Source organism: Variovorax cryoconiti, from assembly GCF_051216395.1.
GTDB lineage: Bacteria > Pseudomonadota > Gammaproteobacteria > Burkholderiales > Burkholderiaceae_C > Variovorax.
In genome coordinates this window covers 447,112-559,043 of sequence record NZ_JBPJZI010000001.1, presented here as the reverse complement: position 1 = coordinate 559,043, position 111,932 = coordinate 447,112, and the positions used below count along the sequence as shown (strand labels likewise).

Genomic DNA, 111,932 nt, shown 5'->3' with positions numbered 1-111,932 from the left:
ACCGATGGCTTTCTCTCATTGTGAAACCCTCCACGGCAGACAGTGGCGCATTCTCGCGCAACGAAGTCGCCGTGGCGTCAGCGCGCCACGCCGAGCAGGCGGTCGAGCACCTCGGGCTGGGTCCGCAGCACGTCGGCACGCTCGGTGTGCACCAGCCGCCCCTGGTCGAGCACCGCCGCATCGTCGGAGATCGCCAGCACCGCCTGCGGATGCTGCTCGACGATGATGGCGGCCAGCCCGTCGTCCTGCGTGATGCGGCGGATGGCGCGCAGCAGCTCTTCCACGATGATCGGCGCCAGGCCTTCGAGCGGCTCGTCCAGCAGCAGCAGGCGCGGGTTGAGCACCAGGGCGCGCGCGACGGCCAGCATCTGCTGCTCGCCCCCCGACAACTGCGTGCCCAGGTTGCCCTTGCGTTCGGCCAGGCGCGGGAACATCGCGTAGACGCGCTCGGGCGTCCAGTGGCCGGGGCGTGCCACCGCGGTGAGGTTCTCGTGCACCGTCAGCGACTTGAAGATGTTGCGTTCCTGCGGCACCCAGCCGATGCCCGCGGCGGCGCGGCGGTGCGAGGCCTGCCGGTTCAGTTCGACGCCGCCGAGCACGATGCGTCCGCCGTGCTGGCGCGTGGCGCCGGCCAGCGTGTTGATCAGCGTCGTCTTGCCGGTGCCATTGCGGCCGAGCAGCGCCAGCGTGCGGCCTTCGGCCAGCGTGAGCGAGATACCGGTGAGCACCACCGCTTCGCCGTAGCCCGCGCTCAGGTCGTCGATCTGCAGCAGTGCGTCAGCCATGGGTCGTGCCTTCTCCGAGGTACACCGCTTTCACGCGCGGATCGGCGGCGATTTCTTCCGGCGATCCTTCGGTCAGCACCGCGCCGTTGACCAGCACGGTCATGCGGTCGGCGAAACTGAACACCAGGTCCATGTCGTGCTCGATCAGCAGCACCGACACGTCCGCCGGCAGCGCGGCCACGGTCTGCAGCAGCTCCTCGCGCTCGCCCGCGGGCACGCCGGCCACCGGTTCGTCGAGCAGCAGCACGCGCGGCTCGCAGGCCAGCGCGATGGCGATCTCCAGCAGGCGCCGCTTGCCGTACGCCAGTTCGCGCGTGGGCTGCTGCGCCACCTCGGCCAGACGGAACTGTTCGAGCAGCTGTCCGGCCCGTTCGACCACGCCACGGTCGCTGCCCAGCGCACGCCACCACTGCCGCGTGAGCCCGCGCTGCTGGGACACGACGAGCGCCAGCGTCTCCAGCGGTGTCATCGCGTCGAAGAGCTGGTTGATCTGGAACGTGCGCACCAGCCCGCGCGCGACGCGGCGGTGCGGCGCCATGCCCGTGATGTCCTCGCCGTCGAGCACGATGCGCCCGGCAGTCGGCGTGAGCACGCCGGTCAGCAGGTTGATCAGCGTGGTCTTGCCGGCGCCGTTGGGGCCGATGAGCGCATGGCGCGCCCCGCGCCGCAGGTCGAGCGTCACGTCCTGCGTGGCCACGATGCCGCCGAAGCGCATGACCAGGCCCTGGGCCGAAAGAACGGTGTCGCTCATCGCCGCCCCCAGGTCCACGGCTTGAGCAGCCGGTCGCGGCCGACCAGCACCAGCAGCACCAGGATCAGGCCGATCCAGAACATCCAGTACTGCGGCGTGACGGACGACAGCGTATCCTGCAGCAGCTTGAAGACGACCGCGCCCGCGATCCCGCCGTAGAGCCAGCCCACGCCGCCGATCACCAGCATCAGCAGCACATCGGCCGAGCGGTCGAAGGCCAGCACATCGAGCGAGGCGAAGCCGGTGGTCTGCGCCAGCAATGCACCGGCCGCGCCCGCCACGGCCGCCGCCACGGTGTAAATGACGGCCATGCGCGAGACCACCGGAATGCCCACCGCCATGGCGCGCAGCCGGTTGTCGCGGATCGCCTTGAGCGTCGCGCCGAAAGGCGAGCGCACCAGGCGTCGCATCAACAGGAAGAGCAGCAGCACCACCGACAGCGAGTACCAGGCCGCGGTGCGCCCGTAGAGGTCGAAGTCGAAGAGGCCCAGCACCGGCCCCATGACTACCCCCTGCAGCCCGTCGGCGCCGCCGGTCAGCCCGTCGAGCTTGTTGGCCAGTTCGAGCAGCAGCAGCGCGGTGCCGAGCGTGACCATCAGCCGCGTGAGGTCGCTGCCACGCAGGATCGTCACGCTGGCCAGCGCACCGAGCGCGGCCGACAGCGCCACGGCGACCAGCAGGCCGACCATCGGGTCGGGCATGACGTGCTTGGCGAACAGGGCCGCGGCATAGGCACCGAAGCCGAAGAACGCCGCATGGCCGAGCGAGACGATGCCGGTGTAGCCCAGGATCAGGTCGAGCGACATCGCGAACAGCGCGACGATGGCGATCTCGTTGACCATCAGCGCATGCGACGGCATGGCGAAGGGCAGCGCAAAGGCCAGCGCCCACACGGCGAATTCCCACGGGCGCCAGCGCGCGGGCTCGAGCAGGCGCTTGCGCAGCGCGTCGGTCCGAAGGTCGTCCATCACTTGCCGCCCCGCCGCGTGAACAGGCCCTGCGGCCGCCACATGAGGATCAGGATCATCAGCAGGTAGACCGTGAAGGCGCCCATCTTCGGGATGAAGTACTTGCCCGCGACATCGGCCACGCCGAGCAGCAGGGCCGCCAGCAGCGGCCCGGTGATCGACGAGGTGCCGCCGACCGCGACCACGATGAGGAAATAGATCATGTACTTGAGCGGGAAGCTCGGGTCGAGCCCCAAGATCTCCGCGCCCAGCGCACCGCCCAGCCCGGCCAGCCCGGAGCCGACCGCGAAGGTCAGGAGGAACACGCGGTTCACGTCGATGCCCAGCCCGGCCGCCACCCGCGCGTCGTCGACCGCCGCACGCAGCCGGCTTCCGAAGCGCGTCTTCGACAGGATGAGCTGCAGCACGATGGCCAGCACCGCGCACACCGCGATGATGAAGAGCCGGTAGTGCCCCATGCCCAGCATCAGCGCGCCGTCGCCCACCTCGGTGCGCCCGCGCAGCCACTCGGGCAGCTGGATGTTCTGCTGCGACGAGCCGACGAAGTAGTCGATGGCCGCCACCGCCATGAAGGTCAGGCCGATGGAGAACAGCACCTGGTCGAGGTGCGACTTGCCGTACATCGGCCGGTACAGCGTGCGCTCCAGCAGCGCGCCGGCCGCCCCCACCACCACGAAGGCCAGCGGCAGGCACAGCAGGAACGGGATGCCCAGCTTCTGCATGGCGAACACCGTGAGGTAGCCGCCCGCCATCGCGAAGGCGCCGTGCGCCAGGTTGATGAAGTTCATCAGCCCGAGCGTCACCGCCAGCCCGACGGCCAGCACGAAGAGCAGCATGCCGTAGGCGATGCCGTCGAAGAGAATCGTTAACAAGGCTCGCCCCCAGGTTGCCCGCACTTCGTGTCGGGCGCCCACCCCCTACCGGGGGCAACACCAGCGGCCCGGCAAAGCCGGTTCCGCGGTGTTTCACGAAAAGACCTCGGCGTACTTGGCATCACTGCTTGTTCTTGCCGGGGTCCTTCACCGCCTTGATGACGTCGAACTCGACGTTGTAGAGCTGGCCGTCCTTCTTCTCGACCTTGCGCAGGTAGACGTCCTGCACGATGTCGCGGGTCTGCGCGTCGATCAGCACCTGGCCGCGCGGGCTCTCGAAGATCTGGCCCTTCATCTTCTCGAGCAGCGCGGTGCCGTCGCCCTTGCCACCGGTCGCCTTGAGCGCTTCGTAGATCACGCGCATGCCGTCGTAGCCACCCATGGCCATGAAGTTCGGGCGCATGTTCTTGTTGGCCTTCTGGAAGGCCTCGACGAACTTCTTGTTCGCCGCCGACGGGTGCGCGGCCGAGTAATGGTGCGAGGTGACCACGCCGAGCGCGCCGTCGCCCATGTCGTTGAGCTGGTCGTCGTCGGTCACGTCGCCGGTGGCGATGAGCTTGATGCCGGCCTTGTCCATGCCGCGCTCCAGGAACTGCTTCATGACGGCGGCACCCGCACCCGAAGGCACGAAGACGAAGAGCGCGTCGGGCTTGGCGTCGCGCACCTTCTGCAGGAAAGGCGCGAAGTCGGGGTTGCGCAGCGGCACGCGCAGCTTGTCGATCACCTTGCCGCCGTTGAGCTGGAAGCGCTCGCTGAAGAACTTCTCGGCGTCGTTGCCGGGGCCGTAGTCGGACACCAGCGTCACCACCGACTTCACGCCATTCTTCGGCGCCCAGTCGCCCATGGCCACCGACACCTGCGGCAGCGTAAAGCTGGTGCGCACGATGTACGGCGAGGCCTCGGTGATGCTCGACGTGGCGGCCGCCATCACGACCAGCGGCGTCTTCGACTGCGTGGCGATCGGAGCGGCGGCCAGCGCCGCCGGCGTCACGCCGAAGCCGGCCAGCACGTTGACCTTCTCGTTGACCACCAGCTCCTGCGCCAGGCGCTTGGTCACGTCGGGTGTGGCGACGTCGTCCTTGACGATCACCTCGATCTTGCGGCCGGCCACCGTATCGCCGTTCTGCGCGATGTAGAGCTTGACCGCGGCCTCGATCTGCCGCCCGGTCGACGCCTGCTGGCCGGTCATTGGCAGGATCAGCCCGATCTTGAAGGGCGTCGTCTGGGCCTGGGCGGCGAGCGGCGCGGCCAGTGCGATGGCGGCCAGGCCAGCGGCCTGGACGAGGTGGCGTCGTTGCATGTTTTGTCTCCGGTTGGATGGAATGCCGTTTCCCATCATTGTGGCCAGATGAAACGCCGCCGCGTGCTCCGGCAATCACCTAGGCGCGCGTTGCGAACGGGGCATTCTGCGCGATCTTCACACCGCGTGCGCGGTGATCGCACAGGCGCGCAGTGGCTCTCGAACACAGTGCATGGCACGACATCTGGGCGACGCCAAACCCGCACGCGCTGGTAAAACACGGGTTTGGAGGAGACCCCATGCAACTGTTTACCGGGCCCCTGAGCATGTTCGGCGCCAAGGCCGAGATCGCGGTGCGCGAGAAGGGCTTGACCTTCGAGCTCGTGATGGTGCCCTTCGACCGGGACGACCGCTACCAGCCGCGGCATCCCGAGGTGCTGCGCATCAACCCCAAGCAGCAGGTGCCGGTGCTGATCGACGACGCGGTCGAGCTCTTCGACTCGACCCAGATCTTCGAGTACCTCGAAGACCTGAAGCCGCAACCCGCTCTCTGGCCGACCGGGGCGGCGGCGCGTGCGCAGGCGCGTCAGCTCGAGCACCTGTCCGACGAGGTGTTCTTCCCGAACGTCGTCCGGCTCTTCGGCCTGCAGGACGCCATGCAGAGCGCCCCCGCCGTCGCGGCCTGTGCGGCCTGCGCCCGGCACTACGAGGCGATGGACGCCTTGCTGACCGACCGCGAGCACCTCGCCGGCGACTACTCTTACGCCGACATCGCCCTGTACATGGCCCACGTGTTCGCCGACCGCAAGGGCGCCGGCATGACCGACGCCACGCCACGCCTGGTGGCCTGGCGCGAACGCGTCGGACAGCGCCCGGCGGTGCGGGCCGTGGTCGGGCCGATGATGAAGTTCCTGGCCTCGCAGGGCCGGCCGGTGCCGCGCTTCCTCCAGTCGCACCTCGCCCCGTGAACCGCATCGACGACTGGCTCGACTGGCTGCCCTCGCCGTCGCAGCACTTCCTGGTGGTCGCGGTCGGCCTGCTGGTCTACGTGCTCACCACGCGCACGCGGCGGGAGCAACGCGCGCCCACGACCGCGATCGCCTGGGTCATGGGCATGCTGCTGCTGCCCTACTTCACGCTGCCGGTCTACCTCCTGTTCGGCCAGCGCAAGCTGCGCCCGGTGGGCCCGCCGCGGCCGCCGCGCAGCCTGCCGGTCGGCCATTGGGCGGCCGAGCTGATCGAGAGCTTCGGCCTGCCGCCGCCAGGGCGTTGCATGCCGCGCTTCCATGCCGACGGCGCAGTGGCGCGGGATGCGCTCTGGCAGGTGATCGACGCCGCCCGCGTGCGCCTGGACATCTGCACCTTCATCGTCGGCGACGACGCGCTCGGCCATGAAGTCGTGGTGCGCCTGGCGCGGCGCGCGCGCGAGGGCGTGCGGGTGCGGGTGCTGCTCGACGGTTTCGGCGCGCTCACGCTGCCGCCGCATCACTTCGACGCGCTGCGCGCCGCCGGCGGCGAGGTCGCGGTGTTCCGCCCCTTCTTCGGCCTGCGCCGCAGCGGGCCGCGCAACCTGCGCAACCACCGCAAGCTCGTGATCGCCGACGACACGCGGCTGTGGTCCGGTGGGCGCAACCTGGCCGGCGAGTACTTCACCGGCAACGATGCCTACCCGGTGCCGTGGCGCGACCTCTCCTTCGACCTGGCCGGCAGCGTGGCCGAAGCGGCGGCGCGGCAGTTCGAACACGACTGGTGCTCGGTGCGCGACGACACGCCGCGCGAGATCGCGCCGACCCACGACACCCCCGATGACGGCGCGCTCGCGCAGTTCCTGCCGAGCGGCCCCGACCAGACCGAAGACACGGCGCACGCGCTGCTCATCGACGCGTGCTTTCGCGCCGAGCACCGCATCCTCGCGGTCACGCCCTACTTCGTGCCCGACGACGGCCTGCGCAATGCACTGCGGCTGGCCGCGCGGCGCGGCGTGCAGGTGACCATCGCGATCCCCTCGCGCTCGAACCACCGGCTGACCGACTTCGTGCGCGCACGGGCCATGCGCGACCTGGCCGGTGCCGGTGTGACCTTCCGCATGCTGCCCTTCATGGCACACGCCAAGGCCGTGGTGGTCGACGAGGAACTGGCGATGTGCGGCTCGATCAACCTCGACCTGCGCAGCCTGCTGCTGAACCACGAGGCCGCGGTGGTGTTCTACGGCCGCACCGCCATCGACTGGCTGGCGCAGTGGATCGAGACCACCGCATCGGCCGGCGAACCCTACCGCGCACGGCGGCCCGGCCTGCTGCGGGACCTGGCCGAAGGGCTGCTGCTGACCGTCGCCTTCCAGCTGTAGCGCTCAGCGCTTCGGGCTTCAGGCGCCGCGGGCCTTTGCGGCCTTGGCAGCCTTCGCAACGTTCGCGGTCCTTGCCGCCTTGGCTGCCTTGGCAGCTTTCGCTTCACGCTCGGCCTGCTCCGCCTTCACGGCCTTGGCGGCCCGCTCGGCCGCCTCCTGCTTCTGCAAACGCGCCAGTCGGCCAGGCGTGTTGGTGTAACTCGCGTTGCCCAGCCCGGTGCCGATGGTGAGCACGGCCCAGTGGTTCACGTCCTGCATGAAAGGCAGTTCGCTCAAGCCCTGCACCACGGCATCGTTGTGCAGCCGCACCGTGGTCGGCGCACCGCCGATGGTCGGCAGCTTCTTGCTCAGCTCGCTGGGCAGGTGGAAGGTGTCGCTTTCCCAGTCGCCCGGCAGGTTCTGCGTGCCACGCGCGATGGAGCCGTCGTCGCGGATGCGTCCGGGGCAGGCGATGCCGACGAAGGGCGCGAGACGGATCTGCTTGCGCTCGCATTCGTCGATCAGCACCTGCAGCATCTCCGACAGCCGTTCGAGCAAGCCGCGGCGGCTGGGCTTGTCGTCGGCATGGCGCCACTTCATGCGCTTGACCACCTTGGCCAGCGACAGGTCCTCGGCCTTCTTGCGCCGCGTCTTCACGATGCCGCAGCGCAGGTTCGTGCCGCCGATGTCGACCGCGAGGATCGCGTCGTGCGCCGCGAGCATGTCCGGCGGCACCAGGTGCACCCAGCCGATCAGGCCGCCGTCGTCGACCTCGTGCGACAGCCGAGCGATCGGCACCTTGACCTTCATGTGCTGCAGCACCATCGCGGCCTGCAGGATGGCGCGTTCGCCCACGGCGCTCTCGGGAAAGCCGCCGCCGATCACGATGCGCTGGACCTTGTCCCACGAGGGCTCGCGCAGGAAGCGGCGCACCACATGGGCCAGTTCTTCGGCGAACTCTTCGATCGCGCCTTCCAGCAGATCGGCGCCCTCGGAGGCGCGCTTGCGGCCGAGCACGCGGTCGAGCGCCTTCTTGCTAAGGTCGCGCGATGCGACATCGCCGAAAGGGTCGTCCTCGCCCTTCTGGCGCCGGCGCTTGCGCCATTGCTCCAGCAGCGCGCGAAAGGCGGTCTGGCTGGCCGCATCGCCGGCGAACCCGGTCTTGTCGCGCAACTGCAGGCTGTAGCCGTCGACGATCACGGCGGGGAGTTCACGGGCGCCGTGGGCATCGGCAAGATGGGGCGGCACGGTCTTGGGGGCCATGGGCTCTTTCGAAAAAAAGTGGGAAAGGGTCGAGGTCGCCTGTCGGCGTCGCCGTACACCGACTGTCGCTGCGGACGCGGGGCCGGCCCATCGGCGCTGCGCACGACCGGCTGTAGGAATGCGGCCTGACCGATACACTGACCGCATGCTGCTGCCGTACCCGCTCCAGCGCGCCTGGCGGTCGGCGCTGCTCCCCTTGCTCTTCCTGGCGATGCTCTTGGGCACAGGCGCTGCATGCGCGCAGGGCGAGCCGCTTCGCATCGGCTCGAAGCGCTTCACCGAGTCGTACATCCTGGCCGAGGTGCTGGCGAAGACAGCCGCACCGCACACGCGCGTCGCGCCCGTGGTTCGCCAGGGCCTGGGCAACACGGCCATCGTGTACGAGGCGCTGCGCTCCGGCGCGATCGACGTGTATGCCGAATACACCGGCACCATCGCGCTGGAGATCCTGCAGGGCAACGCCACCATGACGCGCGCCGAGATGAACGCCAGGCTCGCACCATTGGGCCTGGGCGTCGCGGTGCCGCTCGGCTTCAACGACGGCTATGCGCTCGCGATGCGCGGTGCCGACGCCGACCGGCTGAAGCTCGCCACGCTCAGCGACCTGGCCCGACACCCCGAACTGACGCTGGGCCTGTCGAACGAATTCATCGGCCGCGCCGACGGCTGGCAGGGCCTGGCCGCGCGTTACGGCTTCACGCAGAAGCCCACCGGGCTCGACCACGGGCTGGCCTACGACGCCATCGCGGCCAAGCAGGTCGACGGGATCGACATCTACACGACCGATGCCAAGATCGACCACCTCGGCCTGCGCGTATTGCAGGACGACCGCGGCTACTTCCCGCGCTACGACGCGGTACTGCTCTACCGCCTGGACCTGCCGACACGGCTGCCGGCCGCCTGGGCCGCCCTGCAGACGCTCGAAGGCCGCATCGACGAACGCGCGATGATCGCGATGAACGCGCGCGCCGAGTTGCAGGGCACGGCCTTCGACACCATCGCCGGCGACTTCCTCGCGGGCGGCAAAGCCTCGGAGGGGCAACGCGGATTCCTGGCCAAGCTGTTCGGCAGCGACCTGGGGCGGCTCACGCGCCAGCATCTGCTGCTGGTGGCGGTGTCGGTCGGTCTGGCCATCCTGGCCGGCGTTCCGATGGCGGTGTGGGTGTCCGCGCATGCACGCACCCGCGCCGTGGTGCTCGGCATCGCCGGCCTGATGCAGACCGTTCCCTCGCTGGCGCTGCTGGCGGTCTTGATCTCGCTGATCGGCAGCATCGGCACGCTGCCCGCACTGATCGCGCTCACGCTCTATGCACTGCTGCCCATCATGCGCAACACCGTCACCGGCCTGGCCGAGGTGCCGCAAGGCCTCCGACAGGCCGGCACGGCGCTCGGCATGACATCGGCGCAACGCATGCGGCTGGTGCAACTGCCGCTCGCCATGCCGACCCTGCTGGCGGGCGTGCGGACGGCGACGACGATCGCGATCGGCACCGCGACCATCGCCGCCTTCATCGGCGCCGGAGGCTTCGGCGAGCGCATCGTCACCGGGCTGGCGCTGAACGACCGGCAACTGCTGCTGGCCGGCGCGCTGCCTGCAGCGGCGCTCGCGCTGCTGAGCGAACTCATGTTCGAGGCCATCGACCGGCTGCTGTTGCGCCGGGCAGGCTGAATCAGCCTTCTCCGAAGACGACCACCGCATCGCCCGGCCGCCAGGCCGAAAACTTCGGCATGGCACTCGCCCAGAGCGGAGATTCGGTGAGCGCCGACAGCCACGCGTGCGTCGCGGGCCATGGGGCTGTGGCGAACCAGGCCGCGTCCACCTGCGCGAACTGCCGCACGAAGGGCGCGATGGCCATGTCGGCCAGGGCGGGCGCATCGCCGAACAGGTGACGCGACCCGCGCAGCCGTGTCTCCAGCGCATCGAGGAAAACGGCGGCTTCGGCCCGGTGCTGCAACGCATCGGCGCCTTCATGGCGGTTCGGGTACTTGTAGCGGTCGAGGTGCTGCTTGAAGTCGCCGTCGTACTGCGCGACCAGTGCGAGCATCTCGTCGAGCGTGCCGGCCGACGGCACGAGCCAGCGCTGCGGATCGCGCTGCGACAACGCCCACCGCATGATCGCCAGGCTCTCGTCGATCACGGTGCCATCGAGGTCGACCAGCACCGGCACCGTGGCCTTGGGCGAGGCTTCGCGCAAGGCGGCCGGCTTGTCGCGCAGCACCACCTCGCGCAACTCGCAGCGCGTGCCGCTGGCCAGCAGTGCGAAGCGGGCGCGCATGGCGAAGGGGCAGCGACGGAATGAATAGAGGATGGGCAGCATGGGACGCTGCGATGGTAGACCGACGCCCATGAAAAATGCCCGCGGCGCAAGCGCGGCGGGCATGGCGTTCAGCGCGGAACGATCAGGCGAGGGTGTAGGCCGTCTTCACGACGGTGAAGAACTCCTGCGCGTACTTGCCCTGCTCGCGCGGGCCGTAGCTGGAGCCCTTGCGCCCACCGAATGGCACATGGTAGTCCACGCCGGCGGTCGGCAGGTTGACCATCACCATGCCGGCCTGGCTGTGGCGCTTGAAGTGCGTCGCGTACTTCAGGCTGGTCGTTGCGATGCCCGCCGACAGGCCGAACTCGGTGTCGTTGGCCGTGGCCAGCGCTTCTTCGTAGTCCTTCACGCGGATCACGCTGGCCACCGGGCCGAACACTTCTTCGCGGTTGATGCGCGCCGTCTTCTCGGTGTCTACCAGCAGCGCCGGCGACATGTAGAAGCCTTCGGTGTCCAGCTTCAGGCGCTGGCCGCCCGCCGCGAGCGTGCCGCCTTCGTCCTGGCCGATCTTCACGTATTCCAGGTCCTGGTCGAGCTGGCTCTGGCTCGACACCGGGCCGATGTCGGTGCCTTGCGCGAGCGCATCGCCGACCTTGATCTTTTCCATACGGGCCTTCATCGCCTCGATGAATTTCGGGTAGATGGCCTGGGTGACGATCAGGCGGCTCGACGCGGTGCAACGCTGGCCGGTGGAATAAAAGGCGCTCTGCACGCTGAGCTCGACGGCCTGGGCCAGGTCGGCGTCGTCCAGGATGACCTGCGGGTTCTTGCCGCCCATCTCGAGCTGCACCTTCTTGTGGCTCTTGACGCACTGCACGGCGATGTTGCGGCCGACACCGACCGAGCCGGTGAAGCTGATCGCGTGGATGCCGGGGTGCTCGACCAGCGCATTGCCGATCACGCTGCCACGGCCCATCACCAGGTTGAACACGCCCGCGGGAATGCCAGAGCGGCTGATGATCTCGGCCAGCGCCCAGGCGGAGCCCGGCACCAGGTCGGCGGGCTTGAGCACCACGCAGTTGCCGAAAGCCAGCGCCGGCGCGATCTTCCAGGCGGGAATCGCGATGGGGAAGTTCCAGGGCGTGATCAGGCCGACGACGCCGACCGGCTCGCGCGTGATCTCGACGCCGATGTTGGGGCGCACCGACGGAATGATCTCGCCCGCCAGGCGCAGGCATTCGCCCGCGAAGAACTTGAAGATCTGGCCCGCACGGGTGGCTTCGCCGATGCCTTCAGCGCGGGTCTTGCCTTCCTCGCGCGCGAGCAGCGTGCCGAGTTCTTCCTTGCGCGCCAGGATCTCGGTGCCGATCTTGTCGAGCGCGTCGGAACGCATCTGGATGCCGCTGGTCGACCAGGCCGGAAAGGCGGCGGTGGCGGCGGCCACGGCGGCGTCGACCTGGGCGGCGTCGCCTTGCGTGTACTCGGCGATGGTGTCGCCCAGGTTCGACGGGTTCAGGTTCGGGCTGTAGCTGTTGCCCTTCTTCCATTCGCCGCCGATCAGGTTGTCGTGTTGTTGCATGTCGGATCCTTGTGGTGAAAAGTGAGAAAGCCGAAGCGACCGCGCTTCGGCTTGGGAAGAAACAGAGTGGGTGCCGAGGTTAACGCGTCAGCGCACCATGCAAGGCCGCTTGTTGTCGAACTGCCAACCGGGAATGAGGTACTGCATGGCCTGCGCGTCGTTGCGCGCACCCAGGCCGTGCTTCAGGTACAGCTGGTGCGCCTTTTCGACCTCGTCCATGTCCAGTTCCACGCCCAGGCCGCCTTGCGTCGGCACCTGCACGTAGCCGCCCTCGATCTGCAGCGGCGCCTTCGTCAGGCGTTGCCCGTCCTGCCAGATCCAGTGCGTGTCGATCGCCGTGACCTTGCCGGGCGCAGCCGCGGCCACGTGCGTGAACATGGCCAGCGACACATCGAAGTGGTTGTTCGAATGCGAGCCCCAGGTCAGGCCCCACGCCTGGCACAGCTGCGCCACCCGCACCGAGCCGGCCATGGTCCAGAAGTGCGGGTCGGCCAGCGGGATGTCGACCGACTGCAGCGACAGGCTGTGCACCATCTCGCGCCAGTCGGTGGCGACCATGTTGGTGGCGGTCGGCAGCCCGGTGGCGCGGCGGAACTCGGCCATCACCTCGCGGCCGGAAAACACGCCTTCGGCGCCGCACGGGTCTTCTGCATAGGCCATCACGCCGTGCAGGTCGCGCGTGATGCGGATCGCGTCCTTGAGCAGCCAGCCGCCGTTCGGGTCGAGCGTGACGCGCGCCTCAGGGAAGCGCTCGTGCAGCGCACGGATCGCCTCGACCTCTTCCTCGCCCCGCAACACGCCGCCCTTGAGCTTGAAGTCGGTGAAGCCGTAGCGCGCATGGCTGGCCTCGGCCAGGCGCACGATGGCTTCGGGCGTCATGGCTTCTTCGTGGCGCAGGCGGAACCAGTCGTTGTCCGCTTCCGGTTCGCTGCGGTACGGCAGGTCGGTCTTGCTGCGATCGCCGACGTAGAACAGGTAGCCGAGCATCTGCACCGCATCGCGCTGCTGGCCTTCGCCGAGCAGCGCCGCGACCGGCACGTTCAGATGCTGGCCGAGCAGGTCGAGCAGCGCGGCCTCGGCCGCCGTGACCGCATGGATGGCGATGCGCAGGTCGAAGGTCTGCGTGCCGCGGCCGCCGCTGTCGCGGTCGGCGAACTGGGCGCGCATGGCGTTGAGCACCGCGTTGTGCCGGCCGATCGGCTGGCCGACGATGAGGCCGCGCGCATCTTCCAGCGTCTGGCGGATCTTCTCGCCGCCGGGCACCTCGCCCACGCCGGTGTGGCCGGCGCTGTCTTTGAGAATCAGCAGATTGCGGGTGAAGAACGGCCCGTGCGCGCCGCTCAGGTTCATCAGCATGCCGTCGTGGCCCGCGACCGGGACCACGCGCAGTTCGGTGACGACGGGTGTTGTCATTGCGGCGGACGGACGGCCTGGCGCGCCAGCAGTTTCCAGTCCCCACCCTGCTTCTGCCAGACGCCGAGGATCTTGATGCTGACCTTGCCCGGCTTGCCCGAATCGTTGGTGTCGGCCGTGAGCGTGTGGCGCACGATCGCGACGTTGTCGACCAGCTTGATGGTCTGGTCAGTGATGGCGATGGTGACGAAGTCCGACTTGCGGTCCATCAGGTCGGCGATGAAGCTGGTCTTGGTGTCGACCTTGCCGCCCGAATGGCCGTAGCTCAGTTCATCGGCCACCAGCGCGTTGAGCGCGGCCGGGGTCGGGTCGATCATGGCGACACGCAGTCGTTCGGCTGCAGCCGCCACGGCCGGTTCATCGGCCGCGTTGCTGCCGCGGGACATGCCGGCGCAGCCGGCGAGGACCGCGGTGGCGGCAGCGAGAAGGATCAGTTTCTTGAACATGTTGTTGTCTCTCTTTCTTGGTTGAAATTGCATTCGCCGGAAACACCGCGGAACCGGCTTCGCCGGGCCGCTGGTGTTGCCCCCTTGAGGGGGAGGCGGCTACACGAAGTGAGCCGCTTCGGGGGTGGGCTATTTACTGCGGGCCCAGCTTGTCGATGAGCGCCTTCAGCATTTCCATTTCGTTGGGCTTCAGGTCCGTCAGCGGTGCGCGCACCGGGCCGCCGTCGTGGCCTACGAGCCGGGCGCCAGCCTTGATGATGCTCACGCCATAGCCTTCGACGCGGTTGCGGATTTCCAGGTAGGGCATGAAGAAATCCTTGAGCAGACGATGTTGCGTCGGCAGGTCGTCGGCGGCCACCGCCTTGTAGAAGTCCATCGCCGTCTTTGGGATGAAGTTGAACACCGCCGACGAATACACCGGCGTGCCCAGCGCCTTGTAGGCGGCGGCATAGACCTCGGCCGTGGGCAAGCCGCCCAGGTAGGCGAAGCGGTCGCCCATCTTCATGAAGATGGAGGACATCGTTTCGATGTTGCCCACACCGTCCTTGAAACCGACGAGATTGGGGCAGCGCTCGGCCAGGACGGCCAGCGAGTTGGGCGTGAGCCGGGTGCGGTCGCGGTTGTAGACGATGACGCCGAACTTCACGCTCTTGCAGACGGCCTCGACGTGGGCGATCAGGCCTTCCTGGCCGGCTTCGGTCAGGTAGTGCGGCAACAGCAGGATGCCGTGGGCGCCCAGCCGCTCGGCTTCCTGCGCATGGGCGATGGCGGTGCGCGTCGGGCCACCGGCGCCGGCGATGATCGGCACCTTGCCGCGACAGGTGTCCACCGCGGTCTTGACGACCCGGCCGTACTCCTCGCCGGCCAGTGAAAAGTACTCGCCCGTGCCGCCGGCCGCGAACAGCGCGCTCGCGCCGTAGGGCGCCAGCCACTCCAGGCGCTCGATGTAGGTCTTCGGCCGGAACTCGCCCTGTTCGTCGAAGTCGGTGATCGGAAACGAAAGCAGGCCGGAGCCCATGATGGTTTTGAGTTCTTGCGGGTTCATCGCATGTCCTGTGAATGGGGGAGAGAAAAGAAGGAGCCGGTCAGTCCAGCTTGATGTTGGCGTCGGCCACGACCTTGGCCCAGCGCGCGCGTTCCTTGTTGAAGAACTGCTCTTCCTCGGCCGGTGCCATGGTCACGACCTCGGCGCCCTGCCCGGCAAGGCGCGAGCGGATGTCGGCGGCACGAATGACGGTGATGAGTTCCTTGTTCAGGCGCTGCACCACGGCGTCGGGCGTGCCCTTGGCCACGCGCACGCCCTGCCAGGTGCCGGACTCGAAGCCCGGAACACCCTGCTCTGCGATGGTCGGCACGTCGCCGATCAGCGGCATGCGGGTGCCCTTGGAAACGGCCAGCACCTTCAGCTTGCCGCCCTGCACCTGCGGCAGCGTGGCGAGCATGCCGTTCATCAGCACCTGGGTCTGGCCGGCGACCGTGTCCTGGATGGCCTGGACGCCACCCTTGTACGGCACATAGGTCCACTTGGCGCCGCTGGCACGCTCCAGCGCCACGCCGGCCAGGTGCGGCGCACTGCCGGTGGCCGTCACGGCGAAGTTCAGGTCGCCGGTCTTGGACAGGGCGATGAGTTCCTTGAGGTTGTTCGCCTTCACCGACGGATGCACCACCAACAGGTGGGGCGAATAGGCCAGCATGGTCACGCCGCGCAGGTCCTTCGACGGGTCGAAGGGCAGCTTGGTGTAGACCGACGGGCTGATGGCCAGCGCACCGACGTCGCACAGCAGCAGCGTGTAGCCATCGGGGTTCGACTTGGCGACGAAGTCGGCGCCGAGGTTGCCGTTGGCGCCGGGCCGGTTCTCCACGATCACCGGTTGCTTGAGCGCTTCGGACAGCGGCTGGCTGATGGCGCGGGCAATGATGTCCGACGAACCGCCCGGTGGGTACGGCACGATGAGCTTGATGGGCTTGGTCGGCTGCCAGGCAGCCTGCGCCATCGCGGCAAGGGGTGCGGCCAGCGCGAACGTGGCGAGGCAGGCGGAGCCGACGAGGCGGCGGCGAGCAATAGACATGGGCATCTCCGTTGTTTTGACAAGCGATACCACCCGCTTCACAGCGAAGTGATCAGTCATCGTACAACTCAGGGAATGACTTGTCCAGTACTTGGCTGCGAGAAATTCAGCCCCGCGATGCCTCGTCGGCCGCCTGGTCTGCGCGGCGCGCCGCCTCTTGCGCCAGCCGCAGGCGTTCGCGGCTGTTGGTCAGGTGGATGCGCATCGCCGCACGGGCCGACTCGGCATCGCGCCGGGCGATCGCTGCATAGATCTCCTCGTGCTCGCGATTGACGCGGCTGAGGTAGGCGCCACTTCGGTCGGCGGTGCGGATGGCGTTGATGCGGGTGCGCGGAATGATCGTGGTGCCCAGGTGGCTCATGATGTCCGCGAAGTACGGGTTGCCGGTCGACTGGGCGATCGCCAGATGGAAGCGGAAGTCGGGCGCGACCGTGTCGCCGGCCACGGCGACGTTGCTCTCGAAGTCGTCCAGTGCCTGGCGCATGGCCTGCAGCTGCTCGTCGGTGCGACGGGTGGCGGCCAGCCCGGCGGATTCGGTCTCCAGGCTGATGCGCAGCTCGAGCACGGCCAGCACGTCGACCGAGGTGGCGATGTCGCCAGCGTCCAGGCGGAACACCCCGCTGGCGCGCTGTTGCAGCACGAAGGTGCCGATGCCGTGGTGCGTCTCGACCAGGCCGGCCGCCTGCAGCTTCGACAGCGCCTCGCGCACCACGGTGCGGCTGACACCGAAGGCCTGCATGATTTCCGACTCGGTCGGGAGCTTGTCACCGGGACGCAGCACGCCGTCGCGGATGCGCGCCCCGAAATCGTCGACCAGGCTGTGGGCCAGCCCCCGCCCACGCGGCCGCGGCCGGGCCATGTACGGCGCTGGCGCCGGGACATCGGGCATGGTGGGAACTTCTGTTGACAGGCGAGCCATGCGCTGATGATAATCTTCCGAGAAGTTGTACGACAACAGATAACTTAACAGAGACAGACCCCGATGAGTGCTTCCGCTCCTGCTGCTGCCCCCCTTCAGCCAGTCTCACCCACCGCGCCCGCTTCGGCCGGCACGCGCCTGCACCGCCTCCTGCTGACCGGTGCCGCTGGCGGTTTGGGCAAGGTGCTGCGCGAACGGCTGCAACCCTATGCCGACGTCATCCGCCTGTCGGACATCGGCGCCATGGCCCCCGCGGCGGGTGCCGCCGAAGAAATCGTCCCCTGCGACCTGGCCGACAAGCAGGCCGTCGATGCGCTGGTCGCAGGCTGCGACGCCATCGTGCACCTGGGCGGCGTGTCGGTCGAGCGGCCCTTCGAGGAAATCCTCGAGGCCAACATCAAGGGCATCTTCCATCTTTACGAGGCGGCCCGCCGCCATGGCGTCCAGCGCGTGGTGTTCGCCAGCTCGAACCACGTGATCGGCTTCTACAAGCAGGACGAGCACATCGACGCCAGCGCCGCACGGCGGCCCGACGGCTACTACGGCCTGTCGAAGTCCTTCGGCGAAGACGTGGCGCAGTTCTATTTCGACCGCTACGGCATCCAGACGGTCAGCATCCGCATCGGCTCGTCCTTCCCCGAGCCGCTCAACCGCCGCATGATGAGCACGTGGCTCAGCTACCGCGACCTCACAACGCTGATCGAGAAGTCGCTGTTCACGCCGGGCGTGAAGCACACGGTGGTCTACGGCATGTCGGCCAACCGCGACGTCTGGTGGGACAACAGCGCCGCTGCGCACCTGGGCTTCGTGCCGCAGGACAGCTCGGAGGTGTTCCGCGACAAGGTCGAGGCACAGCCTTCGGTGGCGCCGACCGACCCCAACGCGATCTACCAGGGCGGGGCCTTCACCGCTCAGGGCCCTTTCGGCGACTGACCCCGCGGCGCGCACACCATGCAAGCCGAACTCGTCCTCGACGCCCGCAACGCGACCGGCGAAAGCCCGGTCTGGCATGCCGCCGAACAGGCGCTGTACTGGGTCGACATCCCGGCGCGGCAGCTGCACCGCCTGGTCCCGTCCACCGGCGCCCACAGCACCTGGACCGGTGACGAGATGCTCGCGTGCATCGCGCCGCGCGCCGACCATCCGGGGCAGTGGATCGCCGGCATGGAAAGCGGCCTCTTCGCCATCGCGACGCAGGACGACGGCACGCTGGCAGCCACCCCCATCGCACGCGCGGCCCACGCCGCCCACGGCATGCGCTTCAACGATGGCCGCTGCGATCGCCAGGGCCGCTTCTGGGCCGGCACGATGCTCATGGACATGGCGGCCGCCCGCAGCGTCGGTCGGGTCTACCGCTACCAGAGCGACGTGAACGAAGACGCCGCGCTGCGCGTGCAGTTCGGCGAGATGATCGTGCCCAACGGCATGGCCTTCAGCCCCGACGGCCGCACGATGTACCTGTCGGACTCGCACCCGACCGTGCAGGCCATCTGGGCCTTCGACTACGACACGGCCACCGGCACGCCGCACAACCGCCGCCTTTTCGTCGACATGACACCGCTGCCCGGCCGCCCCGATGGCGCGGCGATCGACGCCGACGGCTGCTACTGGATCTGCGGCAACGACGCCGGCCAGGTGCACCGCTTCACGCCCGACGGCCGGCTGGACCGCTCGCTGGAAGTGCCGGTGAAGAAGCCGGCGATGTGCGCCTTCGGCGGCGCGCAGCTCGACACGCTCTACGTCACATCCATTCGCCCCGGCGGCGACCTGTCGGACCAGCCGCTGGCCGGCGGCGTGTTCGCATTGCGCCCCGGCGTGCAGGGGCTGCCCGAGCCAGCCTGCCAGTTCTGATTTCAAAAGTATTTCGACAACCACCACCCGTAGAGGAAGACAAATGAGACTGCAACGCACACTGATCGCCCTGGCCACCTGCGCCACCGCCGCGCTGGCAAGCTTCGGCGCGCAAGCGACCGAGTTCCGCTCGGCCGACATCCACCCCGACGACTACCCGACCGTGACCGCGGTCAAGTTCATGGGCGAGCGCCTGAAGGAACTGTCCGGTGGCAAGCACACCATCAAGGTGTTCAACAACAGCTCGCTGGGCAACGAGAAGGACACCATCGAGCAGACCAAGATCGGCGCCCTGTCGATGGTCCGCGTGAACATCGCGCCGATGAACAACATCTGCGCCGAGACGCAAGTGCCGACCATGCCCTTCCTGTTCCGCTCGGTCGACCACCTGCACAAGGTGCTCGACGGCCCGATTGGCGAAGAGATCCTCAAGAGCTGCGAGAAGCAGGGCTTTGTCGGCCTGGCCTACTACGACAGCGGCGCGCGCTCGATGTTCACCGCCAAGAAGCCGGTGCGCAGCTTCGCCGACATGAAGGGCCTGAAGGTCCGTGTGCAGCAGTCCGACCTGTGGGTCTCGATGCTCGAAGCCATGGGCGCCAACGCCACGCCGATGCCCATGGGCGAGGTCTACACCGGCCTGAAGACCGGTCTGATCGACGCCGCCGAAAACAACTACCCCACCTACGAGAGCGCCCGCGCCTTCGAAGTCGCCAAGTACTACAGCAAGACCGAGCACTCGATGGCACCGGAAATGCTGCTGTTCTCCAAGCGCGTGTGGGACAAGCTCACGCCGCAGGAACAGGGCTGGGTCCGCCAGGCCGCGAAGGAATCGGTGCCCTACATGCGCAAGCAGTGGGAAGCGCGCGAGATCAAGTCGCTCGCCACGGTGAAGGCCGGCGGTGCCGAGATCATCGAGGTCGACAAGGCCCCGTTCCAGGCGGCGATGAAGCCGGTGTATGACAAGTTCATCACCGACGCCAAGTTGAAGGATCTGGTCAAGCGCGTCCAGGACACGAAGTAAAGAAATAAAGCTCGCCCCCAGGCTTCGCGCACTTCGTGTCGCTTCGCCAACCCCCTACCGGGGGCAACACCAGCGGGCCGGCAGAGCCGGACCCGCGGTGTTTCACGAACAGAGCGGCTCTCTCTTTTTCGCATCGAAAGTTATGTACACCAAACTCTGCCGCACGCTCGCGCGTGCCTGCATGTGGCTGGGCATCTTCGGACTCGTCGCAGTGATCTGCGCCGTGAGCTGGCAGGTGTTCGGCCGCTACGTCATGAACAACACGCCCACCTGGGCCGAGAGCCTGGCGCTGCTGCTGGTGCTCTACGTCACGATGTTCGGCGTCGCCGTCGGCGTGCGCGACGCGGGCCACATCGGGCTCGAATCCTTCCTGGTGCTCGCGCCCGACTGGCTGCGCCTGAAGATGGAATACCTCATCCATTTCCTGATCCTGGTCTTCGGCGCCACCATGGCGTGGAACTGCGCATCGCTCGCCGAATCGGTGTGGGACTACCGCCTGCCCACGCTGTGGATCTCCGAAGGCTGGAAGTACGTGCCGGCCTCGATCGCCGGCGTGCTGATCGTCATGTTCTCGATCGAACACATCATCGCTTTGGCCCAAGGCCGCGAAGTCGAACCCGCCTGGGGATAGACATGCACACCCCCAGTCTTCGCGCACTTCGTGTCGCTTCGCCAACCCCCTCGCCGGGGGCAATACCAGCGGCCCGGCAAAGCCGGTTCCGCGGTATTCCACGCACAAACAGCTCGCTGAAATGACCATCCCTCTTCTCATCCTGTGCGTGTCGTTCACGCTGTTCCTGCTGCTGGGCGTGCCCGTCGCTTTCTCGATCGGTCTCTCGGCTTTGGCGACCCTCGCCTACGAAGGCCTGCCGCTCGCGGTGGGTTTCCAGCAGATGACGTCCGGCATGGGCATCTTCTCGTTCCTGGCGATTCCGTTCTTCATCTTCGCGGGTGAGCTGATGCTTTACGGCGGCATCGCCGACCGCATCGTCAACTTTGCGCGCAACCTGGTCGGCCACGTGCGCGGCGGCCTCGGCATGTCGAACGTGGTGGCCTGCACGCTGTTCGGCGGCGTCTCGGGCTCGCCGGTGGCCGACGTCTCGGCCATGGGCGCCGTGATGATCCCGATGATGAAGAAGGAGGGCTACCACGCGGACTACGCCGTCAACGTGACGACGCACGCGGCCCTCGTCGGCGCGCTGATGCCGACCAGCCACAACCTGATCATCTATTCGCTGGCCGCGGGCGGCAAGGTGTCGATCGCCGCGCTGATCCTGGCGGCGCTGCTGCCGGCCGCCATCCTGACCATCAGCAACCTCGCGGCCGCCTACGGCGTCGCAGTCAAGCGCGGCTACCCGGCCGGCACCTTCCCGGGCTGGGCGATCGTGGCGCGCTCCTTCGCAGCGGCACTGCCGGGCCTGTTCATCGTCGTCCTGATCCTCGGCGGGATTCTCTCGGGCATCTTCACCGCGACCGAATCGGCGGCCGTGGCCGTGCTCTATGCGCTGGCATTGACGATCTTCCTGTACCGCACGCTCAAGTGGGAACACTTCGTCAAGGCGGCCTCGAAGGCCGTGCGCACCACGGGCGTCATCCTGCTGCTGATCGGCATCTCGAGCACCTTCGGCTACCTCATCAGCCTGTACGGCGTGGCCGAGCTCACGGGGCAGATGCTGTCGCAGATCACCAGCACGCCGTGGATGATCTTCCTGATGATCAACGTCATCCTGTTCGTGCTGGGCACCTTCCTGGACATGGCCGCGACCATCCTGCTGTGCACGCCGATCTTCCTGCCGATCGCGCAGCAGTACGGCATGACCTCGGTGCAGTTCGGCATCGTGATGCTGATCAACTGCGCGCTCGGCCTGAACACCCCGCCGGTGGGCACCACGCAGTTCGTCGGTTGCGCGATCGGCGGCGTGTCGGTGGGCACGGTGATGAAGACCATCTGGCCCTTCTACGGCGCACTGATCTTCGCGCTGGGCCTGGTGACCTTCGTGCCGGCCTTCTCGACCTGGCTGCCCAGCCTGTTCATGGTGGTGAAGTAATAAAGCAACGAAGGAGTGCGGACATGGCGTCTTTCCCTAGGAGTTCTGTGCATCGACATGCTTCGCGGCGCGGCATCGCCGCCAGCATTGGTGCGGCGCTGCTGCTCCTGAGCGGCGCAGCATCGGCGGCCACCTGGGTCTATGTGTCCAACGCGGACAGCCAGGACATCTCGGTGTTCGCACTCGACCGCGCGGCCGCCACGCTGACGCCGGTGGAGACAGTGCCCCTCGGCGGGATGGCCATGCCCATGGTCTTCTCGCCCGACAAGCGCGTGCTCTACGTCGCCCTGCGCTCGCAACCCTTCCGTGTCGTGAGCCTGGCCATCGACCCGGCGAGCGGCAAGCTGCGCAAGCTGGGCGAGGCGCCGCTGGCCGACAGCATGGCCAACATCGACACCGATGCCACGGGGCGCTGGCTGTTCGCCGCCTCGTACGGCGGGCACAAGATCACGGTCAACAGCATCGGCAAGGACGGTGCCGTGGGCGCGGTGCAGCAGCTCATTCCGACGGCGCCGAACGCCCATGCGATCCATGCCGACGCCGCCAACCGCTACGTCTTCGCCACCAGCCTGGGCGGCGACAACCTCTCGAGCTGGCGCTTCGACGCCGAGACCGGACGTCTCAGCGCCAACGAGCCGGCACTGACCACCATCACCCCCGAGAAGTCCGGCCCGCGCCACTTCGTCTGGGACAAGGCCCAGCGCCACATGTACGTGCTCGACGAGCTCGATGCCGGCGTGCACGTGATGGCCTACGACGCGACGCGCGGCACGCTGCGCGCGGTACAGCGCACCACCGCGCTGCCCGCCGGCTTCACCGGAAAGCCCTGGGCGGCCGACCTGCACCTGTCGCCCGACGGTCGCACGCTGTATGCGTCGGAACGCACGTCGAGCACGCTGTCGAGCTTCCGCGTCGACCCGGCCACCGGCCAGATCGACGCACTGGGCCAGGTCCCGACCGAGAAGACGCCGCGCGGCTTCGCCATCGATGACTCGGGCCGCTTCCTGATTGCCGCGGGGCAGGACTCGCACAGCGTGTCGCTGCACCCGATCGATCCCGCGACCGGGCTGCCCGGCACCCCCACGCGCGTGCCGGCAGGCAAGAACCCGAACTGGGTCGAGATCGTCGACCTGCCCTGACCTGCCGCACGCCGACTTCTGACCCGCCAAGACCAACCATGAACGCGCCCCACGCCCTCGCGCCTCTCACCATCCGCATGCATGCGGCCGACAACGTCGCCATCGTCGCCAACGACGGGGGGCTGCCGGCGGGCACCGTGCTCGCGTCCGGCCTGACGCTGGTCGACAAGGTGCCGCAGGCGCACAAGGTGGCGCTCGAGGACATCGCCGAGGGCGGCGTCGTGCGGCGCTACAACGTGCCGATCGGCTATGCGCTCAAGCCCATCGCGGCCGGCAGCTGGGTGCACGAGCGGCTGCTGCAGATGCCCGCGGCGCGCGAGCTGGTCGGCCTGCCGATCGCCACCGTCAAGCCGCCGGAGATGCCGCCGCTCGAGGGCTACACCTTCGAGGGCTTTCGCAACCTCGACGGCTCGGTGGGCACACGCAACATCCTGGCGATCACGCAGACGGTGCAGTGCGTGGCCGGCGTGGTCGACTTCGCGGTGCAGCGCATCAAGGCCGAGCTGCTGCCCAAGTACCCGAACGTCGACGACGTGGTGGGCCTGTCGCACAGCTACGGCTGCGGCGTGGCCATCGACGCGCCGGACGCCGTCATCCCGATCCGCACGCTGCGCAACATCAGCCTCAACCCGAACTTCGGCGGCGAGGTGATGGTGATCAGCCTGGGCTGCGAAAAGCTGCAGCCCGAGCGCCTGCTGCCGCCGGGTTCGATCCCCCTGGTCGACGAGCGCAACGTGGCCGATGTCGGCGTCAGCGCCGAGAGCCCGCTCGACGTGGTCTGCTTGCAGGACGATGCGCACGTCGGCTTCATGTCGATGATCGATTCGATCATGCGGCAGGCCGAGGAGCATCTCGAACGCCTCAACGCGCGCCGACGCGAAACCGTGCCCGCCAGCGAGCTCGTGGTCGGCGTGCAGTGCGGCGGCAGCGACGCCTTCTCGGGCGTGACCGCCAACCCGGCCGTCGGCTTCTGCACCGACCTCTTGGTGCGCGCCGGCGCCACCGTGATGTTCTCGGAAGTGACCGAGGTGCGCGACGGCATCGACCAGCTCACCTCGCGCGCCACCACGCCGGCCGTGGCCGACGCCATGATCCGCGAGATGGCCTGGTACGACGCCTACCTCGACAAGGGCCGCGTCGACCGCAGCGCCAACACCACGCCCGGCAACAAGAAGGGCGGCCTTTCGAACATCGTCGAGAAGGCGATGGGCTCGATCGTCAAGAGCGGCAGCGCGCCCATCTCCGGCGTGGTCGCGCCGGGCGAAAAGGCGAAGCAGAAGGGGCTGCTCTATGCCGCCACGCCGGCCAGCGACTTCATCTGCGGCACGCTGCAGCTGGCCGCGGGCATGACGCTGCACGTGTTCACCACCGGCCGCGGCACGCCCTACGGCCTGGCCGAGGTGCCGGTCATCAAGGTGGCGACGCGCAGCGACCTGGCGCGGCGCTGGCACGACCTGATGGACATCAACGCCGGGCGCATCGCCGACGGCGAGGCGAGCATCGAGGACGTGGGCTGGGAGATGTTCCGGCTCATGCTCGAGGTGGCCAGCGGCCGCAAGAAGACCTGGGCCGAGCACTGGAAGCTGCACAACGCCCTGGTGCTGTTCAACCCCGCCCCCGTGACCTGAACCAAGGAAGACAACGATGGAAGACCTTCAAGGAAAAACCGCACTCGTCACCGGCGCCAGCACCGGCATCGGTGCCGCCGTCGCCATCGCCTTCGGCGCGCGCGGCATGCGCGTGGCGGTGCACTACAACCAGTCGGCCGGGCCGGCGCAGGCAGTGGTCGACACCATCGTGAAAGCCGGCGGCGACGCCTTCGCCCTCCAGGGCGACGTGCGCGACACCACGGCCATCACCCGCATCGTGCGCGAGACGCGCGCGCGCCTGGGCGGCATCGATGTGCTGGTCAACAACGCGGGCAGCCTGGTCAAGCGCGCGCCGATCGCCGAGTTCGACGATGCGCTGTTCGACGAGGTGATGCACATCAATGCCCGCTCGACGCTGGCGTTTTGCCGCGAAGTGGTGCCGCTCATGCGCGAGCGCGGCAACGGCGGCTGCATCATCAACGTGTCATCGGTCGCCGCACGAACCGGCGGCGGTCCCGGCGCCTACCTGTATGCCGGCTCGAAGGGCTTCGTCAGCACCGCGACCCACGGCCTTGCGAAGGAACTCGCGCCCGATGGCATTCGCGTCAACGCGGTGGCGCCCGGCGTGATCCTGACACCGTTCCAGGACCGTTTCTCGACACCGGCCCTGCTCGAATCCTTCAGGGCCTCGATTCCGATGGGCCGCATCGGCCACCCGGACGACTGCACCGGTGCCTTTCTCTATCTGGCTTCCCAACAGCTGTCGGGCTACGTCACCGGGCAGGTGATCGAAGTGAACGGGGGCCAGTACATGCCCTGACCCGACGTTGGGATCGATCGCCCTTCACATTGTTCAAGACCTATAAAAGAGACAAAGATTCATGACAAAAGCATTCCTGCGCAGCGTGGCCGCCCTGTCGGTCGCCACCACCCTGGCGATGGGCCTCGCACCCGCCGCTTCGGCCCAGACCAGCTTCCCGAACCGCACGATCGAACTGCTGGTGCCCTACCAGCCGGGCGGCGGCACCGATGGCCTGGCACGCGCCTTTGCCGAGGCCAGCCGCAAGCACATCGACCAGAGCATCGTGATCATCAACCGGCCGGGGGCCGGTGGCGCCATCGGCTGGACCGAGGTCATCAATGCGAAGCCCGACGGCTACAAGCTGGCGGTGCTCACGGTCGAATTGCTGACGCTGCCGCACCTGGGCCTGGCGAAGTTCAACTACGACGATTTCCAACCCATCGCCCAGCTCAACGCGGACCCGGCCGCGATCACGGTGAAGGCCGACGCGCCCTGGAACACGGTCGAGGAATTCCTCGCCGCGGCGAAGAAGTCGCCCGAGAGCGTGCGGGTGGGAAATTCCGGCAACGGCTCGATCTGGCACCTGGCTGCCGCCGCGCTGGAAGACAAGACCGGTACCAAGTTCAGCCATATCCCGTTCCAGGGCGCGGCGCCGGCGGTGCTCGCACTGCTCGGCGGCCACATCGAAGCGGTGGCCGTCAGCCCCGCCGAAGTGACGACGCATGTGCAGGGCGGCAAGCTCAAGGTGCTGATGGTGATGGCCGACAAACGCGTCAAGGGCTTCGAGCAGGTGCCCACCGCCAAGGAGCGCGGCATCGACCTGTCGATCGGCACCTGGCGCGGACTGGGGGCACCGAAGAACACGCCGCCCGAGGTGATGGCACGCCTGCGCGATATCACGGCCAAGACGGCCGCCGAGCCGCTCATGCACGAGGTGATGGACAAGCAGAACCTCGGCTACGTCTACACCGACGGTACCGTTTTCAAGGAGACGCTGGCCAAGGACAACGCCTACTTCAAGGCGCTGATCACCAAGCTCAACCTGAAGCCTTGAGCCGGCTTCGCATCCCGACCACGCACCCAAGGAGCCGACCATGCAACGCCGCACCCTGATCCAGACCGCCATCGCTGGCCTCGCCGCCAGCGCCCTGCCGACCTTCGCGCAGGGCACGTGGCCCACCGGCAAGGCCATCACCTACCTGGTGCCCTTCCCGGCCGGCGGCACGACCGACGTGCTGGGCCGCCTCATCAGCCAGAAGCTGGGCGCGGTGCTCGGCACCAGCGTCGTCATCGACAACCGCGGCGGTGCCGGTGGCAGCGTCGGCTCGGAGGTCGCGTCGCGCGCCGCGGCGGACGGCTACACGATGCTGGGCGGCACCGTCAGCTCGCACGCCATCAACATCAGTCTCTACCCGAAGATCGGCTACGACCCGATCAAGTCCTTCGCGCCGGTGACGCTGATCGGCACCAACCCGGTCGTGCTGGTGGTGAACGCCGCGAGTCCCTACAAGACGCTCAAGGACGTGCTCGAGGCGAGCAAGGCCAAGCCAGGAGGCCTCTCGTCGGCCTCGGCCGGCACCGGCACCTCGCAGCATCTGTCGATGGAACTGCTCGCCTACAAGTCGGGCGTGAAGTTCACGCACGTGCCGTACAAGGGCAGCGGCCCGGCCATTCAGGACGTGATCGGCGGCCAGGTCGACATGATGTTCGACACCACGGTGGTGGCCGCGCCCCACATCCAGAGCGGCAAGCTGCGCGCCATCGCCGTGACCTCGGCCAAGCGCCTGACCTCGATGCCCGACGTGCCGACGGTCGCCGAATCCGGCGTCAAGGGCCTGGGCGATTTCGAGGTGGTGTCGTGGCAGGCCATCTTCGTGCCGACCGGCACGCCGGCGCCGATCGTCGAGCGGCTGCACAAGGAGATCCGCACGATCCTCGCGCAACCCGACATGCAGGACAAGATGAAGGGCTTCGGCATGGAGCCGGCCGACCTCACGACCGCGCAGATCGCCGCCTTCCAGAAGGCCGAGGTCGACAAGTGGGCCCAGGTGATCAAGGCCGCCAACATCAAGGTCGAGTAAGACCTCCGCGCCGGGCCGGCTAGCGCGGCGAACGCCGCCAGCCGAACCAGGCGCACACCGCGACGGGGATGCCGAGCGTGACCCACGCCAGCATGTCCCCGGCGCCGCCGTCGCTGAACAGCGCGGAGATCAGGCCCACGGTGGTGAGCACGCCCATCACCAGGGGCCAGCCCCACAGGCGCCAGAAGGCATGGCGCGGCTTCATGGGCGGGCCTCCTTCATCACGGCGACCGGCTGCGCGCCGCCGGGTCCATTCGCCTCGCCCACCTCGGTTTTCGCCTTCGGCACCGGCACGCTGTTGCCACGCTTGAGCCACAGGTACAAGCCGCTGCCCAGCACGATGATGGTGGCGATGTCGAGCAGCGCCCACAGGATCTGCATCGGCATGCCGCCGTAGTCGCCGAAGTGCAGCGGTTGCGACACCAGCAAGGCCGTCAGGTACCAGGGCAGCTTGGGCGCGGCCGTGACCTCGGTGGTCTTGGCATCGACCAACACCGGTTGCAGCAGCTTCGAGGTGAACGGCTCGTTGCCCTTCAAGAACACCGTGGTGTGGTGCGGGCTGGAGAAGGCCGTGCCGGGGAAGGCGATGAACGACAGCTTGCTGTTCGGCGACTGCGCGTAGGCCGCGTCGAGCGACTTCTGCACCGAGCCGCGCTCGGCCACCGGCGTGACCGGCTGGCCCTGGTACGGCGCCAGCAGCGCGCTGAGCTGGTCGTACTGCCAGTACTTGATCACCAGGTCGGCCCAGGTGTTGATCATCCCGGTGCCGCCGACCACGAAGGCCCACACCAGCGTGACCACGCCAAGCAGGTTGTGCAGGTCGAGCCACTTCAGGCGGGGCCGCTTATCGCGGCGCACCGTGCCGAAGTCGAGCTTGCGCATGAAGGGCGAATACAGCACCACGCCCGAGACGATGGCCACCAGCAGCAGCAGGCCCATGAAGCCGAGAAAGAGCTTGCCCGGCAGGCCGGCGAACAGGTCGACGTGCAGCTTGAACATCACGTACATGAAGCCCTCGTCGAACTTGGGCTGCGCCAACACCTCGGCCGTGCGGGCATCGACCGCGACCGACTTGAAGTCGTCGGTGGGCGCGGGCGTCGGCGTGAGCGTGACGAACCACAGGCCGTCGTCGTCCTCGGGCTGCGAGACGAACTGCACCACGCGATCGGGGTGCTTGGCCTTCGCGACCTCGAGCACGCGGTCGAGGCTGGCACGCGGTGTGTTCGCCGGCATCTTGGGCGCCTCGACCTCGGTGCCGAGCAGGTGGCCGATCTCGTGATGGAAGATCAGCGGCAGCCCCGTGATGCACAGCAGCAGCATGAACACGGTGCAGACCAGGCTGCTCCATTTGTGGACCCAGGCCCAGGTCTTGATCTTTCGGCTGTTCATCGTGGTGTTCGTCTTTTGATTTCTTCAGGGGGCGGTCAGAAGCGATAGGTCGCGCTCGCGACCACTTCACGGCCCTTGCCGTACCAGCAGTCGCCACGAGACAGGCAGGTGCTGAAGTACACCTTGTCGGTCGCGTTGTTGATGTTGAGGGCATAGCGCCATTGGGCGGTGTCGTAGGCCAGCACGAAGTCGAGCAGTGCGACGCTCGGGATGCGAGGGCCGTAACCGCCGTAGGACGTATCTCGGAAATTGCCCATGTAGCGCACGCCCGCGCCGGCCGAGAAGCCCGGCAGGCCGGCGATGGCGAAGCGGTACTTGGTCCACAGGCTGGCCTGGTGCTTCGGCATGCCCTCGATCTGCGCGTCCAGGTCGATGTAGTTGTAGTGCGCGATGACGTCCAGGTCGCGGCTGATCGAGCCCTTGGCCTCCAGTTCGACGCCCTTGTTCCGCGTCTCGCCCAGTTGGTTGAAGGTGTTGGGCACCGGCTCGACGATCTGGTTCTTCTCGCGCAGGTCGTAGACCGCCGCACTGAAGGCCATGGCGCGCGCTTTGGGCTCGTACTTGATGCCGGCCTCCCACTGCTCGCCGCGCAGCGGCTTGAAGCTCTGGCCCATGCGGGCCGACTGCGGCGTGAAGGACTCGGTGTAGCTCACGTACGGTGACCAACCGGAAGGCATCGCATACATCACGGCGAAGCGCTTGGTGTTGGCGCTGGTCTTCTCGTCCTCGCTGCCTTCCACGCCTGACACGGCACGGTCGTGGCGCAGGCCGGCCAGGAAGATCCAGTGGTTCCACTTGATCTGGTCCTGCACGTACAGGCCGCCGTTGCGCTGCGTGGTGCGCGGCAGCGCGAAGCGCTCGGGGTCGACGAGGTTGCCGTACACCGGCGCGTAAGCGTCGATCACGCTGTAGTCGAAGCCGCTCGACACGTTCTCGCGCTGGCGCGAGAAATCGGCACCGACCAGCAGGGTGTGCTTGACGTCGCCGGTCGCGAAGTGCCCTTCGAGGTGGTTGTCGATGGTGGCGATGCGGTTGCGTGTGAGCGAGCTGTCGGTGATGCGGCCGAGCAGGCGCTTGTTCACCGGGTCCTGACCCCAACCGCCCGTGATGGCGAAGAAGTCGCCGTAGGCATAGCGGTTGTCGTTCTCGTTGTGCGCCACGCGGAAGTTCTGGCGCACGGTCCAGGCGTCGTTGAACTTGTGTTCGAACAGCCAGCCGAAACTCTTGCGCTCGCTGTCGTAGTAGTCGCTGGGCTCACCGATGAAACGGCTCGCGGGAATGCGGCCGTTCGGGTTCGACAGGATCGTGCCTTCCCAGGGCAGGAACTGCGAGCTCGTCCCGCTCTTGTCCTTCTGGTACATGGCCTGCAAAGTGAGCGAGGTGGCGGCGCTCGGGCGCCAGGTGAGCGACGGTGCGAGCAGGCTGCGGTCGTCGGGCACGTAGTCAACCTGCGTGTCGGACTTGCGCTGCAGTGCAACGAGCCGGTAGGACCACTCGCCGTCGGCCGTCAGCGCGCCGGTCAGGTCGGCCTGGATCTGCTTGCGGCCCCAGTTGCCGAACTGCACGCCGACCTCGCGCTGCGTCTCCGTCAAGGGTCGCTTGCTCACCATGTTGAGCACGCCGGCGGCCGTGCCCGAACCGAAGAGCATGCCGGCCGGACCGCGCAGGACTTCCAGGCGCTCGAGGGCGTAAGGCTCGGTGCGGGTCGTGCTGGTGTAGTAGCCGTAAGCCTGGCGCAGCCCGTCGAGGTAGACGCTCGGCTCGCTGCCGCGAATGCGCACGGAGTCGGTCCGCGCGTCGAGCCCGTAGGCATCGGAGCGCACGCCCGCGGCATAGCCCAGCGCATCCTGCAGGCTGGTGGCGCCCTGGTCGACGAGCTGGTCGCGCGTGACGACGGTGACGGCCTGCGGCGTTTCCGACAGCGGCGTGTCGGTCTTGGTTGCCGTGACGGCGTTCTTGGCGCGATAGCCGACGACGGGCGAGGTCGCCGATTCGTTCTCCGCGCTCGCGTCGACACGCACTTCAGGAAGGGTCTGGGCCGCGGCCTGCAGCGACAGGAGGCCGAATGCGACAGAAACGGCCGAACGGCGACCGAACGGCGAAGTGGTGGGCATCGTCATTGAGATCATTGAAAATGAGAAAGATTCTCATTCTATTCAAGCTGGTCCCCCCGCTGTCAACGCCGCGCCCACGGCGCGTGGGGACACTCGGCGCTCAGTCGAGCGCGCGATCGAGCAGCAGATCGACCTGCTGGCCCAGCGCGCTGCGCGGCGCCACCAGGCGCTGCAGCAGGCTGAAGTGGTCCGCATCGGGCTCGTAGTGCAGCACCGAGGGATTGCCCATCGCCAGCCACACCTCGTGCATGCGGCGGCTCTGCTCGCGCATGGCGGGCGTCTCGTCGGCACCGGCGGCCAGCAGCAGCGGCGGACCGTCGGGTGCGGCGCGGTACAGCGGCGAGGCCGCGGCCGCGCTCTGTGCGTCGAGCCGCAGGTTCTCGTTGAGCGAGGTCTGTGCCAGCGGCGCCAGGTCATAGAGACCGCTCAGCGCGATCACGCCGGCCACCGTGGCCATCGGCAGCCCGCGCGCGGTCCAATCGGTGAGCGCCATTTCCATCGCCAGATGCCCGCCGGCCGAATGCCCCATCGCGACCAGGGGAAGCGCGGCATCGACCCGGCCGAGCACGGCCGGCACGGCAGCGCGCACGGTCTCGGTCAGCGCGGCCAGCGACACCGTCGGGCACAGCGGATAGTTCACCATCGCGACGTGCAGCCCGCGGCGTACCAGGGTCGGCGCAATGAAGCGGAAGCCCGCCTTGTCGCGCCACTGCCAGTAGCCGGCGTGCAGGTAGATCAGCACGCCGCGCGCAGCCGGGCCGGCGTCGAAGAAGTCGAAGGTGCAGCGTTCGGCCGTGCCGTAACGCAGATCGAGCTCGCAGGCGCTGCCGCGCACCGCCTCGGCGCTGCGCCGCTCGAATTCCTCGAAGAGCGCGGGAAACCCAGGCCGCGCCTGCCCCGTCAGGTACTGAAACTCGGCGTCATTCATCGCCCGGCTCGGTGCCTGCGTGGGCCAGCACGCGGTCGATGCGACGGCCGTCGAGCGCGACCACCTCGAAGACCCAGCCGGCGCATTCGATGCGCTCGCCCACGACGGGCAGTTGGCCCGACACCGACATCAGCAGGCCGGCGACGGTGTTGTAACGCCCCCGCTCCTCCTCGGGCAGCTCGCGGATCGCCAGGCGCGCGCGCAACTCCGACACGGGCATGAGCCCGTCGAGCTCCCAGGCGCCGTCCTCGCGCTGGCGCGCCCAGGCGTCGGTCGTGGTGGTGGGCTGCAACTCGCCGGTGATGGCTTCGAGCATGTCGCGCGGCGTCATCAGGCCCTGCACCACGCCGTACTCGTCGACCACGAAGACCAGACGCCCGCCCCGCACGCGAAACTGCTCCAGCAGTTCCATGCCGGTCAGCGTCTCGGGCACGAACAGCGCGGGCTGGACCACGCCGTCGATCGTGCCTTCGTGCTGCGGGCCGAGCCGCAGCAGATGCGCCACACTGATCACGCCCAACACATCGTCGAGCGAGTTGCGGCACACCGGGTACCACGAGTGCACCAGGTTGAGGGCGCCGGCGTCCGCCACCTTCTGCAGGCTCGACGCCACGGTGTCGGTGGCGTCGAGCCACTCAATGTCGGCCCGCGGCACCATCAGCGAGCTGAGCCGTCGGTCGTCCAGGTGGAACACGTTGCGTACCATCTGGTGCTCGTGCATCTCGATCACGCCGGCATCGACGCCCTCCTCCAGGCTCGCGGAAATTTCCTCTTCGGTCACCGTGCGCGCCGCGTTGGAGTCGATGCGCAGCAGCTTGAGCATCATCGCGGTCGCGCCCGATAGCATCAGCACGAAAGGCTTGGCGCCGGTCGCCAGCGCGCGCATCGGCCGCGACACGAAACGCGCCACCGGCTCGGGGTAGAGCTGGCCGATGCGCTTGGGCACCAGCTCGCCAAAGATGATCGTGAAGAAGGTGATGCAGGTCACCACCACCGCGGTCGACGCGATGCTCGCCGTACCGGCGCCCATGCCCGCGCCTTCCATCCACACCGACAGCGGCGCCGCGAAGGCAGCCTCCCCCACGATGCCGCTGAGCATGCCAATGGAGGTGATGCCGATCTGCACGCTCGAGAGGAACTGCGTCGGGTCCTCCATCAGCTTGAGCGCGGCGGCGGCGCCGGCATCCCCGGTTTCGGCCAACGCCGCGAGCCGCGCGCGACGGCTGGTGGAAAGGGCCATTTCGGACATTGCGAACAACGCGTTGAGCGTGGTCAGCAAGGCCAGCAAGAAGACATCCATGAACGGGGGAGAGAATGGGGACATGGCACTTTACTTGATCGGTGACGTGCAGGGCTGCGACGACGCCCTGCAGCGCCTGCTCGACCACATCGACTTCTCGCCGAGCCGCGACACGCTCGTGCTGCTGGGCGACCTGGTCAACCGCGGGCCCGATTCGGCCGGCGTGCTGCGGCGCGTGCAGCGGCTGGGCGGCGCGGCGCGCAGCCTGCTGGGCAACCACGACCTGCACCTGCTGGGCGTGGCGCACGGCGCGCGCAAGTCCGGGCGCAAGGACACGCTCGACGGCGTCCTCGACGCGCCCGACCGCGACGCACTGATCGACTGGCTGCGCCAGCAGTCGATGGCGCTGCACCAGACCATCGGCGGGCGCGACCTGCTGATGGTGCACGCCGGCGTGCTGCCGCAGTGGAGCATCGGCCAGACGCTGGTGTTGGCTGCGGAGGTGGAGTCGGTGCTGCGCGGGCCGACGCTGGGCGAGTTCGTGCGCACCATGTACGGCAACGAGCCGGCGCAGTGGAGCGATGCGCTCACCGGCCACGCGCGGCTGCGCGCCATCGTCAACGGCCTGACGCGGTTGCGCTTCTGCACCGCCGACGGCGTGATGGACTTCGAGACCAAGGACAGCGCCGATGCGCCGCCCGCCGGCTTCATGCCGTGGTTCGACGTGCCGGACCGCCGCGCGGCCGCCGCGACCATCGCCTTCGGCCACTGGTCGACGCTGGGCTGGATCGCGCGGCCGGGCCTGATCTCGACCGACACCGGCTGCGTCTGGGGCGGCTGCCTTAGCGCGGCGCGCATCGGCGACACGCTCGATGCCATCGAGCATGTCGAAGTGCGCTGCGACCAAGCGCAGAAGCCGGGCTGAGGCCCGTTGGCGGACCGTCAGCCTGCGACGAGGGCGAAGCCGGTGTCGAACGTCCCCTTCACGTCGAGCGGCTGCTTGATCAGCCCGACCTGCCGGTAGAAGTCTGCCGTGCCCTGCTGGTCGGCGATGACCGGCGCATCGATCGGCACCCACTTCTGCTGGCGTCGCGCGAACTGCAGCTTCGCCGCTTCCGGCGGGATGCCGATGATGCGAGCCAGCGCGGCCGAGTAGGTGTCGACGTTGCGATTCGACCAGTCCTGCGCACGCACCACGCGCTGCAAGAAGTCCTGCAGCACAGGGCGCTTCGACGCGATCGCCGCATCGGTGGCCGCCAGGTAGCTGAGCCCCGGCAGCAGGTCGCGCCCGCTCACCAACACGCGCGCATGGCCGCTCACCTCGGCGAGCGCGGTGTACGGCTCCCACGTGGCCCAGGCATCGACCGAGCCCTGCGTGAGCGCGAGCTTGGCATCGGCCGGCGCGAGGAAGCGGATGTTCACGTCCTCGGGCTTCAACCCGGCGCGGGTGATGGCCTTGAGCGTCACGTAGTGGCCGATCGAGCCTCGGTTGGTCGCAACGCTCTTGCCCTTCAGCTCGGCCGCCGTCTTCAGCGTGGAATCGGGCCGCACCAGCACCGCCGTGCCGCAGGCGTCGGAGCGGTTCGCGCCGATCGCCTTCACGCGCGTGCCGGCAGCCAGCGCGAAGATCAGCGGTGCATCGCCGATCGGGCCGGAGTCGACCGCGCCGGCATTGAGCGCTTCGGCCAGCGGTGCGGCGGCCGGAAACTCCGACCACTGGATGTCGTAGCCGACGCCCTCGAGCGCACCGGCCGCCTCGAGCAGCGCGCGCAGGCCACCCTTCTGGTCGCCCGCCTTCAGGACAGGGCGCGACTGCGCGCGGCCGACGGCGGGGAGCGCCAAGGCGGCACCGGCACCGAGTGTGCGGGCGACGAACTGGCGACGCGAAGGATGGGTCATGGTTTTCTCCTTGGGAACATGGGGTTCAGTGAACGAAGCCGCCCTTGACGTAGCGCACCGGTTGCGCGTCCATGCGGGCGATGAGCGCGCCGAGGCCGTCGGCGACGACGGCGGTCTGCACTGCACGCGGCGCGGTGTCGGTGCGGCACAGCAGGTCGTCGTCCGACCAGTCGGCTTGGCCCGGACGGCTGCGCGCACGCAGCCAGCCGTCGCGGTCGGCGATCAGCGTGGTGCCGGCCAGCGAGGGCGTGCCGGTGACCAGCGCGAAGGCGGACCACGCATCGGCCGCCTCGGACGCGTCGACCACGCAACCGCCGGCATCGCGCGCGGCCGCCTGCGCAGTCGGTGCGAGCCGCACGGTCACGAGCCGCGGGTCTTCGAGCGGCGCCGGCTGGTCGGCGGGTGCGTCGTCCTGCGCCACGATGCGAACGCGTTGCCCGCGCCAGCTGGCGAGCCGGCGTTGCGGCTGGCCGTCGCAGCGCACCGCGACGTCTGGCAGCGCGGCCGGCAAGGCCCAGACGCCGGTGGCACGCAGTGTCTCGCCGGCTGCCTGCGCCTTCATGAAATCGATCAATGCCCAGGCCTCGTCGTCGCGCAGGCGTTCGCCGAAAGCCGGCATGGTCGGCGCGCCGTCACCGCCGCGCATGCCGTGCATCACGTGCCACAGCAGATCGCCGTCGGCCCGACGCCACAGCAGCGGTCCCGCGAGGTTCGGCGGCGACATCGAGCGGGCATCGGCCAGCGCGGCCTGCCCGCGTCCGTCGGCGCCATGGCAACCCACGCAGTGCTGCGCATAAAGCGTGCGGCCCTGCGCGATCGACTGCACCGTGAAGCCGGTCGGCGACCGGTGAAAACTCGCGGGTGTCGCCGCGACCCAGATCACGTGGGCGTCCGGCCAGGGCGCGACCAGCAGCAACAACGGCAAGGCCGCCACCACCCACACGCGGCCGCGTCGCCAGACCAGCGACAGCAGCAACAGGACGACGGCCAACCCGATCACAACCAGGCTGCCCGCCAGCCGCCGCGCCTGACCCCCGTCGATCAGCAGGTTCTCGCCGGACAGCTTGAGCGCCCATGGCCACGTGGCCTGCCCGTGACTCGCTCCAACCAGTCCGAGCGCTGAGAGCGCCTGCAACAGCACGACCTGCGCGCCCTGCAACAACCCGATCAGTGCGTTGAGCCAGCCGTCGTCGGCACCGGTCACCAGGTTGCATCCAGGCCCAGATGGCGCAATGCCTCGTGCCGGAGTTCTGCCAGACGCGGATGCCCACGATGCCGCGGATACGGCAGGTCGACCACCAGCTCGGCCGCGATGCGCGCCGGCCGGTCGCTCAGCACGATCACGCGGTTGGCGAGGAACAGCGCCTCTTCCACGTCGTGCGTCACCAGCAGCGCCGAGAAGCCCGCGCGTTGCCACAGGTTGACCAGCTCGCTCTGCATCGCGATGCGCGTCAACGAGTCGAGCTTGCCGAGCGGCTCGTCGAGCACCAGCAGCCGCGGGTCGTTGACCAGCGCTCGCGCCAGCGCCACGCGCTGCGCCATGCCGCCCGAGAGCTGGTGCGGAAAGCTCTTGGCGAAGTCGGTGAGGCCGACCAGCGCCAGCGCGTCGTCGACGCGCGAATGCTGCGTCTTCAGCAGGCCGCGCGCCTGCAGGCCCAGCGCGACGTTGTCCCAGACGTTGCGCCAGGGGTACAGCGTCGGGTCCTGGAACACGACGATGCGCGAGGGGTCGGGCCGCGTGATCGGTTCGCCGTCCTGCGCGATGCGGCCGGTGGTGGCCGGCTCGAGCCCGGCGACCAGCCGCAGCAGCGTCGACTTGCCGCAGCCGCTGGGGCCGAGCAAGGCGACGAACTCACCGGGCTGCACCTGCAGGTCGATGCCGTCGAGCACCTGCAGCACGCCGCCCTGCTGCTTGAACCAGTGGCTGACGCCTTCGATGTCGATGCGCGCGCCGCCGGGCGAAGCGGTCGTCTCGGCAGCGGCGGGAGCAGAAGCGACGCTCACCATTTCACGGTCCCCTTCTGCCACGACAGCGCGCGGTCGCGCACCGTGAACAGCAGCGTGATGAGCCCCGAGCACAGCACCGCCATCACCAGCAGCGCCGCATACATGTTCGCGTAGGCGGCCCAGCCCTGTGCCCACTGCAGGTACCAACCGAGACCGGCCTTCACGCCCATCATCTCGGCCGTCACCAGCACCGAGAACGATGCGCCCAGACCCATGAAGAGCCCCACGAAGACCTGGGGCAACGCGGCGGGAATCGCGACGCGCACCACCAGGAACCATTCCGACGCGCCGAGCGTGCGCGCCACGTCGTAGTAGCTCTTGTTGACCGACGCCACGCCCGACCAGGTGAGCACCGCCACCGGGAAGAAAGTCGCCAGGCCGACCAGGAACACCGCCGCCGCATAGCTCGACGGCGCGAAGAAGAAGGCCAGCGGCAGCAGCGCCGACGCGGGCACCGGCCCGAGAAAGCGCAGCACCGGGTGCACCCAGTAGCCCGCGATGCGCGACCAGCCGATCCACACCCCCGTGCCGAAGCCCACCAGCGCGCCCAGCACGAAGCCATGCGCCAGCAGCCGCAGCGAATGCGCGGTCGACAGGCCCAGCCGCGCCCAGTCTTCATACGCCACGTCAATCAGGCTCTGCGGCGGCGCGAAGAAAGGCGGCGGCAGCGCGCCGAGCTTGGCCGTCAACGCTTCCCACAGCGCGAGCAGCAGCGGCGCGGCGATCAGCCATTGCCCGGCGGGCCGCAGCGTGCGGCCGATGCGGCCCGCGTTGGCACCGAGGACGGCGACGACGAGCAGCAACACGCCGACGACCAGCGCGGCCACGCCGAGTTCGGTCGTGAAGGCCCAGTCGCTGAAGCCGACCTCCTTGTTCGGCCAGTAGAGCGTGAGCGCGCCCAGCGCCAGCCATGCGACGGCGGCCACCAGCCCGGTGCGCCAGAGGCCGGTGACGGCGATGTCCTGCAGCGAGGCCGGCAGCGCTGCAGTGCGCGGCGCGGTCGCTGCAGCAGCGCGGGCGCCCGGAACACCGGGCCGCTCGAGCCGGTGGCCCAAGACCTGGTCGGCGGTCGTCATGCGAGCACGTCCACCGACACGTGATTGGCGAGCTTCACCGGATCGGTCGAGGGCTTCAGCACGCCCACCGACTTGAAGTCGCGCGCATAGAACTCAACCTCGTCGCGCAGGTTCTTGCCCGTCGGGTGATGCCCGTGCGTCAGCGTGCCCAGCAGCGCCTGCAGGTCCTCCACCGGCACCTTGGGCGAGTACTTGGCGAAGAGCTTGGCCGACTCGTTGGGGTTCTCGGCGACGAAGTCGGAGGCCTGCACGATCGAGCGGACGAGCGCTGCGACGGTCGGCTTGTCCTTGCGCACCAGCTCGCCGCGCGCGCCGACGATGCAGCACACCTTGTCCTTGTATTCGCCCGACAGGTTGGTTGCGAGCTCGACGAAGCGGCCCTTGTTGCGCTTCTCGATCAGGTAGAGCGTCGGGTCGCCATCGGCGATCGCCTGGATCTCGCCCTTGTTCACCGCGATGTCGAGCAGGTCGGCCGGGTACTGCCGCCAGGTCACGTCCTTGTCGGCGTCGATGCCGTTCTTCTTCAAGAGGATCGAGAAGAAGTTCTTGCCCGGGCTCGCGATGTCGGACACGCCGATGGTCGTGCCCTTGAGCTTCTGCAGGTCGGTGATGCCGGCTTCCTTCACGCCCACCAGCCGGACGCAGCCACCGTGCGAGCTGCCGACGATCTTCACGTCGAAGCCGGCTTCCAACGGCTTGAGCCAGCGATGGATCATGCCGACCGCCGCGTCGGCCTTGGCGGTCGCGAGCGACTCCAGCAGCTGGTCGGTCGAGCCGGTGTAGTTGATCAGATCGACCTGCAGGCCGTTCTTCTCGAAGTAGCCGCGCTCCTGCGCGACCACCACGGGCGACAGGCAGAAGGCCGACGCGTTCCAGGCGAAGGTCAGCTTGCGTTGCTGCGACCAGGCGCGCGACGCGATGAGGCCGCCGGAGGCCACGATGGCGGCGGCGCTGCCGGCACGCAGCACGCTGCGGCGGGAAAGAGAAGTGTTCATGGATGTTGGCCGATCAGGTCAGTCAAGGAGTTCGGGTTCGGCTTCGACGAGGCCTTCGTACAGGCTCTCGAAAGAATGCAGCGCACCCTCGGGGCCGCCGATCTGGCCGTGCGTGTGTTGCGCGGTCGCTTCGTCGATGGGCTGCGGCGTGCCGGCGGCTTCGGCCAGCAGTTGCGTGTGGCAGGCGTTGTCGAGCGCGATGTACCACCAGGCGGCGGCCTCGACCGTCGGGCCGGCGGTCAGGATGCCGTGGTTCTTCAGGATCGCGCCCTTGCCGTCGCCCAGCGCCTTGGCGATGCGCTCGCCTTCGCTGCCGTCGACCACCATGCCGGTGAAGTCGTCGAACAGCGCCACGTCGCCGTGGAACACGCAAGCGTCCTGCGTCAGCGTGTCGAGCTTGCGGCCCAACGTCGACCAGGCCTTGCCGTAGGTCGAGTGCGTGTGGGCCGCCGCGATGATCTTCGGGTTGTGCTCGTGGATGGCCGCATGGATCGCGAAGGCCGCCTTGTTGAGCGGCCGGTCGCCGATCACGGTCTCGCCGCGCGCATTGACCAGCAGCAGGTCCGACACCTTGATGCGCGAGAAGTGCACGCCCAGCGGGTTGACCCAGAAGTGGTCGGTGAGCTCGGGGTCGCGCGCGGTGATGTGCCCGGCCAGGCCCTGCGCGAAACCGAAGCGTGCGAACAGGCGGAAGGCACCCGCCAGGCGCTCCTGGCGATGGCGGCGCTCGGCCTCGACGCTGGTGCGGCGTGGTGTGGGGTCGAACCAGAACTTCTGTTTCGGGTTCGGGTTGAGCGCGAGTGGCGACTTGCGGTCGATCGACAAAACGGCGCTCATGCCGTCTTCCTTTGCGCAGCGATGCGCTCGGCCACCAGCGCATGGGTGCGCGGGATCAGCTCGCGGCCGTAGTCGGTCGCGTCTTCCAGCGGATCGAAGCCGCGGATGAGGAAGGTGGTCACGCCCAGGTCGTAGTAGTCGAGCAGCGCATCGGCCACCTGCTCGGGCGTGCCGACCAGCGCGGTGCTGTTGGAGCGACCGCCGATCTCCTGCGCGACGGCGGTCCACAGCAGCTTGTCGAGCCGCGTTCCCTTTTCCGCCGCGGCCAGCAGGCGCTTGGCGCCCTCGCTTTGTTGCGGCCCGCCGCGGCCGAAGCCCTGCACGACGCGCAGGCGCGTCGTCTCGGCCAGGATCGCGTCGGCGCGGGCCCAGGCCTTCGCCTCGGTCTCGGCCAGGATCGGCCGGAACGACACCGAGAAGCGCACGCTGCGGCCGTGCTTGGCGGCCTCGGCCCGCACGCGGCCGGTGAGCTCGCGCACCTGGTCGAGCGACTCGCCCCACAGCGCATACACGTCCGCATGCTTGCCCGCCACGGGAATCGCGGCCGCCGACGCGCCGCCGAAGTACACCGGCACGTGCGGCTTGCCATTGAGCGTCTGCACCGGCTTCACTTCCGAGAACGCCTTCTCGGCGTGGTAGTGCGCGCCCTGGTGGTCGAAGGGCTTGTCGGCCGTCCAGACCTTGCGCAGCACTTCGAGGTACTCGTCGGTGCGCGCATAGCGCTGGTCGTGGTCGAGCCAGTCGCCGTCGCGCCGCTGCTCCTCGTCGGAGCCTCCCGAGATGTAGTGCACCGCCAGCCGGCCACCGCTGAACTGGTCGAGCGACGCGAACTGCCGCGCCGCCAGCGTGGGCGACACGAAGCCCGGCCGGTGCGCCAGCATGAAGTGGATGCGCTCCGTGACCGAGGCGGCGTAGGCGACGGTCAGCGTCGCATCGGGGCCGGTCGAATGGTGCGGCACCAGGACGCGGTCGAAGCCGGCCTCTTCGTGCGCCTGCGCGAAGGCCCGCACGTAGTCGCGGTCGATCGCCGGGCCTTTGGCCGCGTGGATCTCCGAGACCTTCTGGGTCTGGATCATGCCGATGAATTCGATGGGGCTGTCGTGGCTCATGGGGGTCCTCGTTCGATGGTTCTTGGGAATGATCAAAAGGATCAGGCAGCCGACAAGCCGCGCGCGCCGGCGGCCAGCGCGCGGTCGAAGCTGCGGTCCCAGAAAGGCGCGACGTTGGCGGGCCCGTCGAGCACGCCCAGGCGCTGGAAGGTGTCGGCCACCTCCTGGTGGCTGCGCACGATGGCCTCGGTCACCGGGCCGAGCGCGTAGTCGTCGCTGCGGCCGTTGAAGAGCTCGACCAGGTCGCCCACCGGCACGCGGGTCTCGGCCGACTGCGCCTTGGCATACGCCAGGTAGTTGCGGTTGGCCCAGGCGTAGGCGCGCTGCACGCGCAGCAGGTAGTCGGTGATGGCCGCGTGCCGGCGCGGGTCGTCGATGGCGCGTGGATTGGCATAGACCGGGAAGTTGCCCGACAGGTAGCCCTTGCCGGTCTTGATGGTGCGGGCGCCGTACTGGGTGCGCGCGATCTGGCCGTTGTAGCCGTAGATGGCCCAGGCATCGAGGTCGCCGCGCGCGAAGGCCGAGAGGCCGTCGGCCGGCGTCAGGTTGATGGCCTGGATGTCGTCGAAGCCCAGGCCCGCTTCCGCCAGCTGCTTGCTCAGGAAGTAGTGCGCCGTAGTCGCACGCACGTAGCCGACGCGTTTGCCCTTGAGATCGGCGATCTTGTGGATGGGCGCGTCCTTGCGCGCCAGCGTGACCTGGTTGTTCAGGTCCTCGTGCGAGGCGGCGATGAAGCGCACATTGGCCTTCTGCCGCGCGGCGAAGGTCGCGGGGATCTCGCTGCCCGAGCCGATGTCGAGCGCATCGCCGTTGATCGCCTCGATGTGCAGCACGCCATTGTTGAGTTCGCGCCAGTCGATCTTGTAGGGCGTGTTCGCCTCACCCGCCGCCTGCAGCAGCGGGCGCCACACGCCCTTGTAGACGGCGACGCGCAAGGTCAGGCCCGAGAGGTCGGTGGCAGCCGATGCCGGCGATACGGCGTGCGCGGCGAACGGCAGGCTGGCGCCGATCGCCGTGGCAGCGGCACTCTGCAGCCAGGTGCGGCGCGACCAGGTGTTGGAAGGATGGGAAGGCATGGCGGTCCTCGGGTCGATGGATGACAGGGACGAGACCGTAAGCCGCGCGCGGCCGAAACCCAACGCAGAAAAACGCACATCGATAGGCGAGAAACTTTGTTGGCCGGCAACCTGCGCGGGTCTACCGTCGCGGCCATGAGTTCCATCGCTCCGCCCAGGCCTGCGCCCTCGCCCCTTGCCACGGCTCTCGCTCCGTCGACCCCCGTCAGGCGACCCCTCGACGACGCCCTGCTGGCCCCGCTGAGCGCGCAGTTCGCCGCCACCGCGGCCGACTACGACCGCGCGGGCCGCTTCCCGCACGACAACTTCGCAACGCTGCAACGCCACGGCTTGGTCGCGCTGACGGTCCCGGCTACCCTCGGCGGGCGCGGCGCCACCCTGGCCGAGGCGCGCCGCGTGATCGGCGCCGTCGCACGCGGCGAGCCGGCGACGGCGCTGATCCTCACGATGACCTACCTGCAGCACCAGGCGATCGGCCGCGCCGACAGCCGCTGGCCCCCCCACCTGCGCGAACGCGTGGCGCGCGACACGGCGGCGCACGGCGCGCTCATCAACGCCCTGCGCGTCGAGCCCGCGCTGGGCTCGCCGGCACGCGGCGGCCTGCCGGGCACCGTCGGAACGCGCACGGCGGAGGGCTGGACGATCAACGGCCACAAGCTCTACACGACCGGTATCGAGGGCCTGCGCTGGCTGTCGGTGTGGGGCCGCACGGACGACCCGGCGCCGCAGGTCGGCGTCTTCCTGGTGCCGCGCGACGCGCCCGGCATCCGCGTGATCGAGAGCTGGGACCACCTGGGCCTGCGCGCCTCGGGCAGCCACGAGGTGGTGTTCGAGGACGTCAAGATTCCGCTCGACCACGCGGTCGACCTGCGTGCACCGGAGGCCTGGATTCCCGGCAACGGCAGCGCGGCGGACGCCGACGCCTATGCCCAGCAGCAGGCCTGGATGGTCGTGCTGCTCGGGTCGCTCTACGACGCCGTCGCGCGCGCGGCCGAGGCCTGGCTGATCGGCTTCCTGCAGGCGCGCGCGCCGGGCAGCCTCGGCGCCCCGCTGGCCAGCCTGCCGCGGGTGCAGGAACAGGTCGGCGACATCCAGGCGCTGCTGCGCACCAACCGCGTGCTGCTGGACCACGCCGCCGCCGAGGTCGACGCCGGTCGCACGCCATCTGTCACGGACAGCGGCCTCCTGAAGTACAGCGTGACGGCGAACGCGATCCGTGCCGTCGAGATCGCCCTGCAACTGAGCGGCAACCACGGCCTGTCGCGCCAGAACCCGCTGGAGCGACATCACCGCGACGTGCTGTGCAGCCGCATCCACACGCCGCAGAACGACGCGATCCTCGTGGCGGCAGGCAAGGCAGCGCTGAACCGATGAGAATCCGCGGATGACGACCACGATCGAGACTTCCCCCATCGCGCCGCTGCGTGACTTCGTCATGGCTTTCGGCCGGCTGCTCGACACGCACCCCGACGAGCCGCGCATCCTCACGGAAGGCAGTGCCCTGCTGCGCACGCTGGTCGTCCGCGACGACTGGCTGCCCGAGGCCTTCGCACAGCCGCACCCGACCTACTACCAGCAGCACCTGCTGCACGCCGACTCGACCGAGCGCTTCTCGGTCGTGAGCTTCGTCTGGGGGCCGGGCCAGGCCACGCCGGTGCACGACCACACCGTGTGGGGCCTGATCGGCATGCTGCGCGGCGCGGAGGAAAGCCAGGCGTACGTCGAACGCGACGGCCGCGCCGTGCCGGAGGGCGCGCCGGTGCGGCTTGCGCCCGGCGATGTCGAGGCGGTGTCGCCCACGGTCGGCGACGTGCACCGCGTGCGCAACGTCTACGACGACCGCGTGTCGGTCAGCATCCACGTCTACGGCGCCAACATCGGCGCGGTGCGACGCCACACCTACCCGGCCGAAGGCGGGCGCAAGCCCTTCGTCTCCGGCTATTCGAACACCCTGCTCCCCAACCTGTGGGACCGCTCCGCCGAACTGCGCCACGCATGACCCTCTCGACGCTCTCCTTCGCCGACGTCCGTCGGCACCTGCTCGCGCGCGACGAGATCGCGCTCATCGACCTGCGCGAGGAACACCCCTTCGCGCAGGCCCATCCGCTGTGGGCCGCAAACCTGCCGCTCGACCTGATCGAACGCGATGCGGCGCGGCGCATTCCGCGGCGCGACACGCTCATCGTGCTGTACGGCGAGCAGGACGGCGTCGACCGCGTGCCGGCCGCCACCGAGCGCTTCTCGGCACTGGGCTACACGAACCTGCATGCGCTCGACGGCGGGCTCGAAGGCTGGCGCGCCGCAGGCGGCGAGCTGTTCCGCGATGTCAACGTGCCGAGCAAGTCCTTCGGCGAATTGGTCGAGCACGAGCGGCACACGCCCTCGCTGTCGGCGCAGGAGGTGAAAGCGCTGATCGACGCGAAGGCCGACGTGGTGGTGCTCGACGCGCGCCGCTTCGACGAGTACCGCACCATGAGCATCCCGAGCGCGACCAGCGTGCCGGGTGCCGAGCTGGTGCTGCGTGCGCGCGAGCTCGCGCCCGATCCGAAGACGCAGGTGATCGTGAATTGCGCCGGCCGCACGCGCAGCATCATCGGCACGCAGTCGCTGGTGAACGCCGGCCTGCCGAACCCGGTGGCGGCGCTTCGCAACGGCACCATCGGCTGGAAGCTGGCCGGCCAGGTGCTCGACACCGGTGCGTCGCGCCAGGCGCCGGCGGTGAGCGCCGCCCGCCGCGCCGAAGCGCAGGCCGCGGCCCGTGCCGTGGCCGAGCGCGCCGGCGTGCGCTGGGTCGCGCTCGATGCGCTGGGAACGCTGACGTCGCCCGCGCGCACCGTCTACCGCTTCGACGTGCGCACGCCCGAGGCGTACGCCGCCGGTCATCTGCCCGGCTTCGCCAGCGCGCCCGGCGGCCAACTGGTGCAGGAGACCGATCACGCCGTGCCGGTGCGCGGCGCGCGCATCGTGCTGGCCGACGACGACGGTGTGCGGGCTTCGATGACGGCCTCGTGGCTCGCACAGATGGGTTGGGAGGTGGTCGTGGTCGATCCGGTGGCACCCGCCAGCGCGTGGAGCGAGACCGGTGCGCCATCGGTTGCTCACACGGTGGGCGCGCAGCGTTATCGCCGCCCCTACGAAGGCACCGACGCGTCGCCCGAAGCCATGCAGGCCTACCTGGATTGGGAGTTCGGCCTGGTCGAGCAACTGGGGCGCGACGGGACGCACCACTTCAAGGTCCTCTGAAAACGCAACGGGCCCCGAGGGGCCCGTTGTTCATTCAGCACAAGCGCGGATCAGCTCGGCTCGCTGCTCTTGAAGAGCGCGGCGACCTTGCGCTTGGGCTTGATGTTGCTCGAGATGCCGCGTGCGGGTCCGCCCTTGGCGGTGCTTTCCCACGTGGGCGCGGCTTCGCGCTCGGGTGTTTCGTAGGGCTGCTCGAAGAACGGATCGCGCGGGGCGGCAGGCGCACGGTGCGGACGGCCACCGCCGCGCGGCGAGCGCGTATCGACCGCACGCTGCTCGCGCGACGGCTCGGCGCGCTCACGCGGCGCTTCCAGCGTGTCGAGCACCTCGCGCGTATCGCCGGCCTCGACCTCGCCCTCTTCGCGCCAATGGCGGCGACCGTCGTTGATGCGGCCGCGCGGGCGGTCTTCCTCGAACTCCATCGGCTCGAGCTCGATCTTGGTCTTGATCAACTTCTCGATGTCCGCGACCAGACGGGCGTCGTTGCCGCCGCTCGCGAAGCTCACCGCCAGGCCCGAGGCGCCGGCACGGCCGGTGCGGCCGATGCGGTGCACATAGTCTTCGGCATTGAACGGGATGTCGAAGTTGAACACCGCCGGCACGTCCTTGATGTCCAGGCCACGGGCCGCGACGTCGGTACACACCAGGAGGTCGACTTCGCCCTTCTTGAAGGCGTCGAGCGCCTTCAGGCGTTCGTCCTGGCTCTTGTCGCCGTGCAGTGCGGTGGTGCGCAGCCCTTCGCGCTCAAGCGAACGGGCCAGCCGGGCGCAGCCCAGCTTGCTGTTGACGAAGACGAAGGCCTGCGTGATGCCGCGCTGCTGGATGATCTGCTTGAGCGCACGGCGCTTGTCGTCGTCGCTCACGCTGAAGAAGCGCTGCTCGACGGTCGATGCGGTTTCGTTCGGCCGTGCCACTTCGATGGTGACCGGGTCCTGCAGGTAGCTGCCCGCCAGGCGCTTGATTTCCGGCGAGAAGGTGGCCGAGAAGAGCAGCGTGGTGCGCTGCTTGGGCAGGTGGCTCAGGATGCGCTGCAGGTCGGGCAGGAAGCCGATGTCCAGCATCCGGTCGGCCTCGTCGAGCACCACGTACTCGACCTGGTTGAGCACCGCGTTCTTGGCCTCGATGTGGTCGAGCAGTCGGCCGGGCGTGGCGACCAGCACCTCGACGCCCTTCTTCAGTTCCAGCGTCTGCGGCTTCATGTCCATGCCGCCGAACACCACAGCGCAACGCAGGTTGGTGTACTTGGCGTACAGCTTGACCTGCTGGGCGACCTGGTCGGCCAGTTCGCGCGTGGGCAGCAGCACCAGCGCACGCACCGGGTGGCGCGCGGGCGAGGTGGAGCTGTTCTCGTGCTTGAGCATTCGCTGCAACAGCGGCAGCGAGAAGGCGGCCGTCTTGCCGGTGCCGGTCTGCGCGGCGCCCATGACGTCCTGCCCGGACAACACGACCGGAATGGCCTGCTCCTGGATCGGTGTCATGGTCTCGTAGCCCATTTCGGCCACGGCGCGCGCCAGCGGTTCTGCCAGCGAAAGATTGGAAAAGGAGCTTGTCATGAAGCCCGCTATTGTCGCACCGCGGCAAAAAACGACAATGACAGTGCGGTGACTCGCCGATCCGCTATCGAATGAGGAGCAGCCCAAGGCCACCCCGCGTCGCGTTACAACTGCTTGGCGGCGAAGGTGTCGCAGGTCTGCATGCTGCCGCTCTTGTAGCCAGTGCCGAACCAGCGCTGGCGCTGGGCGCTGGTGCCGTGGGTGAAACTGTCGGGCACCACGGCACGGCCGGCCGAGCGCTGGAGCGCGTCGTCGCCGATCTTCTGCGCGGCGTTCATGGCCGCCTCGATGTCGCCCGGGTCCAGCCACTGCTTGGACTGCTGCGAGTGGTGCGCCCACACGCCGGCGAAGCAGTCGGCCTGCAGTTCGACGCGCACGCTGACCGCATTGTTCTGGGTGGGGCTGAGCCGGCCGCGCATGCCGTCGACCTTGGCGGTGATGCCGAGTTCGTCCTGCACGTGGTGGCCGACCTCGTGCGCGATCACGTAGGCCTGGGCAAATTCACCCGGCGCGCCGAGGTCGCGCTTGAGCGTCTCGAAGAAACCCAGGTCGATGTAGACCTTCTTGTCGCCGGGGCAGTAGAACGGGCCCATGGCCGACTGACCGGTGCCACAGGCCGTCGGCGTGGCCCCGCGGAACAGCACCAGACGCGGTGGCTGGTAGGTCCCACCGTTCTGCTGGAACGCCTGGGTCCAGACGACTTCGGTGTTCTTGAGCACGGTGGAGACGAAGGCCGCTTCGCGGTCGTCGGGCGGCGGTTTCTGTGCCGGCCCCTGCTGCACCTGGGGTGCGGACTCGCCACCGGTGAGCAAGCCCAGCACGGTGAGCGGGTTGATGCCGAAGATCCATCCCGCGACGAGCGCGACCGCCACGGTGCCGATGCCGACGCTGCGCCCACCGATGGGAAACCCGCCGCCACCACCACCGCTGCGGCGATCTTCGACGTTGTCCGACTGTTCGTTGCCTTCCCACCGCATGACGCTCTCCTTGACAGCCGCCTGCATGGCGGGCGTGGCGCGATCCTACGCGCTCAACGCGCGGCGGAGAGCCCGACCGTGATCAAACCGTTGCTGGACGCTTCGAGCGGACGGGCGCCAGACGACGCGATCGCCGTCGATCCCGCCGTTCGGCCTTGGCTGCGTTCCGCCGCTTCACGCACCTCGGCCCGCTGCACCTGCGAGCGGGTGACCAGCACCATCGCGACCATCTGCACCAGCATGATCGACAGCAACGCCGCGGCCAGCAGCCAGCGGTAAGGCGTCATGGGGCGCTCGGCGCGCCCTTGTTCCTGGGAATTCATTGTCGGCTCCTCGACTCCGTACAGCGTGTACGTCCAGTTACCGATGGTGCCGCTGACTGTCGCTGCGGATTGCGCCGGGAAGCGCAAGGCGTTGTAGGACCGCAGCCGGCCTGCGAATCGGACGCCACCCGGCCTCCGACCGATGCGCTGATCAGGCCTTCGGCAGCGTCACGCCGCTCTGGCCCTGGTACTTGCCGCCGCGGTCCTTGTAGCTGACCTCGCACACCTCGTCGCTTTCGAAGAACAGCACCTGCGCGCAGCCCTCGCCCGCGTAGATCTTGGCGGGCAGCGGCGTGGTGTTGCTGAACTCGAGCGTCACGTAGCCTTCCCATTCGGGCTCGAAGGGCGTGACGTTGACGATGATGCCGCAGCGGGCGTAGGTGCTCTTGCCCAGGCAGATGGTCAGCACGTTGCGCGGGATGCGGAAGTACTCGACCGTGCGCGCCAGCGCGAAGCTGTTGGGCGGGATGATGCAGTAGTCGCCCTGCATGTCGACGAAGCTCTTCTCGTCGAAGTTCTTCGGGTCGACCACCGTGCTGTGGATGTTGGTGAAGACCTTGAATTCGGGCGCGCAGCGGATGTCGTAGCCGTAGCTCGACGTGCCGTAGCTGATGATCTTGTGGCCCTCGCGCTCGCGGACCTGGCCGGGCTCGAAGGGCTCGATCATGCCGGTCTGCTCGGCCATGCGCCGGATCCACTTGTCGCTCTTGATGGTCATGTCAGGGTCCTTCCTCGGGGCCGCCATTCTAGGCAGCCCGCGCGGGCCACCGGGTCAGGCGGGCAGTGCCTGCGAGATCACCGTGCGCTCGATCAACCGGTCGTCGCCCAGCACGATCATCGCGAACAGCAGCTCTTCCAGGTTGGCCGCCAGCCCGGTCTTGCGCGCCAGCAGCGGCGTCGCCTTGGGGTCGATCACGACGAAGTCGGCCTCGCAGCCCGGCTGCAGGTTGCCGATCACGCCCGCCAGCCCCAGCGCCTCGGCTGCGCCGCCGGTGTGGCGCCACCAGAGTTCGGACGGCGCGATGCTGATGCCCGGCTTGGTCTGGCCTTCGCGGCCGACGTAGTAGGCGGCCATCATGGTCGCGAAGGGGCTGAAGCTGGTGCCGCCGCCCACGTCGCTCGCCAGACCATAGCGGTAGCCGATGCGGTCGGCGCCCTCGAAGTCGAAGAAGCCGCTGCCCAGGAACAGGTTGCTGGTCGGGCTCACGGCCGTGGCCGTCTGCGTGGCGCGCATCAGGCGGCGGTCGTCGTCGTCGAAATGGATGCAGTGGGCGTACACGGCGCGCTCGCGCATCAGGCCGAAGCCGTGGTAGACCTCCAGGTACGAACGCGCATGCGGGAACAGCTCGCGCGCCCATGTCACTTCGTCCTTGTTCTCGGCGACGTGCGAGTGGATCCAGGTGTCGGGGTACTTCGCCGCCAACTCGCCGGCACCGCGCAACTGCGCGTCGGTGCTGGTGGGCGCGAAGCGCGGGGTGATGGCGTAACCCAGGCGGTCGACGCCGTGCCATTGCCGGATCAGCGATTCGGTATCGACGAGGCTCTGCACCGTTTCGTCGCGCACACCGTCGGGCGAATGGCGGTCCTGCAGCACCTTGCCGGTGATCATGCGCAGACCGCGGCGCTGGGCGGATGCGAAGAAGGCCTGCACCGACGCGACGTGCGAAGTCGCGAAGGTCAGCGATGTGGTCACGCCATTGCGCATCAGCTCGTCGAAGAACACCTCGGCGACGGCTTCAGAATGTGCGGCCTCGGCAAATCGGCTTTCTGCGGGAAAGGTGTAGTTCTCCAGCCAGGGCAGCAGCCCGTCGGCCGGCGCGCCGATGATGTCGGTCTGCGGGAAGTGGATGTGCATGTCCACGAAGCCCGGTGCCAGGATGCGCCCCGGCCAGTGCGTGACCGTGGCATCGGGATGCCTCGGTGCCACCTCTGGGTAGCTGCCCGCATCGACCACCCGCTGGCGGCCGGTGGCATCGGGCGCGACGACCAGCAGGCCGTCGTCGTCGAACAGGGGACGACCGGCGTCGTCGAATCGCAGGAGGGAGGCGCGGTAGGCATTTTTCATCGTGGCTGCGGAGGGTAATCCAGCCCCGCGTCGCCGCAATTTCCATGCGCATATCAGTGCCATACACCGAATGCGATTCGTTCTGGAGCTTGTACGGCCCCTCCCCGTCCATCGCCGAGTGCGGGCTTCACCACGTGCTGGTGGCGCAAGCAGCGCGCCCGCTCAGTGCCACACGCGGAACACGCGCCCCGTCAGCGGTCCTTCGACGCTACGCACGTACGCCAGCGCGACGCGCGCGGCCGGTACGGTTTCAACGCCAGGAAAAAGCGCCCCATAGGCCGCCGACGATTCGGTCAACAGCGTCGGACTCACCGCATTGATGCGCAGCCCGCGCGGCAGCTCGATCGTCGCGCCCCGCACGAAACCCTCGACCGCCGCATTCACGGCGGCCGCATTGCCTCCCCCGCGAACCGGGTCGTCGGCCGCGACGCCCGTGGTCAAGGTGATCGAACCCCCGTCATGCAACACATGCTGGCCAAGCAACGCGAGCCGCACCTGGCCCAGCAGCTTGTCCTGCAGGCCGACATTGAAGTTCGCCGGCGTCATCTCGACCAGCGGCCCGAAGAACAGGCCACCCGCCGTCGAGACGATCGCATCGACACGCCCGACCGCCGCATACAGCGCCTCGACGCTGGCGTCGCTCGTGATGTCGACCTGCAGATCGCCGCGCGTACGGCCCACACGCACCACCTCGTGCCCGCGTGCGGCCAGTGCCTGTGCCACCGCGCTGCCCACAGCGCCCGTCGCGCCCACAACAAGAACCTTCATGGAGAACCTCGCCAAAGTGAATCAGGAAGCGGCCATTGTTTTGCGAACCATGGATTTGATAAATTGCCATCTGGTTCGGTCATTCGAAACTCAGGGTTCGCAATATGGACAAGCTACGCGCCATGGAGGTCTTTGCCGCCACGGTCGACGCGGGCAGCTTCGCCGCTGCAGCGGAGGCGCTCGACCTGTCGGCGGTGATGGTCGGCAAGCACATTCGCGCGCTCGAAGCACAGCTGGGGGCGCGCCTGCTGGAGCGCACCACGCGCCGCCACGCGCTCACCGAGATCGGTGCGGCCTACCTGGAGCGCTGCCGCGACGTGCTGGCCAGCGTGCACCTGGCCGACGGCGTCGCCGAATCGCTGCGCGCCATGCCGCAGGGCGTGCTGCGGGTCACCGCGCCGGTGGCCTATGGCGCGCACCGGCTCACGCCGGTAATCGGCGACTACATCGCCACCTACCCGCAGGTGAAGGTGGACCTGGTGCTCAACGACCGCGTGGTCGACCTGGCCGAAGAGGGTTTCGACTGCGGCATCCGCTCCGGGGCGGCGGTCGATGAAGGGCTCATCGCGCGTCCGCTCGCGCTCGCGCGCATGTTCGCGGTCGCCAGCCCGGCCTGGGTCGCACAACACGGGCAGCCCCGCCATCCGTCGGAACTCGAGGCTTTCCCGCTGCTGGGTTTTGCCACCTGGGGGCCGAACCATTCATGGCGCTTCACGCGCGACGGCCAGACCGTGCATGTGCCGGTGCGCGGGCCGCTCACCACCAACAACGGGCAAGCGTTGCTGGCTGCCGCCATGGCAGGCGTGGGGGTGATCGTGCAGGCCGATGCATTGCTCGGCCCCGCCCTGGCCTCGGGCCAGGTGGTTCAGCTGCTGCCCGATTGGGCGCTGCCGACGCGCCGGGTGCACATCGTTCGATGGCCCGAAGCGCGGCCCAGCGCCAAGCTGCGGACCTTCGTCGACTTCGTGGTCGAACGGCTCGGCTAGCGCGCCACGCGCCCCTGCACGCCCTCGGCCAGCCAGTTCATCTTGAGGATCTGCTCGTCGGTCAGCGCACTGCCCTTGGCGATCACCACATGGCCTTCGTTGTCGTGCACGTCCGCCGCCGCGGCGGCGAAGGGCCGCAGCTTGCCGGCGGCGATGTCCTGCTGCCGCGCCAGCACCTCGTTCTGCACCGGCTTGGGCACCTTGGGGCCGAAGTCACCGACGCGGATCATTCCTTCCTTCACGCCGCCCCAGACGTTGCCGGGCTTCCAGCTGCCATCGAGCACCGCGCGGGCGCGCTGCGTGTAGTAGCCGCCCCACTGGTGCGTGACGGCGACGATCTGCGCGTCGGGCGCAACCTTGCGCATGTCGGAGTGGTAGGCCACGGCCATCTTGCCGCGCTCCTGCGCGGCGGCCATCACGGCGGTCGAGCCAGTGTGGAAGGCGATCACGTCGACGTCCTGGTTGAACAGGGTCATGGCCGCGTCGCGCTCCTTCGGCGGGTCGAACCAGGCGTCGAGCCACACGACTTTGACCTGCGCCTTCGGGTCGACCGAACGCATGCCCAGCGTGAAGGCGTTGATGCCCTGCAGCACCTCGGGGATCGGGAAGCCCGCGACATAGCCGGCCACGTGCGTCTTCGTCATGCGGCCCGCGGCGACGCCGGCCAGGTAGCGGCCCTCGTAGTAGCGCGCATTGGCGGCCGAGACGTTGGGCGTGGTCTTGTAGCCGGTGACCGATTCGAACTTCACGTCGGGGAAGTCTCTCGCCACTTTCAACGTCGGCTCCATGTAGCCGAAGCTGGGCGTGAAGATCAATTTGTTGCCCTGCTGGGCGAGGTCGCGAATCACGCGCTCGGCATCGGCGCCCTCGGGCACGTTCTCGACGAAGGTGGTCTTCACCTTGGCGCCCAGCGCGGCCTCGACGGCTTGGCGGCCCTCGTCGTGCTGGTGCACCCAGCCGGCGTCGGCCAGCGGCGCGACGTAGACGAAGCCGATCTTCAACGGCGGTGCAACCGGTGCGGTCTGTGAAAAAGCGGGAGACGAAAAGCAACAGGCAGCCGCGAGCGCGGCCACGAGGTTTTTGTACATGGTGTTCCTCGACATGGCCCCGGTGAAATAAAAACGCGCTGCAGCCGGGACGCCTGCAACGCGGGGCACATTTTAAGGCCTCGGCATGCTCTCGCCTTCTTCGGCCCGCGCGCCCTTGGCACGCCGCAGGTTGCTCTTCAAGCGCTCCGGCACGCGCTCGTCGAAGCCCAGCGCGACGCGGCGCACCTCGGGCGTGTCGGTCGGCGCATGGCCCACGCCCAGCGCGCTGGCGCGCGGCGCATCGATGGCCACCACCGTGCCTTCGACCCGGCCGATGCCGGTGATCTCGCAGGCCACCACGTCGCCCGCATCGACCGAGCGCGAGTGGCACGGCGTGCCCATCAGGATCACGTCGCCGGGCATGAGCGTGATGTGGCGTGCGATGTCGGCGATCACATAGTGCGGCCCCCAGATCGTCTCCTCGCCGATGGCAGCCTCCTGCACGACCAGGCCGTTGACCGTGGTGCGCAAGGTCTGCGCGAACAGGTCGACGCCGCGCACGATGCCGGGGCCGATGGGCAGCAGCGTGTCGGCGCCCTTCACGCGCAACATCGAGCCCTGGTCGGTGTCGCGAAAGTCCTGCAGGCCCATGTCGAGTGCAGGGCAGAAGCCCTCGATGAAGTCCCAGGCCTCGTCGGGCGTCACGTTGCGGCACGTTTTTCCGATGACCACCGCGTACTCGCCCTCGTAATTGAGGTATTTCACGTCGGCCGGCTTCAGGATCTGTCCGCCGTGGCCGTTGAGTGCCGTCGGCGGCTTGGTGAAGTAGGTCGGTGTCTCGCTCGGCTTGGGTTGGTTGCGCGTCTCGTGGCTGCGCGAGCTGTACGAGATGTGCACCGCGATGATCTTGCTGGGCGACACCGGCGGCAGGTAGGCCAGCCCCTCCGCGTCGAGCAGCCGTCCGTCATCGAGCCGCAGCTGACCGGCGTCGGCGCCCTCCTCCACCACCGTGCCCCAGAAGGCGCTGCCGCCCACCAGCACGCGGCGGCGCTCGACGCGCGGGCCGCGCATCACGGCCGGCAGTTCGTTGAAGGGAAATTCGAAGTTCATGGTCATTCTCAGGACAGCGGCGTGAAGCCGGTGGATTTGATGGTGGGTCCCCAGAAGTCGTGATCCGCCTTCAGGCGTCGACCCAGTTCCTCCGGGCTGCTGCCGACGGGGTGGATCGCGTAGGCGGCGAATTTCTCGACCAGATCGGCCTGCAGCAGCGCCTCCCGCACGGCGGTGCTCAGGCGATCGACGACCGGCGCCGGGGTTCTGGCCGGGGCGAACATGCCGATCCATTCACTGACCTGAATGGTGCCGATGCCCTGCTCCGCAAAGGTCGGGACCTGCGGCGAGAAGCGCGAGCGCTGGCGGCCCGATGTGGCGAGCAAGCGCAGCTTGCCGTCGTGCAGGTAGGCGGCGAACTGGCCTTCGGTGGCGATCATGGCGGGCACCTGTCCGCCGAGCGTGTCTTTCACACCGGGCGGGCCGCCGGCATAGGCGATCGCTTCGAGCTTCAGGCCGCTGGCGCGCGCCAGCAGGAGCGTCAGGAAATGCGGCAGCGAGCCTTCGCCGGGATTGCCCACGCTCGCCCTGTCGGGGTTCGCCTTGAACCAGCTCAGCAGGTCCGGCAGCGTCTTGACCGATTCAGGCACGGCCGGCCCCACCGCGATGCCGTGCACGAACTCGCAGATGGTGCTGACCGGCATCAGGTCGCGGAACGGGTCGTAGTTCAGCTTGCCGTACACGTGCGGGTACATCGACACCACCGAGGACGGCGTGACCAGCACGGCCGAGCCGTCTGCCGGCGCGGCCTTCACCGTGTCCATGATGAGGCGACCCGCCGCACCCGGTTTCGATTCGACGACCACGGCCTTGGCCGTGTCGGGCACCAGCTTCTGGCCCAGGCCACGGGTCACCAGGTCACCCGCGCCCCCTGGCGGATAGCCGAACATGATCTTCAAGAGGGGAACGGCCTCGTGCGCAGGCGCGGCGCCTGCAGGCCAGGCCAATGTCGCGAGCGCTGCGCATGCAAGGGTGCGCATCGCCTGCCGGCGGTCGGGATCTGTCATCGTTGTCTCCTTGTGGTTACGAGGAATCGCGAGCGGATCAATGCAGCGGTCGATCGGCCTCCAGGTCCATGGCCGCGACCGCGTCGCGTGCGTCCTGCGGCTGTCGCCCCGTGAGCCGTTCGAAATCGGGGCTCAGTGCGCTCATGAAGCCCTCGCGCATCGCCCGCACGTAGGCCAGGCGCCGCAAAATCATGTCCGGGGCCAGCGAGATCGCCTGCAGTTCGGCCTGGTAGGCGCTGTCGTCGATGGCCTCGTAACGCAGCGGCGACCCCAGCTTGGCGCCGACGATGCGCGCCAGATCGTGGAAGGACAGAAGTCGGGGGCCTCCGAGGCGGTAGGCACCGGTGTCGTGACCCTCGCCGACCAGGGCTTGCGCGGCGGCAAAGGCCAGGTCGTCGCGCGCGATGAAAGGCAGGCGGGCATCGCCAGCGGCCATGCGGAACACGGGGCCCTGTTTGGCCGCATGGGCCATGCGAAGCACGGCGTTGTCCAGATAGGGCCCATTGCGGAGAAACGTCCACTGGCAGCCCGTCCGTGCGATGGCTTCCTCGGTGCTGCGGTGAACCTTGGCCACCCGCGACGGCGAGGCCGGCGCGACATCGTAGAAGCTGGTGTACACGATGCGGCGCACGCCGGCCTGGGCCGCCGCCTGCACGGCGCGCGCTTGCACCGCTTCGCGCCAGTCGTCTTCGCCTTCGATCGACACCAGCAGCAGCGTGTCCAGCCCCTCGAAGGCACGCGCGAGGTCTTCGGTCGGCCCGCCGAAGTCGGCGCTGCGGAATTCATCGGCCCATGCCGCCAGGGCGCTCGGCGGTGCGGGGGATCGTGTGAGGGCCCGAATCTGCATGCCGTCCGGCCGGATCCGATTCAGATGGGCCAGCACCCGTTGCCCGAGCTGGCCCGCCGCGCCGGTGACGCCGACCGTCTGGCGCTGGGGTGCGCCCGTCATGAGGCCACCGCCCGGCTCGCCAGGCGCTGCGTGTCGAACCAGACGTGGATGTTCCCGGTGCCGCGTGCGTTCTCGTACGCGGACAGCGGCTCGCCCGCCAGGCGACAAGCCGCGCCGCCCATCGCGCCGAGCATCTGCAGGTAGTGCGCGCCAAACGCTTCCCAGGGCCTGCGCCGGTAGTCGCCCTCCCAGCGTTCGAGGATCAGATCGTGCCGACCTTGCTTCATCAGGTCGATGGCCTGCTTGTCGCTCTCGATGTTCTCAGGCCGCGACACGTTGCTCTCGTGAAAGATGCGCGGATGGTTCGGCTTCCAGTCGATGCCATTGAACTTGTGGCTCAGCGCACCCGACGCAATGAGCAGCACGCGCAGATCGCTGCGCGCGATGGCCTCGCCGATCGCTTCGCCCGATGCCAGGAAGTGCGGCCACTCGCAGTTCTGGCACGAGCTGACGGTGACGACGGGCATCGCCGGCTCTTCGAAACCCAGGTGCTTCACGAGGTTGATGGTCGGGTACTGCCGGCCGAGGTCGGGATGCGAGATCGCGCGGTTGTAGCCGCCACGTTCGCGCGACACCGTCTCGATGGCCTTCGCCAGCGCCGGATACCCGTGGTAGTCGTAAGGCACGCCATGCAGGTACCACGGCATCTCGTCGGAGGTGTACATGCCGCTGTAGTGCCGGCCGGCATCGACCAGGTGGTAGCCGGTGGTGAACCAGTGCGTGTCGAAGATGACGACGACATCCGGCTTCGCCTCGGCGATCTTCGCGCGCAGTCGGGCATAGCCGGCGATCAGGTCCGAGTCCTCGCCTGCGCCCTGGAGGCGGCGGAACTCCTCGCACTGCATCAGGCCGGGGTGGTGCGACACCAGGGCGGCGCCGACGATCTGTCCCATGTTTCTTCTCCTTGATGGATGAACTCAGCGGTGGCTGAAGCTGGCCTTGAAGGGCTTCTTCGGCACCACGACGTCCTTGACGTCGCAGAAGAATTCGAAGCTCCAGTCGCCGCCCTCGCGCCCGATGCCGCTGCGCTTGATGCCGCCGAAGGGCGCGGCCAGGTCGCGGATGCCGAAGCTGTTGACCCAGATGAAGCCGGTGCGCACGCGCTGCGCGACGGCGGTGGCGTGCGACGTCTCGCCGTAGCAGACGCCGCCCAAGCCGTAGTCGGTGCCGTTGGCCAGCGCGATGGCCTCGTCGTCATCGGCGAAGGTCTGCAGCGTGAGCACCGGGCCGAAGATTTCGTTCTGCACGATCTCGTCGCTCTGCTTCAGGCCGGTGAGCATCGTGGGCTGGTAGTACTGCGCGCCGAAGCCGTGCTTCGCGCCGCCCCACAGCAGCGTCGCGCCGCCGGCCACGGCGCGGTCGACGAAGCCGGCCACGCGCTCGACCTGGCGCGGATGGATGATCGGGCCGACCTCGGTCGCGGCGTCGCGCGGGTCGCCGACGGTCAGCTTCTCGACGTAACCACGCATCGCGGCGACGAAGGCCTCGGCCACCTTTGCATGCACCAGGAAGCGCGTGCCCGCCAGGCAGACCTGGCCGGCGTTGCGGTACATCAGCGCGCCGGTCGCGGCCGCGGCATCCAGGTCGGCGTCTTCCAGCACGATGAACGGGCTCTTGCCACCGAGCTCGAGGCTGCAGGGCACGAGGTTCGCGCCCGCCGCCTGCGCGATGGCCTTGGCCGTCGGCACCGAGCCGGTGAAGGACACGCGGGCGATGCGTGCATCGGCCACCAGTGCCGCACCGGTGCGCGCGCCGGTGCCCTGCACCACGTTGAACACGCCGGGCGGCAGGCCGGCCGCATGCGCCGCGTCGGCCAGCAGCGAGCAGGTCAGCGGCGCCCATTCCGGCGGCTTCAGGATGCAGGTGTTGCCGGCCGCCAGCGCGGGACCGAGCTTCCAGGTCGACAGCATCAGCGGCGCGTTCCACGGCGTGATGATCACGACCACGCCGGCCGGGTCGTGCCGCACGATGTGGTGCGCCTGCTCGGTGTCGATGGGCCGGTCCTGCAGCGTCAGCGCGTGTTGCGCGAACCACGCGATGTTGAGCATGGCGCGCGGCACCACGCCGTGACGCATGCGCGAGAGCAGCACGCCGGCGTCGTTGCTCTCCAGCGCGCAGAAGGCGTCGGCGCGCTTGCCGATCTCTTCGGCGAAACGGTCGAGCAACGGCTGGCGCTCGGCCGCGCTCATCGCGCTCCAGGCCGGGAAGGCCTTCTGCGCGGCGACGATGGCGGCTTCGACATGCTCGGCCGTGCCTTCGGCGATGCGGCCCAGCACGCGCTGGTCGATCGGGCTCTGCAGCTCGAAGTGCTGGTCCGACGGCACGCGGCGGCCGTCGATGTAATGGTCGGGGGACACGGCGATGCCGGCCACGTCGAGGGTTGTCATGGGTGCACCTTCCAAACGATCAGACGAAGCGGACGGAGATCGAGCCCAGCGGGCCGTAGTCCGCATGGAAGACATCGCCGGCCGCGCACGGCACCGGCCGCGTGAACGAACCGCCGAGCACGATCTCGCCAGCCGCCAGTCCCTGGTCGAAAGCCGCGAGCTTGTTGGCGAGCCAGGCCACGCCGTTGCCCGGATGGTTGAGCACCGCGGCGCCCAGGCCCGATTCCTCGATCACCCCGTTCTTGAACAGCAGCGCACCGGCCCAGCGCCAGTCGACCGCGTCGGGCTTCATCGGCCGGCCGCCCATCACGATGGCCGCGTTGGCCGCGTTGTCGGCGATGGTGTCGAGCACCTTGCGCGGCGCCTTGGTCTCGCGGTCGAACTGCGCGATGCGCGCGTCGATCAGTTCCAGCGCGGGCACCACGTAGTCGGTCGCGTTCAGCACGTCGAACAGCGTCACGTTCGGCCCCTTGAGCGGCCTGGCGAGGATGAAGGCGAACTCGGTCTCGAAGCGCGGCACGATGAAGCGCGCGGCCTCCACCTCGGCGCCGTCGCGCAGCAGCATGTCGTCGAGCAGCGTGCCGTAGTCGGGCTCGGTGATCTGCGACGCGAGCTGCATGGCGCGCGAGGTCAGGCCGATCTTGTGGCCGATGACGCGGCGGCCCTCGGCCAGGCACAGCTTCATCCACTCGGCCTGGATGGCGTAGCTGTCGGCGATGGTCATCGCGGGATGGCGCAACGAGAAATGGCCGAGCTGCACGCGGGTGCGCTGCGCTTCGTGCAGTTCGCGCGCCAGCGCGGCGTGGGTCGACGCGTCAAGCATGGTGTGTCTCCTGTTGTCGTGGGCCCGCTCACCGGGCCGGGCGCCAGTGTCGAACGCCGCCGGTGCAGCAACAAGCAATGCTTTTGGAGCCATTGCCAAGCAGCGATTGATAATCGCGTCATGTCCCTGTCCCGCGTCAGCCTGCGCCAGCTCGAAGCCCTCGCCCGCGTGGCGGAACTGCACAGCTTCAGCGCCGCCGCCGAGCGCCTGGGCCTCACGGCGCAGGCGGTGAGCCAGTTGGTGGCCGAACTCGAATCGATCCTCGGCTTCCGCGTGTTCGACCGCACCACGCGGCGCGTCGCGCTGTCCGCGGCCGGTCGCGACTTCCTGCCTTCGGCCGAGACGGTGCTGCGCCATCTCGACGCCGCCGAGCGCGCGGCCGACGACGTGCGCCACCGCGCGGCCGGCGTGGTGCGCATCGGTGCGCCGCTCGCGCTGGCCAGCACCGCCCTGCCCGCCGCCATCCGCGACTACGCGGCCGAGCGGCCCAAGGTCGTGATCCGCATCCGCGACCTGCCGGTGGACCAGCTGGTCGACAGCGTGGCCGCCGGCGACGTCGACCTGGCCGTCGGGCCCGACCGCCCCGTCGGCGCTGGCGTTCAGAGCCGCCCGCTCTTCGACAGCCCCTGGGTGCTGTGGTGCCCGCCCGAGCACGCTCTGGCCAAGCGCAAGGTCGTGCGCTGGAAGGACCTGCGCGACCAGCCGCTGGTGGCCGCCGGCCACGACCATGAACGCAGCGTGGCGCAGATGCGGCTCACGGTGCCGGAGGGTTCGCGCGTCGGCCCGGTCGATGTGGTCGACAACCTCACGACCGCGATGGGGATCGCGGCGCAAGGCCTCGCTGCCACGTTGGCACCGGCCTATGTGCAGGTGCTGGCACGCCACTTCGGGCTGGTGATGCGGCGCGTGGTCGAGCCCGAGGCGATCCGCTCCGTCTGCCTGTACCAGGCGCAGGGCCGGCACCTGTCGCCGGCCGCGGAGGGCTTCGGCGAGCACCTGGCGACCTGGCTGCCGCGCTGGCATGCCAAGGTGGCTGCGAGCAAGGCGCCGCGCTGAAGCATTCGGTTGCGTGCCCGCCGCGAGATGCTGGCAACCTCTGTGGCAACTGAAAGGAAGTAACACATGCACCAAGCAACCGCACGCACCCATGCACGAGGGCTGCTGCTCGTCGCCTGCGCACTGGCCGGCAACGCCGCCGCTCAGGACAGCGACAACTGCGAAGCCATCCGCGCGCAGATCGAATCGAAGATCGCTGCGTCGGGCGTCATCGGCTTCAGCGTCACGGTCGTGGACGCCAACGCGAACACCAGCGGCCAGGTGGTCGGCAGCTGCGCGCTGGGCACGCGCAAGATCGTCTACACGCGACCGAGCTCGGCTGGCGCTGACAACGCCGCAGCACCAGCGCGACCCCGCGGGTCCGCCATGCTCACCGAGTGCAAGGACGGTAGCGCGCCGGTCGGCGGCACCTGCAAGCCTTGAGATTTGCGAGGCGCTGCTAGGCTCGCGGAACATCGCCTCCGGGAACCGCCTTGCTCATCTGCCAACTCTCCGACCTGCACATCCGCCCCGCGGGCCAGCGCTACAAGGGCGTGGCCGACTCGAACCGCATGCTCGGCGACGCCATCCGGCATGTGCATGCGCTCGACGTGCGCCCCGACCTGGTGGTGCTGACCGGCGACCTCGTCGACCATGGGCACCCCGACGAATACGCCCACGCCCACGCGTTGCTGGCGGACCTGACGGTCCCCTACCTCGTCATGCCCGGCAACCACGACGACCGCGCCCCCCTGCGCGCGGCCTTCGCCGACCACGCCTACCTGCCGGCGACCGGCCCGCTGCACTACTGCATCGACACGCACCCCGTGCGACTCATCGCGCTCGATTCGACCGTGCCCGGCCAGCACCACGGCGCGCTCGATGCGGCGGGCCTGGCCTGGCTGAAGGCGACGCTCGCGCAGGACATGGCCAAGCCTACCGTCGTGATGCTGCACCACCCGCCCTTCGTCTCCGGCATTCCGTACATGGACGCGTACCGCTTGCTCGACGCGGCGCCGCTGGCCGAGGTCATCGGCGCCTTCCGCCACATCGAGGCCGTGCTGTGCGGCCATGTGCACCGGCCGATGTTCCGACGCTGGGCCGGCACCGTGGTCTGCGCCTGCCCAAGCACCACCACCGAGATCGCGCTGCGCCTCGCGCCCGAGGCGAAGCCGGCATCCTTCATGGGACCGCCCGCCTGCATGCTGCACCGCTGGGACCCGACCGAGGGCCTGGTGAGCCACCTCAGCTACATCGGCGACTTCGAAGGCCCTTACGACTTCTACTGAGCGTGCCGGGCGCTCTCAGCCGTCGGCCTCGCCCTTCTTCACCAGGAACTCCACCATCTTGGCCGCCGCCGGCTGCAGGTTGTCGGCCTCGCGGTAGCAGATCGCGAAGCGCCGCCGTGCCCAGGTCTCATTGAGCGGGATCACCTTGACCGACCCCGCCGGCACGTAGGCCAGGCTGACCTGCCGCGGGATCACGCTGATGCCGAGGTTGGCCGACACCACGCGCAGCGCCGCATCGAAGTTGGAGACGACGACCCGGTAGCTCAACGTGCGGCCCACGCGCGCGGCGGCACGGTGCAGCATCGTGTGCACCGCGGTGGCGGGCGGCAGGCCGACATGCTCGTAGTCGAGCGTCTGCTCGAAGCGCAGCGTGCGCTTGCGCGCGAGCGGATGGTCGGCGTGCACGGCCACGGCCAGCTCGTCGCGGCGGTAGGGCCGGTGCTGCAGGCCCTCGAAGCCAATGCTGTCCCAGCACACGCCGAGCGACGCGCTGCCCTCGCGCACCATGCGCACCAGGTCGCGCGAGAAGCGTTCTTCGATGTCGACCTTGATGTCGCGGTGCGCCGGCTCGCGCATGAAGGCGGCCACGTCGTCGAGCAGCGATTCGGCAATGGCCGACGCGCTCGCCACCAGTCGCACCTGCCCGCGAATGCCGCCGGCGAAGGCTGCGACGTCGGATTCGATGCGCGCCAGGGTGAAGAGCAGCGTGCGTGCGTGCTCCAGCAATGCGACGCCGGCCGGTGTGGGCACCACCCCCCGCCGCCCGCGCACCAGCAGTGGCGCGCCGAGCTGCTGCTCGAGCTGCGCGATGCGCTTGCTGATGGCCGAGGGCTCGATGTGCTCCTGCGCCGCAGCCTGCTTGATGTTGCCGTGGTCGCAGACGGCCACCAGCAGCCGCAGCGTCTTCAGGTCGAGGTCGTGCATGGAACAGGCTCCGATTCAGGGATTCCGATCTGGAACTTTTCATGTTCCGATTTACCACTGGATCATGCCATCGGGAATTCCTATAGTTCATCGCAAACCAGGAGACAAGACGATGAATGGATTGCCAGCACGCGCGGTCGTGCGAGAGGTGGGTTTGCGCGACGGCCTGCAGAGCATCGCCACGGTGCTGTCCACCGAACGCAAGTTCGAGTGGCTGCGCGACGCGGTCGCGGCCGGGCAGCGCGAGATCGAAGTCGGCTCCTTCGTGCCGGCGCGCCTCTTGCCCCAGATGGCCGACACCGCCGAGGTGCTGGCCTATGCCAAGACGCTGCCGGGCCTCGTCGCCTCGGTGCTGGTGCCCAACCTGAAGGGCGCCGAACGCGCGCTCGAAGGCGACGCCGACCTGATGATCCTGCCGCTGTCGGCCAGCCACGCCCACAGCCTGGCCAACCTTCGCAAGACGCCCGACGAGGTGGTGGCTGAACTGGCCCGCATCCGCGCGGCGCGCGACGCCTCGGGCCGCAAGACGCTGATCGAAGGCGGCGTGGGCACGGCCTTCGGCTGCACGCTGCAGGGCGCGGTCGAGCCCGCCGAAGTGCTGCGGTTGATGCAGGCGCTGCTCGACGCCGGCGCCGACCGCGTGAGCCTGGCCGACACGGTGGGCTACGCCGACCCGCTCTCCGTCAGCCGCCTGTTCGAGCAGGCGTTGAAGATCGCCGGCGATCGCTTCTGCTGCGGCCACTTCCACGACACGCGCGGCCTGGCGCTGGCCAACGTGCTGGCCGCCGCGCAACTGGGCGTCGCGCGCTTCGACGCCTCGCTCGCCGGCATCGGCGGCTGCCCGCACGCGCCCGGCGCCAGCGGCAACGCGTCGACCGAAGACCTCGGCTTCATGCTGGGCGCGATGGGCATCGACACCGGCCTCGACATGGACGCGCTGCTCGCGCTGCGCGCCAAGGTGGCCGGCTGGCTCGCCGCCGAACAGACGAACGGCGCCCTGTGGCGTGCCGGCCTGCCCAAGACCTTCCCACGCGCCACGGCGCACTGACACCGAACCGAAAGCCTCTCCGCATGAACACCGCATCGACCGCCACCGGCCTGCCGCTCGAAGGCGTGCGCGTCATCGAATTCACCCACATGGTCATGGGCCCGACCTGCGGGATGATCCTGGCCGACCTCGGCGCCGAGGTCATCAAGATCGAGCCGCCCGGCGGGGACAAGACGCGCACGCTGCCGGGTCTGGGCATCGGCTTCTTCCGCAGCTTCAATCGCAACAAGAAGAGCGTGGTGCTCGACATCAACACCCCCGACGGCCACGCCACGGCGGTCGAGCTGATCGGCCAGTGCGACGTGATGCTGGAGAACTTCCGCCCCGGCCTCATGACCAAGCTGGGGCTGGACTACGAGACGCTGTCGACAACCCATCCGGGCCTCATCTACGTGTCGCACAAGGGATTCCTGCCGGGCCCTTACGAACACCGCACGGCGCTCGACGAGGTGGTGCAGATGATGGGTGGCCTGTCGTACATGACCGGGCCGGCCGGCCGGCCGCTGCGTGCGGGCACCAGCGTGAACGACATCATGGGCGGCATGTTCGGTGCCATCGGCGTGCTGGCCGCGCTGCGCGAACGCGAGCGCACCGGCCGCGGCCAGGAGATCCAGAGCGCGCTGTTCGAGAACTGCGTGTTCCTCTCGGCGCAGCATGTGCAGCAGTTCCTGATGACGGGCGAGCCGGCGCCGCCGATGCCGTCACGCGTGTCGGCCTGGAGCGTGTACGACGTGTTCACCCTGGCCGAAGGCGAACAGCTGTTCATCGGCGCCGTCAGCGACAAGCAGTTCCAGACGCTGTGCCGCGTGATCGACCGGCCCGACCTCGCCACCGACCCGGCCCTGGCCACCAACGCGCAGCGCGTGGCGGTGCGGCCCGAGCTGCTGCGCCACCTGGGCGAGACGATGGCGCATCGCGGCATCGCCGAACTCTCGACCCAACTCGAAGCGGCCGGCCTGCCCTACGCGCCGATCACACGCCCCGACCAGCTGGTCGACGACCCGCACCTGCTGGCCAGCGGCGGCCTGGCACCGATGCAGGCCGAGGACGGCACCGACACGCAGGTGGTGCTGCTGCCCCTGCTGATGGGCGGCCGCCGGCCGGGTGTGCGGCAAGCGCTGGCGAAGATCGGTGAACACACCGACGAAGTGCTGGCCGGCCTGCCCGGGCGCTGACAGCGATCCTTTTCCCTACCCCCAAAAATGACGGAGACAAAACACATGACCTCATCCCTTGCACGCCGCACCCTGCTGACCCTGGCGGCCGCGGCACTCTGCGGCGCCACCGGCCTGGCCGGTGCACAGAGCACGTCGACGCCGCTGCGCGTCATCCTCCCCGTGGGCGCCGGTTCCGGCGTCGACACCATCATGCGGTCGGCGCAGGTCGCGCTGTCGAGGGCGCTGGGTGGCCAGCCGGTGGTGATCGAGAACCTGCCGGGCGCCGGCGGCATCAACGGCACGCAGGCGGTCGTCAAAGCGGCACCCGACGGCAACACCGTCGGCGTCGTGTCGAACAACCACGCGGTGAACCCGAGCGTCTTCAAGAAGATGCCCTACGACGGCATCACCGACCTCACGCCGATCAGCGTGATCGGCGGCTCGCCCTTCGTGCTGGTGGTCAACCCGGAGAAGGTGCCAGCCAAGAATGCGAAGGAACTGCAGGCCTTCCTGAAGGCCAAGCCCGGCGGCTACAACTACGGCTCGTCGGGCAACGGCACCATCATCCACCTCGCGGGGGAGATGTACATGGAAGCGGCCGGCGTGGAGGTGCGCCACATCCCGTACAAGGGCATGGGCCCGATGCTGGCCGACATCATCGGCGGCCAGGTCGAGATCGGCGTGGGCGCGGTGCCTGCCGTGCAGGGCCACCTGAAGGCCGGCACACTGCGCGCCATCGGCGTCATGGGCAAGCAGCGCGTGGCCTCGCTGCCCGACGTGCCGACCATCGCCGAGCAGGGCTTCCCGTCGGTCGATGTCGAAGGCTGGTTCGCCCTGGTCGGCCCGGCCAAGCTGCCGGCCGCGCAGGTCAAGCGACTGCACGACGCGATCGTCGTCGCCTTCAACGACCCCGAGGTCAAGGCGGCGATGGCCAAGCAGGACAACTTCATCCACCCGAGCACGCCCGAGGCCGCGCTGAAGTTCTTCAAGTCCGAGCAGGCGCGCTATGGCGAGCTGGTGAAGAAGGCGAACGTGCAGGTCGAGTGACCTGGGCCGAACTCAGGCGGCGAAACGCGCGAAGGTGTCGTTGAGGCGGTCGAGGTAGCGCGCCTTGGCGGCGTCATCGATGAAGCTGCCCTCGAAGCTGTTGGCCGCCAGCTGCCACGCGTGCCGCGCCGTCAGGCCTGTGGCCGCGAAGGTCTGCAGGAAGTTCTCGTTCATGTAGCCGCCGAAGTAGGCCGGGTCGTCGGAGTTGACGGTGGCGACCAAGCCGGCGTCGAGCAAGGTCTTCAGGTTGTGTTCCTTCAAATCGGGGAACACGCAGAGCTTGAGGTTCGACAGCGGGCAGACGGTGAGCGGGATGCGGTCTTTCGCGAGGCGCGCCATCAGCGCCGGGTCCTTGGCGCTTTGCACGCCGTGGTCGACGCGTTCCACCTTCAGCACGTCCAGCGCGCTCCACACGTAGGCGGGTGGGCCCTCTTCGCCGGCATGCGCCACGAGATGCAGGCCAAGTTCGCGGCAGCGCGCGAACACCTTCGCGAACTTCTCGGGCGGATGGCCGAGCTCGCTCGAATCGAGGCCGACGCCGATGAATTGGTCCCGATACGGCAACGCCTGTTCGAGCGTCTCGAAGGCCTCTTCCTCGCTGAGGTGGCGCAGGAAGCACAGGATGAGCGCCGCGCTCACGCCCAGCGTCGCTTCGGCATCGACGCAGGCGCGGTGCAGGCCGTCGATCACCACCTTGACGTCGACGCCGCGCGCGGTGTGCGTCTGCGGGTCGAAGAACATCTCGGTGCGCACCACGTTGTCGGCCGCAGCACGCTCCAGGTAGGCCCAGGCCATGTCGTAGAAGTCCTGCTCCTTGCGCAGCACGCTGGCGCCGGCGTAGTAGATGTCGAGAAAGCTCTGCAGGTTGGTGAAGGCGTAGGCCTGGCGCAGCTCCTCCACGCTGGCATAGGGGATGGCCACGCCGTTGCGCTGCGCCAGCGCGAAAATGAGCTCGGGTTCGAGCGAGCCTTCGATGTGCATGTGCAGTTCGGCCTTGGGCATGGCGCACAGCAGCGCGGGCAGCCGTTCGGCGGGAATATTGAAATCGTGGGCGGTCATGACGGGACTGTAAATCCATCGCCCCGAGCGCGCGAGTGTCAGCGCGGGGTTACATGACATTCATCTGCCGTCCATCTTCGGCAGCGAGAATCACGACACCCATGAACACCTGGAACCTGAAGCTGTTCGACCTCATCGCCGGCGGCCACCAACCCGACGGCCTGGTGCTGCGTGTTGCATCGCTGCTGGCGGAAGGCTCGACCTGGCTGTGCGCCGCGCTCATCCTGGCAGCCGTATGGATGCAGCCGGCCGTGCGCGCACGCATCGCGCTGGTGTTCATCGTCGCAGCGCTTGCATCGCTGGTATCGCGCGAACTGGCCACCGCCATCGATGCGCCACGTCCATTCATGCTGGGGCTCAGCCCCGAGCACATTTCGCACGGCGCACGCGCCGGCCTGCCCAGCACCCACGCATCGGTGATGTTCACCGTCGCCTTCATGCTCATCGCCGACCTGCGGCTGCGCGCGATCGGTCTCGCGGTGCTCGCCATGGCGGTTGCGACAGCCTGGGCCCGCGTCTACGTCGGGGTGCATTTCCCGGTCGACGTGGCCGCGGGCGCGCTGCTTGGAGCCTGCTTCGCCGGCGCCGCGCACGCAGCCATCGCCGGCGTGGACCGCTTGCGTGCACGCGCCGAACCGCAGCTCACCCGGCTCACCCAGGTGCTGGCGGGCCCCGGCCTCGGCCTCTGGCTGCTGGGCGGCTTCGCCGTTGTCGCGGTGGGCGTCGGCTTAAACATGCCCTTGACGATCGGGCCCGGCCTTCTCCTGGAAGGCGGCGCGGTCGAGAACGGCACGCTCGCGCTCTATGTCATCGCCGCGCTGCTGGTGCTGAAGATGCGGCCGCCGGCCTGGTCGTGGCGCGACGCGGGCGCATTGAGCATCGTGCTGCTCGCCCTGGCGGCGCGCGAGGCCCATCTGCACGTGGCGCTTTTCGACTTCGGCATCCTGAAGACGCGCGCCTACAGCGGCGGGATGCTGCCGCAGGTCCTGGTGGTCCTCGCCGCGCTGGGCACCATCGGCGTGGCGGCCATCTGGCTGGCCCGGCGGCTGTGGGGCGTTTGGCGAAGCGCGCTGCTGCGGCGGCGCTGGCGCCCCGCGGCGCGAACGGTGGTGGCCTTCGGCGTCGCCCTGCTGACAGCCGGATCGCTCGACCATCTGCAAGCCATGCTCGCCGAGGGCAACGTCTTGCCCTCCGTGCCGGCGACCCTGCGCTACCTGATGCTGAGCATGGAAGAGGTGCTCGAACTTGCCCTGCCGGTGCTGGCGGTGCTCGGCCTGCTGCAGTTGCAGGTGGGCCGGTACCCGACCTGGTTCCGCCGCCATGCCGACGGCCTCGATCGGCGCGCGACCCGACTCGCCTAACATCGGCGCTGCGCCGTCCGCCCGGGCGGCTCCCCTTCCGCCGCTCCCCACACGTTCGCCCACGCCGGGCGGACGCTTCTTCGACGTTTTCCCCCATGGCACTGACCCGCCTTCGCGCCGAATGGGCGCCGAGCATTCCTCGCGAGCTGATGGCCGGCGCCGTCGCCACCTTCGCGCTCATCCCCGAAGTCATCGCCTTCTCGTTCGTGGCGGGTGTGGACCCGTCGGTCGGGCTGTTCGCGTCCTTCGTGATCAGCCTCGTGATCGCCTTCACCGGCGGCCGGCCGGCCATGATCTCGGCGGCGGCCGGCTCGGTCGCGCTGGTGGCCGCGCCGCTGGTACATGCGCATGGCCTGCCCTACCTGCTGGCAGCCGGCGTGCTGGCGGGGCTGGTGCAGGTGCTGTTCGGCCTGCTGCGGCTGGGTGTGCTGATGCGCTTCGTCTCGTCGTCGGTGCGCACCGGCTTCGTCAACGCATTGGCCATCCTGATCTTCGCGGCGCAGATGCCGCACCTGGTCGGCGCGAACGGCGCCACCTGGAGCATGCTGGCGCTGGGTCTCGCGATCATCTACGGGCTGCCGCGCATCACGTCGGCGGTGCCCTCGCCGCTCGTCTGCATCGTGGTGCTGACGGTGATCGCGTCGTGGTTCGGTCTGCCGCTGAAGACCGTGGCCGATCTCGGCACGCTGCCCGACGCCCTGCCGGTGTTCGCGTGGCTGGACGTGCCCTTCACCCTCGACACCCTGCGCCTCATCGCCCTGCCGGCGCTGGCGATCGCGATGGTCGGCCTGCTCGAATCGATGATGACCGCCAGCGTGGTCGACGAACTCACCGACACGCCCAGCGCGAAGAACCGCGAATGCAGCGGCCTGGGGCTGGCCAACATCGCGGCCAGCCTGTTCGGCGGCATCGCCGGCTGCGGAATGATCGGCCAGACGGTGAGCAACGTGCGCTACGGCGGCCGCGGCCGGTTGTCGACGTTGTTCGCCGGCGTCTTCCTGCTGATCCTGATGGTGCTGCTCAAGCCCTGGGTGTCGCAGGTGCCCGTGGCCGCGCTGGTCGCGATCATGGTGATGGTGTCGGCCTCGACTTTCGACTGGGGGTCGCTGCGCAGCGTGGTGCGCCATCCCCGCCTGTCGAGCGCCGTGATGCTGGCCACGGTCGCGGTCACTGTCGCGACCGACAACCTGGCCGCCGGCGTGGCCATCGGCGTGATGCTCAGCGGCGTGTTCTTCACCTTCAAGGTGTCGCGCCTGCTCGCCGTGCATGCGGAAGACGACCTGGCCACCGGCATGCGGATCTACCGCGTGGCCGGCCAGGTATTTTTCGCATCGGCCGATGTGTTCGTCGACGCCTTCGACACCCTCGACACCGAGAACCGCCCCGTGCGCATCGACCTGACGCGGGCGCACCTCTGGGACGTGACCGCCGTCGCGGCGCTCGACAAGGTGGTGCAGCGGCTGCAGAAGCACGGAAGCACGGTCGAGGTGATCGGGCTCAACGACGCGAGCGCGGTGCTGGTCGATCGGCTGGGCCTGCAGAAATAGCGGGGCGTCCGGCGCGCGCCGACAGCGCGAGCCACAGCAGCTCGGCCCCTGCTCAAGCCGGCGATTCGCCGGGCGCCACCGAAGCCCCCTGGATGCCATGCCGCGCGAGTGCGTCCGCGACGAAACCCGTGGCCTTCATGTCTTCCACGAAGGCGCAAAGCGCGACGGCCGCCTCGCTGCCCCGTGACTTCGGCAGCCCCATCGCCTGCTGGATCACCATGAAGCGACCCGGCAGCAACCGCAGGCCCGCGTGCTTCTGCGCATCGGCTTCGAGTTGCTGCCTGACGCCGGCGGCCACGTCGAGCGCCTGTTCGAGAAAGGTCTGCACCACGGTGGGCGAACTCGGCGCCCGCACGATCTGCGCGTGCTTCAGTTCACGCGTGAGGTACAGGTCGTAGGCGCTGCCCTTGCCGACCGCGATGCGATGGCCCGCGCGGTCGACCTCTTCGTTGGCCTTCAGGGGCGAGTCGTCACGCACCAGGTAGCTGCCTTCGATAAGCACATAGGCCTGCGTGAAGGCGATCTGCGCGCCTCGGACCGGGTCGATCGCGAAGAAGCCGATGTCCGCCTTTTCTTCGGCGACCGCCTCGACCGATTGGCCTGCCGTGTCGAACACGACCAGCTCGAGGCCGACACCCAGCCGCTCGGCGAAGGCGCGGGCCAGATCGACCGAGACGCCGCCCGGCGCGCCCGACGTCTTGTCCGTGTTCGCCAGGATCGGGTTGCCCAGGTTGATGGAGGCGCGCAGCACACCGTGCGGTGCCAAGGCATGGAGAACAGCAGGGTCGAGGGTCATGGCGGTTCCTGGTCAGGTGGTGAGAATGCAGCGATCGTCTCGGCTTGCGCAGCTTAGTGGACCGAAGCCAAAACCAAAAAACCGCCCGAAGGCGGTTTCTGGGAGCGCGGTGCGCCTTACTTCTTGTCGCCGCCCGGCACCTTGCCTTCGACGCCCTTGACGTAGAAGTTCACGCCCGAGAGGAACTTGTCGTCGGCCACGGCGCCGGCAGCGATCAGCTCCTTGCCGTCCTGACCGACGATCGGGCCCTTCCAGATGGAATACGAGCCGTCCTTCAGGCCGGCCTTGACGGTCTCGACCTTGGTCTTGATGTCGGCCGGCACGTCGTCGGCGATCGACACGATGTCGATGGCGCCTTCCTTCACGCCCCACCAGCTCGAGCCGGTCGCCCATTTGCCCTCGAGCGCGTCCTTGGTGGCCTTGATGTAGTACGGGCCCCAGTTGATGACGGCCGAGGCCAGGTGGGCCTTCGGGCCGTAGGCCGTCATGTCCGAATCCCAGCCGAAGGCGCGCTTGCCCTTCTCTTGTGCCGTCTTGAGCACGGCCGGCGAGTCGGTGTTCTGGAACAGCACGTCGGCGCCGCCGTTGATCAGCGCGGTGGCCGCTTCGGTTTCCTTCGGCGGGCTGAACCATTCGTTCACCCACACCACCTTGGTCGTGATCTTCGGATTGACCGACTGCGCACCCAGCGTGAAGCTGTTGATGTTGCGCAGCACTTCGGGGATCGGCACCGAGCCGACGACACCCAGCGTGTTCGACTTGGTCATCGAGCCCGCGATGATGCCGGCCATGTACGCGCCTTCGTAGGTGCGGCTGTCGTAGGTGCGCAGGTTCTCGGCCGTTTTGTAGCCGGTGGCGTGCTCGAACTTGATCTCCTTGTTGTCCACGGCGACCTTGAGCATCGGCTCCATGTAGCCGAAGGTGGTGCCGAAGACCAGCTTGTTGCCTTGCTGAACCAGGTCGCGGAACACGCGCTCGGCGTCGGCCGATTCGGGCACGCTTTCGACGAAGGTGGTCTTGACCTTGTCGCCGAATTCCTTCTCGAGTGCCTTGCGGCCATTGTCGTGCGCGAAGGACCAGCCACCGTCGCCCACCGGGCCGACGTAGGCGAATGCGATGTTCAGCGGTGCGGCCGGCGCGGGCGCCGCAGCGGCAGCCGGTGCGGGGGCAGGCGCTGCAGCAGGTGCCGCCGCCTCTTCCTTCTTGCCGCAGCCGATGAGGGCGGCGGAGGCGACGGCCGTGAGGGCAGCCAGCTTGAGCAGGGAGCGCTTGTTCAAATCATTCATTGTCGAGATCCTCGATAGGTTGGCGGAAAAATCAAGAGCGATGGCGGTGGTCGATACCGGCGCAGCCGAAGCGCGAACACCGCGGAACCGGCTTTGCCGGGCCGCTGGTGTTGCCCCTTGAGGGGGGCTCGGCTACACGAAGTGAGCCGATTCGGGGTGGACTTATTATGAGCCGGGGTAAAAGGGTTTTCCAATGGACGCCGGCATGTTGATGCGGATGAACGCGGGGTTGCGCGAGATCAAGGCCAGCACCACGATCGGCGCGATGTACTGCAGCATGCTCAGGAACTGGCTGGGCACGTCGACGCCGGTGCTCTGCAGATGGAAGCCCAGCATCGACACGCCGCCGAACAGGTAGGCGCCCAGCAGCACGCGCACCGGCCGCCAGGTGGCGAAGGTGGTCAATGCCAGCGCGATCCAGCCGCGGCCGGCCACCATGCCTTCGACCCACAGTGGCGTGTAGACCGTCGACAGGTAGGCGCCCGACAGGCCGCACAGCGCACCGCCCGCCACCACCGCCATGAAGCGGATGCGACGCACCGGGTAGCCCAGCGCATGCGCGGATTCGGGCGACTCGCCCACCGAGCGCAGCACCAGGCCGGCCCTCGTGCGGTACAGGAACCAGATGAGGCCGATGGTCAGCGCGACCGCGAAATACACCATCGGGTGATGCCGGAAGAAGGCCGGGCCGACAAGCGGAATGTCGGCCAGCACCGGGATCGCGTACGACACGCTCTCGGGCAGCTTGGCCTGCACGAAGTTGATGCCGACGAAGGCCGAGAAGCCCACGCCGAAGAGGCTGAGCGCCAGCCCGGTCGCGTACTGGTTGGTGTTCAGCCAGATCACCAGCACGCCAAAGATGGCCGCCAGCACGGCACCGGCCGCCATGCCGGCCAGGAAGCCGAGCCAGGGGTTGCGGGTGACCACCACCGTCGCGAAGCCGGCGATGGCGGCGCACAGCATCATGCCCTCGGCACCGAGGTTGACGATGCCGGCCTTCTCGTTGATGAGCAGGCCGAGCGCGGCGATGGCGAGCACCGTGCCGGCGCTGAGCGCCGAACCGATGAGCAATGCGTACGAGTCCATCAGACGGTCCCCTCGGAGGTGCGCGTTGCCGGCGCAGTCAACGGCGTGCTGGCCTGCAGCGACGACGTGCTCGCCACGGCGGACACGGCCTTGGCGGCGGTCTTGCGGCGGATGCGGTAGGCGATCAGCGTGTCGCAGGCCAGCAGCGAGAACAGCAGCAGCCCCTGGAACACGCCGGTCAGCGACTTGGGCAGGCCCAGGCGCGACTGCGCGAGTTCGCCGCCGATGTAGAACATGCTCATCAGGATGGCCGAGAAGATCATGCCCACCGGATGCAGGCGACCGACGAAGGCCACGATGATGGCCGCGAAGCCGTAGCCGGCCGGCACATAGGGCGTGAGCTGGCCGATGGGGCCGGCCACTTCGAGCGCGCCCGCCAGGCCGGCCGCGCCGCCCGAGGTGAGCAGCGCGATCCACACCGCGCGCCGCGACGAGAAGCCCGCATAACGCGCGGCCGCCGGCGCGAGGCCGCCGACCTGCTGTGCGAAACCAGCCCGCGTGCGGAACAGGAAGATCCACAGCACGCCCGCCCCCACCAGCGCGATGACCAGGCCGATGCTCACCCGCGAACCCTTCATGAGCCGCGGGATCTGCGTGACCGCGTCGAAGTTCTTGGTCTGCGGAAAGTTGTAGCCCATCGGGTCCTTCCACGGCCCGAACACCAGGTAGCCCAGCAGCAGCGTCGCGACGTACACCAGCATCAGGCTCACGAGAATCTCGTTGGCGTTGAAGGTGTCCCGCAGGAAGGCGACGATCCCCGCCCACACCATGCCGCCGAGGATGCCGGCCATCAGGATGGGCAGCACGATCCACGGCCCGGTGCCCTTGTCGGCCAGCAGCGCGACACCGCCGGCCGCGATGGCGCCCATCACGAACTGCCCTTCGGCGCCGATGTTCCACACATTGGAGCGGAAGCACACCGCCAGGCCGAGCGCGATGATGAGCAGCGGCGTGGCCTTGACCATCAGTTCGCCGAGCGCGTAGCCGCTCTTGATCGGCTCCCAGAAGAAGACCAGCAAGCCCTTGACCGGGTCCTTGCCGAGCAGCGCGAACAGCGCGACGCCGATCAGCACCGTGATGACCAGCGCGAGGATCGGCGAGCCGTAGCTCCAGAAGCGCGACAGCTGCGGGCGGGGTTCAAGCTTAAGCATGGGCCATCTCCTTGGCCGCAGTGCTCGGTGCATCCCACAGCCCGCTCATCCATTCGCCGATCTGCGGCACGGTCGCGGCGGCGCGGTCGACCGAGGGCGACAGGCGCCCCTTGGCGATCACGTACAGCCGGTCGCTGATCTCGAACAGCTCGTCGAGCTCCTCGCTCACCACCAGCACCGCGCATCCGGCATCGCGCAGCGCGAGGATCTCGTTGCGGATGAGCGCCGCCGCACCCACGTCCACGCCCCAGGTCGGCTGCGAGACGATGAAGAGCTTGGGGTTGGCATCGATCTCGCGGCCGACGATGAACTTCTGCAGGTTGCCGCCCGACAACGAACGCGCCGCCGACTGCGGCCCGCCGGCCTTCACGTTGAAGCGGCGGATGATCTCGCCCGCATGCTGGGCGAGCTGCCCGGTGCGGATCCAGCCGCCGGCGCCGACCGCGTTGCTGCGCGTCAGCAGCATGTTGTGCGCCAGCCCGAGCGTCGGCACCGCGCCGCGGCCCAGCCGCTCTTCCGGCACGAAGTGCACGCCCAGCGCGCGGCGCTTGCGCGGGCGAAAGCGCGCCGCCGCCTGGCCGAAGACCTCGATCATCGCGGGCTCGGCGCGCGTGTCTTCGCCCGACAGCGCATAGAGCAGTTCCTTCTGGCCATTGCCCGAGACGCCGGCGATGCCGACGACCTCGCCGGCGCGCACGTCGAGCGACACCGCGTCGAGGTCCACGCCGAACTGGTCTTCGCGCGCCAGCGTCAGCGCCTTGACGCGCAGCGCGACGGCGCCCGCCTTCAGTTCGCGGTGCTGGAGCGGCGGCGGCTCGGCCCCGATCATCAGGCGCGACAGCGATTCGTTGGTCTCGTTCTGCGGGTTGCACACGCCCGTGACCTTGCCGCCGCGCAGCACGGTGCAGGCGGTGCACAGTTCGCGGATCTCGTGCAGCTTGTGGCTGATGTAGAGGATGCTGCAGCCTTCCGACGCCAGCTTCTTCAGCACCACGAAGAGCTTGGTGACCGCCTGCGGCGTCAGCACCGAGGTCGGCTCGTCGAGGATCAGCAGTTGCGGGTCGGTGAGCAGCGCGCGGATGATCTCCACCCGCTGCATCTCGCCGACCGACAACGTGTGCACCGGGCGCGAGGGATCGATGTCGAGCCCGTACTCGCTCGCCTTGGCCGTGATGCGCCGCGTGACCTCGGCCAACGCCAGGCTCTTGTCGAGCCCGAGCCAGACGTTCTCGGCCACGGTCAGCGTGTCGAACAGGCTGAAGTGCTGGAACACCATGCTGATGCCCAGTGCGCGCGCCTCCTGCGGGTTGCGCACGTTCACCGCCTGGCCGTTGAACATCACGCTGCCCTCGTCGGGCTTGACCGAGCCGTAGATGATCTTCATCAGCGTCGACTTGCCGGCGCCGTTCTCGCCGAGCACGGCATGCGTTTCGCCCGGCTGGACGATCAGCGACACGTCGCTGTTCGCCACCACCGCCGGGTAGCGCTTGGTGATGTGCGCGAGTTGGAGTCGTGGGATTGTCATTCGATCGATCTCAGTGGATGTCCTGGGCGGCACCGGCCGGCGTGCGCAGCGACGCCGCCACCGACTTGATGCGGTCACGCAGCCAGCGCGCCGAACTCGACGCATGGGTGCGCTCGTGCCACAGCTGGTAGTACATGAGGCGCGGAAAGTCGACGGGACACGGCAGCACCTTCACCGGCAGCCGGTCGGTGAAGCGCTCGCAGTACTGGCGGCCGGTGGTCAGCACCAGCAGGCTCGATGCCACCATGTCCGGGATCAGGCCGAAATGCGCGCAGCGCACCGTGATGTTGCGCTGCAGGCTCTGGGCGTCGAGCATCTGGTCGATGATGCCGCGCGCGCCCGGGTGCAGCGGCGTCGGCGCGATGTGCTCGGCGGCCAGCCAGGTATCGGCGTCCCAGCCGCGGCGCACCGCCGGGTGGTCGGCACTCACCAGCGACACGATCTCGTCGCCGAAGAGCCGCGCCATGTGCAACTCTTCGGGCGGCTTGAGCCAGTTGCCGATGACCAGGTCGATGTGGCCGAGCGACAGGTGCGCCTGGTAGTTGGAATCGGGCGACAGCGGATGGATCTCGATGCGGCACCCCGGCGCCTGCGCCTTCACCTGCGTCACGAACATCGGCAGGAAGAGCGGGTCGAGATAGTCGCTGGCGGCAATGCGGAAGGTGTTGGTGGCGGTCTGCGGGTCGAAGCCGCGCGCGTCGCTGAACAGCACCTCGGCCGAGCGCAGGATGCTGGCGGTGGGCTCGATCATCCGCAGCGCCGCGTCGGTCGGCACCATGCCCGAGCCGGAGCGCACCAGCAGCGGGTCGCCTGAGAGTTCACGCAGCCGCTTGAGCGCCGACGATACCGCCGGCTGGTACATGCCCAGGCGGATGGCGGCGCGCGAGACGCTGCGTTCGGTCAGCACGGTATGAAGAACCCGGATGAGGTGAAGATCGATCTTGTCGAAGAGGGCTTGGTCACGCATGAAATGGCTCCCCCCCAGGCTTCGCGCACTTCGTGTCGCTTCGCCAACCCCCTACCGGGGGCGATGCCAGCGGCCCGGCAAAGCCGGTTCCGCGGCATCTCGCGACAAGAGGAACAAGGCGAAGCATGGCGGGGTGGGCAGGCACCAGCAAAGTCTAAGTGCTGCCTATGCCTGCACCGCGGTGATCGCGTTCAGGATCGCTTCGCTGGTCGCGGGTGCGCGCAGCGGTGGATCGACCCGGTGACCACCGACCGCCGACACCGCGTCGCGGATCGCGAAGAACACCGAGAACGGCAGCAGCAAGGGCGGCTCGCCGACCGCCTTGCTGCGGTGAATGGAGTCCTCGAAGTTCGGTCCCTCGAAGAGCTTCACGTTGAACACCGGCGGACAGTCGTTGGCCGTCGGGATCTTGTACGTGCTCGGCGCGTGCGTGGTCAGCTTGCCGCTTTGCGGATGCCACACCAGCTCTTCGGTGGTGAGCCAGCCCATGCCCTGGATGAAGGCGCCTTCGACCTGCCCGATGTCGATGGCCGGGTTCAACGACTTGCCGGCGTCGTGAAGGATGTCGGCGCGCAGCAGCTTCCATTCGCCGGTGAGCGTGTCGACGACGACCTCGCTCACCGCCGCACCATAGGCGTAGTAATAGAACGGACGGCCCTTGAGGGTGTCGCGGTCCCAGCTGAGCCCAGGCGTCGAATAGAAGCCGTCGGACCACAGCTGCACGCGGTCGAGGTAAGCCTCGCCCACCACCGTGGCGAAGCTCAGGGTGCGGCCTGCCACTTCGACCTTGTCGTTGGCGAAGCGCACGTCGGCCGCATCGCCGCCATGGCGCGCGGCAGCGCAGGCCGCAAGGCGCTCGCGGATGCGGCGGGCGGCATCCTGCGCGGCCTTGCCGTTCAGGTCGGCGCCGGTCGACGCGGCCGTGGCCGAGGTGTTCGCGACCTTGGTCGTGTCGGTGGCCGTGGCCCGCACGCATTCGAAGCTCACACCGAGTTCATGCGCCACCACTTGGGCGACCTTGGTGTTCAGGCCCTGGCCCATCTCGGTGCCGCCGTGGTTCACCAGCACCGAACCGTCGTTGTAGACATGCACCAGCGCGCCCGCCTGGTTGAAGTGCGGCACGTTGAAGGAGATGCCGAACTTCAGCGGCGCCAGGGCGATGCCGCGCTTGAGCACCGGGCTCTGGGCGTTGTAGGTCGCGATGGCGTCGCGGCGCGCTTTGTAGTCGCTGCTGGCCTCGAGTTCACCGACCAGCTCGTGCACGATGTTGTCGGTCACCACCTGCGCGTAGGGTGTGACGTTGCGCTCGTTCTTGCCGTAGAAGTTGATGCGCCGCACCTCGAGCGGGTCGCGCCCCAGCCGGCGCGCCACCGTGTCGAGGATGTTCTCCACCGCGATCGCGCCCTGCGGCCCGCCGAAGCCTCGGAAGGCCGTGTTGCTCTGCGTGTGGGTCTTGCCCGAGTAGCCGTGCATCGACACCTCGGGCAGCCAGTAGGCGTTGTCGAAGTGGCACAGCGCGCGGGTCATCACCGGCCCCGACAGGTCGGCCGAATGGCCGGCGCGCGACACCATCGTGATCTCGGCGCCGAGCAGGCGACCTTCGTCGTCGTAGCCGACCTCGTAGTCGTACCAGAAGCAGTGGCGCCGGCCGGTGATCAGGAAGTCGTCGTCGCGGTCCAGCCGCAGCTTGACCGGGCGCTTGAGCTTGTTCGCGGCCACGGCCGCCACGCAGGCGAACAGGCCCGACTGCGATTCCTTGCCGCCGAACCCGCCCCCCATGCGCCGGCATTCGACATGCACCTCGTTGGCGTTGAGGTGCAACGCGTGCGACACCAGGTGCTGCATCTCGGTCGGGTGCTGGGTCGAGCAGTGCACATGCATGCCGCCGCCCTCCTTCGGGATGGCGTAGCTGATCTGGCCTTCCAGGTAGAACTGCTCCTGGCCGCCGACCTCCAGCGTGTCCTTCAGGCGGTGCGGCGCGGCGGCGATGGCGGCGCGCACCGCCGCCTGCTCGTCGCCGTCGGGCGCGCTCGCGCTGCGCAGCAGGTGCATCGGCGGCATCACGTACTGGCCCTTGGCATGCGCGTCCTGCGGGGTCAGCACCGGCGGCGCGGCCTCGATCGTCAGCACATCCTTGGCGCGCGCCGCGACGCGGCGGGCCACCTCGCGGGTCTGCGCGATGACGGCGAACACCGGCTGGCCGAGGTAGCGGATCTCGCCGCTGCAGAGGATCGGGTCGTCATGGACGATCGAACCGCAGTCGTTGCTGCCCGGGATGTCCTCGGCCGACAGCACCGCCACCACGCCGGGCAGGGCGCGCAGCACGTCGAGGTCCATGCCCTTCAGCCGGCCGTTGGCCACCGGCGACAGGCCCAGCGCGCAATGCAGCGTGCCGCGCAGCTCGGGGATGTCGTCGATGTAGGTGGCCTCGCCCGCCACGTGCAACGCCGCCGATTCATGGGGCCGGCTGATGCCGACGCGGGCGCCACCGTCCTGCGCCTTGGCCTCGGCGCCGCGGTCGATGCGCGCGGCGAGGTTGGCCTGGTAGTCGGCGAAGAGTTCGGTCGGCTGGAGAAGCTGGACGTCGATGGGTTTGTTCATCTCAGGCTCCTTCAATGGACGCCGGCAGCACGTCGTGCGGCATCACGCTCCACACGCTGGTGGCGTCCGACGGCAGCGCATCGGCCGTGCGGGTTTCGAGCCACAAACGCTGGATGAGGTTCTGCGCCACCTGCAGCCGGTACGCGGCTGAGGCGCGCATGTCCGACAGCGGCTGGAAGTCGTCGACCAGCGCCTGCTTCGCAGCGTTCACCGATGCCTGCGTCCAGGGCTGGCCGACCAGCGCGGCCTCGGCCTTGGCCGCGCGCTTGACGATGCCGGCCATGCCGCCGAAGGCCAGTCGCACTTCCTTCACCACCTCGCCGTCGAGCGCCAGGGCGAAGCCGCCGCACAGGGCCGAGATGTCGCAGTCGAAACGCTTGCTGATCTTGTACGCCCGCACCTGGCGCTGCAGCGCGGCCAGCGGCACTTCCAGCGCCTGGACGAACTCGCCCGCCGCCAGTTCGTTCTTCATGTAGTCGACGTAAAAATCGGTCAGCGGCAGGCGGCGCACCTGCGCCCCGCGCCGCAGCACGATCTGCGCATCGAGCGCCATCAGCACCGGCGGCGCGTCACCGATGGGCGAGCCGTTGGCCACGTTGCCGCCCATGGTGCCGGCATGGCGGATCGGCGGCGACGCGAAGCGCAGCCACACGTCGGTGAGCGCGGGCACGCGCTGCGCCAGGGCGCGCCAGGCGTCTTCGAGCGAGGCGCCGGCGCCGATGTGCAACGTGTCGCCGCGCGCCTCGACCGTCTTCAGTTCGGCCACGTCGCCGATGTAGATCAGGTCGCCGACGTCGCGGAACTGCTTGTTGACCCACAGACCGATGTCGGTCGAGCCGGCCAGCAGGCGGGCCTGGGGCTTCCGCTCGCGCAGCGCGGCGAGGTCGTCGAGTGTCTTCGGCGCATGGAAATGGTCGGTACGGCCGTCGCGGGCCGCCGCGTAGTCGAAGCCGCCCTCGCGCTGCAGCTGCGTCAGCGCCTGCACCACGGGCTGCGTATCGAGCTGCATCGGCGGCAGGTCGAACATGCGCTGGCCCGCATCGAGGATCGGCCGGTAGCCGGTGCAGCGGCACAGGTTGCCCGACAGGTCGTCGGCCAGCTGCTGGCGCGTGGGCACGCTGCCGGCCGCACGGTGGTGCTCGTAGCTGGACCACAGCGACATCACGAAGCCGGGGGTGCAGAAGCCGCACTGCGAACCATGGCAGTCGACCATCGCCTGCTGGACCGGGTGCAGGCACTGCACCGGATGCTTGTCGTGGCGGCGCGCGTCGTGCGCCTTGCCGCCGTCGTTGAGCAGGCCGCTCTTGAGGTCTTCCACCGTGAAGAGCGCCTTGCCGTGCAGCGTCGGCAGGAACTGGATGCAGGCATTGACCGTCTGCAGCGTCAGGCCCCCGACCGCGCCCGGCGTGCCCTCGGCCGCCAGTTCGCCGACCACCACCGTGCACGCACCGCAATCGCCCTCGTTGCACCCTTCCTTGGTGCCGGTGCAGTGGGCGTCCTCGCGCAGCCAGTCGAGCACCGAGCGCGTGGGGTGCACGCCCGCCACCTCGACCGTGCGGCCCTGGTGGAAGAAGCGGATGGGAGAGGTGATCGGGGAAAGGCTCATGTTCGGTGGGGCTGGCTCGTTCTTTGGTTGGGCGGCATCCGCCGACACTGGAACTTAAGGGCTGGGCAGACCGCATTCATACCACTGCGCCGATAGTGCCTATATGCGTCGGCCGAGATCCGCGTCCGCGGCCGGCAGAGACGCTGCAATTGTCGCGCCATGCGGGCACCTCGCCGGGCGGGAACGTCCTCCTAGAATGGCTTTTCTCGCTCTCCGGCCACCGTGAACGCTCCCGACTTCCCGATCTTCGACAGCTCCGACTTCAGCGGTGAGGAAGGGGCGTTCTATTTCGACCTGGTGCGGCTGGAAGACCGGCCCGACATCCCACGCGGCTTTCCGCACCGCCACAACTACTACCACCTGCTGTGGATGAGCGAAGCGGCCGGCACCCACCTGCTGGATTTCGAGAGCTTCGAGGCGCGCGCCAACGCGGTGTTCTTCGTCTCGCCCGGCCAGTTGCACGCCTGGGCCTCCACGGTGCAGCCCAAGGGCTTCGTCATCAACTTCAGCACCGAATTCTTCGTGCAGATGTTCCCGCGCTCCGACGAGATCGCGCAGTACCCCTTCTTCCATGTCGCGTCCGACGCGCCGGTGCTCTACCTCGAACAGGCGCAGCACGACGCGCTGCTGCCGCTGCTGCTCGAGATGGAAAAGGAAATGCTCGGCCGGGCCGAGGCGCGCCTGGACATCGTGCGCTCCTACCTCCTGGTGCTGCTGACGCGGCTGCGCCGGCTGTACCCGGAAACCACGCGCGAGGGCGCATCGCCACAGAGCCATTCGCTCACCAAGCGCTTCAAGCTGCTGATCGACCAGCACTACCTCGACGTCGGCCCGTTGCGCGACTACGCCGAGCGCCTGCACGTCACGGAACGGCAGCTCAACGATGCGGTCAAGCGCACGCTGGGCAAGACGGCCGGGCTGCTGGTGCAGGAGCGGCTCGTGCTCGAAGCCAAACGCCTGCTGAGCAACACCGACATGGGCGTCGCCGAGATCGCCTTCCACCTGCGCTTCGAGGACCATGCCTACTTCGGCCGCTTCTTCAAGAAGCACACGGCGCTGACGCCGGGCGAATTCAAGAAGCGCTACGCAGGGCCAGGGTAAGCCCCTAGTCGGGGCGGTAAAAAAGTACCACGCACGCTCCCAATCGTCCTACCACCCGACGGACGAGCCTGCCTAGAGTTGACGCATCCTCAGCGACAACATCCAGGAGACAAAAAAATGAACACCTTGCTGCGGGCCTCGGCCCTCGCGGCGCTGGCCGCCTGCGCGCTGGCCACGGCCCACGCCCAAGCCCCCGCCGACTTCCCGTCGCGGCCGATCAAGATCATCGTGCCCTTCGCCGCCGGCGGCGCCACCGACGTGATCGCGCGTGTGGTGGGCCAGAAGGTGGCCGACCAGCTGGGCCAGCCGGTCGTCGTCGACAACAAGGCCGGCGCCAACGGCAACATCGGCGCGGTGGCGGTGGCACGTGCCGCACCCGACGGCTACACGATCCTGATGGCGACCTCGAGCCACGCCATCAACGCCACGCTCTACAAGAAGCTCGACTACAGCCTGACCAAGGACTTCACTGCGCTCTCGAACCTGGCCTCGGTGCCGCTGGTGCTGGTGGTCAACCCCGGCGTATCGGCGCGCAACGCCGCCGAGTTCGCGGCCCTGGCCAAGTCGCAAGGCGACAAGCTCAACTTCGCCTCCGGCGGCACCGGCACCGCGTCGCACCTGGCCGGCGAGCAGTTCAACACCATCGTCGGCGCCCGCATGCTGCACGTGCCGTACAAGGGTGGCGCGGTGGCCCAGACCGACCTGATCGGCGGCCAGGTGCAGGCGATGTTCGCCAACCTGCCCGAAGTGCTGTCGCAGGTGCAGGCCGGCAAGCTGCGCCCGCTGGCCGTGACCGGCAAGGCACGGCGCCCCAACCTGCCCAACGTGCCGACCTTCGCGGAAGCCGGGTACCCGCAGATGGACACGCGCTCGTGGTTCGGCCTCTTCGCGCCGGCCGGTACGCCGGCACCGATCGTGGCCAAGCTGTCGGCCTCCATTGCCCAGGCCGTGGCCGACCCTGCGGTGCAGGCCCGCCTCAAGGAGCTGGGCGCCGACCCGATCGGCGACCGCCACGAAGCCTTCCAGCCCTTCGTCGCGCAGGAAGTCACGCGATGGGGCTCGCTGGTCGAACGCTCCGGCGCCACCGCCGACTGAATTCAATCCCCTGCTTTTGCCCCCAAGGAAACCATGCTCTACGACGTCCGCACGTACACCTGCCGCCCCGGCACCCTCAAGCGCCACCTGGCCCTCTACGCCGAGCACGGCTACGACACGCAGCGCCGCCACCTCGGCGAGCCGCTGGCCTACCTGCAGACCGAGACCGGCAACGTCAACAGCTACACGCACATCTGGGTGTTCGCCGACGCATCCGACCGCGCGGCCAAGCGCGCCGCCATGCAGCGCGACCCGGCCTGGGCCGGCTACCTCGACAAGAGCGCCGAAGCGGCCTACCTGGTGTCGCAGGAGACCCGGCTGATGGTGCCGACGGCCTTCTTCAAGCCCTGAGACCCCGAGCGCAGGTCCGCCAATGGCAACGTCGGCTCAGGCGTTGCCGTGCACCAGCCGCTCGAAGAAGTCCTCACCGCCCATCTGCCCGCCCTTGAGCGCGATCTCCAGGCCGTCGAGGCCCGGCGATTCGCTGTGCAGGCGGCACAGCGCGACGCCGGGTGCCAGCGGCGCCCGGTACGACAGGCCCCAGGCGTCGAGCGCCTGCACCGCATGGCTCGAGGTGTCGCCGCCGGCGACACCGACGCGCGACAACGGCACGGCCGCCAACACGCCCGTCAGCAGCTCGCCGCCGGCCCGCGCGAGCGCACGTGCCGACACGCCGGTGTCCGACGCGGGCGCCGCGCCCGGGCGCACGGTGCAGGCGAGCACGTGACGGCCCTGCGCCAGCAGGGCGGAGACGAGGCCGATCGCCTCGGTACGCGCGCGTGCATCGATCACCAGCCGCTGCGGGTCGAGCCACACCGTCTCGAAGGACCGTGCCGCGGCCACCTGCCGCGCCGTGACCGGCGACAGGCTGCCCGCCAGCGCCAGCACGGGCCCGCGGGCGGCGGCCACGGTCTCGGGTGCGGGCGGCGCGCCCGCAAAGCGCGAGGCGAAAGCCTGCACCACGCTGCTCGGGCCGACCGCCAGCAACGACCTCGCTTCCGCCTGCGGACCGAGCAGGCCACCGATGGCTTGCAGGTGCGCGCTCTCCGCGACATCGAACAGCAGCGCGTCGGGCGCCGCCGCCACCAGCGATTCGAAGGCATCGTGCAGTAACGTCGCGCCCTTCGCGTACGCCGGGTACGGCAACGACCGCACATCGGCCAAGCCCTGCGCGGCCAAGTGCAGGCGCAGATCGGCCTCGTGCATCGGCGTGACCGGGTGCCGGCGCATCGTCGGGTGGCGGTCGATGCGGTGCACCTCGCCGCCGCTGCCCGCCGCGGCAAAGAGGTTGCCGAACAGGCAGTAGCGCTCCAGGTCCGGCTGGCCGCCGACAATGGCAGTCCAGGGCGTGTCGACCGCCGGCCGCAGCGTGTCGATGGCGACGCCGATGCTGCCCACCGCGGGCGCGCTGTCGAAGGTCGAGCAGGTCTTGTAGTGCAGCACGCGCGCGCCGAGGCGCAGGAACAGCGCGGCCACGGGCGCGAGTTCGGCCCGCATCTCGTCGGGCGCCATCGAGCGCGCGGCGCCGGCGATGCCCAGGCAGTCGAGCAGCCCGGCCGCGGCGATCTGCGCCAGCGTCGGCACCTGCAGGAAGAGCAGCGTGCGCAGGCCCGCGCGCGCCGCAGTCGCCAGCGTGTCGGTCGCGCCGGTGAAGTCGTCGCCGTAGTAGACGATGGCCGGCGGCAAGCGCGTCGGCGGGCTCATCGCTTGCCGAAGAAGGCCAGTGCGGCGGCGAGTTCGGGCGCACCCTTCGCCGCCTCGTCCAGCGGCGTGCCGGCGCGCGCCGCGGCCCAGGCCTGGCGGATGCTGGCCACGCCCGCGGCCGGCCCCTGCGGGTGCGCGAGGATGCCGCCGCCCGACATGAAGAGCAGGTCGTCGCTGCCGATGGCCGCCCAGGTCGGCGGCACGGTGCCGGCCCACTGGCCGGACGAGAAGGCCGGCATCACGCGGTCGTCGATGCCCTCGGCCAACGGCGTGAAGCAGTCCTGCGCCGACGCGATCACTTCCTCGTCGGGCTGCGAGAACTTGCCCTGCAGGCCGTGCACGTGCATGTGGTCGACGCCGGCCAGCCGCCACAGCGTCTGGTAGGCCTGGAAGGAGATGCCCAGCAACGGGTGGCGCGACAGCGCGCCGAAGCCGTTGCGGTGGCCGTGCAGCGCCAGCGGCGTGTGGCGGCGCAGCGTCTGGATGGCGGAATGGCCGCACCAGTTGAGGCTGGCCATGACGCAGGAACCGCCCTCGCGCTCGACCAGGTCGGCGTGGTGGCACATCGCATCGGTTTCGTCGGTGATGTTGAAGGCCACCATCACGTGCTTGCCGGTGCGCGCCTGGTGCGCACGCACCACCGCCATCACGGCCGGTACGCGCTCGGCCAGCGGTGCGTGGTCGGGGTCGGCGCAGACCTCGTCGTCCTTGATGAAGTCGACGCCCGCCGCGCACAGGCGGCCGACCAGCTCCGCCGTCTCGGCGGCCGAGAAGCCCACGTTCGGCTTGATGATGGTGCCGACCAGCGCGCCGCTCGCCACGCCGGTGGCGCGGCGCGTGCCGGCGATGCCGACGCGCGGCATGTCGAAACGCGCGCGGTAGGCCGCGGGCACATGCACCGTTTCCAGCCGCAGGCCACTGACCTCGCCCAGGTCGTAGAGGTTGCCCGCCACCGTGGCCGCCAGCGTCGGCAGGTTGGCACCGATGTTGGCAACCGGAAAAGAGATCTCGACGCGCGCGCGCCGCCACGGACCTTGCGTGCCCTTGCGCTCGAGCAGCGCGTTGGGCAGGCTCGGCGCCGTCACGGACTCGAGTTCGACGATCGACTCGACCGTCGCGCGGGCCCGCGCCCGCAGCGCATCGGTCTCGCCCTCGACGCGCGTGAAAGTGCCGCACGACTGCTCGCCGGCCATCACCTCGGCCACCTTCTCCGGCGGCTCGGGCGTCTCGATCAGGTAGCTGGCGCGGATGCGTTCGGTGGCCATCGCACTCACAGCTTCGAGAGATCGGGGAAGGGGCGCACCGGGTCGGTGGTGCCGTCCCAGGTCTTGGAGGTCTCGCGGATCAGGTCGAACATCTTGCCCTTGGGGCCGGCGACTTCCGACAGCTCGATCACCGTGCCCGGGTGGTACTCGGTGTCGAAGTAGATGAAGCGCCCGCGTGCGCCGACCTCGCCGCTCATCTTGGGCTTGAAGCCCTGCGCGAGCAGGCGCTCGACGTCGGCGTCGTACGCCTGCGTCCAGTAGGCGACATGCTGCAGCCCGGTGCGGCCGGCCTGCAGGAAATCGCGGTACATCGAGGGCACGTCGTTGCGCGTCTGGATCAGCTCGACCTGCACGAAGCCCGAGTTGGCGAGCGCCACCGAGTTGTGCGGCTCGTACGACTGGCCGTCGTATTGGTAGTTCACGATCGGCACCTTGGGGTTGTAGTACCAGGGGCCGACGCCCAGCGTCTTGCTCCAGTAGTCCATGGCGGCTTCGATGTCGTGCACGACATAGCCCAGCTGGCGGATCTCTCCGAAATGGCGGCTCATTGTGGTTTTCCGTGTGTGAGTGCGGTGGAGGGGAATGCGGCGATGACTACTTCGCCAGGAAGCCGGTCGAGAACCAGGGCACGGCGGCCACCAGCACCAGGCCGACCAGCAGGGCCAGCATGTAGCCGCCGATGTATTTCATGCCTTCGTTCGGGTCGACCTTGGCGACCGCGCAGGCGCCGTAGTAGCCGACGCCGATGGGCGGTGCGAACAGGCCGATGCCCATCGCGAAGATCACGACCATCGCGTAGTGCACCGGGTGCACGCCGGCGGCCTGGGCGATGGGGAACAGCAGCGGCCCGAACAGCACGATGGCCGGGATACCTTCGAGCACGCAACCCAGCACGATGAAGGCGAGGATCGAAATGGCGAGGAAGCCGTACGAGCCGCCCGGAATGGCCGCCATCCAGCGCGCCAGATCGGTCGAGAAGCCTGACTGCGTGAGGCCCCAGGCCATGGCCGTGGCACAGCCGACGATGAACATGATGGCGCCCGAGAGCGAGGCCGTCTCGACCAGCATCGGCTTGAGCCGTCGCCAGTCGAACTGGCGGTAGATGAGCAGCCCCGCCAGCGCGGAATACACGATGCCGATGGTCGACACCTCGGTGGCCGTCGCCACGCCTTCGACCACCGCCGCGCGGATGACGAAGGGCAACGCCACCGCCGGCAGCGCGACGATGAAGAAACGGCCGATCTGCGCGCGCGAGTAGCGGGCGACGGCGCTCAGGTCTTCCTTGCGGTAGCGCCACCACACCACGCTGCACAGGCACAGGCCGAGCACCAGCGCCGGCACCATGCCGCCGGTGAACAGCGCCGCAATCGACACGCCCGTGACCGAGCCGATGGTAATGAGCACGATCGACGGTGGAATGGTTTCGGTCTGCGCGCCGGTGGCCGACAGCAGCGCCACCAGGTCGCCCGGCTTGGCGCCGCGCTTCTTCATCTCGGGGAACAGCACCGGCGCGATGGCCGCCATGTCGGCGATCTTCGAGCCCGAGATGCCCGAGACCAGGTACATCGCGCCGACCAGCACGTACGACAGGCCGCCGCGCACATGGCCCAGCAGGCTCGCCAAGAATTGGATCATGGCCTTGGCCATGCCGGTCATCTCGATCAGCGCGCCCAGGAAGATGAAGAGCGGTACCGCCAGCATGATGAGGTGCGACATGCCCTCGTCCATGCGGCCGACCATCACCACCATCGGCGTCGAGGTGGTCAGCGCCAGGTAGCCGAAGGTGGCCAGCGCGAACGAGAAGGCGATCGGCACGCCCGCGAACACGTTCACCGCGACGATCACCAGGAAGAACACGACCAGATTGAGCTTGCCCAGCGACGCGAACAGCGGCCGCGCCAGCCAGAACGCGGCGACCACCAGCGCGACGAAGCCCAGCGTGACGGCGATCTCCCGTGCGGTCGAGAAGCGCAGCAGGCGAAGCGCGCCGAAGACGATCATCAGCGCGACGCCGACCGGAATGGCCGCGGCGCGCCAGGCGTTGCTGATCTCCAGCGCTGGCGTGACGATGAAGGCCTCGTCGGCGGCGTATTCGTAAGCGGGCCACAGCACCAGCGCGAGGAAGGCGAGCGACGCGGCGATGGCCAGCGCCTCGAGCATGCGGCGCGCCGACGGGCTCACCTTGCCGACCACCGCCGTCATGCGCATGTGCTCGCCGCGCCGCAGCGCCACCACGGCGCCGAGCATCGACAGCCACAGGAAGAAGATCGAGGCGAGCTCGTCCGACCACACGAGCGGCGCGTGGAAGGCATAGCGCGCGACCACGCCGGTGAACAGCACGACGATCTCGACCCCCACCAGCGCAGCGGCGATGGCTTCGATCACCGCGCCCAGGCGCCGGTCGATGCGGTCGGCGATGCCGGTGAACGGGTTGGCCGGCGCGGCGCCGAGTTCCACAACAGAGGCGATGGACATCGGCGGGTCAGGCGAGCTTGCCGACGCTCTGTTCGAGCAGGCCCCAGGCCTCGTCGCCGAAGCGGCCCTTCCATTCGCTGTAGAAGCCGGCATCGCGCAGCTTGGCGCGGAAGCTGTCGGCGGTCGGGCGGTTGATGGCCAGGCCCTTCGCTTCGAGGTCGGCCACCACCGACTCGTTGAGCTTCTTGATGTCCTCGCGCTGCTTGAGGCCCGCGTCGTTGATGGACGCGGCGACGATGGTCTTCAGGTCGGCCGGCAGGGCTTCCCAGGCGCGGCCGTTGGCGATGAACCAGTAGCCGTCCCAGATGTGGTTGGTGAGCGAGGCGAACTTCTGCACCTCGTAGAGCTTGGCCACCTGGATGATCGGCAGCGGGTTCTCCTGCGCATCGACGATTCTTGTCTGCAGCGACGAGTACACCTCGCTGAACTGCAGGCTGGCCGGCGACGCGCCCAGGCTCTTGAACATCGAGATCGACAGCGGGCTCACCGGCACGCGGATCTTCAGGCCGTCGAGGTCCTTCGCCGAGGTCACCGGCCCCTTGGAACTGGTGGTCTGGCGGAAGCCGTTGTCCCACATCTTGTCGAAGGCGTAGAGCCGCGTCTTGGCGATGGCCGCGCGCACGTGAGCACCCAGCTTGCCGTCCATCGCGCCCCACACCTGGTTGTAGTCGGAGAAGGCGAAGCCGATGGCGTTGATGGCCGCGACCGGCACCAGCGTGGCGATGACCAGCGCCGACGGCGTGAAGAATTCGATGCCGCCGGAGCGCACCTGCGCCAGCATGTCGGTGTCGCCGCCGAGCTGGTTGTTCGGGAAGATCTTGATCTCGACCCGGCCCTTGGTCTCCTTGGCAATGCGCTCGACGGCCTCTTGCGCACGCACGTTCAGCGGGTGCGTCACCGGCAGGTTGTTGCCGTACTTGTACGAGAACTCGGCGGCCCGGGCGATGCGCGGCACGGCCGTCACGATGCTGGCGGCAGGGAGTGCGGAAAGCGTGCGCAAGGCACCGCGTCGGGTGAGCGAGTTCATGGTTTGTCTCCGTTGTTGGCTTGATGCCTTTTGATGCATCATCACTGAAAGGCATGCGGACGATAGAGACGCGACACCGCTTCGTCAAACAAACGAGATGATGGTTTCTGATTTATGAGGGTTAACCCCGAAGCCTCCGGAGCTACCCCGCCGAGCCGTGCGCGGGTGGTCGACATCGCGCGCGCCGCCGGCGTGTCGACGGCCACCGTCGACCGCGTGCTCAACAAGCGGCCGGGCGTTCGCGACGCCACCGTGCAGCGCGTGCTGAAGGCGGCCGGCGAGCTCGACTACCTGCCCGGCCAGGCGCTGTACGCCGCGCTCGCGCCGCAGCCCTTGCGGCTGAGCGTGCTCCTGCCCGCCGGCACCAACCGCTTCATTCGCATGCTCGGCGACATGGTGGGGTACTCGCAGGAGCACTGGGCGCCCTTCAACGTGCGCTGCCGGGCCGAGTTCATCGAGAGCTTCAACCCGCACGAACTGGCTGCCGCGCTGCGGCGCCACGGCAAGCGCAGCGACGGCATCGCGGTGATGGCGCTCGAGCACCCGGCGGTGCGCGAGGCGGTGGCCGAGCTCGCGGCGCAGGGCGTGCCGGTGATCACGCTGATCTCCGACCTCTCGAACTCGCCGCGCGTGGCCTACATCGGGCTGGACAACCGCGCCGCCGGGCGTACCGCGGGCTACCTCATCGGCCGTTTCATCGGCGCGCGCAGTGCCAAGGTCGCGCTCATCGCCGGCAGCCTGAGCTACCGCGCGCACGAAGAGCGCGAGGCCGGCTTCCTGCATGTCATCGACGAGATGTTCCCGCAGCTGTCGGTGGTCGGCCTGCGCGAAGGCCACGACGATGCGGAGCAGAACTACCGGCAGACGCGCGCCCTGCTCGACCAGCACCCGGAGCTCGGCGGCATCTACAACATCGGCGGCGCGTCCGACGGCGTGGCACGGGCCCTGAAGGAAGCGGGCCGCGACCAGAAGATCGTCTTCATCGGCCACGGACTCACGCCGGACACGCGTGCCCTGCTGATCGACGGCAGCCTCGACGCGGTGATCACGCAGAGCCCGCACACCACGCTGATGAGCGGCGTGCGCATCTTCACCAATCTGCGCGACGGGCGCGAGGCGCTGAGCGGCGTGGAGAACACGCGCAGCCAGGTGATCTTCCGCGAGAACCTGCCTTGAACAGGCGGCCGACAGAAGTCTCGGAAGACGCTAACGCGGATCCTTGAATCGAGACGATCGACGCGCCGCCGCGGCGAGCATGGCCTGGGTCAGCGCGCTCAACCATGCGCCCACACAGGCCAGACACAGCCACAACAAGGTGCCGAAAGCCGGTCCATCTCGTGCAACACACAGCCCGAGCGCCAAGATGGCGAGGACCAGCGCGCCCGTTCGCAGCAACGCGGTCGGCGGCGGCCGCTGCGGACCACAAAGCACCTCCCAATGACGAGGCAACGCCCAAGCGGCGCCCACCCAGGCGGCGTAGATGGCGATGGCGGCCAGCACGAGGGCCACGTCAGCTGCGCCCCCACCTGCGCGCGCAGGCCGCAGCCAGAATGCCGCCCACCGCCAGCCCGGCGTCCACGCCCCACACGGCACCCGGATGCGGGGTGGTCAGCAGGTTCATCCCCGCACACAGCAACGCCAGCGCGGCGATGACGCCGGCCTGCTCCTGCCAGGCATGCGCCCCCCGCCATGCCGCATGGCCGAAGCAGGCCAGCCAGCTCAGGCAGAAGACCAGCACCTCCAGCTCCGACCGGCGCCAGCCCGCCCACGCGGCTTCGCTCGGCAGCAGGCGATTGGCCGCCAGGTACGCGAGCGTGGCGACCACGATGCCCGACACGCTGCCGATGCAGAGGCTCTGCAGCGCACGGCGCCCCGGCGGGTCGTCGGCGGCCCGGTCGGCCGGCCGCGCCGCCAGCCAGAACACCAGCCCGGAGGCGATCATCACGCAGCCGCCCAACCCCAGCACGAAGTACAGCCAGCGCAGCGTCCCGTGACGGAACTGGATGAAATGCAGGCCGGACAGCACGCGCTGCACGCGCATCACCGGTGCGGCCTCGAAGCGCTGGAGCAGCTCCCCGGTGGCGGCGTCGAAGTAGAGCTGGTCGAGATTCATCGTGACCTCGCCGGCATAGGAGCGGCGCAGTTCCACGTAGCTCTGGGCATCGCCCGGCCACCAGACCCGCACGAAGTAAGGCACACCACCGCCCCACGCCCGCCCGGCCCGGGCCACCATCGCATCGATGGACGACAGCGCGCCCGGCGTGCCGGCGGGGGGCCGGCGATAGCGGCCGTACGCTTCCGCCTGAAACGCCGCCTGCCCCGCAGCACCTGCGTCGAAGGCGCCCCGGTAGGCCGACGGAAAGTACAGATTGAAGAAGATCACCAGGCCCGACAGCGTGATCATGAAGAAGAAGGGCAAGCCGATGACGCCGCTCACGTTGTGCAGGTCCAGCGTGACACGCGGCAGGCGCTTGTCCAGACGAAGGGTGAAGAAGTCCGCGAACAGCTTTCGATGGATGACCACGCCCGAAACGAGCATCAGCAGCATCGCCATCGCCGCGGCGCCGACCAGCCATTTGCCCAGGTCCATCCAATCGATCATCAGCCCGTAGTGGAAGGGAAAGAAGAACCCGCTGGCGCCGAGCGTGCCGGCGTCGGGCAGCGGCGCCAAGGTGGACGGATTCAGTTGCCGCGTGATCGGCGCCCCCATCGCGCCCTGCGCGGAAAAGCGCAGGACCGGCGTACGTTCGGTCGGCAAGTCGATGCGCCACTGTCGGGCTGCGGACGGGATCAGCGGTGCGACCGCCGCCACGACCGGGTCCAGCCGAGGCAGCGTGGCGGGTGCGACCAGGCGCGTGGCCGGCATCATCCAGCGGTCGATCTCGCGGTCGAAAACGCTCAGCGTCCCCATCCAGAAAATGGCGAACAGCAGGCCGCCGAAAACGATGCCTGCCCCGCTGTGCACGACGGTCAGGCGCCTGCGATAGCTGGCCATCAGAACGCCCACCGCCACGCGCACGCGAGCGCCGCCACCCACAGTGCCAACCACCCACCGAGCCGCCAGGTGCTCTGGCAGGCCAGGCCCCACAGCAACACCGCGAGGTAGATGAGAAAGCCCGCCATGGCCGCGGCGACCACGGCTTCGGCACCGGGCAAGCCCCAGCGCGCCAGCAGCCCGGCCAGCACCACCACGGCCAGGCTGGTCAGGCCGAAGCCGCCGCCCACCGCCGCAGCGACGCGCAGCCACACCGCCGGGCGCGCCATGGTCAGAAGTCGACCGAGTAGCCGACCGTCAAGGTGCGGCCCCGGCCGGCGAAGTAGCGCAGCGGCTCAACCAACGCACTCTGCGAGTAGTAGGTGATGTAGTTCTTGTTGAACAGGTTGGCCACCGCCAGCCGCACCGTGCCCTTGGGCAGCTTGTAGCTCAGGCTGGCGTCCACCAGCGTGTAGCCCTTGAAGTTCTTCTCGGACTCATCGAAGGTGCGGCTGCGGGCGTGCTGCACCTGCACGAAGGACGACAGGCGGTCGGTCCACTGCGAGCTCAGCGACGCGATCAGCCGGTCCGGCGCGATGTTCAGGCCATCGAGGCGCGCATCGAGCGAGCCGTCGTCGTTGCTGTCGTAGCGGCCGAGCGTGCGCGAGTACGACAGCTTCGCCTTGTGCGCACGGTCGAGGCGGTAGCCGACACTGGCGTCGAGCCCATCGATGCGGTTCTTCTCGCGGGCCGCCATGAAAGCGTCGCCCACGCGCACGACGCGCGCGCCGTAATCGGACTCGGAGCGGAAGTAGCTCGCATCGAAGTCCCAGGCGCCGACCTTGTAGCGGCCACCGACTTCGACGCTCTGCGTGACGATGGGCGCGAGCGTGCTCAGGTTGGCAATGCTCTGGTTGGGAATGTTGATGGCCCGAAGCACCCGACCCACGTCGGGCATGCCGAAACCTTCCGAGTAGCTGGTGTAGAGATTGAGGTTCTTCACCGGCTCGAACACCAGGCCGACGTTGTAGAGCGTCTCGTCGAAGTCGAGCTTGCCGCCGCCGACGTTGACCCGGTTGTAGCGGGCCAGACTCTGGTAGCTGTCGACCTTCAGGTCGGCGTATTCCTTGCGGACGCCGCCGTGCAGCGTGAGCTGGTCGAGCAGCTTGAACTCGGCCTGCGTGAACAGCGAGATGTCGCTGTATTCCGAGTGGGGCACGTAGGTGCGGCCGGTGCCGTAGAGGTCTTGCTCGCCCTTGTCGAACAGGGTGTCGAAGCCGGCGGTGAGCTTCAGGCGCTTGTCGAACAGGTCGGCCTTGGTGAGGGTCACCTTGCTGCCGATCTTCGACGAGGTCGCGCGCGACTGGTCGTACAGGGTGCCGTTGGGCGCGATGCGCGTGTCCTGGAACGTGGCCGAGTTGTCGGCACCGAACAGGGCTTCGAACTTCTGATGGAACACCATGGCCGACAGGTCCCAGCCGGCCAGGTCGTAGTGGTTGTAGGTGGCGGCCGCGGTCCACACGTCGTTCCACGGTGGCGTGCCCGGTGGCGTCCGCTCGATCGAGGTGGTGGGGATGCCGCGCGCCCGGTTGCCTGCGACGGCCGTGTAGCTGGCGTCGGACTTGATGCGATAGCGGTTGAGCGAGAGCTCCACCCGCTGGTCGTTGCCCAACTGGTAACCCAGCTTGCCCAGGAAGTCGTAGGTGCGCGAATCCATCAGATCGCCTTGGGTGTTGTCGGCACCGATGGAACGGCCCTTGGCGTCGCGGTACAGGCCCTGGTCCTCGTAGCTGAAGCCGAAGAGGTAATCCAGCCTGTCGAGGCGGCCGTCGGCCCGGTAGCTGGTCTTGGTGCTGAGGGTGTCGCCGTCGATCTTCGACGTGGGCATCGTGGTCTGCACGTCCAGATGCTGGTTGAAGCTGCCCTTCTCGGGGATGCGCGTGATCAGGTTGATGGTGCCGCCCGTGGCGCCCAGGCCATTGATCGCGTTGGCACCCTGGACCACCTCGATGCGGTCCAGCATCGAGAAGTCGATGGTGTGCGCTTCACGCCCGGTCGGGCGGATGGGGTTGGACTGCGGCACGCCGTCGATCAGGATCAGCGGGGTGCGACCGCGCAAGGTCTCGCCGCTGCCGTTCATCTTGCCCCGGCTGGGGGTGTACGACGGGATCAGGTTGCTCAGCGCGTCCGACGAGTTGGTGGACAACGCCAGCTGCTGCGCGATCGCTTCCTGCTCGATGATCTGCACCGTCTGCGGCGCCTTGGCGGCCTCCATGTTGGAGCGCGATGCGGCCACGGTCACCTCTTGCAGTTGCTCGCTGCGGGAGGTACCCGTGACAGGCGGCGCCGCGATCTCGGCGCCGGTCGGCGCCGCGACGGGCACCAGCCGGTAGCCGGCAGACGTTTTTTCGATGCTGTAGCCGCTGCCCTTGAGCAGTTCGGTGAAGCCCTCGTCCACGCCATGCGTCCCGCGGAGGCCAGGGGATTGCAACGCGGCCGTGCGACGGGCATCGAGCGCGATCGACACGCCGGCTTCCTGCGCAAAACGGGTGAGGGCCGCACCGAGCGGTCCGGGCGGAATGCTGTAGCTGCGCCCTTGGGCGGCAGCGACCAGCGGCGCCAGGGCGGCCATGGCCACGCTCAGGTGCAGGGCCAAGGTCAGGGGCAGCAGGCGGCTGCGGGGCGGATGGTTTTTCGGACGGGTCACGGCTGGGGGCTCCAATTTCGTTGCGTTCGTTGGTCATGACGAACGAGATCGAAAAACCGGAACCGCTTCCCGTCAATTTTTTTAGTTTTTTGCGTGATCGGTGGCGACATCCACCCAGACCCAGCGGCCGGCCAGGGTGCGCAGGCGTAACTCGGGAAAGATGGCCGACAGCAATTGCAATGCTTCGTCGGGTTTGTCCAGGGGCAAGACCGCCGACACCCGCAGCGCCTGCAGCGGCTCGGCGTCGAAGCGGATACCACCGGGCCGGTGCCGCGCCAGTTGCGCCAGCACTTCCGGCAGCGGCCGGTCGTTCAGCACCAGCTGACGGTGCTGCCAACCTTGCTCCACGCGTTCGGCGTCCAGCCCCTCGATGTGCCCGACCCCTCGACGCGTGAGCTGCAAGCGCTCGCCGGCCTGGACCACGGTGGTGGCCTCAGGGTCGGCCAAAGTCTGCACCGACACCTTGGACTCGAACATCTCCAGGCCGGTGCCGCCGCCGTCATGGCTGACGGCGAACCGCGTGCCCAGGGCACGGATGCGGGCGACCGGCGTCTCGACATAGAACGGCCGCCGGGCGTCCTTGGCCACATCGACACGGATGTCCCCGCGCAGCAGCCGCACGGTGCGCTGCTGGGGGTCGTACTTCAGGTCGATCGCGGTTCTGCCGCTCAGGGTGATGCGCGTGCCGTCGGGCAGCGTGCGGCTGACCCAGTCGGTTTCGCTGCTGCGCACATCGGCCCACAGATCGGAAACGGCGCCTTCGGAAACGGCGAGCCCGACGGGCACCGCCAGGGCCAGCGCCAGAACCAGCACGCCGCCGATTCGCTGACGAACGGCGCGCCGACGGCGGCGGGCGTCATTGAAGACGGCATCGAGCGCCGCGTGTGCAGGGCGCGGGTTGCCCGCCGCGCTGTGCCGAACGCCTTCGACCTGGTCGACCACGGCCTCGAGCGCGGCCGCCGCCTGCGCATGACGCGGATCGACCGCCTTCCAGGCCGAGAACGCGTGCTCGACGCGTGCGCGCTCTGCCGGGTCGTCGCCGCTGAGCTGCACCAGCCAGACGGCGGCCTGCTCGGCCAGACGGTCCGATTCGCTTCGAATCTCCGCCACCTCAGGCCCCGCGCTGGCGATGGCAGTGCAACAGCGCCTGGACCAGGTACTTCTGGATCATGCGTGTCGACACGCCCAGCTGTCCGGCGATGAAGCCATGCGTCTCGCCATCGAGGTAGTGCAGCAGAAAGGCCTGGCGTGGTTTGGCCGACAAACCGTCGAGCGCCCTCTCGATCTGGGTGAGCGCCTGCAAGGTGTCGAGGAGGTGCTCGGGCGACGGCGCGCCGCCGAGCTGTTCGACGGCCATGCTCAGTTCACGAAGATAGGCCACCTCGATCGCCTTGCGCCGGGCTTGGTCGATGAGCAGACGTTGCGCGGTGGTGACCAGAAAAGCGCGCGGCTCGCGCACGCCCAGCAAGGCATCGCGCGACGCGATGATGCGCACGAAGGTGTCCTGCGCCAGGTCGGCCGCGTTCTCCGACGAGCCCAGCTTGCGGCGCAACCAACCGAACAGCCACCCGTGGTGTTCGTCGTACAGCGTGTGCATTTGCTGCTGCCAAGGGCTCCCCGCTGCGGACATTGTTTCTCCGGGTCGTGTTCGTGCCGATGTCGCACTGAGAATAGTTCTCATTATTCCATACGGTGTGCCACGAGCCTGTCCGCGGCCGACTCGCCCGACGCCGACACGGCGGCGAACCCCGCCGCCGCTGGCACACCGCAAACGCGGCGACACTCGGAGCGACCTGCCCATCTCGCCCAGGAGCCGCTTCTTGTCATCCAAAGCCTTCCGCATCGCCCTCGCCGCCTCGGCCGCTGCCGTCGGCGGCATCGCGACCTACTGGACGCTCCTCGCCACCCGGCAGGGCCACATCCTCTTCAACGCCCGCAAGCTGCCGGTGGTTCCGCTGTCCGACGACTTCTCGACCTATTCGCACCCGGTGCCCGGTGGCATGGTGCGTGGCTATGTCTATCACCCGCATGGCGAAGACGCGCTGCAGGATCTGTTCATCTACTTCGCCGGCCGCGGCGAAGACGTGCGCGCCACCGCCAAGGCGCTGACCTGGCTGCCGGCGGGCTTCGGCTTCGCGGCGATCAACTACCGCGGCGTCGCCGACTCGGAGGGGCACCCGTCGGAGATCGCCTCGGTCGAAGACGCGAACCAGCTCGCCAGGCACCTGCGCCGCGCCTTCCCGCAGGCGCGGCTGCATGTCGTCGGCCGCAGCCTCGGCACGGGCGTGGCGATCCAGCTGGTGGCGCGGCAGGACTTCGCGAGCCTGCAGCTGATCACGCCCTACGACTCGATGCTGGAAGTGGCCAAGCGGCGCTTTCCGCTGGTGCCGCTGTCGCTGCTGCTGCGCCACCGCTTCGACTCGCTCACGCACAGCCGCGAGGTGGCGGCCAAGACCCAGGTGCTGTTGGCGGCGCACGACGACGTGGTGCTGCCGGTGCGCTCGCAGAAGCTCATCGACGCCTGGCCCACGCCGGTCCACGTGCAGACGGTGGCGGGCTCGGACCACCACGACATCATGCGGCTCGAAGCGACCTGGCTGTACCTGGTCGACTTCGCACTGACGGCGGTGCTGCCCGAGCCCAAGGTGGCCTGAGCCACGGGACATCGCGAAGCGCAGATGCCCAAAGCGCGGGCATATGTCGCAGAAGCGGGCTCACTCGGCCCGCGTGACGGCGAAAACTGAGTACAAAACACTTAATCTCCCTCCTTGGCGCTCGGTGTCACCCGAAGGCGCCAAACACCAGGGAGAGAAAACATGCGAAGCCATCGGGCGTGCGAACTCGCACGCAGGGGCGCACGCGTCGCCACGGCAGCCTTGCTCGCCGGGGCGGCGCTGTCGGCCACCGCGCAACTGGCGCCGCTGCGCGGCCTGACGCTGCAGGACCAGGCGGCGCGCCGCATTGACGCGGCCGCCTACCGGGGCCGCACGCTGCTGCTGAACTTCGTGTTCACCGGCTGCTCGACCACCTGCCCCACCCAGACCCTCGAACTCGCCGCGCTGCGCCGCAGCCTGCCACCCGCCTTGCGCGCGCAGGTCGACTTCCTCTCGGTGTCCGTCGATCCGCTGGCCGACACACCCGCCACGCTGGCGGCCTTTGCGCGCCGCATGGACGCCGACCAGTCCGGCTGGCGCTTCGCCACTGGGGCGCCGTCGCAGATCGACACGCTGACGCAACGCCTCGCCGCCACCGACCCGCGCCAGCCGAACCCCGGGCCGGCCGACCACGGCACGGCGCTTTACCTCTTCGACGCCACCGGCGTGCTGCGGCAGCGCTACGCCGGCGTGCCGGTCGAACGGCCGCGCCTCGCGCGCGAACTGGCCGAGGTCGCGACAGCACACGACCCCCTTTCAAGAACAACGACAGCAGGGAAGTAGAACCATGAACGATCCAACCTGGACAGGCGCGCTGCGCCTTCTGGCCACCACAGCGGCGGCCGTTTGCCTCGCGGCCTGTGGCGGCGGGGGCGGCAGCGGCGATGGCGGCACCTCGGGCGACGCCAGCGGCCATGGCACGGCGCAGCCCGGCCCCGACGGCGGCAGCCCCGGCACCGGCCCCGGCATGCCCACCGAACCGACGGTGCCCGCCGTCCCGCCACCGCCGCCGCTGGCCTTCCCGGTGCAGGCCGAAGCCGACCCGCTCCTCGACGGCCTGGCCGCCATCCCGGCCGACGCGCCCACCCGGGGCATGTGGTCGCCCACGCAGCCCTGGCCGTCGAACGCGCTGCATGCCGCGCTGCTGCCGACCGGCAAGGTGCTCACCTACGGCAGCCCGCCGGGCAATCCCGCCGGGCAGGACGGCCGGCTTTACGACCTGTGGTCGCCGGCGCTCGGCTTCGGCGAAGGCAGTCACCGCACCGCGACCGAGTTCGGCCCGGTCAACAGCTTCTGCAGCACCGCCGCCTACCTGGGCGACGGCCGGCTGCTGATCAGCGGCGGCAACACGCCACTTGCCAGCGGGCTCTTCACGCCGGTCGACGGGCGCCTCGCGCTCGACACCGCGACGCTGGCGGATCAGCGCTGGTACGCCACGATGCTGACCCTGACCGATGGGCGCGCCGTGATGCTGGGCGGCATGGACCCGTACCAGGAAGGCATGGTGGGTGCGCCCGATGCCGCCATCGCCGCCGGCATTGTCTCGATGACGCCCGAGATCTACACCGCCGGCAGCGGCTGGCGCACGCTCTTCGGCGCCCGCAGCCGCGACGCCTTCGGCCCCGACTACCTGCGCGCCTCGTACCCACGCGCCTGGGTGGCACCGGACGGCCAGGTCGTCGGCATCTCCGCCGAGACGATGTGGAAGCTCGACCCCGCCGGCAACGATGCCCAGGGCGCGGTCACGGTGCTGGGCAAGTTCAAGACGCCGCCGAGCGCGACCGCGCCGGTGAACGTGGGCGCGACCAACAGCGCCGTGATGTTCGCGCCCGGCAAGGTGCTGCAGATGGGCGGCAACGGCACCAACAACGGCGACGGCCTGCCAGCCAGCGCCATGGCGACGGTGGTCGACTTCAACGGCGCCACGCCGGTGCTCACCGAAACCGCACCGATGCGTTTCGCGCGACGCTATGGCAACGCCACGGTGCTGCCCGATGGCAAGGTGGTGGTGACCGGCGGCACGCGCCGCGGCAACAACGGCGGGGCCGATGCGGTGTACGAGGCCGAGGTGTGGGACCCGGCCACCGGCCGCTGGACCACCGGTGCGCGCGCCGCGAACATCCGCGTCTACCACTCGGCCGCGCTGCTGCTGCCCAACGGCACGGTGCTGTCGTCCGGCGGCGGCGCGCCGGGGCCGGTCAACAACCAGAACGTCGAGATCTACTACCCGCCGAACCTGTTCCAGGCGGTCGATGGTGCAGCCCGACTCGCGCCGCGGCCGGTGCTCACCGGCATCAGCGCACTGCGCTTCACACCCGGTGCGCCATTCCAGCTCGACCTGGCCGACGCGTCGCGCGTCACGCGGCTGGCCCTGGTGACCAACGGCACGGTGACGCACTCCTTCAACAGCACGCAGCGCTTCCAGGCACTGAGCTTCACGAAGGAGGGCAACCGGCTCACGGCCCAGTTGCCGGCGAATCCGAACCTCACGCCGCCGGGCTACTACCAGCTCTTCGCGCTCGATGCGAACGGCGTGCCCTCGCGCGCCGTGATCGTCGGCGTTGGCCAGGGCATCGCGGCGCCGCCGATCGCGCTGCCGACCGCCACCACCGCGTGTGCCGACGAAGGCGGCATCTGCCGCGTGCCGAATGGCCGGCGCGGCGTCATCTACTACGGTGTCGATGGGAAGTTCGCGATCCGCTCCGACCAGACCGGCGACGTGGCCTGCACCGCGGCGAGCTTCGGCAGCGACCCGGCACCGGGCGCGGCCAAGCGCTGCTACCTGCTGCTGGTCAACCCGGCGAGCGCCGTGCCGTCGATTGACGCCGCACCGCTGCGCACCGGGGCCACCGCCCGCTACGCACCCGTCGTCGGCCTCACCGGCGCCAGCTACCGCTGGGACTTCGGCGACGGCAGCGCGCCGACCGCCTACGCCCTCAGCAGTGCCGCGAGCCACACCTACACCACACCCGGCGTGTACACCGTGACGCTCACCGTGCGCGACGCGAACGGGCAGGTCGGCACGCGCACCTTCGTGCAGGCCGTGACCGCGGCGCCGACCGCCAACGCGCCGGGCGCCTCCTCACCGCTGTTGCTGGAACCGCGCAGCGCCGCTGCCACGCGCCTGTGGGTGGTCAACCCCGACAACGACTCGGTGACCGTCTTCGACACCGTCGCCAACAGCCGCGTGCAGGAGATCCCGGTCGGCGTCGCGCCGCGCACGCTGGCGCGTGGGGCCGACGGCAACGTGTGGGTGACCAACCGCGACAGCGCCAGCATCTCGGTGATCGACCCCGCCAGCCTGACGGTGGTGCGCACCCTCGCCCTCCCCCGCGCCTCGCAGCCCTGGGGGCTGGTCGGCGCCTCGGACGGCCGCATGTACGTGAGCCTGGAAGCCGCCGGCCGGCTGCTGAAGCTCGACGGCAGCGGCGCCACGCTCGCCACGTTGGACGTCGGTGCGAACCCGCGTCACCTCGCGGTCAGCGGCGATGCGACACGCGTGCTGGTGTCGCGCTTCATCACGCCGCCGCTGGCCGGCGAAGCGACGGCCGTGGTCGACACCACGTCGGGCGGTGGCGAGGTGCTGGCCGTGAACACCGCCACGATGGCGCTGGCCGGCAGCGTGCGCCTGCGGCACAGCGACCGCAACGACAACGAGGTCCAGGGCAGCGGCATCCCCAACTACCTCGGCCCGGCCGTGATCGCGCCCGACGGCGGCAGCGCCTGGGTGCCGTCCAAGCAGGACAACATCCGCCGCGGCGTGCTGCGCAACGGCCAAAACCTGGACTTCCAGAACACGGTGCGTGCCATCAGTTCGCGCATCGACCTCGCGACGCTGGCCGAAGACGCCCCTGCACGCATCGACCACGACAACGCCAGCCTGGCGAGCGCGGCCACTTACGACCCGAGCGGCGCCTACCTCTTCGTAGCGCTCGAAACGGCACGCCAGGTCGAGGTGGTCGACGCCAGCGCAGGCCAGCGGCTGTTCCGCATCGAGGTCGGCCTGGCGCCGCAGGGCGTCACGGTGTCGGCCGACGGCAGCAAGCTCTACGTCCATAACTTCATGGCGCGCACCGTGAGCGTGGTCGACATCAGTCCGCTCACGCGGCTGGGCGAACTGCGCAGCAACCTGGTCGCCACGCTCGGCAGTGTGGCGACCGAGCAGCTCGCCGCCAACGTGCTCAAGGGCAAGCAGCTTTTCTACGACGCCCGCGACCCGCGGCTCGCGCGCGACGCTTACATGAGCTGCGCCACCTGCCACAACGACGGCGGACAGGACGGCCGCGTCTGGGACATGACGGGCTTCGGCGAAGGTCTGCGCAACACCATCGCGCTGAAGGGCCGCGGCGGTATGGGCCAGGGCTTCCTGCACTGGAGCGCCAACTTCGACGAGGTGCAGGACTTCGAAGGACAGATCCGCAACCTGGCCGGTGGCACCGGGCTGATGAGCGACGCGCTCTTCAACGCCGGCACGCGCAGCCAGCCACTGGGCGACACGAAGGCCGGCCTCAGCGCAGACCTCGACGCGATGGCTGCTTACCTCGCGTCGCTCGGCACCTTCGCACCCAGCCCGCTGCGCAACGCGGACGGCAGCCTCACGGCGGCCGCGCTCGCCGGCAAGAACGTGTTCCAGGCGCAGAACTGCGCGAGCTGCCACAGCGGCCTGCCCTTCACGGCCAGCGCCGACGCGACGCAGCTGAAAAACGTCGGCACCCTCAAGCCATCGAGCGGCAAGCGCCTGGGCGGCGCCCTGCCGGGCATCGATGTGCCGACCCTGCGCGACGTGTGGGCCACCGGGCCCTTCCTGCACGACGGCTCGGCGCCGACGCTGGCGGACGCGGTGAAGGCGCACAACGGCACGACGCTGGACGCGGGCAACCTGGCGAATCTGACGGAGTACCTGCGGCAGATCGGCGGGGAGGAATAGACGGCCGGGATTTCTCGCCTCGCGACGGGAAGCAGTACAGTGAGGCGCATCGAATCCCCTCGATGCCCCCTCATGAAGCGCTCTCACACCCGGCCCGCATCACCGCGTCCTCGCCGCTGGACCGCCTGGCTCGCGGCAGCGGCCATGGCCCTCCTTGTCCCCTCCGTCGAAGCGTCGCCCTCGATGGGCTGCAACGGCTCGCTCGTCGGCAAGGGCGACTCGCCCGTGTCGCTGCTTCAGAAGTGCGGCGAGCCGATCTATCGGCAGAACGTCTGCGTGTCGATGTTGCAGCTGGGCTGGGTCGTGACGCCCTACCGTTCAGGGGGGCCTGCTGCGATTCTTGCGAATCAATGCGTCCCCATGGAGGAATGGACCTACGACCGGGGACAAGGCGCCTTCTTCGGGGTCGTTCGCATCTACAACGGCACGATCGAATCAGTGCGCGACGGCGACCGGAACCGCTGAGCGTCAGACCGCGTGCCCTGCCGCCTGACAAGCGCGGCTCTTCCGCGCGTCGTCAGGTCAGCGCGCGTCGATCGCGAACCTCCAGGCTTGAATCGACTCGATCAGTCTTGGCGTTGCTGTCGCCGGGCTTGATCCTGAACCAGATGGAATACATCGCCGGCAAGAACACCAGCGTCAGGACCGTCCCGGCGAAGGTGCCGCCGATCAGCGTGTACGCGAGCGCGCCCCAGAACACCGAATGGGTCAGCGGAATGAATGCAAGGATCGCCGCGAGTGCGGTCAGGATCACGGGCCGCGCGCGCTGAACGGTCGCCTCGACCACCGCGTGGAACGGGTCCAGCCCCTCCTGCTCGTTGTGGTGGATCTGCCCCAGCAAAATCAGCGTGTTGCGCATCAGGATCCCCGACAGCGCGATGAGTCCGACCAGCGCATTGATGCCGAAGGCCTGCTGGAAGATGAGCAAGGTCGGCACCACGCCGATCAACCCCAGCGGGCTCGTGAGGAACACCATGACCATCGCCGACATCGAGCGCACCTGGAGGATGATGATGAGCAGCGTGGCCGCCAGCATGATCGGGAACAGCGGCAACATCGCTGCGGTCGCCTTCTCCGATTCCTCGATGGAGCCGGCCTGGACGATGCGGTAGCCCGCAGGCAGCTTCTCGATGATCGGCTGAAGCTGCTTCGTGATCGCGTTCGACACGTCCGGTGGCTGCATGCCGTCGGCAATGTCGCCCTGCACGGTGATGGTGGGCACGCGATCGCGTCGCCGCATGACCGGCTCTTCCATGCGCACCTCGACCTCACCGACCTGTGACAGGGGAATGCGTTGTCCGCCGGCGCCGGCGAGCGTGAAGTCCGCGATCCGACCCGGATCGAGACGCGTGTCGCCCGCCGAACGGGCCACCACCTGCACGGTGCGGATGTCTTCGCGCACGGTGGTCACGGGCGCGCCGCTCAAGAGGAACTGCAGTTGTTGCGCCACGGCGTTGGAGCTCAGTCCCACGGCCTGCAGACGGTCCTGATTCAAGGTGAAGTGCAGCGTGGGCGTGCGGGTGCCCCAGTCGGTGCTGACGGTGCGCATCATCGGGCTCGCATCCATCACCTGGCGCACGTCGGCCGCGATCCTCCGCAGTTCGTTCGCATCCGGCCCCGTGACACGGTAGGCCACCGGGAACGGCGAGTACGGGCCGAACACCAGTTGGGTCACCCGCAGCCGGGCCTCGGGCGCCAGGCCCTGCGTGATGGCCTCGCGCAGCCGCAGCTTCAGGGCATCGCGCTCGTCCTGGCTGGCGGTGCGGATGACGATCTTGGCGAAGGACGGGTCCGGCAGTTCCGGGCCCATGGCGAAGAAGAAGCGCGGTGCGCCCTGGCCGATGTAGGACGTGACGATCTGCGCCTCGGCTTGCCTGGACAGCCAGGCTTCGACCTTCGCCGCTGCGTCGCTGGTCTGCGTGATGGCCGTGCCATAGGGCATCTGCACTTCGACCAGCACTTCGGGCCGGTCGGAGATCGGGAAGAACTGCTTCTTGACCACGCCCATGCCGAGGATGGACAGGACGAACAGGGCGATGACGGCGCCCGCGACCAGCCACTTGCGTGCGATCACGCGCTCGAGCACGCGACGCAGCCGGTTGTAGCGCGGCGTGTCGTAGATCGCGGCATGGCCGCCTTCGATCTTCTTGAAGTTCGGCAGCAGCTTCACGCCCAGGTAGGGGGTGAACACCACCGCAACGACCCAGGAGGCGATCAGCGCGATGCCAACGATCCAGAACATGTTGCTCGTGTACTCGCCCGCGGTCGACGGTGCAAAGCCGTTGGGCATGAAGCCGACGGCGGTCACCAGCGTGCCCGAGAGCATCGGCGCGGCCGTGTGGCTCCATGCATAGGCCGATGCAGCGACGTGGCTGTAGCCTTCTTCGATCTTCACCACCATCATCTCGATGGCGATGATGGCGTCGTCCACCAGCAGGCCCAGCGCCAGGATCAGCGAGCCGAGCGTGATGCGGTCGAAGTTCTTGCCGGTGGCGGCCATGACCACGAAGACCACGGCCAGCGTGAGCGGCACGGCCGCGGCGACCACCAATCCCGCGCGCCAGCCCATGCTCAGGAAGCTCACCAGCATCACGACCAGCAAGGCCGCGAAGAACTTCATCATGAATTCGTCGACCGACGCGGCGATGTTCACGGACTGGTCAGTGACCTTGGTCAGGCTCAGGCCCAACGGCAGCTCGGCATTGATGGCAAGGGCTTCCGCGTCCAGCGATTGGCCCAGATCGAGCCCGTTCCAGCCCTCTTTCATCACGACACCGATCAGCAGGGCCGGTTCGCCGCCGTTGCGGATCATGAAGGTGCTCGGGTCTTCATAACCGCGCTTGACCGTGGCGACGTCTGACAGCTTCAGGGTGCGGCCTTGTGCGACCACCGGCGTGTCGCGGATCTTCTGCAGGGTGTCGAAGGCGCCGTCCAGGCGAATGAAGACCTGCGGTCCCTTGGTCTCCACCGACCCGGCCGGGCTCAGCGCATTCTGGGCATGGAGCGCGGCGAACACCTGCTGCGGGCCAATGCCCAGCGTCGCCAGGCGGTCGTGCGCGAACTCGACGTAGATCCGCTCTGGCTGCTCGCCGGCAATGTTCACCTTCTTCACGCCCGGCACGTGCAGCAGCCGCTGGCGCAGCGTTTCCGCATCGCGCACCAGCAGGCGCTGCGGCTCGCCCTTGGCCTTGAGCGCGAACAGGGCGAAGGTGACGTCGGCGTACTCGTCGTTGACCATCGGGCCGATCACGCCCGCCGGCAGATTGCCCGCTTCGTCGCCGACCTTCTTGCGTGCCTGGTAGAACTCGTCCTGCACCTTCGCGGGGGGCGTGCTGTCCTGCAAGGTCAGCGTGGTGAACGCGAGGCCGGGCCGGGTGTAGGTTTCAGCGCGGTCGTAGTAGCGCAGTTCCTGCAGGCGCTTCTCGAGCTTCTCGGCGACCTGGTCCTGCATCTCCTGCGCCGTCGCGCCGGGCCACGCGGTGATGACGGTCATCACCTTGATCGTGAAGGCGGGGTCTTCCGCGCGCCCCAGCTTGAAGAACGCGACCAGGCCCGCCAATGTGATCAGGCAGATCAGGAACAGGGTGATGGCACGCTCGCGGACCGCGAGCGCCGACAGATTGAAACGGCCCTCGCTCATGGACGGGCTCCGCCGCCCGCGGGCGACGCGACCGCGCCGGCAACGCGCACCTCTTCACCCTCGCGCAGCAGGTGCGCGCCGAGCGCGACCACGCGGTCGCCCTGCTGGAGCTGGCCCGTGACCTGGGCACGGTCGTCTTCCAGCGACTCCACCGTCACCGGCTGCCAGTGCACCTTGGCCGGCTCGCCGGTGATGACCCAGACGCCCGGCGCCTTGCCGGCGTCGAACAGGGCCCCGATGGGCACCTGCACCCCGTTCTTCGCGACGACCTTGCCGTCCCCGACGTGGACCGTCACCGTGGCGCCCAGCGGCGCATGGGCCAGCGCCCCTTCGAGCACATAGCGCGCCTCGAAGGTGCGGGTCAAGCGGTCGGCCGTATCCGACAGCTGGCGGAGCTTGACGGGGACCGCAGCGCCTTCCGTGCCGAACAGCGTGGCCTGGCCCACCGAGCCGATGGCCGGGCGCAGCGTTTCGGGCAACTGCACCACCGCCTCCCGGCGCCCGGATTGCGCCACGCGCACCACGACCTGACCGGCATTCACGACCTGGCCCGGCTCGACCAGCGTTTCGAGGACCGTGCCGTCGACATCGGCGACCAGGTCCGAATAGCGGTTGGCGTTGCGAGCGACCTCGGACTGCGCTTCGGCCGCGCTCAACTGGGCCTGGGCCGCATCCGCAGCCGCCTTGATCTGGTCGTAGGCCGAGGCCGAGATGGCGCCCGTTCCGCGCAGGTCGCGGTAACGGAGTTCTTCGTCGCTCGCCTGCTTGGCACGCGCACGGGCCGCGGCCACGGCCTCCTGCTGCGCCCGCGATGCCAGCTTCAGATCGACCGGGTCGATGCGCAGGAGCAGTTGCCCGCGCTTGACGGTCTGCCCCGCGTCAACCCGGCGCTCCAGCACCTTGCCGGCGACGCGAAAGCCCAGGTCGCTCTGGACGCGCGCGGCGACGGTGCCGCTGAACGAGCGCGACGTCGAGCCGGCCGGCTGCACCGTGGCGGCGCGCACGAGCGGCGTGAGGGTGCGTGCCTCGGGCGGCGTCTTCTCGCCGCAGGCGGCCAACGCAAACGGCAGGGCGCAGAGGACTGCGGAAGTAACCAAGCGGCGCGGCAGCATGAGAGTCCCATTGACGAATCGATCAGGACTCAAATTCTGCAACCAGTGACTATTTTAGTCAATGGTCACACAGATTTTTCGATCTCAGGGCGACAGGCTGCGCAGCACCAATCCAGACAGGAGTGCAGGCGCCTCGTCGGTGTGATCAAAGCTGTGACGCAACAACAGGGGGTTGATGTAGGGATGCATGACCAGGTAGATGGCCGCCGCGGCCTCGTCGATGGGCGTCTTGCGCTCAAACTCCCCCGAATCCCGCCCTTGCTGCAGCACCTCCAGGATCAGTTGCCGAACGAATTCCTCGTGCGCGATGGCGGACCGCCAGCGCTCGGTGGCGGCCGATATCGCGATCTCATAGAGCTTGCGATCCTGGAAGAACAAGCGAAGGCTCGCCTCGACGATCGCCTTGAACATGCGGCGCAGCTTTTCCGGCGGACGATCGACGGCGCTCACTGCGGCCACCACCTCGGCCTCGATCTCTCGCAGGCAATTGCTGCAGATCATTTCGCCGATGGCCTGCTTGGACTCGAAGAACTTGTAGATGTAGGCCTTCGAGAAACCAATGGTCTTGGCCAGGTCCGAGACGGTGGTCTTTTCATAGCCGTACTGGCTGAAATGCTCGGTCGCGGCGACCACGATCTGGTCTCTCACGTCATGGTCGGCCGGGCCGCGTGGCGAGACCGGGGAGGTGATGGCTGTGCTCATAGTCAGAGCTTAGCGTCACTTGCATGTTTGAACAAACAGTGACCATATCGTATACTGGTCACAATCCGTCAACGCGCACCGCCCAGAAGAACACCATGCTCACACGCACTTCACTCACGCTGGTCGCCGCCGCCTGCCTTCTCGCCGGCTGCGCCGTGGGCCCCGACTATGTTCACCCCGAAACCTCGCTGCCGCACAAGTTTCTCGGCCAGCGTGCCGTCGACGCGCGGGCGACCGTCGCCAACGCCGATCTGGCGGTATGGTGGGAAGGGTTTGGCGACGCCCAGTTGGCAAGCTACGTCGAACTCGCGTTGACGCAGAACCTCGATCTTGCGCAGGCTTCCGCCCGCGTCGCCCAGGCCCGGGCAGGCCTCGGTGCCGCGAACGCGGCGCTGCTGCCTTCGGGCAACGTCAGCGGACAGGCGGCGCGGGCCTACCAATCCATCGAGACGCCGCTGGGCCAGGTGCTGAACGCGCAGCCCAATTTCGACCGCTACGGCAACGCCTATGAGGCGAACCTCGGCGCGAGTTGGGAGCTGGACCTCTTCGGCGGCCTGCGTCGCGGGCGAGAAGCTGCGCTGGCCGACTACCAGGCGTCCGAAGCGGGCGCAGCCGCCACGCGCCTGACGGTCGCGGCGCAGACCGCCGACATCTACATCACCCTGCGCGGCCTGCAAGCCCGCCTGGACGTCGCGCGCCGGCAAGTGAGCACGCAGCAGGACCTGGTGTCCAAGGTCGACCTGCTCTATGGCAAGGGGCTGGCCGCCGAACTTCAATTGCGGCAGGCCGAGGGCGCGCTCGCGCAGGTCCGCGCGTCCGTGCCGGTGCTCGAAGCCGGCCTGGACGCCGCGATGAATGCCCTGGACGTGATGCTGGGCACAGCGCCCGGCGCGCATCGCGCGGAACTGGAACAGGCCGGCGCCATGCCCGTCGCGCCCCGCATCGATGGCGCCGGGTCGCCCGGCGATCTGCTGCGCCGCCGACCCGACCTGATCGCGGCGGAACGGCGCCTGGCCGCGTCGAACGCACGCATCGGCGTGGCCATGGCCGAGTACTACCCGAAGTTCTCCCTGGGCGGAATGGTCGGCAGCGCCACCTCGGTGTCCAGCGGCAACCTCTTCAGCAGCGGCGCAAGCCAGGGCGCGGGCATGCTCGGCCTGCGCTGGCGCCTGTTCGACTTCGGCCGCATCGACGCGCAGATCGAGGCCGCCAAGGGGCAGGACGCGGAAATGCTCGCCGCCTACCGGCTGGCCGCGCTGCGCGCCACCGAAGACGTGGAGAACGCGTTCTCCGCACTGGTCAAGCGCGAAGCGCAGACCGCCCTGCTGACGCAGGGCGAGGTGTCGCTCGGCCGCGCGAGGGGCGCATCGTTTGCGGCGTACCAGAAGGGTGTTGTCAGTCTGATCGAGGTTCTGCAGGCGGATGAGAGCCTGCTGCGCGTGGGCGATGCGAGGGTGCAGGCACAGACGGAATCGGCACGCGCAGCGGTCGGTGCCTTCAAGGCGCTGGGCGGCGGCTGGCAAGCGGAGCCCGTCGAGGCGGTGGCCATCCGCTCGCATTGAGATTTCCGGAAACGACCCGGTGACTAGATTCCAGCAACCACGCCCTGCGCGCGTTGCTCAAAGAATCAGCAGCGCCCGAAAGTCATTCACGTTGGTGTGCGTCGGCCCGGTGACCAGCAGATCGCCGAGGGCGTCGAAGTAGCCGTAGGCGTCGTTGCGGTCGAGATGGTCGGCAAGCTTGCGGCCCTGGGCGGTGGCGCGCGCCAGCGTGTCGGGCGTGACGAAGGCGCCGGCGTTGTCTTCCACGCCGTCGATGCCGTCGGTGTCGGCCGCGAGCGCCCACACGTCGGCCCGGCCGGCCAGCGCACCGGCCAGGCCCAGGCAGAACTCGCCGGCGCGGCCGCCGCGGCCCTTGGCCTGGCCGGGCTGGCGCGGGCGGATCGTCACCGTGGTCTCGCCGCCCGACAGGATCACGCAGGGCTTCGCGAAGGGCGCGCCCCGCAGCGCGACCGCGCGGGCCAGCGCGCCATGCACCTTGCCGACCTCGCGCGACTCGCCTTCCATCTCGTCGCTCAGGATGTGCGCGTCGATGCCCGCCGCACGCGCGGCCGCGGCGGCGGCTTCGAGCGATTGCTGCGGCGTGGCGATGAGGTGCGTGGTATGGCCCTGGAACACGGCGTCGGATGGCTTCGGCGTTTCGAGTGCGCCGCGCTCCAGCTGCGCGCGCACGGCCGGCGGCACCGCGATGCCGTAGCGGTCGAGGATGGCCATCGCGTCGGCGCAGGTGGTCGCGTCAGGCACCGTGGGACCGCTCGCGATGACAGCCGGGTCGTCGCCCGGCACGTCGCTGATGGTGAGCGTGACCACCTGCGCCGGCGCGCAGGCCGCAGCCAATCGTCCACCCTTGATGCGCGACAGGTGCTTGCGCACGCAGTTCATCTCGCCGATGTGCGCGCCGCTCTCGAGCAACTGCTTGTTGATGCGCTGCTTGTCCTCGAGCGTGAGCCCCTCGGCCGGCAAGGTGAGCAATGCCGAACCGCCGCCGGAGATGAGGCACAGCACCAGGTCGTCCGCCGTGAGCCCTTCGGCGAGCGCCAGGATGCGCTCGGCGGCCTTCAGCCCGGCCGTGTCGGGCACGGGGTGCGCGGCCTCGACGATCTCGATGCGCGACGCGAGTCCCTCCGGTCGCGGCGGGATGTGGCCATAGCGCGTGACGACCAGCCCCGACAGCGGCGCCTCGGCCGGCCACAGCGCTTCGAGCGCCTGTGCCATCGAGCCGCCCGCCTTGCCGGCGCCCAGCACCAGCGTGCGGCCCCTGGGCGGCGTCGGCAGACACGGGGCCATGCCGGTCAGCGGCAAGGCGCGCGCGACCGCGACGCCATACAAGTGCGCGAGGAATTCGCGCGGGGACGTGCGTGCATCAGGCACGCCGGAAGAAGGGTTCGGTGCGATCATTTGCGTTGTCTCCACGCTCTATTCTGTCTGCTCGCGCCATGACCACCCTGCTCATCCGCAACGCGACCTGCGTCGCCACCTTCGACGACGCGCGCACCGAGTGGCGCGATGCGTCGGTCTTCGTGCGCGAGAACCGCATTGAGGCGATCGGGCCGGCGGCTGACCTGCCACAGACGGCCGATGAGGTGATCGACGCGCGTGGCCACCTCGTCGTGCCGGGGCTGATCAACACGCACCACCACATGGTTCAGTCGCTGACCCGCGCGATCCCCGCGGTACAGGACGCGGAGCTGTTCTCGTGGCTGCGTGGCCTGTACCCGATCTGGGCCGGTCTCACGCCGGAGATGGTGCATGTGTCGACGCAAGTCGCCATGGCCGAGCTGCTGCTGTCGGGCTGCACCACGAGCAGCGACCACCTCTACATCTACCCCAACGGCGTTCGGCTGGACGACAGCATCGACGCGGCGCGCGAGATCGGCATGCGCTTCGTGGCGACGCGCGGCAGCATGAGTGTCGGCGCCTCGCAGGGCGGCCTGCCGCCCGACCGCGTGGTGGAGCGCGAAGACACCATCCTGTCCGACACGCAGCGCCTGATCGAGACGCACCACGACGCCACGCACGGTGCGATGGTCAACGTGGCGGTGGCGCCCTGCTCGCCCTTCAGCGTGAGCCGCGACCTGATGCGCGAATCGGCGCTGCTGGCCCGCTCGTTCAAGGGCCAAGGCGTGCGCCTCCACACCCACCTGGCCGAGAACGACCACGACATCGCCTACAGCCGCGAGAAGTTCAACTGCACGC

Annotated in this window: 100 protein-coding genes (1 of these 100 running past the window's edge); 36 read left to right on the top strand and 64 right to left on the bottom strand. The window is 68.8% G+C overall.

Features of this window, described 5'->3' with window-relative positions; all coding sequences use genetic code 11:
- Positions 1-77: 77 nt before the first annotated feature.
- The 5 genes from ACSFA2_RS02770 to ACSFA2_RS02750 form a co-directional block, all read right to left on the bottom strand.
- Positions 78-785 carry an ABC transporter ATP-binding protein gene (locus ACSFA2_RS02770; RefSeq protein ID WP_435453778.1) on the bottom strand — a complete coding sequence of 236 codons (708 nt, stop codon included), beginning with the start codon at positions 783-785 and terminating at the stop codon, positions 78-80.
- Positions 778-1,536 carry an ABC transporter ATP-binding protein gene (locus ACSFA2_RS02765; protein WP_435453777.1) on the bottom strand — a complete coding sequence of 253 codons (759 nt, stop codon included), beginning with the start codon at positions 1,534-1,536 and terminating at the stop codon, positions 778-780. Before ACSFA2_RS02765 ends, ACSFA2_RS02770 begins: the two co-directional genes overlap by 8 nt.
- Complete coding sequence (locus tag ACSFA2_RS02760; RefSeq protein ID WP_435453776.1) at positions 1,533-2,504, bottom strand: branched-chain amino acid ABC transporter permease; 972 nt, start codon at positions 2,502-2,504, stop codon at positions 1,533-1,535. The genes ACSFA2_RS02765 and ACSFA2_RS02760 overlap by 4 nt, the downstream gene beginning before the upstream one ends.
- Positions 2,504-3,376, bottom strand: a complete 873-nt coding sequence (locus tag ACSFA2_RS02755) for a branched-chain amino acid ABC transporter permease (protein ID WP_286644725.1) — start codon at positions 3,374-3,376, stop codon at positions 2,504-2,506. The genes ACSFA2_RS02760 and ACSFA2_RS02755 overlap by 1 nt, the downstream gene beginning before the upstream one ends.
- Before the next feature lie 121 nt (positions 3,377-3,497).
- A complete protein-coding gene (locus ACSFA2_RS02750) occupies positions 3,498-4,676 on the bottom strand; it encodes an ABC transporter substrate-binding protein (RefSeq protein WP_435453775.1) in 1,179 nt (392 codons plus the stop codon).
- A 239-nt stretch (positions 4,677-4,915) separates the two neighbouring features.
- On the opposite strand from ACSFA2_RS02750, the gene ACSFA2_RS02745 reads away from it, so the two are divergent.
- Together ACSFA2_RS02745 and ACSFA2_RS02740 are read left to right on the top strand one after the other, a co-directional pair.
- Positions 4,916-5,584, top strand: coding sequence for a glutathione S-transferase family protein (locus ACSFA2_RS02745; RefSeq protein WP_435453774.1), 669 nt, complete (start codon positions 4,916-4,918; stop codon positions 5,582-5,584).
- Positions 5,581-6,963, top strand: a complete 1,383-nt coding sequence (locus ACSFA2_RS02740; protein WP_435453773.1) for a phospholipase D-like domain-containing protein — start codon at positions 5,581-5,583, stop codon at positions 6,961-6,963. The genes ACSFA2_RS02745 and ACSFA2_RS02740 overlap by 4 nt, the downstream gene beginning before the upstream one ends.
- Positions 6,964-6,981: 18 nt before the next feature.
- Here ACSFA2_RS02740 and ACSFA2_RS02735 read toward each other — a convergent pair whose 3' ends face one another.
- Positions 6,982-8,205 (bottom strand): ROK family protein, encoded by a 1,224-nt coding sequence (locus tag ACSFA2_RS02735; RefSeq protein WP_435453772.1) that lies wholly within the window; start codon positions 8,203-8,205, stop codon positions 6,982-6,984.
- Between the two features lie 145 nt (positions 8,206-8,350).
- On the opposite strand from ACSFA2_RS02735, the gene ACSFA2_RS02730 reads away from it, so the two are divergent.
- Positions 8,351-9,874 carry a glycine betaine ABC transporter substrate-binding protein gene (locus tag ACSFA2_RS02730; protein ID WP_435453771.1) on the top strand — a complete coding sequence of 508 codons (1,524 nt, stop codon included), beginning with the start codon at positions 8,351-8,353 and terminating at the stop codon, positions 9,872-9,874.
- A 1-nt stretch (position 9,875) separates the two neighbouring features.
- Here the strand turns inward: ACSFA2_RS02730 and ACSFA2_RS02725 are convergent, their stop codons facing one another.
- The 7 genes from ACSFA2_RS02725 to ACSFA2_RS02695 all read right to left on the bottom strand — a co-directional run bounded on the left by ACSFA2_RS02725 (position 9,876) and on the right by ACSFA2_RS02695 (position 16,859).
- Positions 9,876-10,523, bottom strand: coding sequence for a glutathione S-transferase (locus ACSFA2_RS02725; protein WP_435453770.1), 648 nt, complete (start codon positions 10,521-10,523; stop codon positions 9,876-9,878).
- Between the two features lie 82 nt (positions 10,524-10,605).
- On the bottom strand, positions 10,606-12,042 hold the full coding sequence (locus tag ACSFA2_RS02720; RefSeq protein WP_435453769.1) for an aldehyde dehydrogenase family protein: 1,437 nt from the start codon (positions 12,040-12,042) through the stop codon (positions 10,606-10,608).
- 87 nt (positions 12,043-12,129) lie between these two features.
- Positions 12,130-13,455 carry a glucarate dehydratase gene (gene gudD / locus ACSFA2_RS02715; RefSeq protein ID WP_435453768.1) on the bottom strand — a complete coding sequence of 442 codons (1,326 nt, stop codon included), beginning with the start codon at positions 13,453-13,455 and terminating at the stop codon, positions 12,130-12,132.
- Positions 13,452-13,901 (bottom strand): nuclear transport factor 2 family protein, encoded by a 450-nt coding sequence (locus tag ACSFA2_RS02710; protein WP_435453767.1) that lies wholly within the window; start codon positions 13,899-13,901, stop codon positions 13,452-13,454. Before ACSFA2_RS02710 ends, gudD begins: the two co-directional genes overlap by 4 nt.
- Positions 13,902-14,034: 133 nt before the next feature.
- On the bottom strand, positions 14,035-14,946 hold the full coding sequence (gene kdgD / locus ACSFA2_RS02705; RefSeq protein ID WP_435453766.1) for a 5-dehydro-4-deoxyglucarate dehydratase: 912 nt from the start codon (positions 14,944-14,946) through the stop codon (positions 14,035-14,037).
- 40 nt (positions 14,947-14,986) lie between these two features.
- Positions 14,987-15,970 carry a Bug family tripartite tricarboxylate transporter substrate binding protein gene (locus tag ACSFA2_RS02700; RefSeq protein ID WP_435453765.1) on the bottom strand — a complete coding sequence of 328 codons (984 nt, stop codon included), beginning with the start codon at positions 15,968-15,970 and terminating at the stop codon, positions 14,987-14,989.
- 106 nt (positions 15,971-16,076) lie between these two features.
- Entirely contained in the window at positions 16,077-16,859 is a 783-nt protein-coding gene (locus ACSFA2_RS02695; RefSeq protein WP_435453764.1) for a FadR/GntR family transcriptional regulator, read from the bottom strand.
- Positions 16,860-16,952: 93 nt separating this feature from the next.
- Between ACSFA2_RS02695 and ACSFA2_RS02690 the strand changes: the two genes are divergently transcribed.
- From ACSFA2_RS02690 to ACSFA2_RS02645, 10 genes are all read left to right on the top strand, one after another.
- A complete protein-coding gene (locus ACSFA2_RS02690) occupies positions 16,953-17,822 on the top strand; it encodes an NAD-dependent epimerase/dehydratase family protein (protein ID WP_435453763.1) in 870 nt (289 codons plus the stop codon).
- 18 nt (positions 17,823-17,840) lie between these two features.
- Positions 17,841-18,740, top strand: a complete 900-nt coding sequence (locus ACSFA2_RS02685; RefSeq protein WP_435453762.1) for an SMP-30/gluconolactonase/LRE family protein — start codon at positions 17,841-17,843, stop codon at positions 18,738-18,740.
- A 43-nt stretch (positions 18,741-18,783) separates the two neighbouring features.
- A complete protein-coding gene (locus ACSFA2_RS02680) occupies positions 18,784-19,761 on the top strand; it encodes a TRAP transporter substrate-binding protein (RefSeq protein WP_435453761.1) in 978 nt (325 codons plus the stop codon).
- A 142-nt stretch (positions 19,762-19,903) separates the two neighbouring features.
- Positions 19,904-20,392, top strand: coding sequence for a TRAP transporter small permease (locus tag ACSFA2_RS02675; RefSeq protein WP_435453760.1), 489 nt, complete (start codon positions 19,904-19,906; stop codon positions 20,390-20,392).
- A gap of 121 nt (positions 20,393-20,513) precedes the next feature.
- Positions 20,514-21,809, top strand: coding sequence for a TRAP transporter large permease (locus tag ACSFA2_RS02670; RefSeq protein ID WP_435453759.1), 1,296 nt, complete (start codon positions 20,514-20,516; stop codon positions 21,807-21,809).
- A 47-nt stretch (positions 21,810-21,856) separates the two neighbouring features.
- Positions 21,857-22,948: a lactonase family protein gene (locus ACSFA2_RS02665; RefSeq protein WP_435453758.1), complete on the top strand. Its 1,092-nt coding sequence runs from the start codon at positions 21,857-21,859 to the stop codon at positions 22,946-22,948.
- A 38-nt stretch (positions 22,949-22,986) separates the two neighbouring features.
- Positions 22,987-24,576 (top strand): galactarate dehydratase, encoded by a 1,590-nt coding sequence (gene garD / locus ACSFA2_RS02660; protein ID WP_435453757.1) that lies wholly within the window; start codon positions 22,987-22,989, stop codon positions 24,574-24,576.
- 16 nt (positions 24,577-24,592) lie between these two features.
- Positions 24,593-25,357 carry an SDR family NAD(P)-dependent oxidoreductase gene (locus ACSFA2_RS02655; RefSeq protein WP_435453756.1) on the top strand — a complete coding sequence of 255 codons (765 nt, stop codon included), beginning with the start codon at positions 24,593-24,595 and terminating at the stop codon, positions 25,355-25,357.
- Positions 25,358-25,418: 61 nt separating this feature from the next.
- Positions 25,419-26,393, top strand: a complete 975-nt coding sequence (locus tag ACSFA2_RS02650) for a Bug family tripartite tricarboxylate transporter substrate binding protein (protein ID WP_435453755.1) — start codon at positions 25,419-25,421, stop codon at positions 26,391-26,393.
- Positions 26,394-26,433: 40 nt separating this feature from the next.
- Positions 26,434-27,420, top strand: a complete 987-nt coding sequence (locus tag ACSFA2_RS02645; RefSeq protein ID WP_435453754.1) for a Bug family tripartite tricarboxylate transporter substrate binding protein — start codon at positions 26,434-26,436, stop codon at positions 27,418-27,420.
- Positions 27,421-27,439: 19 nt separating this feature from the next.
- Here the strand turns inward: ACSFA2_RS02645 and ACSFA2_RS02640 are convergent, their stop codons facing one another.
- From ACSFA2_RS02640 to ACSFA2_RS02620, 5 genes are all read right to left on the bottom strand, one after another.
- Positions 27,440-27,625 (bottom strand): hypothetical protein, encoded by a 186-nt coding sequence (locus ACSFA2_RS02640; RefSeq protein WP_286646794.1) that lies wholly within the window; start codon positions 27,623-27,625, stop codon positions 27,440-27,442.
- Entirely contained in the window at positions 27,622-28,809 is a 1,188-nt protein-coding gene (locus tag ACSFA2_RS02635) for a PepSY-associated TM helix domain-containing protein (protein ID WP_435453753.1), read from the bottom strand. The genes ACSFA2_RS02640 and ACSFA2_RS02635 overlap by 4 nt, the downstream gene beginning before the upstream one ends.
- Before the next feature lie 35 nt (positions 28,810-28,844).
- On the bottom strand, positions 28,845-30,929 hold the full coding sequence (locus ACSFA2_RS02630) for a TonB-dependent siderophore receptor (RefSeq protein WP_435453752.1): 2,085 nt from the start codon (positions 30,927-30,929) through the stop codon (positions 28,845-28,847).
- 94 nt (positions 30,930-31,023) lie between these two features.
- Positions 31,024-31,851, bottom strand: a complete 828-nt coding sequence (locus ACSFA2_RS02625; RefSeq protein WP_435453751.1) for an alpha/beta hydrolase — start codon at positions 31,849-31,851, stop codon at positions 31,024-31,026.
- Positions 31,844-33,151 carry a hemolysin family protein gene (locus ACSFA2_RS02620; protein ID WP_435453750.1) on the bottom strand — a complete coding sequence of 436 codons (1,308 nt, stop codon included), beginning with the start codon at positions 33,149-33,151 and terminating at the stop codon, positions 31,844-31,846. Before ACSFA2_RS02620 ends, ACSFA2_RS02625 begins: the two co-directional genes overlap by 8 nt.
- A 22-nt stretch (positions 33,152-33,173) precedes the next feature.
- Here ACSFA2_RS02620 and ACSFA2_RS02615 point away from each other — a divergent pair, with 22 nt between their 5' ends.
- A complete protein-coding gene (locus ACSFA2_RS02615; RefSeq protein ID WP_435453749.1) occupies positions 33,174-34,016 on the top strand; it encodes a symmetrical bis(5'-nucleosyl)-tetraphosphatase in 843 nt (280 codons plus the stop codon).
- Between the two features lie 17 nt (positions 34,017-34,033).
- Here the strand turns inward: ACSFA2_RS02615 and ACSFA2_RS02610 are convergent, their stop codons facing one another.
- From ACSFA2_RS02610 to ACSFA2_RS02575, 8 genes are read right to left on the bottom strand one after another with little or no spacing between them, the layout of a single operon-like run.
- Positions 34,034-34,990: an ABC transporter substrate-binding protein gene (locus tag ACSFA2_RS02610; protein WP_435453748.1), complete on the bottom strand. Its 957-nt coding sequence runs from the start codon at positions 34,988-34,990 to the stop codon at positions 34,034-34,036.
- Between the two features lie 25 nt (positions 34,991-35,015).
- Complete coding sequence (locus ACSFA2_RS02605; RefSeq protein ID WP_435454161.1) at positions 35,016-36,197, bottom strand: c-type cytochrome; 1,182 nt, start codon at positions 36,195-36,197, stop codon at positions 35,016-35,018.
- On the bottom strand, positions 36,191-36,997 hold the full coding sequence (locus ACSFA2_RS02600) for an ABC transporter ATP-binding protein (protein ID WP_435453747.1): 807 nt from the start codon (positions 36,995-36,997) through the stop codon (positions 36,191-36,193). Before ACSFA2_RS02600 ends, ACSFA2_RS02605 begins: the two co-directional genes overlap by 7 nt.
- Entirely contained in the window at positions 36,991-38,073 is a 1,083-nt protein-coding gene (locus tag ACSFA2_RS02595; RefSeq protein ID WP_435453746.1) for an ABC transporter permease, read from the bottom strand. The genes ACSFA2_RS02600 and ACSFA2_RS02595 overlap by 7 nt, the downstream gene beginning before the upstream one ends.
- Complete coding sequence (locus tag ACSFA2_RS02590) at positions 38,070-39,068, bottom strand: ABC transporter substrate-binding protein (protein WP_435453745.1); 999 nt, start codon at positions 39,066-39,068, stop codon at positions 38,070-38,072. Before ACSFA2_RS02590 ends, ACSFA2_RS02595 begins: the two co-directional genes overlap by 4 nt.
- Before the next feature lie 18 nt (positions 39,069-39,086).
- Positions 39,087-39,905, bottom strand: coding sequence for a class II aldolase/adducin family protein (locus tag ACSFA2_RS02585; RefSeq protein ID WP_435453744.1), 819 nt, complete (start codon positions 39,903-39,905; stop codon positions 39,087-39,089).
- A complete protein-coding gene (locus tag ACSFA2_RS02580; protein WP_435453743.1) occupies positions 39,902-41,014 on the bottom strand; it encodes an LLM class flavin-dependent oxidoreductase in 1,113 nt (370 codons plus the stop codon). The genes ACSFA2_RS02585 and ACSFA2_RS02580 overlap by 4 nt, the downstream gene beginning before the upstream one ends.
- Positions 41,015-41,055: 41 nt before the next feature.
- Positions 41,056-42,090 carry an ABC transporter substrate-binding protein gene (locus tag ACSFA2_RS02575; RefSeq protein ID WP_435453742.1) on the bottom strand — a complete coding sequence of 345 codons (1,035 nt, stop codon included), beginning with the start codon at positions 42,088-42,090 and terminating at the stop codon, positions 41,056-41,058.
- A gap of 135 nt (positions 42,091-42,225) precedes the next feature.
- Here ACSFA2_RS02575 and ACSFA2_RS02570 point away from each other — a divergent pair, with 135 nt between their 5' ends.
- Genes ACSFA2_RS02570 through ACSFA2_RS02560 form a run of 3 tightly spaced genes read left to right on the top strand, consistent with a single transcriptional unit; the run spans position 42,226 to position 45,333 of the window.
- Positions 42,226-43,464 carry an acyl-CoA dehydrogenase family protein gene (locus ACSFA2_RS02570; RefSeq protein ID WP_435453741.1) on the top strand — a complete coding sequence of 413 codons (1,239 nt, stop codon included), beginning with the start codon at positions 42,226-42,228 and terminating at the stop codon, positions 43,462-43,464.
- Positions 43,465-43,474: 10 nt separating this feature from the next.
- Positions 43,475-44,089 carry a cysteine dioxygenase family protein gene (locus ACSFA2_RS02565; RefSeq protein WP_435453740.1) on the top strand — a complete coding sequence of 205 codons (615 nt, stop codon included), beginning with the start codon at positions 43,475-43,477 and terminating at the stop codon, positions 44,087-44,089.
- A complete protein-coding gene (locus tag ACSFA2_RS02560; protein ID WP_435453739.1) occupies positions 44,086-45,333 on the top strand; it encodes a rhodanese-like domain-containing protein in 1,248 nt (415 codons plus the stop codon). The genes ACSFA2_RS02565 and ACSFA2_RS02560 overlap by 4 nt, the downstream gene beginning before the upstream one ends.
- Positions 45,334-45,383: 50 nt before the next feature.
- Here the strand turns inward: ACSFA2_RS02560 and ACSFA2_RS02555 are convergent, their stop codons facing one another.
- The 6 genes from ACSFA2_RS02555 to ACSFA2_RS02530 all read right to left on the bottom strand — a co-directional run bounded on the left by ACSFA2_RS02555 (position 45,384) and on the right by ACSFA2_RS02530 (position 51,019).
- Positions 45,384-46,886 (bottom strand): DEAD/DEAH box helicase, encoded by a 1,503-nt coding sequence (locus ACSFA2_RS02555; RefSeq protein ID WP_435453738.1) that lies wholly within the window; start codon positions 46,884-46,886, stop codon positions 45,384-45,386.
- A 104-nt stretch (positions 46,887-46,990) separates the two neighbouring features.
- Positions 46,991-47,863: a KPN_02809 family neutral zinc metallopeptidase gene (gene ypfJ, locus ACSFA2_RS02550; RefSeq protein WP_435453737.1), complete on the bottom strand. Its 873-nt coding sequence runs from the start codon at positions 47,861-47,863 to the stop codon at positions 46,991-46,993.
- A gap of 53 nt (positions 47,864-47,916) precedes the next feature.
- The gene (locus ACSFA2_RS02545) at positions 47,917-48,150 is read right to left on the bottom strand and encodes a hypothetical protein (protein WP_435453736.1); all 234 of its coding nucleotides are present in this window, start codon (positions 48,148-48,150) and stop codon (positions 47,917-47,919) included.
- A 187-nt stretch (positions 48,151-48,337) separates the two neighbouring features.
- A complete protein-coding gene (dcd, locus tag ACSFA2_RS02540) occupies positions 48,338-48,904 on the bottom strand; it encodes a dCTP deaminase (RefSeq protein ID WP_435453735.1) in 567 nt (188 codons plus the stop codon).
- A 54-nt stretch (positions 48,905-48,958) separates the two neighbouring features.
- Positions 48,959-50,251 (bottom strand): guanine deaminase, encoded by a 1,293-nt coding sequence (gene guaD / locus ACSFA2_RS02535; protein ID WP_435453734.1) that lies wholly within the window; start codon positions 50,249-50,251, stop codon positions 48,959-48,961.
- Between the two features lie 162 nt (positions 50,252-50,413).
- Positions 50,414-51,019, bottom strand: a complete 606-nt coding sequence (locus ACSFA2_RS02530) for a short chain dehydrogenase (RefSeq protein ID WP_435453733.1) — start codon at positions 51,017-51,019, stop codon at positions 50,414-50,416.
- A 104-nt stretch (positions 51,020-51,123) separates the two neighbouring features.
- Between ACSFA2_RS02530 and ACSFA2_RS02525 the strand changes: the two genes are divergently transcribed.
- The gene (locus tag ACSFA2_RS02525) at positions 51,124-52,005 is read left to right on the top strand and encodes a LysR family transcriptional regulator (protein ID WP_435453732.1); all 882 of its coding nucleotides are present in this window, start codon (positions 51,124-51,126) and stop codon (positions 52,003-52,005) included.
- On the opposite strand, the gene ACSFA2_RS02520 is transcribed toward ACSFA2_RS02525, so the two are convergent.
- The 7 genes from ACSFA2_RS02520 to hpaH all read right to left on the bottom strand — a co-directional run bounded on the left by ACSFA2_RS02520 (position 52,002) and on the right by hpaH (position 59,309).
- The gene (locus ACSFA2_RS02520) at positions 52,002-53,093 is read right to left on the bottom strand and encodes a BMP family ABC transporter substrate-binding protein (protein WP_435453731.1); all 1,092 of its coding nucleotides are present in this window, start codon (positions 53,091-53,093) and stop codon (positions 52,002-52,004) included. The genes ACSFA2_RS02525 and ACSFA2_RS02520 overlap by 4 nt on opposite strands.
- 72 nt (positions 53,094-53,165) lie before the next feature.
- Positions 53,166-54,143, bottom strand: a complete 978-nt coding sequence (locus tag ACSFA2_RS02515) for a fumarylacetoacetate hydrolase family protein (RefSeq protein WP_435453730.1) — start codon at positions 54,141-54,143, stop codon at positions 53,166-53,168.
- An 8-nt stretch (positions 54,144-54,151) separates the two neighbouring features.
- On the bottom strand, positions 54,152-55,150 hold the full coding sequence (locus ACSFA2_RS02510) for a tripartite tricarboxylate transporter substrate-binding protein (protein ID WP_435453729.1): 999 nt from the start codon (positions 55,148-55,150) through the stop codon (positions 54,152-54,154).
- Positions 55,151-55,187: 37 nt separating this feature from the next.
- Positions 55,188-56,099: an NAD(P)H-binding protein gene (locus ACSFA2_RS02505; protein ID WP_435453728.1), complete on the bottom strand. Its 912-nt coding sequence runs from the start codon at positions 56,097-56,099 to the stop codon at positions 55,188-55,190.
- The gene (locus ACSFA2_RS02500; protein ID WP_435453727.1) at positions 56,096-56,992 is read right to left on the bottom strand and encodes a DODA-type extradiol aromatic ring-opening family dioxygenase; all 897 of its coding nucleotides are present in this window, start codon (positions 56,990-56,992) and stop codon (positions 56,096-56,098) included. The genes ACSFA2_RS02505 and ACSFA2_RS02500 overlap by 4 nt, the downstream gene beginning before the upstream one ends.
- Positions 56,993-57,016: 24 nt before the next feature.
- Complete coding sequence (locus ACSFA2_RS02495) at positions 57,017-58,486, bottom strand: aldehyde dehydrogenase family protein (protein ID WP_435453726.1); 1,470 nt, start codon at positions 58,484-58,486, stop codon at positions 57,017-57,019.
- A gap of 19 nt (positions 58,487-58,505) precedes the next feature.
- Positions 58,506-59,309, bottom strand: a complete 804-nt coding sequence (hpaH, locus tag ACSFA2_RS02490) for a 2-oxo-hept-4-ene-1,7-dioate hydratase (RefSeq protein ID WP_435453725.1) — start codon at positions 59,307-59,309, stop codon at positions 58,506-58,508.
- Between the two features lie 120 nt (positions 59,310-59,429).
- Here hpaH and ACSFA2_RS02485 point away from each other — a divergent pair, with 120 nt between their 5' ends.
- From ACSFA2_RS02485 to ACSFA2_RS02475, 3 genes are all read left to right on the top strand, one after another.
- Complete coding sequence (locus ACSFA2_RS02485) at positions 59,430-60,365, top strand: LysR family transcriptional regulator (RefSeq protein WP_435453724.1); 936 nt, start codon at positions 59,430-59,432, stop codon at positions 60,363-60,365.
- Between the two features lie 66 nt (positions 60,366-60,431).
- Complete coding sequence (locus ACSFA2_RS02480) at positions 60,432-60,788, top strand: DUF1161 domain-containing protein (protein WP_435453723.1); 357 nt, start codon at positions 60,432-60,434, stop codon at positions 60,786-60,788.
- Between the two features lie 50 nt (positions 60,789-60,838).
- On the top strand, positions 60,839-61,633 hold the full coding sequence (locus ACSFA2_RS02475; protein ID WP_435453722.1) for a phosphodiesterase: 795 nt from the start codon (positions 60,839-60,841) through the stop codon (positions 61,631-61,633).
- A 15-nt stretch (positions 61,634-61,648) separates the two neighbouring features.
- Here the strand turns inward: ACSFA2_RS02475 and ACSFA2_RS02470 are convergent, their stop codons facing one another.
- Complete coding sequence (locus ACSFA2_RS02470; RefSeq protein ID WP_435453721.1) at positions 61,649-62,557, bottom strand: LysR family transcriptional regulator; 909 nt, start codon at positions 62,555-62,557, stop codon at positions 61,649-61,651.
- 112 nt (positions 62,558-62,669) lie between these two features.
- On the opposite strand from ACSFA2_RS02470, the gene ACSFA2_RS02465 reads away from it, so the two are divergent.
- Genes ACSFA2_RS02465 through ACSFA2_RS02455 form a run of 3 tightly spaced genes read left to right on the top strand, consistent with a single transcriptional unit; the run spans position 62,670 to position 65,809 of the window.
- On the top strand, positions 62,670-63,605 hold the full coding sequence (locus tag ACSFA2_RS02465) for a hydroxymethylglutaryl-CoA lyase (RefSeq protein WP_435453720.1): 936 nt from the start codon (positions 62,670-62,672) through the stop codon (positions 63,603-63,605).
- Between the two features lie 23 nt (positions 63,606-63,628).
- Positions 63,629-64,780 (top strand): CaiB/BaiF CoA transferase family protein, encoded by a 1,152-nt coding sequence (locus tag ACSFA2_RS02460; RefSeq protein WP_435453719.1) that lies wholly within the window; start codon positions 63,629-63,631, stop codon positions 64,778-64,780.
- Positions 64,781-64,825: 45 nt separating this feature from the next.
- Entirely contained in the window at positions 64,826-65,809 is a 984-nt protein-coding gene (locus tag ACSFA2_RS02455; RefSeq protein WP_435453718.1) for a tripartite tricarboxylate transporter substrate binding protein, read from the top strand.
- A gap of 12 nt (positions 65,810-65,821) precedes the next feature.
- Here the strand turns inward: ACSFA2_RS02455 and ACSFA2_RS02450 are convergent, their stop codons facing one another.
- Complete coding sequence (locus ACSFA2_RS02450; protein ID WP_435453717.1) at positions 65,822-66,868, bottom strand: adenosine deaminase; 1,047 nt, start codon at positions 66,866-66,868, stop codon at positions 65,822-65,824.
- 101 nt (positions 66,869-66,969) lie between these two features.
- Between ACSFA2_RS02450 and ACSFA2_RS02445 the strand changes: the two genes are divergently transcribed.
- Both ACSFA2_RS02445 and ACSFA2_RS02440 read left to right on the top strand, forming a co-directional pair.
- Positions 66,970-68,229: a phosphatase PAP2 family protein gene (locus tag ACSFA2_RS02445; protein WP_435453716.1), complete on the top strand. Its 1,260-nt coding sequence runs from the start codon at positions 66,970-66,972 to the stop codon at positions 68,227-68,229.
- A 95-nt stretch (positions 68,230-68,324) separates the two neighbouring features.
- A complete protein-coding gene (locus ACSFA2_RS02440) occupies positions 68,325-69,776 on the top strand; it encodes a SulP family inorganic anion transporter (RefSeq protein WP_435453715.1) in 1,452 nt (483 codons plus the stop codon).
- A 52-nt stretch (positions 69,777-69,828) separates the two neighbouring features.
- On the opposite strand, the gene ACSFA2_RS02435 is transcribed toward ACSFA2_RS02440, so the two are convergent.
- From ACSFA2_RS02435 to xdhA, 8 genes are all read right to left on the bottom strand, one after another.
- Positions 69,829-70,572: an ABC transporter substrate-binding protein gene (locus ACSFA2_RS02435; protein WP_435453714.1), complete on the bottom strand. Its 744-nt coding sequence runs from the start codon at positions 70,570-70,572 to the stop codon at positions 69,829-69,831.
- A gap of 116 nt (positions 70,573-70,688) precedes the next feature.
- The gene (locus ACSFA2_RS02430) at positions 70,689-71,858 is read right to left on the bottom strand and encodes a BMP family ABC transporter substrate-binding protein (protein WP_435453713.1); all 1,170 of its coding nucleotides are present in this window, start codon (positions 71,856-71,858) and stop codon (positions 70,689-70,691) included.
- A 165-nt stretch (positions 71,859-72,023) separates the two neighbouring features.
- A complete protein-coding gene (locus ACSFA2_RS02425; protein ID WP_435453712.1) occupies positions 72,024-72,944 on the bottom strand; it encodes an ABC transporter permease in 921 nt (306 codons plus the stop codon).
- Positions 72,944-74,095, bottom strand: a complete 1,152-nt coding sequence (locus ACSFA2_RS02420) for an ABC transporter permease (protein ID WP_435453711.1) — start codon at positions 74,093-74,095, stop codon at positions 72,944-72,946. Before ACSFA2_RS02420 ends, ACSFA2_RS02425 begins: the two co-directional genes overlap by 1 nt.
- Positions 74,088-75,620 (bottom strand): ABC transporter ATP-binding protein, encoded by a 1,533-nt coding sequence (locus tag ACSFA2_RS02415; protein ID WP_435453710.1) that lies wholly within the window; start codon positions 75,618-75,620, stop codon positions 74,088-74,090. The genes ACSFA2_RS02420 and ACSFA2_RS02415 overlap by 8 nt, the downstream gene beginning before the upstream one ends.
- Positions 75,621-75,630: 10 nt before the next feature.
- On the bottom strand, positions 75,631-76,587 hold the full coding sequence (locus ACSFA2_RS02410) for a LysR family transcriptional regulator (RefSeq protein ID WP_435453709.1): 957 nt from the start codon (positions 76,585-76,587) through the stop codon (positions 75,631-75,633).
- A gap of 165 nt (positions 76,588-76,752) precedes the next feature.
- The gene (gene xdhB / locus ACSFA2_RS02405) at positions 76,753-79,188 is read right to left on the bottom strand and encodes a xanthine dehydrogenase molybdopterin binding subunit (RefSeq protein WP_435453708.1); all 2,436 of its coding nucleotides are present in this window, start codon (positions 79,186-79,188) and stop codon (positions 76,753-76,755) included.
- Between the two features lies 1 nt (position 79,189).
- Positions 79,190-80,794, bottom strand: a complete 1,605-nt coding sequence (xdhA, locus tag ACSFA2_RS02400; RefSeq protein ID WP_435453707.1) for a xanthine dehydrogenase small subunit — start codon at positions 80,792-80,794, stop codon at positions 79,190-79,192.
- A gap of 222 nt (positions 80,795-81,016) precedes the next feature.
- Between xdhA and ACSFA2_RS02395 the strand changes: the two genes are divergently transcribed.
- The 3 genes from ACSFA2_RS02395 (at position 81,017) to ACSFA2_RS02385 (ending at position 83,341) form a co-directional block, all read left to right on the top strand.
- On the top strand, positions 81,017-81,895 hold the full coding sequence (locus tag ACSFA2_RS02395) for a helix-turn-helix domain-containing protein (RefSeq protein ID WP_435453706.1): 879 nt from the start codon (positions 81,017-81,019) through the stop codon (positions 81,893-81,895).
- Between the two features lie 117 nt (positions 81,896-82,012).
- Positions 82,013-82,990 (top strand): Bug family tripartite tricarboxylate transporter substrate binding protein, encoded by a 978-nt coding sequence (locus ACSFA2_RS02390; RefSeq protein WP_435453705.1) that lies wholly within the window; start codon positions 82,013-82,015, stop codon positions 82,988-82,990.
- Between the two features lie 33 nt (positions 82,991-83,023).
- Positions 83,024-83,341, top strand: coding sequence for an NIPSNAP family protein (locus tag ACSFA2_RS02385; protein ID WP_435453704.1), 318 nt, complete (start codon positions 83,024-83,026; stop codon positions 83,339-83,341).
- Positions 83,342-83,377: 36 nt separating this feature from the next.
- Here the strand turns inward: ACSFA2_RS02385 and ACSFA2_RS02380 are convergent, their stop codons facing one another.
- The 5 genes from ACSFA2_RS02380 to ACSFA2_RS02360 are packed head-to-tail and all read right to left on the bottom strand — an operon-like array spanning position 83,378 to position 89,461.
- On the bottom strand, positions 83,378-84,694 hold the full coding sequence (locus ACSFA2_RS02380) for a four-carbon acid sugar kinase family protein (protein WP_435453703.1): 1,317 nt from the start codon (positions 84,692-84,694) through the stop codon (positions 83,378-83,380).
- Positions 84,691-85,959, bottom strand: coding sequence for a ribulose-bisphosphate carboxylase large subunit family protein (locus tag ACSFA2_RS02375; protein WP_435453702.1), 1,269 nt, complete (start codon positions 85,957-85,959; stop codon positions 84,691-84,693). The genes ACSFA2_RS02380 and ACSFA2_RS02375 overlap by 4 nt, the downstream gene beginning before the upstream one ends.
- A 5-nt stretch (positions 85,960-85,964) precedes the next feature.
- Positions 85,965-86,507 (bottom strand): VOC family protein, encoded by a 543-nt coding sequence (locus ACSFA2_RS02370; protein WP_435453701.1) that lies wholly within the window; start codon positions 86,505-86,507, stop codon positions 85,965-85,967.
- Between the two features lie 46 nt (positions 86,508-86,553).
- Positions 86,554-88,434 (bottom strand): TRAP transporter large permease, encoded by a 1,881-nt coding sequence (locus ACSFA2_RS02365; RefSeq protein WP_435453700.1) that lies wholly within the window; start codon positions 88,432-88,434, stop codon positions 86,554-86,556.
- Positions 88,435-88,441: 7 nt separating this feature from the next.
- Positions 88,442-89,461: a TRAP transporter substrate-binding protein gene (locus ACSFA2_RS02360; RefSeq protein ID WP_435453699.1), complete on the bottom strand. Its 1,020-nt coding sequence runs from the start codon at positions 89,459-89,461 to the stop codon at positions 88,442-88,444.
- A 114-nt stretch (positions 89,462-89,575) separates the two neighbouring features.
- Between ACSFA2_RS02360 and ACSFA2_RS02355 the strand changes: the two genes are divergently transcribed.
- Complete coding sequence (locus ACSFA2_RS02355; RefSeq protein ID WP_435453698.1) at positions 89,576-90,637, top strand: LacI family DNA-binding transcriptional regulator; 1,062 nt, start codon at positions 89,576-89,578, stop codon at positions 90,635-90,637.
- A gap of 30 nt (positions 90,638-90,667) precedes the next feature.
- On the opposite strand, the gene ACSFA2_RS02350 is transcribed toward ACSFA2_RS02355, so the two are convergent.
- From ACSFA2_RS02350 to ACSFA2_RS02325, 6 genes are all read right to left on the bottom strand, one after another.
- Positions 90,668-90,970: a DUF3325 family protein gene (locus ACSFA2_RS02350; protein WP_435453697.1), complete on the bottom strand. Its 303-nt coding sequence runs from the start codon at positions 90,968-90,970 to the stop codon at positions 90,668-90,670.
- 1 nt (position 90,971) lies between these two features.
- Entirely contained in the window at positions 90,972-92,456 is a 1,485-nt protein-coding gene (locus ACSFA2_RS02345) for a PepSY-associated TM helix domain-containing protein (RefSeq protein ID WP_435453696.1), read from the bottom strand.
- On the bottom strand, positions 92,456-92,725 hold the full coding sequence (locus ACSFA2_RS02340; RefSeq protein ID WP_435453695.1) for an iron uptake protein: 270 nt from the start codon (positions 92,723-92,725) through the stop codon (positions 92,456-92,458). Before ACSFA2_RS02340 ends, ACSFA2_RS02345 begins: the two co-directional genes overlap by 1 nt.
- A 2-nt stretch (positions 92,726-92,727) precedes the next feature.
- On the bottom strand, positions 92,728-95,142 hold the full coding sequence (locus tag ACSFA2_RS02335) for a TonB-dependent receptor (RefSeq protein WP_435453694.1): 2,415 nt from the start codon (positions 95,140-95,142) through the stop codon (positions 92,728-92,730).
- Between the two features lie 81 nt (positions 95,143-95,223).
- A complete protein-coding gene (locus tag ACSFA2_RS02330) occupies positions 95,224-96,195 on the bottom strand; it encodes a FecR family protein (protein ID WP_435453693.1) in 972 nt (323 codons plus the stop codon).
- A gap of 58 nt (positions 96,196-96,253) precedes the next feature.
- A complete protein-coding gene (locus tag ACSFA2_RS02325; RefSeq protein WP_435453692.1) occupies positions 96,254-96,739 on the bottom strand; it encodes a sigma-70 family RNA polymerase sigma factor in 486 nt (161 codons plus the stop codon).
- Between the two features lie 223 nt (positions 96,740-96,962).
- Here ACSFA2_RS02325 and ACSFA2_RS02320 point away from each other — a divergent pair, with 223 nt between their 5' ends.
- From ACSFA2_RS02320 to ACSFA2_RS02305, 4 genes are all read left to right on the top strand, one after another.
- Positions 96,963-97,796: an alpha/beta hydrolase gene (locus tag ACSFA2_RS02320; protein ID WP_435453691.1), complete on the top strand. Its 834-nt coding sequence runs from the start codon at positions 96,963-96,965 to the stop codon at positions 97,794-97,796.
- A 162-nt stretch (positions 97,797-97,958) separates the two neighbouring features.
- Positions 97,959-98,579, top strand: coding sequence for an SCO family protein (locus ACSFA2_RS02315; protein WP_435453690.1), 621 nt, complete (start codon positions 97,959-97,961; stop codon positions 98,577-98,579).
- 4 nt (positions 98,580-98,583) lie between these two features.
- The gene (locus ACSFA2_RS02310) at positions 98,584-102,723 is read left to right on the top strand and encodes a galactose oxidase-like domain-containing protein (RefSeq protein WP_435453689.1); all 4,140 of its coding nucleotides are present in this window, start codon (positions 98,584-98,586) and stop codon (positions 102,721-102,723) included.
- Positions 102,724-102,867: 144 nt separating this feature from the next.
- Complete coding sequence (locus ACSFA2_RS02305; RefSeq protein WP_435453688.1) at positions 102,868-103,188, top strand: DUF2845 domain-containing protein; 321 nt, start codon at positions 102,868-102,870, stop codon at positions 103,186-103,188.
- Positions 103,189-103,240: 52 nt separating this feature from the next.
- On the opposite strand, the gene ACSFA2_RS02300 is transcribed toward ACSFA2_RS02305, so the two are convergent.
- The 3 genes from ACSFA2_RS02300 to ACSFA2_RS02290 all read right to left on the bottom strand — a co-directional run bounded on the left by ACSFA2_RS02300 (position 103,241) and on the right by ACSFA2_RS02290 (position 108,177).
- Positions 103,241-106,363, bottom strand: a complete 3,123-nt coding sequence (locus ACSFA2_RS02300) for an efflux RND transporter permease subunit (RefSeq protein WP_435453687.1) — start codon at positions 106,361-106,363, stop codon at positions 103,241-103,243.
- Positions 106,360-107,475, bottom strand: a complete 1,116-nt coding sequence (locus tag ACSFA2_RS02295; RefSeq protein WP_435453686.1) for an efflux RND transporter periplasmic adaptor subunit — start codon at positions 107,473-107,475, stop codon at positions 106,360-106,362. The genes ACSFA2_RS02300 and ACSFA2_RS02295 overlap by 4 nt, the downstream gene beginning before the upstream one ends.
- Before the next feature lie 84 nt (positions 107,476-107,559).
- Positions 107,560-108,177, bottom strand: a complete 618-nt coding sequence (locus ACSFA2_RS02290) for a TetR/AcrR family transcriptional regulator (RefSeq protein WP_435453685.1) — start codon at positions 108,175-108,177, stop codon at positions 107,560-107,562.
- A 95-nt stretch (positions 108,178-108,272) separates the two neighbouring features.
- Here ACSFA2_RS02290 and ACSFA2_RS02285 point away from each other — a divergent pair, with 95 nt between their 5' ends.
- Complete coding sequence (locus ACSFA2_RS02285) at positions 108,273-109,739, top strand: efflux transporter outer membrane subunit (protein WP_435453684.1); 1,467 nt, start codon at positions 108,273-108,275, stop codon at positions 109,737-109,739.
- Positions 109,740-109,796: 57 nt separating this feature from the next.
- On the opposite strand, the gene ACSFA2_RS02280 is transcribed toward ACSFA2_RS02285, so the two are convergent.
- The gene (locus tag ACSFA2_RS02280) at positions 109,797-111,134 is read right to left on the bottom strand and encodes a glycerate kinase type-2 family protein (protein WP_435453683.1); all 1,338 of its coding nucleotides are present in this window, start codon (positions 111,132-111,134) and stop codon (positions 109,797-109,799) included.
- 38 nt (positions 111,135-111,172) lie between these two features.
- Between ACSFA2_RS02280 and ACSFA2_RS02275 the strand changes: the two genes are divergently transcribed.
- Positions 111,173-111,932 carry the 5' portion of an 8-oxoguanine deaminase gene (locus ACSFA2_RS02275; protein ID WP_435453682.1) on the top strand. The gene runs 632 nt beyond the window's last position, so the window shows 760 of its 1,392 coding nt (coding positions 1-760); it begins with the start codon at positions 111,173-111,175; its stop codon lies off the right edge, out of view.

What these genes read in the sequence shown, in the direction of transcription:
- ACSFA2_RS02770 (WP_435453778.1), bottom strand. Translation starts at nt 785, where the DNA reads ATGGCTGACGCACTGCTGCAGATCGACGACCTGAGCGCGGGCTACGGC.
- ACSFA2_RS02765 (WP_435453777.1), bottom strand. Translation starts at nt 1,536, where the DNA reads ATGAGCGACACCGTTCTTTCGGCCCAGGGCCTGGTCATGCGCTTCGGC.
- ACSFA2_RS02760 (WP_435453776.1), bottom strand. Translation starts at nt 2,504, where the DNA reads ATGGACGACCTTCGGACCGACGCGCTGCGCAAGCGCCTGCTCGAGCCC.
- ACSFA2_RS02750 (WP_435453775.1), bottom strand. Translation starts at nt 4,676, where the DNA reads ATGCAACGACGCCACCTCGTCCAGGCCGCTGGCCTGGCCGCCATCGCA.
- ACSFA2_RS02745 (WP_435453774.1), top strand. Translation starts at nt 4,916, where the DNA reads ATGCAACTGTTTACCGGGCCCCTGAGCATGTTCGGCGCCAAGGCCGAG.
- ACSFA2_RS02735 (WP_435453772.1), bottom strand. Translation starts at nt 8,205, where the DNA reads ATGGCCCCCAAGACCGTGCCGCCCCATCTTGCCGATGCCCACGGCGCC.
- ACSFA2_RS02730 (WP_435453771.1), top strand. Translation starts at nt 8,351, where the DNA reads ATGCTGCTGCCGTACCCGCTCCAGCGCGCCTGGCGGTCGGCGCTGCTC.
- ACSFA2_RS02725 (WP_435453770.1), bottom strand. Translation starts at nt 10,523, where the DNA reads ATGCTGCCCATCCTCTATTCATTCCGTCGCTGCCCCTTCGCCATGCGC.
- ACSFA2_RS02720 (WP_435453769.1), bottom strand. Translation starts at nt 12,042, where the DNA reads ATGCAACAACACGACAACCTGATCGGCGGCGAATGGAAGAAGGGCAAC.
- gudD (WP_435453768.1), bottom strand. Translation starts at nt 13,455, where the DNA reads ATGACAACACCCGTCGTCACCGAACTGCGCGTGGTCCCGGTCGCGGGC.
- ACSFA2_RS02710 (WP_435453767.1), bottom strand. Translation starts at nt 13,901, where the DNA reads ATGTTCAAGAAACTGATCCTTCTCGCTGCCGCCACCGCGGTCCTCGCC.
- kdgD (WP_435453766.1), bottom strand. Translation starts at nt 14,946, where the DNA reads ATGAACCCGCAAGAACTCAAAACCATCATGGGCTCCGGCCTGCTTTCG.
- ACSFA2_RS02700 (WP_435453765.1), bottom strand. Translation starts at nt 15,970, where the DNA reads ATGTCTATTGCTCGCCGCCGCCTCGTCGGCTCCGCCTGCCTCGCCACG.
- ACSFA2_RS02695 (WP_435453764.1), bottom strand. Translation starts at nt 16,859, where the DNA reads ATGCCCGATGTCCCGGCGCCAGCGCCGTACATGGCCCGGCCGCGGCCG.
- ACSFA2_RS02690 (WP_435453763.1), top strand. Translation starts at nt 16,953, where the DNA reads ATGAGTGCTTCCGCTCCTGCTGCTGCCCCCCTTCAGCCAGTCTCACCC.
- ACSFA2_RS02685 (WP_435453762.1), top strand. Translation starts at nt 17,841, where the DNA reads ATGCAAGCCGAACTCGTCCTCGACGCCCGCAACGCGACCGGCGAAAGC.
- ACSFA2_RS02680 (WP_435453761.1), top strand. Translation starts at nt 18,784, where the DNA reads ATGAGACTGCAACGCACACTGATCGCCCTGGCCACCTGCGCCACCGCC.
- ACSFA2_RS02675 (WP_435453760.1), top strand. Translation starts at nt 19,904, where the DNA reads ATGTACACCAAACTCTGCCGCACGCTCGCGCGTGCCTGCATGTGGCTG.
- ACSFA2_RS02670 (WP_435453759.1), top strand. Translation starts at nt 20,514, where the DNA reads ATGACCATCCCTCTTCTCATCCTGTGCGTGTCGTTCACGCTGTTCCTG.
- garD (WP_435453757.1), top strand. Translation starts at nt 22,987, where the DNA reads ATGAACGCGCCCCACGCCCTCGCGCCTCTCACCATCCGCATGCATGCG.
- ACSFA2_RS02655 (WP_435453756.1), top strand. Translation starts at nt 24,593, where the DNA reads ATGGAAGACCTTCAAGGAAAAACCGCACTCGTCACCGGCGCCAGCACC.
- ACSFA2_RS02650 (WP_435453755.1), top strand. Translation starts at nt 25,419, where the DNA reads ATGACAAAAGCATTCCTGCGCAGCGTGGCCGCCCTGTCGGTCGCCACC.
- ACSFA2_RS02645 (WP_435453754.1), top strand. Translation starts at nt 26,434, where the DNA reads ATGCAACGCCGCACCCTGATCCAGACCGCCATCGCTGGCCTCGCCGCC.
- ACSFA2_RS02640 (WP_286646794.1), bottom strand. Translation starts at nt 27,625, where the DNA reads ATGAAGCCGCGCCATGCCTTCTGGCGCCTGTGGGGCTGGCCCCTGGTG.
- ACSFA2_RS02635 (WP_435453753.1), bottom strand. Translation starts at nt 28,809, where the DNA reads ATGAACAGCCGAAAGATCAAGACCTGGGCCTGGGTCCACAAATGGAGC.
- ACSFA2_RS02630 (WP_435453752.1), bottom strand. Translation starts at nt 30,929, where the DNA reads ATGACGATGCCCACCACTTCGCCGTTCGGTCGCCGTTCGGCCGTTTCT.
- ACSFA2_RS02625 (WP_435453751.1), bottom strand. Translation starts at nt 31,851, where the DNA reads ATGAATGACGCCGAGTTTCAGTACCTGACGGGGCAGGCGCGGCCTGGG.
- ACSFA2_RS02620 (WP_435453750.1), bottom strand. Translation starts at nt 33,151, where the DNA reads ATGGATGTCTTCTTGCTGGCCTTGCTGACCACGCTCAACGCGTTGTTC.
- ACSFA2_RS02615 (WP_435453749.1), top strand. Translation starts at nt 33,174, where the DNA reads ATGGCACTTTACTTGATCGGTGACGTGCAGGGCTGCGACGACGCCCTG.
- ACSFA2_RS02610 (WP_435453748.1), bottom strand. Translation starts at nt 34,990, where the DNA reads ATGACCCATCCTTCGCGTCGCCAGTTCGTCGCCCGCACACTCGGTGCC.
- ACSFA2_RS02600 (WP_435453747.1), bottom strand. Translation starts at nt 36,997, where the DNA reads ATGGTGAGCGTCGCTTCTGCTCCCGCCGCTGCCGAGACGACCGCTTCG.
- ACSFA2_RS02595 (WP_435453746.1), bottom strand. Translation starts at nt 38,073, where the DNA reads ATGACGACCGCCGACCAGGTCTTGGGCCACCGGCTCGAGCGGCCCGGT.
- ACSFA2_RS02590 (WP_435453745.1), bottom strand. Translation starts at nt 39,068, where the DNA reads ATGAACACTTCTCTTTCCCGCCGCAGCGTGCTGCGTGCCGGCAGCGCC.
- ACSFA2_RS02585 (WP_435453744.1), bottom strand. Translation starts at nt 39,905, where the DNA reads ATGAGCGCCGTTTTGTCGATCGACCGCAAGTCGCCACTCGCGCTCAAC.
- ACSFA2_RS02580 (WP_435453743.1), bottom strand. Translation starts at nt 41,014, where the DNA reads ATGAGCCACGACAGCCCCATCGAATTCATCGGCATGATCCAGACCCAG.
- ACSFA2_RS02575 (WP_435453742.1), bottom strand. Translation starts at nt 42,090, where the DNA reads ATGCCTTCCCATCCTTCCAACACCTGGTCGCGCCGCACCTGGCTGCAG.
- ACSFA2_RS02570 (WP_435453741.1), top strand. Translation starts at nt 42,226, where the DNA reads ATGAGTTCCATCGCTCCGCCCAGGCCTGCGCCCTCGCCCCTTGCCACG.
- ACSFA2_RS02565 (WP_435453740.1), top strand. Translation starts at nt 43,475, where the DNA reads ATGACGACCACGATCGAGACTTCCCCCATCGCGCCGCTGCGTGACTTC.
- ACSFA2_RS02560 (WP_435453739.1), top strand. Translation starts at nt 44,086, where the DNA reads ATGACCCTCTCGACGCTCTCCTTCGCCGACGTCCGTCGGCACCTGCTC.
- ACSFA2_RS02555 (WP_435453738.1), bottom strand. Translation starts at nt 46,886, where the DNA reads ATGACAAGCTCCTTTTCCAATCTTTCGCTGGCAGAACCGCTGGCGCGC.
- ypfJ (WP_435453737.1), bottom strand. Translation starts at nt 47,863, where the DNA reads ATGCGGTGGGAAGGCAACGAACAGTCGGACAACGTCGAAGATCGCCGC.
- ACSFA2_RS02545 (WP_435453736.1), bottom strand. Translation starts at nt 48,150, where the DNA reads ATGACGCCTTACCGCTGGCTGCTGGCCGCGGCGTTGCTGTCGATCATG.
- dcd (WP_435453735.1), bottom strand. Translation starts at nt 48,904, where the DNA reads ATGACCATCAAGAGCGACAAGTGGATCCGGCGCATGGCCGAGCAGACC.
- guaD (WP_435453734.1), bottom strand. Translation starts at nt 50,251, where the DNA reads ATGAAAAATGCCTACCGCGCCTCCCTCCTGCGATTCGACGACGCCGGT.
- ACSFA2_RS02530 (WP_435453733.1), bottom strand. Translation starts at nt 51,019, where the DNA reads ATGAAGGTTCTTGTTGTGGGCGCGACGGGCGCTGTGGGCAGCGCGGTG.
- ACSFA2_RS02525 (WP_435453732.1), top strand. Translation starts at nt 51,124, where the DNA reads ATGGACAAGCTACGCGCCATGGAGGTCTTTGCCGCCACGGTCGACGCG.
- ACSFA2_RS02520 (WP_435453731.1), bottom strand. Translation starts at nt 53,093, where the DNA reads ATGTACAAAAACCTCGTGGCCGCGCTCGCGGCTGCCTGTTGCTTTTCG.
- ACSFA2_RS02515 (WP_435453730.1), bottom strand. Translation starts at nt 54,143, where the DNA reads ATGAACTTCGAATTTCCCTTCAACGAACTGCCGGCCGTGATGCGCGGC.
- ACSFA2_RS02510 (WP_435453729.1), bottom strand. Translation starts at nt 55,150, where the DNA reads ATGACAGATCCCGACCGCCGGCAGGCGATGCGCACCCTTGCATGCGCA.
- ACSFA2_RS02505 (WP_435453728.1), bottom strand. Translation starts at nt 56,099, where the DNA reads ATGACGGGCGCACCCCAGCGCCAGACGGTCGGCGTCACCGGCGCGGCG.
- ACSFA2_RS02500 (WP_435453727.1), bottom strand. Translation starts at nt 56,992, where the DNA reads ATGGGACAGATCGTCGGCGCCGCCCTGGTGTCGCACCACCCCGGCCTG.
- ACSFA2_RS02495 (WP_435453726.1), bottom strand. Translation starts at nt 58,486, where the DNA reads ATGACAACCCTCGACGTGGCCGGCATCGCCGTGTCCCCCGACCATTAC.
- hpaH (WP_435453725.1), bottom strand. Translation starts at nt 59,309, where the DNA reads ATGCTTGACGCGTCGACCCACGCCGCGCTGGCGCGCGAACTGCACGAA.
- ACSFA2_RS02485 (WP_435453724.1), top strand. Translation starts at nt 59,430, where the DNA reads ATGTCCCTGTCCCGCGTCAGCCTGCGCCAGCTCGAAGCCCTCGCCCGC.
- ACSFA2_RS02480 (WP_435453723.1), top strand. Translation starts at nt 60,432, where the DNA reads ATGCACCAAGCAACCGCACGCACCCATGCACGAGGGCTGCTGCTCGTC.
- ACSFA2_RS02470 (WP_435453721.1), bottom strand. Translation starts at nt 62,557, where the DNA reads ATGCACGACCTCGACCTGAAGACGCTGCGGCTGCTGGTGGCCGTCTGC.
- ACSFA2_RS02465 (WP_435453720.1), top strand. Translation starts at nt 62,670, where the DNA reads ATGAATGGATTGCCAGCACGCGCGGTCGTGCGAGAGGTGGGTTTGCGC.
- ACSFA2_RS02460 (WP_435453719.1), top strand. Translation starts at nt 63,629, where the DNA reads ATGAACACCGCATCGACCGCCACCGGCCTGCCGCTCGAAGGCGTGCGC.
- ACSFA2_RS02455 (WP_435453718.1), top strand. Translation starts at nt 64,826, where the DNA reads ATGACCTCATCCCTTGCACGCCGCACCCTGCTGACCCTGGCGGCCGCG.
- ACSFA2_RS02450 (WP_435453717.1), bottom strand. Translation starts at nt 66,868, where the DNA reads ATGACCGCCCACGATTTCAATATTCCCGCCGAACGGCTGCCCGCGCTG.
- ACSFA2_RS02445 (WP_435453716.1), top strand. Translation starts at nt 66,970, where the DNA reads ATGAACACCTGGAACCTGAAGCTGTTCGACCTCATCGCCGGCGGCCAC.
- ACSFA2_RS02440 (WP_435453715.1), top strand. Translation starts at nt 68,325, where the DNA reads ATGGCACTGACCCGCCTTCGCGCCGAATGGGCGCCGAGCATTCCTCGC.
- ACSFA2_RS02435 (WP_435453714.1), bottom strand. Translation starts at nt 70,572, where the DNA reads ATGACCCTCGACCCTGCTGTTCTCCATGCCTTGGCACCGCACGGTGTG.
- ACSFA2_RS02430 (WP_435453713.1), bottom strand. Translation starts at nt 71,858, where the DNA reads ATGAATGATTTGAACAAGCGCTCCCTGCTCAAGCTGGCTGCCCTCACG.
- ACSFA2_RS02425 (WP_435453712.1), bottom strand. Translation starts at nt 72,944, where the DNA reads ATGGACTCGTACGCATTGCTCATCGGTTCGGCGCTCAGCGCCGGCACG.
- ACSFA2_RS02420 (WP_435453711.1), bottom strand. Translation starts at nt 74,095, where the DNA reads ATGCTTAAGCTTGAACCCCGCCCGCAGCTGTCGCGCTTCTGGAGCTAC.
- ACSFA2_RS02415 (WP_435453710.1), bottom strand. Translation starts at nt 75,620, where the DNA reads ATGACAATCCCACGACTCCAACTCGCGCACATCACCAAGCGCTACCCG.
- ACSFA2_RS02410 (WP_435453709.1), bottom strand. Translation starts at nt 76,587, where the DNA reads ATGCGTGACCAAGCCCTCTTCGACAAGATCGATCTTCACCTCATCCGG.
- xdhB (WP_435453708.1), bottom strand. Translation starts at nt 79,188, where the DNA reads ATGAACAAACCCATCGACGTCCAGCTTCTCCAGCCGACCGAACTCTTC.
- xdhA (WP_435453707.1), bottom strand. Translation starts at nt 80,794, where the DNA reads ATGAGCCTTTCCCCGATCACCTCTCCCATCCGCTTCTTCCACCAGGGC.
- ACSFA2_RS02390 (WP_435453705.1), top strand. Translation starts at nt 82,013, where the DNA reads ATGAACACCTTGCTGCGGGCCTCGGCCCTCGCGGCGCTGGCCGCCTGC.
- ACSFA2_RS02385 (WP_435453704.1), top strand. Translation starts at nt 83,024, where the DNA reads ATGCTCTACGACGTCCGCACGTACACCTGCCGCCCCGGCACCCTCAAG.
- ACSFA2_RS02380 (WP_435453703.1), bottom strand. Translation starts at nt 84,694, where the DNA reads ATGAGCCCGCCGACGCGCTTGCCGCCGGCCATCGTCTACTACGGCGAC.
- ACSFA2_RS02375 (WP_435453702.1), bottom strand. Translation starts at nt 85,959, where the DNA reads ATGGCCACCGAACGCATCCGCGCCAGCTACCTGATCGAGACGCCCGAG.
- ACSFA2_RS02370 (WP_435453701.1), bottom strand. Translation starts at nt 86,507, where the DNA reads ATGAGCCGCCATTTCGGAGAGATCCGCCAGCTGGGCTATGTCGTGCAC.
- ACSFA2_RS02365 (WP_435453700.1), bottom strand. Translation starts at nt 88,434, where the DNA reads ATGTCCATCGCCTCTGTTGTGGAACTCGGCGCCGCGCCGGCCAACCCG.
- ACSFA2_RS02360 (WP_435453699.1), bottom strand. Translation starts at nt 89,461, where the DNA reads ATGAACTCGCTCACCCGACGCGGTGCCTTGCGCACGCTTTCCGCACTC.
- ACSFA2_RS02355 (WP_435453698.1), top strand. Translation starts at nt 89,576, where the DNA reads ATGAGGGTTAACCCCGAAGCCTCCGGAGCTACCCCGCCGAGCCGTGCG.
- ACSFA2_RS02345 (WP_435453696.1), bottom strand. Translation starts at nt 92,456, where the DNA reads ATGGCCAGCTATCGCAGGCGCCTGACCGTCGTGCACAGCGGGGCAGGC.
- ACSFA2_RS02340 (WP_435453695.1), bottom strand. Translation starts at nt 92,725, where the DNA reads ATGGCGCGCCCGGCGGTGTGGCTGCGCGTCGCTGCGGCGGTGGGCGGC.
- ACSFA2_RS02325 (WP_435453692.1), bottom strand. Translation starts at nt 96,739, where the DNA reads ATGCACACGCTGTACGACGAACACCACGGGTGGCTGTTCGGTTGGTTG.
- ACSFA2_RS02315 (WP_435453690.1), top strand. Translation starts at nt 97,959, where the DNA reads ATGCGAAGCCATCGGGCGTGCGAACTCGCACGCAGGGGCGCACGCGTC.
- ACSFA2_RS02310 (WP_435453689.1), top strand. Translation starts at nt 98,584, where the DNA reads ATGAACGATCCAACCTGGACAGGCGCGCTGCGCCTTCTGGCCACCACA.
- ACSFA2_RS02305 (WP_435453688.1), top strand. Translation starts at nt 102,868, where the DNA reads ATGGCCCTCCTTGTCCCCTCCGTCGAAGCGTCGCCCTCGATGGGCTGC.
- ACSFA2_RS02300 (WP_435453687.1), bottom strand. Translation starts at nt 106,363, where the DNA reads ATGAGCGAGGGCCGTTTCAATCTGTCGGCGCTCGCGGTCCGCGAGCGT.
- ACSFA2_RS02295 (WP_435453686.1), bottom strand. Translation starts at nt 107,475, where the DNA reads ATGCTGCCGCGCCGCTTGGTTACTTCCGCAGTCCTCTGCGCCCTGCCG.
- ACSFA2_RS02290 (WP_435453685.1), bottom strand. Translation starts at nt 108,177, where the DNA reads ATGAGCACAGCCATCACCTCCCCGGTCTCGCCACGCGGCCCGGCCGAC.
- ACSFA2_RS02285 (WP_435453684.1), top strand. Translation starts at nt 108,273, where the DNA reads ATGCTCACACGCACTTCACTCACGCTGGTCGCCGCCGCCTGCCTTCTC.
- ACSFA2_RS02280 (WP_435453683.1), bottom strand. Translation starts at nt 111,134, where the DNA reads ATGATCGCACCGAACCCTTCTTCCGGCGTGCCTGATGCACGCACGTCC.